The sequence below is a fragment of the Streptomyces speibonae genome (assembly GCF_984686075.1).
Genome location: NZ_OZ480260.1, coordinates 7,713,389 through 7,823,267 on the forward strand (window position 1 = coordinate 7,713,389; position 109,879 = coordinate 7,823,267).

112 protein-coding genes and 3 pseudogenes (2 of these 115 cut by a window edge) are annotated in these 109,879 nt (G+C 72.9%); 48 read left to right on the top strand and 67 right to left on the bottom strand.

Going from position 1 to position 109,879, the window contains the following annotated elements; all coding sequences use genetic code 11:
* Both AC5L3C_RS34370 and AC5L3C_RS34375 read left to right on the top strand, forming a co-directional pair.
* Positions 1-128, top strand: partial view of a GNAT family N-acetyltransferase gene (locus AC5L3C_RS34370; protein WP_493653002.1) — the final stretch only. Its footprint begins 661 nt before the window's first position; 128 of the gene's 789 nt are visible here — the last part of the coding sequence; the start codon falls outside the window, past its left edge; its stop codon occupies positions 126-128.
* A gap of 132 nt (positions 129-260) precedes the next feature.
* Complete coding sequence (locus tag AC5L3C_RS34375) at positions 261-1,220, top strand: NAD-dependent epimerase/dehydratase family protein (protein WP_493653003.1); 960 nt, start codon at positions 261-263, stop codon at positions 1,218-1,220.
* Positions 1,221-1,239: 19 nt separating this feature from the next.
* Here the strand turns inward: AC5L3C_RS34375 and AC5L3C_RS34380 are convergent, their stop codons facing one another.
* The gene (locus tag AC5L3C_RS34380) at positions 1,240-1,503 is read right to left on the bottom strand and encodes a GlsB/YeaQ/YmgE family stress response membrane protein (protein ID WP_493653004.1); all 264 of its coding nucleotides are present in this window, start codon (positions 1,501-1,503) and stop codon (positions 1,240-1,242) included.
* Positions 1,504-1,633: 130 nt separating this feature from the next.
* Positions 1,634-2,074: an SPW repeat protein gene (locus AC5L3C_RS34385; RefSeq protein WP_493653005.1), complete on the bottom strand. Its 441-nt coding sequence runs from the start codon at positions 2,072-2,074 to the stop codon at positions 1,634-1,636.
* Positions 2,075-2,382: 308 nt separating this feature from the next.
* On the opposite strand from AC5L3C_RS34385, the gene AC5L3C_RS34390 reads away from it, so the two are divergent.
* From AC5L3C_RS34390 to AC5L3C_RS34405, 4 genes and pseudogenes are all read left to right on the top strand, one after another.
* On the top strand, positions 2,383-3,282 hold the full coding sequence (locus AC5L3C_RS34390; protein ID WP_493653006.1) for a glycoside hydrolase family 19 protein: 900 nt from the start codon (positions 2,383-2,385) through the stop codon (positions 3,280-3,282).
* A gap of 89 nt (positions 3,283-3,371) precedes the next feature.
* Positions 3,372-4,742 carry a phosphoinositide-specific phospholipase C-related protein gene (locus AC5L3C_RS34395; RefSeq protein ID WP_493653007.1) on the top strand — a complete coding sequence of 457 codons (1,371 nt, stop codon included), beginning with the start codon at positions 3,372-3,374 and terminating at the stop codon, positions 4,740-4,742.
* 120 nt (positions 4,743-4,862) lie between these two features.
* Positions 4,863-5,199, top strand: a pseudogene (locus tag AC5L3C_RS34400) (VOC family protein).
* A gap of 46 nt (positions 5,200-5,245) precedes the next feature.
* Positions 5,246-6,325 (top strand): adenosine deaminase, encoded by a 1,080-nt coding sequence (locus tag AC5L3C_RS34405; RefSeq protein ID WP_493653008.1) that lies wholly within the window; start codon positions 5,246-5,248, stop codon positions 6,323-6,325.
* Here the strand turns inward: AC5L3C_RS34405 and AC5L3C_RS34410 are convergent.
* Complete coding sequence (locus AC5L3C_RS34410; protein WP_493653009.1) at positions 6,307-6,822, bottom strand: mycothiol transferase; 516 nt, start codon at positions 6,820-6,822, stop codon at positions 6,307-6,309. The genes AC5L3C_RS34405 and AC5L3C_RS34410 overlap by 19 nt on opposite strands.
* Before the next feature lie 27 nt (positions 6,823-6,849).
* Entirely contained in the window at positions 6,850-7,734 is an 885-nt protein-coding gene (locus AC5L3C_RS34415; protein WP_493653010.1) for a LysR family transcriptional regulator, read from the bottom strand.
* Between the two features lie 128 nt (positions 7,735-7,862).
* Here AC5L3C_RS34415 and mgrA point away from each other — a divergent pair, with 128 nt between their 5' ends.
* Both mgrA and AC5L3C_RS34425 read left to right on the top strand, forming a co-directional pair.
* Positions 7,863-8,855: an L-glyceraldehyde 3-phosphate reductase gene (mgrA, locus tag AC5L3C_RS34420; protein WP_493653011.1), complete on the top strand. Its 993-nt coding sequence runs from the start codon at positions 7,863-7,865 to the stop codon at positions 8,853-8,855.
* 325 nt (positions 8,856-9,180) lie between these two features.
* Complete coding sequence (locus AC5L3C_RS34425; RefSeq protein WP_493653012.1) at positions 9,181-9,591, top strand: hypothetical protein; 411 nt, start codon at positions 9,181-9,183, stop codon at positions 9,589-9,591.
* Positions 9,592-9,610: 19 nt separating this feature from the next.
* Here the strand turns inward: AC5L3C_RS34425 and AC5L3C_RS34430 are convergent, their stop codons facing one another.
* From AC5L3C_RS34430 to AC5L3C_RS34440, 3 genes are read right to left on the bottom strand one after another with little or no spacing between them, the layout of a single operon-like run.
* Positions 9,611-10,882, bottom strand: a complete 1,272-nt coding sequence (locus AC5L3C_RS34430; protein WP_493653013.1) for a streptophobe family protein — start codon at positions 10,880-10,882, stop codon at positions 9,611-9,613.
* Positions 10,883-10,942: 60 nt separating this feature from the next.
* Positions 10,943-11,380 carry a PRC-barrel domain-containing protein gene (locus AC5L3C_RS34435; RefSeq protein ID WP_493653014.1) on the bottom strand — a complete coding sequence of 146 codons (438 nt, stop codon included), beginning with the start codon at positions 11,378-11,380 and terminating at the stop codon, positions 10,943-10,945.
* On the bottom strand, positions 11,377-11,961 hold the full coding sequence (locus AC5L3C_RS34440; protein ID WP_493653015.1) for a PRC-barrel domain-containing protein: 585 nt from the start codon (positions 11,959-11,961) through the stop codon (positions 11,377-11,379). The genes AC5L3C_RS34435 and AC5L3C_RS34440 overlap by 4 nt, the downstream gene beginning before the upstream one ends.
* A 144-nt stretch (positions 11,962-12,105) precedes the next feature.
* On the opposite strand from AC5L3C_RS34440, the gene AC5L3C_RS34445 reads away from it, so the two are divergent.
* Positions 12,106-12,561 (top strand): ATP-binding protein, encoded by a 456-nt coding sequence (locus AC5L3C_RS34445; RefSeq protein WP_493653016.1) that lies wholly within the window; start codon positions 12,106-12,108, stop codon positions 12,559-12,561.
* A 42-nt stretch (positions 12,562-12,603) separates the two neighbouring features.
* On the opposite strand, the gene AC5L3C_RS34450 is transcribed toward AC5L3C_RS34445, so the two are convergent.
* Complete coding sequence (locus AC5L3C_RS34450; protein ID WP_125509219.1) at positions 12,604-13,491, bottom strand: RNA polymerase sigma factor SigF; 888 nt, start codon at positions 13,489-13,491, stop codon at positions 12,604-12,606.
* A 262-nt stretch (positions 13,492-13,753) separates the two neighbouring features.
* Here AC5L3C_RS34450 and AC5L3C_RS34455 point away from each other — a divergent pair, with 262 nt between their 5' ends.
* On the top strand, positions 13,754-14,152 hold the full coding sequence (locus AC5L3C_RS34455; protein ID WP_493653017.1) for a helix-turn-helix domain-containing protein: 399 nt from the start codon (positions 13,754-13,756) through the stop codon (positions 14,150-14,152).
* 36 nt (positions 14,153-14,188) lie between these two features.
* Here the strand turns inward: AC5L3C_RS34455 and AC5L3C_RS34460 are convergent, their stop codons facing one another.
* Positions 14,189-14,791 carry a ClpP family protease gene (locus AC5L3C_RS34460; RefSeq protein ID WP_493653018.1) on the bottom strand — a complete coding sequence of 201 codons (603 nt, stop codon included), beginning with the start codon at positions 14,789-14,791 and terminating at the stop codon, positions 14,189-14,191.
* Positions 14,791-15,447, bottom strand: coding sequence for an ATP-dependent Clp protease proteolytic subunit (locus tag AC5L3C_RS34465; RefSeq protein ID WP_493653019.1), 657 nt, complete (start codon positions 15,445-15,447; stop codon positions 14,791-14,793). Before AC5L3C_RS34465 ends, AC5L3C_RS34460 begins: the two co-directional genes overlap by 1 nt.
* A gap of 213 nt (positions 15,448-15,660) precedes the next feature.
* Between AC5L3C_RS34465 and AC5L3C_RS34470 the strand changes: the two genes are divergently transcribed.
* Positions 15,661-16,143 (top strand): VOC family protein, encoded by a 483-nt coding sequence (locus tag AC5L3C_RS34470; protein WP_493654149.1) that lies wholly within the window; start codon positions 15,661-15,663, stop codon positions 16,141-16,143.
* Between the two features lie 178 nt (positions 16,144-16,321).
* Here the strand turns inward: AC5L3C_RS34470 and AC5L3C_RS34475 are convergent, their stop codons facing one another.
* The gene (locus AC5L3C_RS34475) at positions 16,322-17,113 is read right to left on the bottom strand and encodes an aminoglycoside phosphotransferase family protein (RefSeq protein ID WP_493653020.1); all 792 of its coding nucleotides are present in this window, start codon (positions 17,111-17,113) and stop codon (positions 16,322-16,324) included.
* Positions 17,114-17,116: 3 nt separating this feature from the next.
* Here AC5L3C_RS34475 and AC5L3C_RS34480 point away from each other — a divergent pair, with 3 nt between their 5' ends.
* Positions 17,117-17,827, top strand: coding sequence for a ribonuclease H family protein (locus AC5L3C_RS34480; protein ID WP_493653021.1), 711 nt, complete (start codon positions 17,117-17,119; stop codon positions 17,825-17,827).
* A gap of 9 nt (positions 17,828-17,836) precedes the next feature.
* On the opposite strand, the gene melC2 is transcribed toward AC5L3C_RS34480, so the two are convergent.
* Together melC2 and melC1 are read right to left on the bottom strand one after the other, a co-directional pair.
* On the bottom strand, positions 17,837-18,667 hold the full coding sequence (melC2, locus tag AC5L3C_RS34485; protein ID WP_493653022.1) for a tyrosinase MelC2: 831 nt from the start codon (positions 18,665-18,667) through the stop codon (positions 17,837-17,839).
* A gap of 32 nt (positions 18,668-18,699) precedes the next feature.
* Positions 18,700-19,071 (bottom strand): apotyrosinase chaperone MelC1, encoded by a 372-nt coding sequence (gene melC1 / locus AC5L3C_RS34490; RefSeq protein WP_493653023.1) that lies wholly within the window; start codon positions 19,069-19,071, stop codon positions 18,700-18,702.
* Positions 19,072-19,414: 343 nt separating this feature from the next.
* Between melC1 and AC5L3C_RS34495 the strand changes: the two genes are divergently transcribed.
* Entirely contained in the window at positions 19,415-20,398 is a 984-nt protein-coding gene (locus tag AC5L3C_RS34495) for an aldo/keto reductase (protein WP_493653024.1), read from the top strand.
* 9 nt (positions 20,399-20,407) lie between these two features.
* Here AC5L3C_RS34495 and AC5L3C_RS34500 read toward each other — a convergent pair whose 3' ends face one another.
* The gene (locus AC5L3C_RS34500) at positions 20,408-20,746 is read right to left on the bottom strand and encodes a hypothetical protein (RefSeq protein WP_493653025.1); all 339 of its coding nucleotides are present in this window, start codon (positions 20,744-20,746) and stop codon (positions 20,408-20,410) included.
* A 150-nt stretch (positions 20,747-20,896) separates the two neighbouring features.
* Between AC5L3C_RS34500 and AC5L3C_RS34505 the strand changes: the two genes are divergently transcribed.
* The gene (locus AC5L3C_RS34505) at positions 20,897-21,394 is read left to right on the top strand and encodes a DUF6328 family protein (RefSeq protein WP_493653026.1); all 498 of its coding nucleotides are present in this window, start codon (positions 20,897-20,899) and stop codon (positions 21,392-21,394) included.
* 19 nt (positions 21,395-21,413) lie between these two features.
* Here AC5L3C_RS34505 and AC5L3C_RS34510 read toward each other — a convergent pair whose 3' ends face one another.
* A complete protein-coding gene (locus AC5L3C_RS34510; protein WP_493654150.1) occupies positions 21,414-21,833 on the bottom strand; it encodes an SsgA family sporulation/cell division regulator in 420 nt (139 codons plus the stop codon).
* Between the two features lie 6 nt (positions 21,834-21,839).
* Between AC5L3C_RS34510 and AC5L3C_RS34515 the strand changes: the two genes are divergently transcribed.
* Positions 21,840-23,318: a serine hydrolase domain-containing protein gene (locus tag AC5L3C_RS34515; protein ID WP_493653027.1), complete on the top strand. Its 1,479-nt coding sequence runs from the start codon at positions 21,840-21,842 to the stop codon at positions 23,316-23,318.
* On the opposite strand, the gene AC5L3C_RS34520 is transcribed toward AC5L3C_RS34515, so the two are convergent.
* From AC5L3C_RS34520 to AC5L3C_RS34555, 8 genes are all read right to left on the bottom strand, one after another.
* Positions 23,277-24,899 carry a serine/threonine-protein kinase gene (locus tag AC5L3C_RS34520; protein WP_493653028.1) on the bottom strand — a complete coding sequence of 541 codons (1,623 nt, stop codon included), beginning with the start codon at positions 24,897-24,899 and terminating at the stop codon, positions 23,277-23,279. The genes AC5L3C_RS34515 and AC5L3C_RS34520 overlap by 42 nt on opposite strands.
* A 79-nt stretch (positions 24,900-24,978) precedes the next feature.
* On the bottom strand, positions 24,979-25,938 hold the full coding sequence (locus AC5L3C_RS34525) for a threonine/serine dehydratase family protein (RefSeq protein WP_493653029.1): 960 nt from the start codon (positions 25,936-25,938) through the stop codon (positions 24,979-24,981).
* On the bottom strand, positions 25,935-26,609 hold the full coding sequence (locus AC5L3C_RS34530; protein WP_493653030.1) for an AIM24 family protein: 675 nt from the start codon (positions 26,607-26,609) through the stop codon (positions 25,935-25,937). Before AC5L3C_RS34530 ends, AC5L3C_RS34525 begins: the two co-directional genes overlap by 4 nt.
* A gap of 69 nt (positions 26,610-26,678) precedes the next feature.
* On the bottom strand, positions 26,679-27,992 hold the full coding sequence (locus AC5L3C_RS34535) for a CAP domain-containing protein (RefSeq protein ID WP_493653031.1): 1,314 nt from the start codon (positions 27,990-27,992) through the stop codon (positions 26,679-26,681).
* Between the two features lie 93 nt (positions 27,993-28,085).
* Positions 28,086-28,439 carry a UBP-type zinc finger domain-containing protein gene (locus AC5L3C_RS34540; protein ID WP_493653032.1) on the bottom strand — a complete coding sequence of 118 codons (354 nt, stop codon included), beginning with the start codon at positions 28,437-28,439 and terminating at the stop codon, positions 28,086-28,088.
* The gene (locus AC5L3C_RS34545) at positions 28,436-29,899 is read right to left on the bottom strand and encodes an ATP-binding protein (protein ID WP_493653033.1); all 1,464 of its coding nucleotides are present in this window, start codon (positions 29,897-29,899) and stop codon (positions 28,436-28,438) included. The genes AC5L3C_RS34540 and AC5L3C_RS34545 overlap by 4 nt, the downstream gene beginning before the upstream one ends.
* Positions 29,896-31,572 carry an NAD(P)/FAD-dependent oxidoreductase gene (locus tag AC5L3C_RS34550; RefSeq protein WP_493653034.1) on the bottom strand — a complete coding sequence of 559 codons (1,677 nt, stop codon included), beginning with the start codon at positions 31,570-31,572 and terminating at the stop codon, positions 29,896-29,898. Before AC5L3C_RS34550 ends, AC5L3C_RS34545 begins: the two co-directional genes overlap by 4 nt.
* Before the next feature lie 114 nt (positions 31,573-31,686).
* The gene (locus AC5L3C_RS34555; protein ID WP_493653035.1) at positions 31,687-32,040 is read right to left on the bottom strand and encodes a VOC family protein; all 354 of its coding nucleotides are present in this window, start codon (positions 32,038-32,040) and stop codon (positions 31,687-31,689) included.
* Positions 32,041-32,111: 71 nt separating this feature from the next.
* Between AC5L3C_RS34555 and AC5L3C_RS34560 the strand changes: the two genes are divergently transcribed.
* The gene (locus AC5L3C_RS34560; RefSeq protein WP_493653036.1) at positions 32,112-32,987 is read left to right on the top strand and encodes a universal stress protein; all 876 of its coding nucleotides are present in this window, start codon (positions 32,112-32,114) and stop codon (positions 32,985-32,987) included.
* Positions 32,988-33,003: 16 nt separating this feature from the next.
* Here the strand turns inward: AC5L3C_RS34560 and AC5L3C_RS34565 are convergent, their stop codons facing one another.
* The 4 genes from AC5L3C_RS34565 to AC5L3C_RS34580 all read right to left on the bottom strand — a co-directional run bounded on the left by AC5L3C_RS34565 (position 33,004) and on the right by AC5L3C_RS34580 (position 37,040).
* The gene (locus tag AC5L3C_RS34565) at positions 33,004-34,236 is read right to left on the bottom strand and encodes a DUF4032 domain-containing protein (RefSeq protein ID WP_493653037.1); all 1,233 of its coding nucleotides are present in this window, start codon (positions 34,234-34,236) and stop codon (positions 33,004-33,006) included.
* A 41-nt stretch (positions 34,237-34,277) separates the two neighbouring features.
* Positions 34,278-35,048 carry an MBL fold metallo-hydrolase gene (locus tag AC5L3C_RS34570; protein WP_493653038.1) on the bottom strand — a complete coding sequence of 257 codons (771 nt, stop codon included), beginning with the start codon at positions 35,046-35,048 and terminating at the stop codon, positions 34,278-34,280.
* 52 nt (positions 35,049-35,100) lie between these two features.
* The gene (locus AC5L3C_RS34575) at positions 35,101-36,333 is read right to left on the bottom strand and encodes an acyltransferase family protein (protein WP_493653039.1); all 1,233 of its coding nucleotides are present in this window, start codon (positions 36,331-36,333) and stop codon (positions 35,101-35,103) included.
* 68 nt (positions 36,334-36,401) lie between these two features.
* Entirely contained in the window at positions 36,402-37,040 is a 639-nt protein-coding gene (locus AC5L3C_RS34580; RefSeq protein WP_493653040.1) for an alpha-ketoglutarate-dependent dioxygenase AlkB, read from the bottom strand.
* A 135-nt stretch (positions 37,041-37,175) separates the two neighbouring features.
* Between AC5L3C_RS34580 and AC5L3C_RS34585 the strand changes: the two genes are divergently transcribed.
* Both AC5L3C_RS34585 and AC5L3C_RS34590 read left to right on the top strand, forming a co-directional pair.
* The gene (locus tag AC5L3C_RS34585; protein WP_493653041.1) at positions 37,176-37,784 is read left to right on the top strand and encodes a TetR/AcrR family transcriptional regulator; all 609 of its coding nucleotides are present in this window, start codon (positions 37,176-37,178) and stop codon (positions 37,782-37,784) included.
* Positions 37,785-37,801: 17 nt separating this feature from the next.
* Positions 37,802-39,475: an FAD-binding dehydrogenase gene (locus AC5L3C_RS34590; protein ID WP_493654152.1), complete on the top strand. Its 1,674-nt coding sequence runs from the start codon at positions 37,802-37,804 to the stop codon at positions 39,473-39,475.
* Between the two features lie 28 nt (positions 39,476-39,503).
* Here AC5L3C_RS34590 and AC5L3C_RS34595 read toward each other — a convergent pair whose 3' ends face one another.
* The 3 genes from AC5L3C_RS34595 to AC5L3C_RS34605 form a co-directional block, all read right to left on the bottom strand.
* The gene (locus AC5L3C_RS34595) at positions 39,504-39,854 is read right to left on the bottom strand and encodes a DUF488 domain-containing protein (RefSeq protein WP_493653042.1); all 351 of its coding nucleotides are present in this window, start codon (positions 39,852-39,854) and stop codon (positions 39,504-39,506) included.
* Between the two features lie 85 nt (positions 39,855-39,939).
* Positions 39,940-40,191, bottom strand: a complete 252-nt coding sequence (locus AC5L3C_RS34600) for a WhiB family transcriptional regulator (protein WP_493653043.1) — start codon at positions 40,189-40,191, stop codon at positions 39,940-39,942.
* 108 nt (positions 40,192-40,299) lie between these two features.
* Positions 40,300-41,520, bottom strand: a complete 1,221-nt coding sequence (locus AC5L3C_RS34605) for a saccharopine dehydrogenase family protein (RefSeq protein WP_493653044.1) — start codon at positions 41,518-41,520, stop codon at positions 40,300-40,302.
* A 147-nt stretch (positions 41,521-41,667) separates the two neighbouring features.
* Between AC5L3C_RS34605 and AC5L3C_RS34610 the strand changes: the two genes are divergently transcribed.
* The 3 genes from AC5L3C_RS34610 (at position 41,668) to AC5L3C_RS34620 (ending at position 44,478) form a co-directional block, all read left to right on the top strand.
* Positions 41,668-42,366: a TetR/AcrR family transcriptional regulator gene (locus AC5L3C_RS34610; RefSeq protein WP_125509286.1), complete on the top strand. Its 699-nt coding sequence runs from the start codon at positions 41,668-41,670 to the stop codon at positions 42,364-42,366.
* A 267-nt stretch (positions 42,367-42,633) separates the two neighbouring features.
* Positions 42,634-42,993, top strand: coding sequence for a hypothetical protein (locus AC5L3C_RS34615; protein WP_493653045.1), 360 nt, complete (start codon positions 42,634-42,636; stop codon positions 42,991-42,993).
* Between the two features lie 255 nt (positions 42,994-43,248).
* Positions 43,249-44,478, top strand: a complete 1,230-nt coding sequence (locus tag AC5L3C_RS34620) for a glycosyltransferase (RefSeq protein ID WP_493653046.1) — start codon at positions 43,249-43,251, stop codon at positions 44,476-44,478.
* 28 nt (positions 44,479-44,506) lie between these two features.
* On the opposite strand, the gene AC5L3C_RS34625 is transcribed toward AC5L3C_RS34620, so the two are convergent.
* From AC5L3C_RS34625 to AC5L3C_RS34635, 3 genes are all read right to left on the bottom strand, one after another.
* Complete coding sequence (locus tag AC5L3C_RS34625; protein WP_493653047.1) at positions 44,507-44,971, bottom strand: cyclic nucleotide-binding domain-containing protein; 465 nt, start codon at positions 44,969-44,971, stop codon at positions 44,507-44,509.
* 274 nt (positions 44,972-45,245) lie between these two features.
* A complete protein-coding gene (locus tag AC5L3C_RS34630) occupies positions 45,246-46,733 on the bottom strand; it encodes an aminotransferase class I/II-fold pyridoxal phosphate-dependent enzyme (protein WP_493653048.1) in 1,488 nt (495 codons plus the stop codon).
* Between the two features lie 52 nt (positions 46,734-46,785).
* Complete coding sequence (locus AC5L3C_RS34635) at positions 46,786-47,013, bottom strand: hypothetical protein (protein WP_493653049.1); 228 nt, start codon at positions 47,011-47,013, stop codon at positions 46,786-46,788.
* A gap of 165 nt (positions 47,014-47,178) precedes the next feature.
* On the opposite strand from AC5L3C_RS34635, the gene AC5L3C_RS34640 reads away from it, so the two are divergent.
* From AC5L3C_RS34640 to AC5L3C_RS34655, 4 genes are all read left to right on the top strand, one after another.
* A complete protein-coding gene (locus tag AC5L3C_RS34640; protein ID WP_493653050.1) occupies positions 47,179-47,622 on the top strand; it encodes an ATP-binding protein in 444 nt (147 codons plus the stop codon).
* 214 nt (positions 47,623-47,836) lie between these two features.
* Positions 47,837-48,700: a SigB/SigF/SigG family RNA polymerase sigma factor gene (locus AC5L3C_RS34645; RefSeq protein ID WP_493653051.1), complete on the top strand. Its 864-nt coding sequence runs from the start codon at positions 47,837-47,839 to the stop codon at positions 48,698-48,700.
* A gap of 35 nt (positions 48,701-48,735) precedes the next feature.
* Positions 48,736-48,984, top strand: coding sequence for a DUF5133 domain-containing protein (locus AC5L3C_RS34650; RefSeq protein ID WP_493653052.1), 249 nt, complete (start codon positions 48,736-48,738; stop codon positions 48,982-48,984).
* A gap of 28 nt (positions 48,985-49,012) precedes the next feature.
* The gene (locus AC5L3C_RS34655; RefSeq protein WP_493653053.1) at positions 49,013-49,441 is read left to right on the top strand and encodes a hypothetical protein; all 429 of its coding nucleotides are present in this window, start codon (positions 49,013-49,015) and stop codon (positions 49,439-49,441) included.
* Between the two features lie 30 nt (positions 49,442-49,471).
* Here the strand turns inward: AC5L3C_RS34655 and AC5L3C_RS34660 are convergent, their stop codons facing one another.
* The 8 genes from AC5L3C_RS34660 to AC5L3C_RS34695 form a co-directional block, all read right to left on the bottom strand.
* On the bottom strand, positions 49,472-51,703 hold the full coding sequence (locus AC5L3C_RS34660; protein ID WP_493653054.1) for an FUSC family protein: 2,232 nt from the start codon (positions 51,701-51,703) through the stop codon (positions 49,472-49,474).
* Positions 51,704-51,782: 79 nt separating this feature from the next.
* Positions 51,783-53,156 carry an NAD(P)/FAD-dependent oxidoreductase gene (locus AC5L3C_RS34665; protein ID WP_493653055.1) on the bottom strand — a complete coding sequence of 458 codons (1,374 nt, stop codon included), beginning with the start codon at positions 53,154-53,156 and terminating at the stop codon, positions 51,783-51,785.
* A 132-nt stretch (positions 53,157-53,288) separates the two neighbouring features.
* Complete coding sequence (locus tag AC5L3C_RS34670; protein WP_493653056.1) at positions 53,289-54,998, bottom strand: PP2C family protein-serine/threonine phosphatase; 1,710 nt, start codon at positions 54,996-54,998, stop codon at positions 53,289-53,291.
* A 229-nt stretch (positions 54,999-55,227) separates the two neighbouring features.
* The gene (locus AC5L3C_RS34675; RefSeq protein WP_493653057.1) at positions 55,228-56,283 is read right to left on the bottom strand and encodes an anti-sigma regulatory factor; all 1,056 of its coding nucleotides are present in this window, start codon (positions 56,281-56,283) and stop codon (positions 55,228-55,230) included.
* Entirely contained in the window at positions 56,283-56,723 is a 441-nt protein-coding gene (locus AC5L3C_RS34680; protein ID WP_493654153.1) for an anti-sigma regulatory factor, read from the bottom strand. Before AC5L3C_RS34680 ends, AC5L3C_RS34675 begins: the two co-directional genes overlap by 1 nt.
* Positions 56,723-57,142 carry an STAS domain-containing protein gene (locus tag AC5L3C_RS34685; protein ID WP_493653058.1) on the bottom strand — a complete coding sequence of 140 codons (420 nt, stop codon included), beginning with the start codon at positions 57,140-57,142 and terminating at the stop codon, positions 56,723-56,725. Before AC5L3C_RS34685 ends, AC5L3C_RS34680 begins: the two co-directional genes overlap by 1 nt.
* The gene (locus AC5L3C_RS34690; RefSeq protein WP_493653059.1) at positions 57,139-58,038 is read right to left on the bottom strand and encodes an STAS domain-containing protein; all 900 of its coding nucleotides are present in this window, start codon (positions 58,036-58,038) and stop codon (positions 57,139-57,141) included. Before AC5L3C_RS34690 ends, AC5L3C_RS34685 begins: the two co-directional genes overlap by 4 nt.
* A 67-nt stretch (positions 58,039-58,105) precedes the next feature.
* Positions 58,106-58,498 carry an STAS domain-containing protein gene (locus AC5L3C_RS34695; RefSeq protein WP_493653060.1) on the bottom strand — a complete coding sequence of 131 codons (393 nt, stop codon included), beginning with the start codon at positions 58,496-58,498 and terminating at the stop codon, positions 58,106-58,108.
* 228 nt (positions 58,499-58,726) lie between these two features.
* Here AC5L3C_RS34695 and AC5L3C_RS34700 point away from each other — a divergent pair, with 228 nt between their 5' ends.
* Positions 58,727-59,098 carry a PRC-barrel domain containing protein gene (locus AC5L3C_RS34700; protein ID WP_493653061.1) on the top strand — a complete coding sequence of 124 codons (372 nt, stop codon included), beginning with the start codon at positions 58,727-58,729 and terminating at the stop codon, positions 59,096-59,098.
* Positions 59,099-59,110: 12 nt separating this feature from the next.
* Here the strand turns inward: AC5L3C_RS34700 and AC5L3C_RS34705 are convergent, their stop codons facing one another.
* Positions 59,111-59,545 (bottom strand): ATP-binding protein, encoded by a 435-nt coding sequence (locus AC5L3C_RS34705; RefSeq protein ID WP_493653062.1) that lies wholly within the window; start codon positions 59,543-59,545, stop codon positions 59,111-59,113.
* A gap of 154 nt (positions 59,546-59,699) precedes the next feature.
* Positions 59,700-61,622, bottom strand: coding sequence for an AMP-dependent synthetase/ligase (locus tag AC5L3C_RS34710; protein ID WP_493653063.1), 1,923 nt, complete (start codon positions 61,620-61,622; stop codon positions 59,700-59,702).
* Between the two features lie 153 nt (positions 61,623-61,775).
* Between AC5L3C_RS34710 and AC5L3C_RS34715 the strand changes: the two genes are divergently transcribed.
* Positions 61,776-62,009 carry a DUF6480 family protein gene (locus tag AC5L3C_RS34715; protein ID WP_493653064.1) on the top strand — a complete coding sequence of 78 codons (234 nt, stop codon included), beginning with the start codon at positions 61,776-61,778 and terminating at the stop codon, positions 62,007-62,009.
* An 8-nt stretch (positions 62,010-62,017) separates the two neighbouring features.
* On the opposite strand, the gene AC5L3C_RS34720 is transcribed toward AC5L3C_RS34715, so the two are convergent.
* From AC5L3C_RS34720 to AC5L3C_RS34745, 6 genes are all read right to left on the bottom strand, one after another.
* A complete protein-coding gene (locus AC5L3C_RS34720; RefSeq protein ID WP_493653065.1) occupies positions 62,018-63,106 on the bottom strand; it encodes a glutamate--cysteine ligase 2 in 1,089 nt (362 codons plus the stop codon).
* A gap of 108 nt (positions 63,107-63,214) precedes the next feature.
* Entirely contained in the window at positions 63,215-65,440 is a 2,226-nt protein-coding gene (glgB, locus tag AC5L3C_RS34725) for a 1,4-alpha-glucan branching enzyme (RefSeq protein ID WP_493653066.1), read from the bottom strand.
* Positions 65,441-65,444: 4 nt separating this feature from the next.
* Positions 65,445-66,803 (bottom strand): maltokinase N-terminal cap-like domain-containing protein, encoded by a 1,359-nt coding sequence (locus tag AC5L3C_RS34730; protein WP_493653067.1) that lies wholly within the window; start codon positions 66,801-66,803, stop codon positions 65,445-65,447.
* Positions 66,804-66,831: 28 nt separating this feature from the next.
* Entirely contained in the window at positions 66,832-68,550 is a 1,719-nt protein-coding gene (treS, locus tag AC5L3C_RS34735; protein WP_493653068.1) for a maltose alpha-D-glucosyltransferase, read from the bottom strand.
* Complete coding sequence (locus AC5L3C_RS34740) at positions 68,547-70,544, bottom strand: alpha-1,4-glucan--maltose-1-phosphate maltosyltransferase (protein WP_493653069.1); 1,998 nt, start codon at positions 70,542-70,544, stop codon at positions 68,547-68,549. Before AC5L3C_RS34740 ends, treS begins: the two co-directional genes overlap by 4 nt.
* Positions 70,545-70,616: 72 nt before the next feature.
* Positions 70,617-70,919, bottom strand: coding sequence for a DUF5133 domain-containing protein (locus AC5L3C_RS34745; RefSeq protein ID WP_125509333.1), 303 nt, complete (start codon positions 70,917-70,919; stop codon positions 70,617-70,619).
* Positions 70,920-71,284: 365 nt separating this feature from the next.
* Between AC5L3C_RS34745 and AC5L3C_RS34750 the strand changes: the two genes are divergently transcribed.
* Positions 71,285-71,797 carry a pep a2 gene (locus tag AC5L3C_RS34750; RefSeq protein ID WP_493653070.1) on the top strand — a complete coding sequence of 171 codons (513 nt, stop codon included), beginning with the start codon at positions 71,285-71,287 and terminating at the stop codon, positions 71,795-71,797.
* The gene (gene glgX, locus AC5L3C_RS34755; RefSeq protein WP_493653071.1) at positions 71,794-73,938 is read left to right on the top strand and encodes a glycogen debranching protein GlgX; all 2,145 of its coding nucleotides are present in this window, start codon (positions 71,794-71,796) and stop codon (positions 73,936-73,938) included. Before AC5L3C_RS34750 ends, glgX begins: the two co-directional genes overlap by 4 nt.
* Before the next feature lie 18 nt (positions 73,939-73,956).
* Here glgX and AC5L3C_RS34760 read toward each other — a convergent pair whose 3' ends face one another.
* Positions 73,957-74,760 carry a VOC family protein gene (locus tag AC5L3C_RS34760; protein WP_493653072.1) on the bottom strand — a complete coding sequence of 268 codons (804 nt, stop codon included), beginning with the start codon at positions 74,758-74,760 and terminating at the stop codon, positions 73,957-73,959.
* Positions 74,761-75,010: 250 nt separating this feature from the next.
* Here AC5L3C_RS34760 and AC5L3C_RS34765 point away from each other — a divergent pair, with 250 nt between their 5' ends.
* Complete coding sequence (locus AC5L3C_RS34765) at positions 75,011-75,331, top strand: ANTAR domain-containing protein (RefSeq protein ID WP_493653073.1); 321 nt, start codon at positions 75,011-75,013, stop codon at positions 75,329-75,331.
* An 18-nt stretch (positions 75,332-75,349) separates the two neighbouring features.
* On the opposite strand, the gene AC5L3C_RS34770 is transcribed toward AC5L3C_RS34765, so the two are convergent.
* A complete protein-coding gene (locus AC5L3C_RS34770; RefSeq protein WP_125509341.1) occupies positions 75,350-76,141 on the bottom strand; it encodes an RNA polymerase sigma factor SigF in 792 nt (263 codons plus the stop codon).
* Between the two features lie 513 nt (positions 76,142-76,654).
* Here AC5L3C_RS34770 and AC5L3C_RS34775 point away from each other — a divergent pair.
* Positions 76,655-77,176, top strand: coding sequence for a hypothetical protein (locus tag AC5L3C_RS34775; RefSeq protein ID WP_493653074.1), 522 nt, complete (start codon positions 76,655-76,657; stop codon positions 77,174-77,176).
* 7 nt (positions 77,177-77,183) lie between these two features.
* Here the strand turns inward: AC5L3C_RS34775 and hemC are convergent, their stop codons facing one another.
* From hemC to AC5L3C_RS34795, 4 genes are all read right to left on the bottom strand, one after another.
* Positions 77,184-78,119: a hydroxymethylbilane synthase gene (gene hemC, locus AC5L3C_RS34780; protein WP_493653075.1), complete on the bottom strand. Its 936-nt coding sequence runs from the start codon at positions 78,117-78,119 to the stop codon at positions 77,184-77,186.
* Positions 78,120-78,200: 81 nt separating this feature from the next.
* On the bottom strand, positions 78,201-78,977 hold the full coding sequence (locus tag AC5L3C_RS34785) for an NPP1 family protein (protein ID WP_493653076.1): 777 nt from the start codon (positions 78,975-78,977) through the stop codon (positions 78,201-78,203).
* A 144-nt stretch (positions 78,978-79,121) separates the two neighbouring features.
* Positions 79,122-80,102 (bottom strand): ATP-dependent DNA ligase, encoded by a 981-nt coding sequence (locus AC5L3C_RS34790; protein WP_493653077.1) that lies wholly within the window; start codon positions 80,100-80,102, stop codon positions 79,122-79,124.
* A 340-nt stretch (positions 80,103-80,442) separates the two neighbouring features.
* Entirely contained in the window at positions 80,443-81,354 is a 912-nt protein-coding gene (locus AC5L3C_RS34795; protein WP_493653078.1) for a LysR family transcriptional regulator, read from the bottom strand.
* A 226-nt stretch (positions 81,355-81,580) separates the two neighbouring features.
* On the opposite strand from AC5L3C_RS34795, the gene AC5L3C_RS34800 reads away from it, so the two are divergent.
* From AC5L3C_RS34800 to AC5L3C_RS34830, 7 genes are all read left to right on the top strand, one after another.
* The gene (locus tag AC5L3C_RS34800) at positions 81,581-82,315 is read left to right on the top strand and encodes an SDR family NAD(P)-dependent oxidoreductase (protein ID WP_125509355.1); all 735 of its coding nucleotides are present in this window, start codon (positions 81,581-81,583) and stop codon (positions 82,313-82,315) included.
* 69 nt (positions 82,316-82,384) lie between these two features.
* The gene (locus tag AC5L3C_RS34805) at positions 82,385-83,008 is read left to right on the top strand and encodes an NADPH-dependent F420 reductase (protein ID WP_125509357.1); all 624 of its coding nucleotides are present in this window, start codon (positions 82,385-82,387) and stop codon (positions 83,006-83,008) included.
* 241 nt (positions 83,009-83,249) lie between these two features.
* Complete coding sequence (locus AC5L3C_RS34810) at positions 83,250-83,399, top strand: hypothetical protein (protein ID WP_493653079.1); 150 nt, start codon at positions 83,250-83,252, stop codon at positions 83,397-83,399.
* Positions 83,400-83,452: 53 nt separating this feature from the next.
* Positions 83,453-84,076, top strand: a complete 624-nt coding sequence (locus tag AC5L3C_RS34815) for an NADPH-dependent F420 reductase (protein ID WP_125509359.1) — start codon at positions 83,453-83,455, stop codon at positions 84,074-84,076.
* 69 nt (positions 84,077-84,145) lie between these two features.
* Positions 84,146-85,105, top strand: a complete 960-nt coding sequence (locus tag AC5L3C_RS34820) for an SDR family oxidoreductase (RefSeq protein WP_493653080.1) — start codon at positions 84,146-84,148, stop codon at positions 85,103-85,105.
* Between the two features lie 8 nt (positions 85,106-85,113).
* On the top strand, positions 85,114-85,773 hold the full coding sequence (locus AC5L3C_RS34825; RefSeq protein WP_125510519.1) for an NADPH-dependent F420 reductase: 660 nt from the start codon (positions 85,114-85,116) through the stop codon (positions 85,771-85,773).
* Between the two features lie 111 nt (positions 85,774-85,884).
* Complete coding sequence (locus AC5L3C_RS34830; protein WP_493653081.1) at positions 85,885-87,018, top strand: epoxide hydrolase family protein; 1,134 nt, start codon at positions 85,885-85,887, stop codon at positions 87,016-87,018.
* A 52-nt stretch (positions 87,019-87,070) separates the two neighbouring features.
* Here AC5L3C_RS34830 and AC5L3C_RS34835 read toward each other — a convergent pair whose 3' ends face one another.
* Together AC5L3C_RS34835 and AC5L3C_RS34840 are read right to left on the bottom strand one after the other, a co-directional pair.
* Positions 87,071-87,313 carry a hypothetical protein gene (locus AC5L3C_RS34835; protein ID WP_312847486.1) on the bottom strand — a complete coding sequence of 81 codons (243 nt, stop codon included), beginning with the start codon at positions 87,311-87,313 and terminating at the stop codon, positions 87,071-87,073.
* The gene (locus AC5L3C_RS34840) at positions 87,310-87,684 is read right to left on the bottom strand and encodes an ArsR/SmtB family transcription factor (RefSeq protein WP_125509363.1); all 375 of its coding nucleotides are present in this window, start codon (positions 87,682-87,684) and stop codon (positions 87,310-87,312) included. Before AC5L3C_RS34840 ends, AC5L3C_RS34835 begins: the two co-directional genes overlap by 4 nt.
* Positions 87,685-87,788: 104 nt before the next feature.
* On the opposite strand from AC5L3C_RS34840, the gene arsM reads away from it, so the two are divergent.
* The 3 genes from arsM to AC5L3C_RS34855 all read left to right on the top strand — a co-directional run bounded on the left by arsM (position 87,789) and on the right by AC5L3C_RS34855 (position 92,127).
* On the top strand, positions 87,789-88,685 hold the full coding sequence (gene arsM / locus AC5L3C_RS34845) for an arsenite methyltransferase (RefSeq protein WP_125509365.1): 897 nt from the start codon (positions 87,789-87,791) through the stop codon (positions 88,683-88,685).
* Positions 88,686-89,265: 580 nt separating this feature from the next.
* Positions 89,266-89,733 (top strand): peroxiredoxin, encoded by a 468-nt coding sequence (locus AC5L3C_RS34850; RefSeq protein ID WP_493653082.1) that lies wholly within the window; start codon positions 89,266-89,268, stop codon positions 89,731-89,733.
* 69 nt (positions 89,734-89,802) lie between these two features.
* Positions 89,803-92,127 (top strand): ATP-binding SpoIIE family protein phosphatase, encoded by a 2,325-nt coding sequence (locus AC5L3C_RS34855; protein ID WP_493653083.1) that lies wholly within the window; start codon positions 89,803-89,805, stop codon positions 92,125-92,127.
* A 17-nt stretch (positions 92,128-92,144) separates the two neighbouring features.
* Here the strand turns inward: AC5L3C_RS34855 and AC5L3C_RS34860 are convergent, their stop codons facing one another.
* From AC5L3C_RS34860 to AC5L3C_RS34875, 4 genes are all read right to left on the bottom strand, one after another.
* Positions 92,145-92,747 (bottom strand): DNA polymerase ligase N-terminal domain-containing protein, encoded by a 603-nt coding sequence (locus AC5L3C_RS34860; RefSeq protein ID WP_493653084.1) that lies wholly within the window; start codon positions 92,745-92,747, stop codon positions 92,145-92,147.
* Positions 92,748-92,800: 53 nt separating this feature from the next.
* On the bottom strand, positions 92,801-93,631 hold the full coding sequence (locus tag AC5L3C_RS34865) for an aldo/keto reductase (protein ID WP_125509373.1): 831 nt from the start codon (positions 93,629-93,631) through the stop codon (positions 92,801-92,803).
* Positions 93,632-94,203: 572 nt separating this feature from the next.
* The gene (locus AC5L3C_RS34870) at positions 94,204-95,709 is read right to left on the bottom strand and encodes a metallophosphoesterase family protein (protein WP_493653085.1); all 1,506 of its coding nucleotides are present in this window, start codon (positions 95,707-95,709) and stop codon (positions 94,204-94,206) included.
* A 143-nt stretch (positions 95,710-95,852) separates the two neighbouring features.
* Complete coding sequence (locus AC5L3C_RS34875; RefSeq protein WP_493653086.1) at positions 95,853-96,473, bottom strand: L-threonylcarbamoyladenylate synthase; 621 nt, start codon at positions 96,471-96,473, stop codon at positions 95,853-95,855.
* Between the two features lie 160 nt (positions 96,474-96,633).
* Here AC5L3C_RS34875 and AC5L3C_RS34880 point away from each other — a divergent pair, with 160 nt between their 5' ends.
* The 3 genes from AC5L3C_RS34880 (at position 96,634) to AC5L3C_RS34890 (ending at position 101,098) form a co-directional block, all read left to right on the top strand.
* A complete protein-coding gene (locus tag AC5L3C_RS34880; protein ID WP_493653087.1) occupies positions 96,634-98,127 on the top strand; it encodes a helix-turn-helix domain-containing protein in 1,494 nt (497 codons plus the stop codon).
* A gap of 428 nt (positions 98,128-98,555) precedes the next feature.
* Positions 98,556-99,368: an alpha/beta fold hydrolase gene (locus tag AC5L3C_RS34885; protein WP_493653088.1), complete on the top strand. Its 813-nt coding sequence runs from the start codon at positions 98,556-98,558 to the stop codon at positions 99,366-99,368.
* 71 nt (positions 99,369-99,439) lie between these two features.
* Positions 99,440-101,098, top strand: a complete 1,659-nt coding sequence (locus AC5L3C_RS34890; protein ID WP_493653089.1) for a catalase — start codon at positions 99,440-99,442, stop codon at positions 101,096-101,098.
* 4 nt (positions 101,099-101,102) lie between these two features.
* Here AC5L3C_RS34890 and AC5L3C_RS34895 read toward each other — a convergent pair whose 3' ends face one another.
* A complete protein-coding gene (locus AC5L3C_RS34895; protein WP_493653090.1) occupies positions 101,103-101,990 on the bottom strand; it encodes a fructosamine kinase family protein in 888 nt (295 codons plus the stop codon).
* 139 nt (positions 101,991-102,129) lie between these two features.
* Between AC5L3C_RS34895 and AC5L3C_RS34900 the strand changes: the two genes are divergently transcribed.
* From AC5L3C_RS34900 to AC5L3C_RS34910, 3 genes are all read left to right on the top strand, one after another.
* Positions 102,130-102,453, top strand: a complete 324-nt coding sequence (locus AC5L3C_RS34900) for a hypothetical protein (protein ID WP_493653091.1) — start codon at positions 102,130-102,132, stop codon at positions 102,451-102,453.
* A gap of 71 nt (positions 102,454-102,524) precedes the next feature.
* A complete protein-coding gene (locus tag AC5L3C_RS34905; RefSeq protein WP_493653092.1) occupies positions 102,525-103,058 on the top strand; it encodes a DoxX family protein in 534 nt (177 codons plus the stop codon).
* A gap of 72 nt (positions 103,059-103,130) precedes the next feature.
* A complete protein-coding gene (locus tag AC5L3C_RS34910) occupies positions 103,131-103,694 on the top strand; it encodes a hemerythrin domain-containing protein (RefSeq protein ID WP_493653093.1) in 564 nt (187 codons plus the stop codon).
* A 180-nt stretch (positions 103,695-103,874) separates the two neighbouring features.
* Here the strand turns inward: AC5L3C_RS34910 and AC5L3C_RS34915 are convergent.
* From AC5L3C_RS34915 to AC5L3C_RS34925, 3 genes and pseudogenes are all read right to left on the bottom strand, one after another.
* Positions 103,875-104,450, bottom strand: a pseudogene (locus AC5L3C_RS34915) (glycosyltransferase family 2 protein); the annotation flags it as partial.
* Positions 104,450-105,115 (bottom strand): annotated as a pseudogene (locus AC5L3C_RS34920) (NAD-dependent epimerase/dehydratase family protein); the annotation flags it as partial. The pseudogenes AC5L3C_RS34915 and AC5L3C_RS34920, both read right to left, overlap by 1 nt.
* A 941-nt stretch (positions 105,116-106,056) precedes the next feature.
* Entirely contained in the window at positions 106,057-106,563 is a 507-nt protein-coding gene (locus AC5L3C_RS34925) for a hypothetical protein (RefSeq protein WP_125509391.1), read from the bottom strand.
* A gap of 95 nt (positions 106,564-106,658) precedes the next feature.
* Here AC5L3C_RS34925 and AC5L3C_RS34930 point away from each other — a divergent pair, with 95 nt between their 5' ends.
* Complete coding sequence (locus AC5L3C_RS34930) at positions 106,659-107,042, top strand: hypothetical protein (RefSeq protein WP_493653094.1); 384 nt, start codon at positions 106,659-106,661, stop codon at positions 107,040-107,042.
* On the opposite strand, the gene AC5L3C_RS34935 is transcribed toward AC5L3C_RS34930, so the two are convergent.
* Positions 106,964-108,331 (bottom strand): trypsin-like serine protease, encoded by a 1,368-nt coding sequence (locus AC5L3C_RS34935; RefSeq protein ID WP_125509393.1) that lies wholly within the window; start codon positions 108,329-108,331, stop codon positions 106,964-106,966. The two genes, AC5L3C_RS34930 and AC5L3C_RS34935, sit on opposite strands and share 79 nt — an antisense overlap.
* Before the next feature lie 155 nt (positions 108,332-108,486).
* Positions 108,487-109,879: the 3' portion of an alkaline phosphatase D family protein gene (locus AC5L3C_RS34940; RefSeq protein WP_493653095.1), read on the bottom strand. The gene runs 272 nt beyond the window's last position; only the last 1,393 of its 1,665 coding nucleotides appear in the window; the start codon falls outside the window, past its right edge; its stop codon occupies positions 108,487-108,489.

The following is a 109,879-nucleotide window of genomic DNA, read 5'->3' on the forward strand; positions in this document are numbered from 1 at the left end:
CCGCTCGCGGTCACCGCTACCTCCAGGTCGACGCCTCCGCGCGGAGCCGTCCCATCCTCGAGCGTCTCGGCTTCGTCCCTCTCACCACGACCACGCCGTACGTGTACGCGCCCGCGCCCGCGCCCTGAGGATCTGTCCCGCAGTGCTGCGAGGTCGGGCGGAGGACCGCCGGTTGCTAGTGACCATCCCGTGAGTTAGAGTCTCTAACAATAGTGATGGATAATAAGCATCCGATCGTTTGCACTGTCCAGGAGGCCGTCATGGCGCCCACTTCATCCGACCCCCGTCCGCTGCACGTCGTGCTCGGATCCGGTCCCGCCGGGACCGACGTGGCCCGCGAGCTCGTCCGCCGCGGGCACGCCGTCCGCCTCGTCAACCGCAAGGGGGACGGGCCCGGGATCGAGGGGGTTCAGCGGTTCGCCGCCGATGTCGGCACCTCCGAGGGCGCGCGGGCGGCCGTCGAGGGCGGGGCCGTCGTGTACCACTGCGTCAACGTCGCCTATCACCTGCAGGTCGAGGTGATGCCCGGGATCCAGCAGACCGTGCTCGGGGCCGTCGAGGCGTCCGGCGCCCGCCTCGTCGTCCTGGACAACATCTACCCGTACGGCGAGACCGGCGGAGAGGTGATGACCGAGGCCTCGCCGTGGCGGACGACCACCCGCAAGGGCCGGATGCGGGCCGCCCTGGACGAGCGCTATCTCGCCGCGCACCAGGAGGGCCGGGCCCGGGTGGTCCTCGGCCGTTCCGCCGACTTCGTCGGCCCGGGCGTGCTCAACTCCACCCTCGGCGGAGCGGTGTTCCCCGGCGCGGTCACCGGCGGCGAGGTGCTGGGCCTCGGCAACATCGACCTGCCGCACAGCTACACCGACATCCGGGACGTGGCCGGCGGTCTGGTCACGCTCGGCGAGCACCCCGAGGCCGACGGGCGGGCCTGGCACCTGCCGACCGCGCCCGCCGTCAGCACCCGCGAGATCCACACCATGATCGAGAAGCGGGTCGGCCGTCCGCTGAACGTCGTGGTCCTCGAGGAGTCGCGCGCCTTCGGGGCGTTCGACGAGGTGTTCATGGCGGAGTACGCCGAGATGTTCTACCAGAACCTCGAGCCGTCGGTCTTCGACTCCTCGGCGTTCGAGCGGACCTTCGGCACGGCGGCGACACCGCTGGAGGACACCGTGGACGCGACGGTGACCTGGTACGAGCAGTGGCTGGCCACGCTCTGACCCGGGTCGGCGCCGGCCGTCAGCGGCCGGCCTTCGTCCGGTCCAGCGCGGCCACCCCAAGCGCGGCGAGGCCGATCTGGATCAGCCACTCCGCCCAGTCGACGCCCCGGGTTTCGGCCACCCCGAAGGCCGCGGCGAGCGCCGAGCCGATCAGTGCGGCGACGATGCCGACGAGGATCGTCCACAGGACCCCGATGCGCTGACGGCCAGGGACCACGAGCCGGCCCAGAATGCCGATGACCGTGCCGATGAGGATGGCACTGATGATGCCGTCGATCTCCATCTCGCCCCTTTTCCTCGTGTCCCCGCTGCTGTTCGTCTGCCCCGTCGGCGGACGCCCAGTCCCCCCGGACAGGAAAGGGCCGGCCCGCGGTCGACGCGGGCCGGCGCGCTCGGCTCCCTTCGCGGTTCGTCTACGACTTGGTCCCGCTCCTGGCCGCCGTGGCGAGGCAGACGGTGCCGAGTGCGAGGGTGAGGGCTCCGATGACGATGTTGTTCCAGATCACACCGGCGTCAGGGCCGTCGCCGACGATCCATGGAGAGATGATCATCCATGCGCCCAGGGCGCACATGGCTCCGCTGAGGCCGTACATGCGGGCCGGGGCCGCGGTGAATCCCAGGGCGAGCAGGCCGATCGCGATGCCCACGATCAGGTTGTGGGGCACGAGGGCCGGCTGGCTCGCCGTGAAGTGGAGAATCCACGGGGACACCGCACAGTAGAGGCCGAGCAGGAACACCGGGCCGTCCACGAGGGCCACATCCCGACCGCCGAGCACACGGTCGTACCGTGCCCGCATTTCCTGTGCGTCCGGATGGCTCGAGAGATCACCGCGCTGGTGCGAGACGTTGGCCATGAGTCGCCTCCTTCGGCTAGCGAAGCTGACCTGGTCTGTTGCGGTACGCGGTAAGTACCGCGTAAGTCTCATTCTGCACTTATTTCTCCTTTATGTGTAGGCCTCCGGGTGGAATCGGGCCGGCCGTTCTGTCGCGAAGATTGGTCTAAACCCTTGACTGGTACAGACCAAGTTGCTTGAGTGTGCTCCACACCCCCCGCCACGGCCGCCCCCACTGCCGTGACCGGCCTCGCCGGCGCGTGCGGGCGAGGCCCGCTCGGACATGCCCTCGCATGGGAGCGGCCGTGTTTCGCAAAGGAGTTGATCCCTTGTCGAGACGCCGCTTCGCTGCCGTGACCGCCGCCCTGGTCCTCGCCGGCAGTGCCCCCGTGTTCCTCCCCGCCGCCACCGCCTTCGCCGCCCCCTCCGCCGCCTGCTCCAGCTACCCCGGCTGGGTGGCCGGGCGGTGGTACAACGCCGGTGACATCGTGCGTTACACCGACGGCCGGGCGTACATCGCCGAGCACGCCAACCCGGGCTACGACCCGATCATCAGCACCTGGTACTGGGAGCCCTACGCCTGCGACAACGGCCCCGGAACTCCCGTCGGGAACTTCGTCGTGAGCGAGGCGCAGTTCAACACGATGTTCCCAAGCCGGAACGCGTTCTACAGCTACAGCGCGCTGACCTCCGCCCTGAGTTCCTTCCCGGGCTTCGCCACCACCGGAAGCGACGCGGTCAGGAAGCAGGAGGCCGCCGCCTTCCTCGCCAACGTCCACCACGAGACCGGCGGCGGGGTGCACATCGTGGAGCAGAACACCGCCAACTATCCGACCTACTGCGACTACGGGCAGCCGTTCGGGTGTCCGGCCGGGCAGGCCGCCTACTACGGACGCGGCCCGATCCAGCTGAGCTGGAACTACAACTACAAGGCGGCGGGCGACGCGCTCGGCGTCGACCTGCTGCGCAACCCCTGGCTGGTGCAGAACGACTCGGTCATCGCCTGGAAGACGGCCCTGTGGTACTGGACCACCCAGCGGGGTCCCGGGTCGATGACCGCGCACAGCGCCATGGTCAACCAGGCCGGGTTCGGCCACACGATCCGCGCGATCAACGGCTGGGTGGAGTGCGACGGGAAGAACCCGGCGCAGGTGCAGAGCAGAGTGACCAAGTATCAGCAGTTCACCCAGCTCCTCGGAACGTCCCCCGGCGGCAATCTGTACTGCTGACGTCTCTCATGGTGTCATGCCCATGACTACCTGTACGGCCGGGCGCGCACCCGCGCGCCCGGCCGTGCCCGGACGAAAGGGCATCCGCCATGCGCACCCCCCACGCCCTGCTCGGCACATCCGTCGCCGCCGCCGCGCTGGCCGCGACGGTTCTGGCGCCGGCACCGGCCGTGTCCGCCGACGCCGTCCCGTCGCCCGGCGCGTACTACGTGCAGAGCGCCGTGACCGGGCTCAACGCCGCCGACAGCGGGGGAGTGATCGAACAGCACAGACCCCGCGGCAACGAGGACCGCCAGCAGTGGCGGCTGGGCGCCGACGGCACCCTGGAGAGCGCCGACGCCCCCGGCACCTGCCTCGGACGCGCGGGCGACCGCGCCCGGGCCGTCCCCTGCGACGGCCCGGACGCGCGCTGGGAGATCGCCTCCGCGGGCGCCGACCGGTTCACGCTCACCGTCCCCGGCACCGACCGGCGCCTCACCCTCGCCCCCAAGCCCTCCGGCGCCACCCACCCGGCACCGCTCGACGTCGGCCCCGGCGCCGGCGACCTCGCCGCCTGGTACCTCACCCCGGTCGACCCGGTCACCCGGCCCATGCCGCCCGAGAGCCTGCGCACCCTGGACCAGGTCACCTTCCTCACCGCCCACAACGCCTACGCCAACGGCGTCGACGGCGGCTTCGCCCCGCCCTTCGTCGACCTCTTCCCCAACCAGACCCGCGGCATCCAGCAGCAGCTCGCCGACGGCGTCCGGGGGTTCATGCTGGACATCCACCAGACGCCGGACGGCGCGATCCTCTGCCACAACAGCTGCACCCTCGTCCGCAGGCCCGTCGCCCTGTGGGTCGACGTCCAGCGGATCGTCGACTTCCTGCGCGCCCGCCCCGACCAGGTCGTCACCGTCTTCCTCGAGGACTACGTCGACCCGGGCGTCCTGCGCTCCGAACTCGCCCGCGTCCAGGGGCTGTCGGACGTGCTGTACCGGCCGGACCGCGCCGGTGTGCGCGAGAACGGCTGGCCCACGCTGGCCGAGCTGACCGCCTCGGGCAAGCGGCTGCTGATCTTCTCCGACCACGGCCGCGCCGCCGACGAGGCCGCCGGGCTGACCCGGGACACCTTCGGCGTGATGTACCAGAGCGAGTGGACCGTCGAGAACTACTGGTCCATGGGCTCCGGCCTGGGCACCTCCGACTGGTCCTGCTACAGCCGCTGGTACGACGCGGGCACCAATGTCCCGCTGACCCGCACCGAACCGGGCTTCCGGCCCCTGTTCGTCATGAACCACTTCCGTGACACGGCGATCGCCTCCACGGCCGGCACGGACAACTCCAAACTCGGCGACCGCGCCCGCCGGTTCTGCCAGCCGGCCGCCCGCAAGAAGCCGAACTACCTCGCCGTGGACCACTACGACCTCGGCAACCCCGCGGCCGCCGTCGCGGACCTCAACACCTACACCTATCCGTAGCCGTCCGGCCGGCTCTCCTGTCCGGCCCCCTCCCCGTGACGACCGTCCGGGGAGGGGATTGGCGTTCAGGGCAGTGTTACGTATAACCTCTCCGGTCAACCGTACGCGCGAGAGGTCACGATGCGACACATCCCCCTGGTCACCCTCGTCGTCGACGACTACGACGAGGCGATCCGGTTCTACACCGGGGCCCTCGGCTTCCGGCTCGCCGAGGACGCGCCCCGGCCGGACGGGGGCGGCCCGGGCCGAGGGGGGCGCCCAGCGCGCCAGGGTCGGGGACCAGACCGGCGGGCGTGTGGGCTTCTTCCTGCACACCGACGACTTCGCCCGCGACCACGCCCGCATGACCGCCGCCGGCGTGACCTTCCTGGAGGAGCCGCGGCAGGAGCCCTATGGCTCGGTCGCCGTCTTCCAGGACCTGTACGGCAATCGCTGGGACCTGCTCCAGCCCGCCTGACCTCTCCCGCCGCCCCCGAGTACCGCCCGTCCCAGGAAGGCCCGCCATGAACGCTACGCGTGTAGATGCCGAACTGATCCGCCGCCTCCCCAAGGCCGTCCTGCACGACCACCTCGACGGCGGCCTGCGCCCCGCCACCGTGGTGGAGCTCGCGGCGTCGGCCGGCCACGCCCTGCCCACCACCGACCCCGACGAGCTCGCCGCCTGGTACGTCGAGGCCGCCAACTCCGGGGACCTGGTCCGCTACATAGCCACCTTCGAGCACACCCTCGCCGTGCTGCAGACCCGCGAGGGGCTGCTGCGCGCCGCCGAGGAGTACGTGCTCGACCTCGCCGCCGACGGCGTCGTCTACGGCGAGGTGCGCTACGCCCCCGAGCTGAACACCCGGGGCGGGCTGACGATGCGTGAGGTCGTGGAGACCGTCCAGGAGGGACTCGCCGCCGGCATGGCCAGGGCGGCCGCCGCCGGGACCCCGGTGAGGGTCGGCACTCTGCTCTGCGGCATGCGCATGTTCGACCGCGTCCGGGAGGCCGCCGACCTGGCCGTCGCCTTCCGGGACGCCGGAGTCGTCGGTTTCGACATCGCCGGAGCCGAGGACGGCTTCCCGCCCGCGGACCACCTCGCCGCCTTCGAGCACCTGCGGCGCGAGAGCGTGCCGTTCACCATCCACGCCGGCGAGGCCCACGGACTGCCCAGCATCCACCAGGCCCTCCAGGTGTGCGGGGCCCAGCGGATCGGGCACGGCGTGCGCATCACCGACGACATCCCCGATCTCGCGACGGGCAAGCTGGGGCGGCTGGCCGGCTGGGTCCGCGACCGCCGGATCGCGCTGGAGATGTGCCCCACGTCCAACCTCCAGACCGGCGCCGCGGCCTCCATCGCCGACCACCCGATCACCGCGCTGAAGAACCTCGGCTTCCGCGTCACCCTCAACACCGACAACCGTCTCGTCTCGGGCACCACCATGACCCGGGAGATGTCCCTGCTGGCCGAGCAGGCCGGCTGGACGGTCGAGGATCTGCGCACCGTCACGGTGAACGCGGTGAAGAGCGCCTTCCTGCCCTTCGATGAGCGGACCGCCCTCCTGCGGGGCGTGGTGCTGCCCGGCTACGACGCGGTGCTCTGAACCAGACCGCGTACGTAGGCCGCCTGTCCGACGTGCTGGAGATCGTCGGACAGGACGCTGACCAGCCGCACCCCCAGCGTCACCGGAGGATCCCAGCCCTCGTCGACGACCCGCTCCAGATCCTTGGCCGTCAGCGTGCGCAGGGCCCCGAGGGTCTGCTCGTGCACCGCGTCGTGGTAGCCGGTCAGCAGGTCACCGGAGTCGACCCGCACCGTGTCGACCTTCGCCGAGGTGTGGCCGTACCCGGTGTCGTGGCGGGGCAGACCCAGCCCGAAGCGCTTCTCCCAGCCGTCGGAGAGCCACACCTGGTCGAGGCCGAAGGCGTCCGCGACATGGTCGTCCTGGACCCGGGTGAGGTGCCAGACCAGCCACGCGACCGAGTTCGCCCCCGGGCCGGGCCGGGCGGCGAGCTCGTCGGGACCGAGGCCCTCGACGGCGGCGTGGACTTCTTCCCGGATGCGGCCGAAGCCGTCGATGAGGATGTCCTTGGCATGCATGGGTCCAGCCTCGCGCATCCGCGCGCCTCACGCGCCCCCGTCGTCCAACAGGGCCATCAGCGCCCGCGCCGCCGGACTGGTCGCCCGCGGGGACGGCACCAGGGCGACCGTCTCGTACGCCGCCTCGCCCGTGCCCTTCAGCCCCAGCGCGGTGAGCGCCGGGCGCTTGTGCCGGAAGTGCCGCGGGACCACGGCGATGCCCAGGTTCTCGTCGACCAGGTCGAGCAGGCTGTGCACGTCGTTCACCTCCAGCGCCACCGTGCGCCGCACCCCCGCCGCGGCGAAGGCGGCGTCGGTGGCGCGGCGCGGGCCCCAGTCGGGGTGGAAGTCCACGAAGACCTCGTCGGACAGGTCGTGCGGCGTGAGCGGCACCCCGTCCCGGGCCAGCCGGTGGTCCGGATGGCACAGCACGGTCATCGGCTCACCCGTGAGCGGCACACAGCGCAGATGCTCGGGGTCGGTCTCGGTCCGGTAGGCGAACGCGAGGTCGAGGCGGCCGGCCGCGACCTCCTCGGCCAGCGCGGCCGAACCCCACTGGCGCAGCCGGATCTCCACATCCGGGTGGAGCCGCCGGAACGCGGCGAGCAGTTCCGCCACGTTCACCCCCGCGATGCACTGCTCCGTGCCCAGCGCCAGCGTGCCGCGCAGCACCCCCTGCACCGCGGCCACCGCCTCGTGCGCCGCCCGCACCTGTGCCAGGATCCGCTCGGCCTCCGCCAGCAGCGCCCGCCCGGCCTCCGTGAGCGTCACCCTGCGCGTCGTCCGCACGAACAGCGGCGTCTGCAGTTCGCGCTCCAGCGCGCGGATCGAGGCGGACAGGCCCGACTGGGAGACCATCAGCCGTTCCGCCGCGCGGGTGAAGTGCTGGTCCTCGGCGACGGCGACGAAGTGCTGGAGGTGGCGCAGTTCCATGATTGAGAAGCGTATCCGCTGAATCCCATCGCATTCTTCTGTTGGACCACTGCCCGCAGGTCACGACAGAGTGGAGCGACGGTTCGACGGAACCGTCAAGACGTGTGGCCAACCCCTCTGGAGTCGCGTTGTACACCGCACACCCCGACCGTTACGCGGACATGCCCTACCGGCGCACCGGACGCAGCGGCCTGAAGCTCCCCGCGCTCTCGCTCGGCCTGTGGCACAACTTCGGACCCGACCGCCCCGTGGAGACCCAGCGCGCCATCCTGCGCCGCGCCTTCGACCTGGGCATCACCCACTTCGACCTCGCCAACAACTACGGCCCGCCGCCCGGCGCGGCCGAGACCGCCTTCGGAGCGGCGCTCCGGGCGGACTTCGCGCGGTACCGCGACGAGCTCGTGATCTCCACCAAGGCCGGCTATCTGATGTGGCCGGGCCCGTACGGCGAATGGGGCTCGCGCAAGTACCTGCTGTCCTCGCTGGACCAGAGCCTGAACCGGATGGGCCTGGACCACGTCGACATCTTCTACTCGCACCGCTTCGACCCGGAGACTCCCCTGGAGGAGACGATGGGCGCGCTGCACACGGCCGTCCAGCAGGGCAAGGCGCTGTACGTCGGTGTCTCCAACTACTCCGCCGAGCAGACCCGCGAGGCCGCCCGGATCCTCGGCGAGCTGGGCACGCCGCTGCTGATCAACCAGCCCCGCTACTCGATGCTCGACCGCCGCCCGGAGGACCAGGGCCTGATGGACGCCCTGGACGAGCTCCAGGTCGGCTCCATCGCCTACTCCCCGCTGGAGCAGGGCCTGCTCACCGGCCGCTACCTCGACGGCATCCCCGAGGACTCCCGCGCGGCGAGCGACAGCCCCTTCCTGAACACCGACGCCGTCACCGGGGAACTGGTGGGCCGGCTGCGCACGCTCAACGAGATCGCCGCCTCCCGGGGCCAGACCCTGGCACAGATGGCGCTGTCCTGGGTGCTGCGCGGCGGCCGTCTCACCTCCGCCCTGGTCGGCGCCAGCAGCCCGCGGCAGCTCGAGGACAGCGTGGCCGCCACCCGCAACCTCGACTTCGGCGCCGACGAGCTGAAGCGGATCGACGCGGCGGTGCAGCGGTAGGCGGTACTCCGCCGGTCATCCCCGGCTCCCGGCGCCGAGCGCGATGCCCTCCGCTCCGCGACGGGAGCCGAGTCGTTTGCCCGACTCCCGAGATCAATGCGCCCCGTCGGCCGCCTTCCGTGCCGTTTCGGCCAGGCACCCCCGTGAATATGCCAGGAGACTGGCCGGAAACACATGGTGACAGTGTTTCAGCGGTGAACATACTCGACAACGAGAGCGCTTCACACCGCGCGACGGCGCCCTCACGCACAGCATGCGAGCCCACCGGGGCAGGCAGCCGGCCTGCCCGGACCGGCGCGGCGCGCAACGCAGCGGGGGAGGGAACGTGCACGACGAATTCCTGTGCCATGTCACGGCGTACGGGGTCTGTGACGGCCGGCGTATCGGCGTACCCCTGGGCACGTACCGGGCGCCCACCCTCGCGCTCGCCCTGTGGTGGCTGCGCGACCGCGCCTCCTGGATCGCCGAGCGGCTCGACCCGCGGCCCGACGCCGAGCACTTACCGCCGGGCGCGCTCGTCCCCGTCCCCGACGGCGTGCCCGACGTACCCGCCGAGCTGCGCGCCTGGTGCGCCGACCTCGACCGGCAGGAGGAGGTCGCCGAGGCACTCGCCGCCGGAAGGATGGTGCGCGTCGCCACCTCCGACGACACCACCGAGTACGAACTGCTGGCCGAGTCCGTGGACGCCCTGCGGATGCAGCGCGCCGCCCGCGCCCTCGGCGTCCCGGTCGCCTGACCGCACCGCCCCGGCCGGATCAGCCGCCCGCCCCGCCGCTCCCGCGGCGCACGGCACGTGCCGCCCACGCTCCCGCGGACCCGGCGGCCAGCCCCCACAGCAGGGCCAGGCCCAGAGCGCTCCACAGCCGCGCGTCCAGCAGCACCTCCCCGGCGATGCCCTCGGTCAGGTCGCCGATGCCGAGCACGGACAGACCGAGCCGCGCGGAGATCCGGGCCATCAGACAGATCATCAGCACCGTCAGCGCCAGTGCCACCCCCATGTGCAGGGCGTGCCGCAGGATCCCGACGCCCGCGGGGGCGAGGGCCGCCGTCAGGAAGGCGACGGCCAGCAGCAGCACCGCGGCCAGCACCAGCAGCCACCACCATCGCCCGCCGTCGTGCTCCACCAGCGTGCCCAGGTTCAGCTCGGACACCTCCGGCGTGCGCAGCACCTCGTCCAGCACCCGCGGCATGGGCAGCCCGAAGGGCCCCGCCACCCTGCCGTCCCAGGTCGCGCCGAGCCCCACCGTCAGCGCGAGCCAGGCCACGTTCGGCAGCCCCAGCAGCACCACGGCGAACGTCTCGACCGGATGGCCCCGGGTGGCGGCGACGACCAGCGCGACGACGAGGCAGATGACGACGCAGGCGAGCAACAGCACCACCATCGCCCGCGCCGCGGGACGCACCGACGCCTGGACCCGCAGCAGTCCCACGGGCAGCGGAACACCACGGGACACCAGCAGGGTCACCAGCAGCACCCCCGCCAGCCACACCAGGCCGATCAGCATGGTCAGCGGCACGTCCGCGGCGAAGCCGGCCTCCGGCTCGATGCCGAACAGCTCGCCCAGGTCGCCGAGCGGGCCCTCCCCGAGGGGAATCTCGAAGGTGTGCCGCGCGGCCAGCCCCAGACCGAGCAGCGCCGCCAGCCACAGCGCGGCGATCCGCGCCGCCCACCCGGCCAGCCCGGGCGCTCCGGCGAGCGCCCGGCGACGCAGCGGACGGCGGAAGCACCAGCCGACGACCAGCGCCCCGGCGAGCGTGACGGACAGCGGAATCACCGCCAGTCCGCCCTCGGTTCCGACCAGATCTCCGGCGTCCCCCGTCAGGCGCACCGTGCCGCCTACGGCTGTCACCAGCGTCGCCGCGACCACCTGCGGGAAGGCGTCGCCCGGCAGGTCCGTCGCGCCCGCCGCCCACAGCCCGAGGGCCGCCACGACCGCCATGGCGGCCACCGCGCCGAGGACCGTGACCAGGGCCTGGACCCAGCCGGGCCGGACGGCAGGGCGGCCGGAGGAGGTGCGTGCGTTCACGTGTGCACGCTAAGCAGCCCCCGTCCGCCCTGCCTGCCGGGAGGTCCGTACGCGTCGCGCTCACACCCCGTGGTGCGCGGCGCCGGAGCGGATCACCAGGGCGTGATCGCCCAGACCCAGGAGACGGTCGGGCGGCAGTTCGCCGCGCGTCGTCAGCACGGCCTCGATGCGCCCGGTCACCGGATCGAACGCGGCGTCGAGCACCGTGCCCCGCTCCTCGCCGCACTCCGTGAGCACCCTGCTCCCCAGCAGCTCGCGCCGGGCCGGCCCCTCCTCCGGGCCGCCGCCCGGGCGCACGATCAGCATGTCCGGGCCGGCCGCGCGCAGTGCGTTCCACGCCACCACGGCCCCCCTGCGCAGCCGCCCGCGCCCGATCCGGACCTGGATGACCCGCCAGGGCGCCCCGTCGACCAGGAGCGTCCGCACCTCGCCCACCCGGTCCGCGTCCTCGCCCGGGGTCAGTACGGGCAGCCCCCGCACCCGTGAGAACAGCATCATGGGGCCACACCCCCACCGCGGTCGTGGCGGGCGGCGACGCGGGCCGTGAACCCCGGCAGGTCGTCACTCACGTATGTCCGCGCGTGCGCGGGGATCACCAGGGTCCGGCCGGAGAAACTCACCGCCTCGCCCCGAGGCACGTACACCCGGTGCCGCCGGTGCCGGGAGCCGTGCACCAGATCGCGCTGCGCGGCGAGACGGAACGCGACGAGCCGGCCGCTGGTGCCGCCCTCGACCAGGACGTCGAGCACCGTGCCCACCGTCTCGCCGTCGTCGGTCAGCACCCGCGCCCCGAGCAGCCGCCCGCGCACCGCGTCCCGGCGCGCCGCGGACCGCGGCTGGTCGCACAGCGCCCCCGCGTCCCGGACCATGACCGCGTCCCGGCCCAGACAGTGCACCGCCGGCCAGGGCAGGTCCCGCGGCAGGGGCCCCGACAGCAGGGTCCGGCCGGTGAGCGTGAAACTTCCGATCCGCCCGGCCGACGTGTCGAAGAGCGTGTCCTTGACATGTGCCACGGCATCACCGCCGAGCGTCACCACGGGAAGCGTCGCCAGGGCCCGTACCGATGTCAGTCCGTTCATGGCACACCCTTCCGCCCGGCCCCGCGGGGTCCGGGTTCCCCGCCCGCGGAAGGGGACACCGATCAAAGGGGACTGCGCCGCCGGAGCCGGGGTACCAGGACAGGTGCAGACCGTCGGCCACCCGGCCTCGCAGAGAGAACACGCATGACCTATCACCTGGACGGGGCAGTGATACCCACTGGTTTCGACGTGCCCGTGGAACCGCTTCGGCGCGCGGCACACTTCACCGGCGAGCCGGGATGCATCGCCGAGGCGCGGGCGTTCGCCGCGGAGTTCCTGCGGCAGCTGCGGACCGAATGGTGCGCCGACATCGACGCGCGGACCGACGGCGCGGTCCTGCTGGTGGTGAGCGAACTGGTCACCAACGCCGACGTCCACAGCGACGGCCCGTACATCCTGGAGCTGGAGGGCACGGACACGTCCCTCACGGTGGCCGTCTACGACAGCAGCGGCAGCGCGCCCCTCGTCTTCCCGCGTGATCCCGAGCGTGTCGGACGGCACGGCCTGGAGATCGTGCGGGCGCTGGCCCACGACGTCGCGGTGGAGCGGGTGCCGGTCGGCAAGTGCGTCCGCGCGGTACTGAGCTTCGCCTCCGGCTGACCGGCCCGGCGCCCGCCGCCCCTCCTCCTGGTCCGGGCTCCGTCAGGCGCAGCCGAGTTCGCCCAGCATCCCCTCGCGCAGGCGGGCGATGATCCGCTTGATCAGGCGCGACACATGCATCTGCGAGCAGCCGAGCCGCTCACCGATCTCCGCCTGGGTGGCCTCCTCCACGAACCGCAGATGGAGGATCTCCCGGTCGCGCTCGCTGAGCTCGGCCATGAGCGGTGCCAGGGCGTGGAAGTCCTCGACGAGTCCCAGCCCCTCCTCCTCGACCCCGATGAAGTCGGCGAGGACCGCCTCGCCGTTCTCCGGGCCGTCACCGGTGAGCGCGGCGTCCAGCGACGAGGAGTTGTAGCCGTTCGCGGCGATCTGTCCCTCGACGACCTGCTGCTCGGTGATGTTCATCAGCGTGGCCAGCTCGCCGACCGTGGGTTCCCGGTCCAGCCGGCTGGCCAGCTCCTCGCGCGCCTTGGCGAGCTCGACCCGCAGCTCCTGCAGCCGGCGCGGCACATGCACGGCCCACGTGGTGTCACGGAAGAAGCGCTTGATCTCGCCGACGATGTACGGCAGCGCGAAGGAGGTGAACTCGACCTCGCGCGACAGTTCGAACCGGTCGATCGCCTTGATCAGACCGATCATGCCGGTCTGCACGATGTCGTCCATGTCGTCGCCCCGGCCGCGGAACCGCCCGGCCGCGAACCGCACGAGGGACATGTTCATCTCGATGAGGGTGTTGCGCGCGTACTGGTACTCGTGCGTCCCCTCCTCCACCTCCGCCATGCGCCGGAAGAACTGCCGGGACAGCTCCCGCGCGTCACGGGGTGCGACAGTGCGTGGGTCCACCACTTCGCGCAGGTCTCCGCCACCCGTCCCGGCCTCGGTGTGCCCGTCGACTGCCTGCGCCTGCGACCGGATCACGGCGGTCTTCATTACCTCTCCCCACGAACGTCATGGCTGCCATGTGCCTGAGCCTCGCGAGTACCCGGCTCCTCCGGATCCATGCCTACCGATTTCCGGGAGCCGGCGAACACGGTGCGCAGGGGTCGTCACCTTCGTGTCCGAGAGTACGCCGATGTGCCCGGCGGGGCAGCCCGGACGCACCCCGGGAGGGCATTCGGCGGGGCGGAAGGTCTTCACTCAGGGCGGAACGCCATCCCCTTCCCTCGCGGGCCGGAATTCCTAGGCTGTGCACGTGACCCAACAAGCGCCGAATCACGCCCGTGTCATCCCCCTGCGGCCGGAAGGCGGGGCCCCGGCGGCCGCGCCGGCCCCGGCCCCCGCCCCCAGAGAGCCCTTGTGGCGCGACCTCGTCGGCGACGTGCTGCGCCGGGAGCGGCTCGCGCAGGAACGGACGCTGAAGGACGTCGCCGACGCGGCCCGGATCTCCATGCCCTATCTCTCGGAGGTGGAGCGGGGCCGCAAGGAGGCCTCCTCGGAGGTCCTCGCGGCCGCCGCCCAGGCGCTCGGTCTCGGCCTCGGCGACCTGCTGCACCGGGCCCAGGGAGAGCTCGTCCGCCTCACGAGCCGGCGGACCCCCGCCGCCCGGCGCGTGCCCGGCTCCGCCCACGACGGACTCTGCCTGGCCGCCTGACCGCACCACCCGTCGCGCCGCCCGGCGCCCGGCGCCTCAGACCGGCGCCAGACGCCGGGCCAGCACCTCGTCGGCCAGGCCGTAGGCCACCGCCTCCGCGGCGGTGAACACCTTGTCGCGGTCCATGTCCGCCCGCAGCGTCGTCACGTCGTGGTGCGTGTGCCGGGACAGCACCTCCTCCACCTGGGAGCGGATCCGCACCATCTCCTTGGCCTGGAGCGACAGGTCGGACGCCGTCCCCCGGGCCCCGCCCGAGGCCGGCTGCCCGAGCAGCACCCGCGCGTGCTCCAGCACGAACCGCCGCCCCGGGTCCCCGCCCGCCAGCAGCACGGCCGCCGTGGACGCCGCCTGCCCGACGCAGAACGTCGAGATCGGCGCCCGTACGAACGTCATGGTGTCGTAGATCGCCATCAGCGAGGTGAACGAGCCGCCGGGGGAGTTGATGTAGACGGCGATCTCGCTCTCCGGGGCCGCCGACTCCAGATGGAGCAGCTGGGCGATGACCACGTTGGCGACGCCGTCGTCGATCTCGGTCCCGAGGAAGATGATCCGCTCGGCCAGCAGCCGGCTGAACACGTCGTACGACCGCTCGCCCTGCGGCGTGCGCTCCACGACGTTCGGAATCGTGTACGTGCCCATCACTGCAGCCCCATCCTGCGCCGTGTGGCGGCCGGGCGGACGTCGTCCAGCGACTCCACCACCCGGTCGACCATCCCGTACTCGAGTGCCTGCTCGGCCGTGAACCAGCGGTCCCGGTCGCCGTCCCGGGAGATCGTCTCCGGGGTCTGTCCGGTGTGCTCGGCGGTGATCCGCTCGATGGTCCGCTTGGTGAACTCCAGGTTCTCCGCCTGGATCTCGATGTCGGCCGTGGTGCCGCCGATGCCGCCCGACGGCTGGTGCATCATGATCCGCGCGTTCGGCAGGGCGTAGCGCTTGCCCGGCGTGCCGACGCAGACCAGGAACTGGCCCATGCTGGCCGCGAAGCCCATCGCCAGCGTGGAGACGTCGTTGGGGATCATCCGCATCGTGTCGTAGATGGCCAGCCCCGCGTGCACCGAGCCGCCGGGGCTGTTGACGTACAGGCTGATGTCGGTACGGGGATCCTCGGCGGACAGGATCAGCAGCTGCGCGCAGACCCGGTTCGCGGAGACCTCGTCGACCTGCGTGCCCAGCAGCACGATCCGCTGGTCGAGCAGCTGGGCGGCGAGGTGGTCGTCGAAGCGGGTCGGCGGGGTGTCGCCCTCCTCGGCCCGGGGCGGCGTGGCCGGCGGCGGGCCGGCGGTGAACGGAGACATCGGCGCTCCTGTGGTCGCTCGTCGCGACGCGGTCCGGGTGACCGCGTGTCACCCACTGTCGACGGGCCGGGCCGTGTGGCGGGGACTTCTCTGCCCGCGGCAGATTCGCCACGGGCAGAGCACTCCTTGGGCGCCGGTTCGCGGGGCACCGATGAGTTCCGGGGCGCGCGGGAGTCGACACCCATGACGGCGATCCACCACCAGGAGGAACCCATGAACACCGACGGCTTCACCACGTGTCTCTGGTACGACGGCCAGGCGGAGGAGGCCGCGAACTTCTACGTCTCGGTCTTCAAGAACTCGCACCTCGGCGACATCGTCCGCAACACCGGCGCCGCGCCCGGCGAGGAGGGCTCCGTGCTCACCGTGGAGTTCACGGCCAACGGGCAGAAGTTCGTCGCGCTCAACGGCGGCCCCGAGTTCACGTTCAACGAGGCGATCTCCTTCCAGCTCGACTGCGACGACCAGGCGGAGATCGACCACTACTGGGAGAAGCTGGTCGAGGGCGGCGGCGAGCACGGTCCGTGCGGCTGGCTCAAGGACCGGTTCGGCGTCTCGTGGCAGGTCAACGCGGCGCGGCTGACCGAGATGATCAGCGACCCGGACCGGGAGAAGGCCGACCGCGCCCTCAAGGCCATGATGACCATGGGCAAGCTCGACATCGCCGCCCTGGAGAAGGCGTACGCGGGAGAATGAGGCCGGGACGGCGGCGGGAACGGCGCGGCCCGGTGGATGCCGCGTCCGCGCCGGTCCCGCGTGGTGTCGCCACCCCACAGCCCGGCGAACCGGCCCCTGGCACCCGCTCCATGCGGCCGGCGCTCACCGGCTCCCCGCCGGCCGGCGCGACGACCGCGACCACGGCCACCACTGGGCCCTACCTCCGTTCCGCCAGGATCTCCCCGATCACGTGGCGCGAGTTGGCCGCGAGGGCCGGGTTGGTGTCCCAGTAGTACGGCAGCTGGATCAGCGCGATGGACAGGGCCCAGCCCCGCCCTCGCGCCCATTCCGCCTCGTCGGCGCCCACCGCCTCGCGGAAGACGCCCCGCACCCCGGCGGGCAGCAGATTCCACGCGACGATCAGGTCCACCGCCGGATCACCCGCGCCCACGGATCCGAAGTCGATCACCGCGGTGAGCCGCCCGCCGTCGGTCAGCAGGTTCCCGGGCGACAGATCGCCGTGCGCCCAGACCGGAGGCCCGGTGTACGCCGGGGCCGTCAGCGCCTCCTCCCACCGCGCGGTCACCGCCTCCGTGTCGGTACGGCCCGTGAGCTGCGCGATCGCCTCGCGGGTCGGGGCATCACGGGTGGCGAGGGGGACGCCGCGGTGGCACGCGGGCGCGTCCGCCGTGTCGAGCCCGCGCAGGGCGGTGATGTACGCCGCGAGATCGGTCGCGAGAGACCCGGGGTCCGCCACCGTGCCGACGACCGGATTGACGCCCTCCAGCCAGCGGTACACCGACCAGGGCCAGGCGAACCCGTGCCCCGGCCGCCCCGGGCGCGGCGGTGGGCTGCGGTTCGGCCCGATGGACACGCCGTTCGGACGGTTCGCGGCGATCAGCGACCCCCAGGGCGCGGACTTCTCGGTGATCGACATCACGACCACCACGGGCGAGATGCCGAGGACGACCGAGGTCGGCTGAGCGGGCGGGGCCCCCGTCCCGGTCATGGCATGATCGGGCCCATGCGTGAACGTGTGGTGGCCGCGTGCGACGGGGCTTCGAAGGGAAATCCGGGACCCGCGGGCTGGGCCTGGGTGATCGCCGACGCGTCCGAGGAACCGGTGCGCTGGGAGGCGGGCGCGCTCGGCACGGCGACCAACAACGTCGCCGAACTCACCGCGCTGGAGCGGCTGCTGGCGGCGACCGACCCCGCCGTGCCGCTCGAGGTGCGGATGGACTCGCAGTACGCCATGAAGGCCGTCACCACCTGGCTGCCCGGCTGGAAGCGCAACGGCTGGCGCACGGCGGCCGGAAAGCCGGTCGCCAACCAGGACCTGGTCGTGTCCATCGACGGCCTGCTGCAGAACCGCTCCGTGGAGTTCCGCTACGTCCCCGCCCACCAGGTCGACGGCGACCGGCTCAACGACTTCGCCGACCGCGCGGCCAGCCAGGCGGCCACCGACCAGCAGGACGCGGGCAGCGCGCTGGGCTCGCCCGAACCGCCCGCGGCACCGGAGCGTCCGGCCGGCGGCGCGAAGAAGCGCGGCTCCCGCGCGGCCGGGGCGCCCCGGCCGCGCGGCGGCGGCGCGTCGTCCCGCACCGTCAAGGCGAAGTTCCCCGGCCGCTGCCCGTGCGGGCGGTCCTACGCCGCCGGGGAGCCCATCGCCAAGAACGGCAAGGGGTGGGGTCACCCCGGGTGCCGGACCCTGACGAGCGCCTGAGCGGGCCGGTCAGCCGTCGAACGTGTAGTGCGGGGTGTGGTCCAGCAGATCCGCCGGTGACATGTCGTGCCACGGACGCATGGTCTCGTGCAGAGCGACGACGTCGGGCGTCCCGGCGGCGGGAAGATAGCCGGAGCCGGGGTGGCGCCGCTGCCATTCGGCCCACAGCTTGTCGACGTAGGCGTGGTGCAGCCAGAACACCGGGTCGTTGGGGGACGCGCCGGTGGCCATGTGCCCGCCGACCCACACATGGACCCGGTTGTGCAGGTTGACCCCGCGCCAGCCCTCCAGGTGGTTGCGGAACCCGTCCGAGGCGCTGTTCCAGGGCGGCATGTCGTACGTGGACAGCGCCAGCACCGACTCGACCTCCGCCCGCGTCGGCAGGGCGCGTCCGCCGGCGCCGAGCGCGCGCCGCAGATAGGTGCGGCCGTCCACCCCCACGGTGATCGGCCAGTTCCCGGTGGCGGCGGCGAACGGCCCGTCCGTCACCCTGCCGTCGCGGCTGCGGCCGCTGCCGCCGAGGAAGTCGGACGCCCACAGCGAGGAACGGGCCCAGGCGCCGGCGCCGTCACTGCTCCAGTCCCAGTACGGGAGCGCCACCGAGGGGTCCACCGACTGCAGGGCCCGCTCGAACTCCAGCAGGAGCCTGCGGTGCCAGGGCAGGAAGGACGGTGAGCGGTGCCCCGTCCGTTCGCCGTGGTCGGTGTCGGACATGATGAAGGTGTTGTGCAGGGCGACGAACTCGTCGTAGCGGCCGCTGCGCTTGAGCTCCAGCAGCGCGGCGACGAAACGCCGCTTCTCGTCGGAGGTCAGGCTCGCCTGGTTCTTGCGGACGGTCATGTGCGGAGTGCTCCCGAGGCGCTTGGGGGCGGTCAGTTGGCGGGCATGGGCAGCAGCGGGGCGCCCTGCAGCTCGTCCACCGCGGCGCGGGCGGCCGCGCGCGGGGAGGGCACCGGGTCGTAGTGGCTGACGACGCTGATCCAGCTGCCGTCGGCGTTGCGCATCACATGGAGCTCCACGTCGTCGACGAACACGGCGTATCCGGGCCCGTGGCCGTGGCGGGCGCCGGCCGCGGCCACGGTGCCCCGTATCCGGCGGCCCCGGTAGACCTCGTCGAAGCCGGCGGGCGAGCCGTGGCGGTGCCCGGCGGCCCGTGCGGACGGGGCGAGGGCCGGCGGGACGCCCACGGCCGCGGCGAGGGCGGCCGCCGTGGTGAGCGCGCGGCGACGGCTGAGGTCCGGCATGCGGGTCTCCTCGGGGTGATGCGGAATCAGGACCCCGCATGCCTATCGCCGGTGCGGGTAACGGGAGAAACGCGTCCCGGACGGTTGGTCGCGATCCGGGCAATTACTCCCATGTCGTACAGAGTTGAACGAAGATGATCTTGCTGTGAAGCGCCCGCCCGGGTGGCCGGAAGGGGAAATTCCGCCCTGGGTGGCCCGTCCGCCTGATGATCTTCCGCGGACGGTGCGCGGCCTGTGGCCCGCGTCACGCCGGGAGATTGGCGTGATCCCTCGGGAGCCCCGCCGGGCTCACCACCGCACCGGTGCCCGAGCCGCCCGCCGGGACGGATGACAGACTGGCGCCATGGACGAGCGCACTTTCGACAGGTCGGGACAGCACGCCTCCGTGATCGGTCTCGGCACATGGCAACTCGGAGCGGACTGGGGTGACGTCGACGACAAGGAAGCACTCGCGGTCCTGGAGGCGGCCGCCGAATCGGGAGTCACCTTCTTCGACACCGCCGACGTCTACGGCGACGGCCGCAGCGAGCGGACCATCGCCTCCTTCCTGAGCGGACGGCCCGACCTGCACGTGCTGGTCGCCACCAAGATGGGCCGCCGGGTCGACCAGATCCCCGAGAACTACGTCCTGGACAACTTCCGCGCCTGGAACGACCGTTCACGGCGCAACCTCGGCGTCGACCGCATCGACCTGGTGCAGCTGCACTGCCCGCCCACGCCCGTCTACTCCACCGACGAAGTCTTCGACGCCCTCGACACCCTGGTGGCGGAGGAGCGCATCGCCTCCTACGGCGTCAGCGTGGAGACCTGCGCGGAGGCCCTGACGGCCATCGCGCGGCCGAACGTGGCGAGCGTGCAGATCATCCTCAACCCGTTCCGCATGAAGCCGCTGCGCGAAGTGCTCCCGGCCGCCCGGGAGGCGGGCGTCGGCATCATCGCCCGGGTTCCGCTCGCCTCCGGACTGCTGTCCGGCAAGTACACCCGGGACACCGTCTTCGCCGAGAACGACCACCGCACCTTCAACCGGCGGGGCGAGGCCTTCGACCAGGGCGAGACCTTCTCCGGCGTCGACTACGCGACCGGCGTGGAGGCCGCCGCCGAGTTCGCCGCGCTCGCCCCCGAGGGATACACCCCGGCCCAGCTGGCCCTGCGCTGGATCGTCCAGCAGCCCGGAGTCACCACCGTCATCCCCGGCGCCCGCTCACCCGAGCAGGCCCGCGCCAACGCGGAGGCCGCCCGGCTGCCGCAGCTGTCCGGCGCCACGCTCACCGCGATCGGCGAGCTCTACGACCGGCGGATCAAGGACCAGGTGGAGAGCCGCTGGTAGCGGCACGGGTCAGGGCTCCAGGAGCAGCTGCCGCTCCTGCTCCTGGTCCCCGGACGCGGCGCCCTCGTCACGGGTCCTGAAGGACCGCCGGAGGGCGTCGCCCGCCCGCCGCACCGCGTCCGGGGTGCCCTGCACGGTGACGGTCACCGCCGCGGACAGCGCCCCCGCGTCGGCCGGCCCCGCGTTCCCGGTGCCTTCCCCGGCGAACGTCGCCATGTGCACCGTCGCCCGCGCGTCCGAGGGACGCTGGTCCGGCGGCCCGAAGGCGCCCTCCAGCGCCCGGACGACCGCGCGTGCGTCGTCGACGCCGCCGCCGCTGAGCGTCACGGTGAGCTGGGTGTCCGTCATGCGTCCCACGACCTCCCGGCCTCGGTGTCATCGCCGTCCGTGTAACCGTGGCCCGGGCCGCCAAACCGGCGACCGGTCCGGGGAGTACCACCGCTTTCGGGGAATCCGAGAAGGAGGACCCATCAGGCCGCGAGGACAGGGAGGCACGCCGTGCCGGACACGGAGCGGGGCGGGAGCAGGCGCCGGGGGCGCGACGAGAGCGAGGAGGAGAGAGCGGACCGGATGTGGACGGAGCTCATCCAGGAGGTCCGCGTCGCCCAGATGGGCGTACAGATCCTGTTCGGCTTTCTGCTGACGGTCGTGTTCACCCCGACGTACGACGGCCTGTCCGACACCAACAAGACGATCTACATCGTGACGGTGGTGCTCGGTGCCTGCGCGACTGTTGCGCTCATCGCCCCGGTGTCCCTGCACCGGCTGGTCTCCGGCCGGCTGATCAAGCCCCAGGCGGTGCAGTGGGCCTCACGGCTCACCCTGCTCGGCCTTCTGCTGCTGCTCGCCACCACCAGCGCCTCGCTGCTGCTCATCCTGCGCGTCGCCACCCACGACGGCTTCGTCCCGTACCTCGTGACCGGCGTCGTCGTCTGGTACCTGCTGTGCTGGTTGGGGCTGCCCCTGTGGACCCGGTACCGCCACACGGCACGGTGACGCCCGCGCGGGCCGGCTGTCAGCTCCCCGCCAGAATGTCGGCGAGGAAGTCGTCCACGCGGACCTCCTCGCGCCCCGGCGGGACCGACCGGCGGGTCTCCCGCAGGAAGTCGCCGACCGTCTCGGCCCAGGCGAACACCGCCGCGTGGTGCCGTCCGCCGTCGGCGTGCGCCTCGCCGAGGAACTCCATGCGCAGCTCCCGGCCCACACCCCGCACCTCCGGGCGCAGCCGCACGTCCCCGATCCCGACCGGGCGGGTGAGACCGGCGGTGAGCATCTCGCGGTCCAGCTGCCAGCGGGCGAGGACGCGGCCGTCGTGACTGAAGACGAGGGTGACGGCGAAGGGGTCCGACGGGTCGTAACCGAGGTGGGCGAGCACGGCGAAGCGGTCCGTGACGCCCGCCTGGACGGATGTTCCCGTGGGCCGGTCGGGCAGGATGGCCCCATGACGGACCGCACACTTCCCGCCTCCGCCCCCGCCGAGCAGGGCGTCGACGCGCAGGGCGTCCACGCGTTCCTCGACGCCCTGGAGGCCGGCCCCGGCATCGAACCGCACAGCCTGATGATCCTGCGCCACGGCCGGCTCGTGGCCTCCGGCTGGTGGGCGCCCTACACCGCGCGGCGTCCGCATCTGCTGTACTCGCTGAGCAAGAGCTTCACGGCGACCGCCGCCGCGCTCGCCGAGGCCGAGGGGCTGATCGACTTCGACGCGCCCGTGCTGTCGTACTTCCCGGAGTTCGAGGCCGACATCACCGACCCGCGCAGCCGGGCGATGCTGGTGCGGCACGTGGCGTCCATGGCCAGCGGCCACGAGAGCGAGACGGTCGACGAGGCGTTCGGCACCGACCCCGCCGAGCCCGTGCGCGGATTCCTGCTCCAGCCGCCCGGGCGCGACCCGGGCACCGTCTTCGCCTACAACCAGCCCTGCACCTACACGCTCGGCGCGATCGTGCAGCGGGTGACCGGCGCGTCCCTCACCGACTATCTGCGGCCCCGGCTGTTCGACCCGCTGGGCATCGGCGGGACCACCTGGCAGCGCGACCGGACCGGCCGCGAGATCGGATTCAGCGGACTGTACGCCGCCACCGACGCCGTCGCACGGCTCGGGCAGCTCTACCTGGACGACGGCGTCCGGCAGGGCAGGCGACTGCTGCCCGAGGGCTGGGTCGCCCGCGCCTCGCGCCCGCACATACCGACCGGGGGCGCCATGGCGGAGGAGGACCGGCAGGACTGGGACCGCGGCTACGGACACCAGTTCTGGATCTCCCGGCACGGCTTCCGGGGCGACGGCGCCTACGGCCAGTTCTGTCTCGTCCTGCCGGAGCAGGACGCGGTGATCGCCGCGACCACGGCGACCGAGCGGATGCAGGAGTACCTCGAGCTGGTCTGGCGGCACCTCCTGCCGGCCTTCCGCCCCGCCCCGCTGACCGGCCGGGAGGAAGCGGACGCCGCCCTGCGCGAACGCCTCGACTCCCTCGCCCTGCCGTCCGCCGACGGCCGCCCCGCACCGCCGCAGGAGGCCGCCGCGTGGCCGGACGCCGTGTTCACTCCGGAGGGCGGCGTCTGCGCCGACCAGCCGAAGCTGACCGAGGCCCGGATCACGGCGGACGCCGACGGCTGGACGCTGCGCCTCACCGAGGACGGCGAGGTGCTGGACGCACGGTGCGGCGGACCGGGCTGGACCGTCACCGAGCAGCCCGTCCCGGTCGCCGTGAGCGGCGGCTGGACCGACGGGGACACCTTCTCCGCGGACGTGGTGTTCCTGGAGACGCCGCACCGGCTGCGCGTCCTGTGCTCCCTCACCGACGGGACCTTCCGGGCGCACTGGCTCACCCGCCCGCTGCACCCCTGGCCGCTGCGCAGACTGCGTGCCCCGGGCGGCTCAGCGCGTCCCCGGGCGGAACGTCCGCAGGAAGGTCCGTAGCGCCTCGCGGCTCGCGGGTTCCTCCCAGTCGGCTGCGGGCGTCGTCCAGCGCAGCGAGAAGCCGCGCCCGCCGCCCAGCAGGAAGCCGCGGCCGAAGGTGCGCAGCCGGGTGCCGTCGTCGTCGGCGTACCACTGCATGTCGGCGGCCTCGCGCCCCCGGTACGTCCGCGCCTCGATGGCGCCGATCCGCCGGTAGCCGCCGGACCGTACCAGTGGCGGCTCGACACTGTCGCGCCACACGGCCACCGCGTCGGATCCCACACGTTCGCTGTAGGTGACGGCGAGTGTGCGGGGGTCCCCTTCGGCGCCGAAGGTCACGCGGTAGGCCCGGTCGGCGCCGGGGGACGTGTCCAGCCGCTTCCACTCCTCGGGCAGCGCGACGGAGAAGCCCTCCGGGGCGTTGTAGGTCCGGTAGCCGGGCGGCAGGCCCTTGCCCGGCCGGGACGGGGAGGGGGAGGGGCGGGCCGAGGCCGTGGCGGACGGCGAGGCGGGGCTCTCCTCGTCGCGACCGCCCCCGCCGCCGGGTGCGGCGGGACCCGTCGGCGCGGACACCGAGGCCGTCGGCGCGCCCGCCGCGGCGTCCGCACCGGAATCCGTGCCCGGCAGCCCCTGGGCCGAGGCGAGCACGGCGACCGCCACCGTGACCACGGCCAGGGTGGTGCCCAGCAGCATCGTCCTCCTGCTCAACTCCCCGCCCGCACGGCGCAGCCGGGCGGTGTACACACCGCCGCGCAGCCGTGGGCCCGGCACGGGCGCCGCCACGGCCCCGGGCTCCTCGTGGACCACGCGGGTGAGCGCCTCCCGGGCCACCCGACGGGTCAGCCGCTCCCGCGCGTCCCGGCGCAGCAGCCCCTGGACCACCCGGGTCAGCGGCCCCGACCGCAGCGGGGCGCGCAGCGGCAGCCGGTCCACGGCCCGCAGCGTGTCCTCGGGCCGCCCGCGGTCCTGGAACGGCGGCCGCCCTTCGAGCATCGTGTAGAGGATCGCCCCCAGCGCCCACAGGTCCGCGGCGGGACCGATCCGCTCGTCGCGGGCCTGCTCCGGAGAGGCGTACGACGGTGCCGTGAGCCGGGGCGCCGAGGTGCTCCCGGCCAGGCCGTACCCGGTGACGACCACCTCGGCGCCCTCGCGCAGGAACACCTGACCGGGGCTGAGCTCGCCGTGCGTGATGGCCTCGGCGTGCGCGGCGTCCAGGACGTCGAGCACCTCCAGCGCGATGCGCGCGGCCCGCACATGATTCAACCTGCCCTGCGCGGCGAGGACTTCGGTCAGGGGCGTGCCGTCGATCCAGGCGGTGACGGTCCACAGACAGCCGTCCTCCTCGACGCTGTCGAGGACCGTGGCGACCCGGCCGGGGCACAGCCGGGCCACGCTCTCCGCGGCCCGCAGGACGCGCGAGGGGGCGCGGCGCGCGGCCTCCCCGGCGTCCGGCGGCAGCTCGGTCAGAGTGGCCAGGCACGAAAGACCCGTCCGCAGGTCCTCGGCGGACCAGCCGACACGGTTGGGCTCCCGGTGGATGATCTCGACCAGCCGGTAGCGGCCGGCCACCGGCCGGTCTGTGGAGACGTGCGCCCTGACCATGGCCATCCCTCGTCGAACCGCTGGATCCCGTTGTACCCAGTGGTACGGGCGGAAGGGCCGGGTCCGTTCAATGGAACGATCAGCGGAGTTCGAAGTGTTCCGTCCAGGCGATCATGTCGCCCGTCGTGGCGTTGCCGCCGCACACCACCAGACCGAGCCGGGCTCCCTCACCGACCCGCTCCAGCACCCGCCGCGCGGCGGGCAGCAGACAGCCGGCCGCGGGCTCCGCCCACACCTTGGCGTGGTCCGCGAGATCCAGGGAGCCGCGCACCGCCTCCCGGTCCGGCACCACCAGCACCTCGGTGACCAGCTCCGCGACGTGCTCGTACGTCAGCTGCGACACCGCCGGCGCGCTGAGCGTGGAGACGATCGACCTCAGCTCCACCGGCACCGGCCCGCCCGCCGCCAGCGCCTCGGACATCGCCTGCGCGCCCTCGGTCTCCACACCCCAGACACGCACCCCGGGCCGCAGCGCCCGCAGCGCGGCCGCGACTCCGGCGATCAGTCCTCCGCCCCCGATGCTCACCAGGACGTCCGTGAGGTCCCCGGCGTCCGCGGCGAACTCCAGGCCCACGGTGCCCTGACCGGCGATCACCACCGGGTCGTCGAAGGGATGGACCAGCGTCAGCCCCTCCTGCCGGAGCCGGTCCATGAGCGCGAACGCGCCGTCCATGTCGTCGGTGACCCGCACCGAGGCGCCCGCCGCCTCCGCGATCTCCACCGCCCGCACGGGCGCGGAACGCGGCATCACCACCGTGGCCTTCACATCCAGGGCGGCGGCCATGACCGCGAGGGCGATCCCGTGGTTGCCGCCGCTCACCGCCACCACCCCGGCGGCCCGCTCCGGCTCGCTGAGCGACAGCAGCTTCGCCGCCGCGCCCCGCACCTTGAACGAACCGGTGCGCTGGAGCAGTTCCAGCTTCGCCGTGACCGGGGCACCCAGCAGGGCCGACAGACCGGGGCTCGGCACGGTCGGGGTCCGCACCACATGCCCGGCGATCCGCTCGGCCGCGGTCTCGACGTCGGCGATCCCGATCACGACTGCGCCTTGTGCGGCGTGCCCTCGCTGGGCCGGACGACGACATGGCCCTCGCCCCGCAGCACCAGCTGCACGGCCTCGCCCGACCCGCCGCGCAGCATCGAGCCCAGCGACTGCGAACGGTGCAGCGAGGTGTCCAGGCCCGCGGTCCAGCCGACGATCGCGTCCGTGTCCACGTACACCGGGTACTGCGGCGACACCGGGATGACCAGCGGATCCCCCTCGCACACCAGCCCCAGTCTGCCGTGCCCGGTGAAGACGCTGTTGAACAGGCCGCCCCCGGTGATCCCGGCGCCCTTCACGGTCGCGATGCGGTACGACAGCGAGGAGTCGAAGCACAGGACGTTGCGGCCGTTGACGGTGAACTCGTCGCCGGGGTCGACCTCGACGACGAAGCAGTTCTGCGCCTCGTGGGCGAACCAGGCCTCGCCCTGGCCGCGTACCGCCATCAGCGGCAGCCCCTCGCCGGTCACCGCGCGCTTGAGCATGCCGCCCACGCCCTGGCCCTTGCGCTCGAACTGCAGGTTGCCGCGATAGGCGACCATCGCGCCCTGACGGGCGAGCATCTCGCCGTCGACCGTGTAGCGGAGGCATTTGGCGTTCTCGACCGACATGCCCGCGGCCGTGGCCGGCCGCACCATGTGCTGACTGGAAAACAGGTCACCCTTCATGGAGGCATCCTCACCCGGATGCCGTCCCTCCGCCAGGATCGCGCGCGTCGGCACGGCGGGGTGCCGCCGTCAGGCTCCGAACAACTGCGTCCAGTACGTGCCCGACCGGCCGCCGCCGGCGAAACCGACGCCGATGTGGGTGAAGTCGGGCTTGAGGATGTTGGCGCGGTGCCCGGGGCTGTTCATCCATCCCCGCACCACCTCGGCGGCCGAGCGTTGCCCGCAGGCGATGTTCTCGCCGATCGTGCGCCGCGCGGAACCCGCCGCGGCCGCCCGGTCCCAGGGGCGGCTGCCGTCGGGCGAGGTGTGCGCGTAGAAGTCGCGGGCCACCATGTCGGCGCAGTGCGCCTGCGCGGCCGTGGCCAGCAGCGGGTCGTGGGACAGCGGCGGCAGCCCGGCCCGGACCCGCTCCCCGTTGGTGAGGTCGACGACCTCGGCGACGGTCCGCTCCAGACCGTCCGGGGTGAGCGGACTGGCCCACAGCGCCGTCCAGTACGTGTCACCGGAGCCGTCGGCGGACGCCACCGCGGCGTGCGTGAAGGCCGGACCGCACACCGTGCGGCGGGCGGCCTCGTGGCGCAGACAGTGGTCGAGGAAATGACCGACGGTGCGCGGGCCCGACACCAGGTGCTCGCCGACTCTGAGATACGCGTATCCGGCGGCCACCACGCGCTGGTGGACGGAGACACCGTCCACGCCCTCGACCCCCAGGCGCCCGCCCCGGGCCATCAGGGCGGCGTGGTCCCGGGCCGCCCGCGCCAGCCGCGCGTCGTGCGCCACCGGCGCCGAACCGGCCGCGGACCGGGCGGAGTTCACCAGATCGAGGAAGCCGTCACCCGCGGACGGGGGCGCGTGGGGGCGGGGCGGTGCGGCGGGGACCGTCCGGGTGGAGACGGCCCCGTCGTCCTCCTCGACGTCGACCCCGAAGTCCCGGGCGAGACCGGCCAGTCCGTCGGCGTACCCCTGCCCCAGGGCGCGCAGCTTCCAGCCCTCGCCGCGCCGGTAGAGCTCCGCGAGGAGCAGGACGGTCTCCTGGCGGGGGCGCGGCGGCGAGAACCGGGCGAGCCGGCGTCCGCCGCCGTCGGCGACCTCCAGCACGGGGGTGGGCAGCCCGCTGAGCGGGGTGCCGGGATCGGCGGGGCTGACGGCCACCGTGACCCGCGTCGCGCCGCGCCGCAGCGCGGCCGGTTCGACGGTGAGGGTGTCACCGCTCAGCCGGGCTCCGGGGGCCGACGGCTGGTTGTAGAACACGAAGTCGCCGTCGCCGCGCACCTTCCCGCCGTCGTCCGTGATCAGCGCGGACACGTCGAACGGCCCGGGCACCCGGACGGAGACGGCGCCGCCCGGGAGGGGCAGATTGCCGCCGGGAACCAACTCGCTCATCGCACCGCCCTGCTGGAGTCGTCGTCACACGGACCGGTGGGGGTGTCCGGACGGACAACGACGGGCGGGCCCCACGGGTTCCCGCACGGCCGGTCAGCGGTGCAGCGAGGCGGCCCAGTCCGGCGGGACCCGGTCCGCCGGGCCCGGCGCCGGCTGGTCGGCCGGGCGGCTCACGGGCGGGGCCAGCTCGGGACCGGACTCGTACAGCTCCCGCGTGGCGTAGTTCCAGAACCAGCCCTCGCCCGGCTCGTAACTGCGGACCACCGGATGCCCGGTGGCCTCGAAGTGCGCCGTGGCGTGCCGGCCGGGCGAGCTGTCGCAGCAGCCGACGTGGCCGCACTGCGCGCAGCGCCGCAGATGGAACCACCAGCCTCCCGCGGCTTCGCAGTCGGCACACCCCGCGCCGGTCGGCGGGACACTCGGATCGATGGCGTGCTCGCTGGTCATAAGGACTCCTCGGAGGGGGCGTCGGGGGCGGTGAGCGGGAGCAGCACCTGGAAGCGGGTGTCGCCCGGCTCGGAGTCGAAACGCAGACTCCCGTGGTGCCGGTCGACCACGATCCGCCAGGAGATGTCCAGGCCCAGGCCGGTGCCCTCGCCCACCGGCTTGGTGGTGAAGAACGGGTCGAAGACGCGCTCGCGGATCTCCGCCGGGATCCCCGCCCCGGTGTCGCGGAACTCCACCAGCAGCCGGTCGTGCTCGCGCGCGGTGCGCACGGTCAGCGTGCCCCGCGCGGCGTCCCCGCCCGCGTGGTTCATCGCGGAGACCGCGTTGTCGATCAGGTTGGTCCACACCTGGTTGAGCTCCGCCGGGTACGCCGGGATCCGCGGCAGTGCGCGGTCGTACTCCTTGACCACCTCGATGCCCCGGCCGATCTTGCCGGACAGCATCAGCAGGGTGCTGTCGAGGAGTTCATGCACGTCGGCGACCTGGAAGGGGGCCCGGTCGAGCTGCGAGTACTGCTTGGCGGCGTCGACGAGCCGCGAGACGCGGCTCGTGGAGTCCGCGATCTCGTCCATCAGCAGTTCCGTCTCCACCGTGTAGCTCAGCCAGCCGACCGCCCCGGGGAGGATCTCCTCGTCCACGGCCGCGGCGACCTGCTCCAGCCAGTCCATGTCGAGCCCGGCCTGGACGAACGTCGGGGCGATCCGCCAGCCGTCGGCGATGCCGTGGTCGTCCAGCCAGTCGGCGAGCGCGTCCTCCCGGTCGGCGGCCTCAAGGGGGCTGAGCACGGGCGCCTTCGCGACCCGCTCGGCCGTGCGCTCCTGGATGTCGATCAGCCGCGCCAGCGTCTCGCGGTCGTAGCTGCCCGCGGAGATGACGCGCAGCTTGTGCCGCATCTTGCCCACGCGCTCCCGCAGGCTCGAGGTCGCCCGTACGGCCGCCGCGGCGGGGTTGTTCAGCTCATGGGTCAGCCCGGCCGACAGCGAGCCGAGCGCCAGCAGCCGCTCGCGCTGGCCGATGGCGCGCTGGGTGCTCTTCGACCCGAAGAACAGACCCTCCAGCAGATGCACCGCCATCGGGAACCACTCCTGCATGATGCTCGCGAACGTGTCCGCGGGCAGCACGAAGAACCGCGTCGGCTCCGTCACGCGCATGGAGTTGTTGTAGACCTGCGGCACCCGGTCCCCGAGGTAGGCCTGCATGGCGCCCGCGTACACCCCGCGCTGGGACGTGCGGTTGACCTCGACGTCGTCCCCGCCGACCCGGCGGGACAGCACCACCGTGCCCTCCATCATCACGTAGAAGCAGGTGGCGGGTTCGCCCTCGGTGTACACCGGTCCCGGCCCGAACCGCTCCATCCGCCCCTCGGCGCAGAGCCGCCCGAGCTGGTCCGGGGTGAGCTTCTCGAACAGGAACAGGGAACCGATCTCCTGCGGGCTGCACGGCATCGGCAGGCCGTTCATGACTGCTCCAGATACCGGTGGACGAGCATGACGGCCATGGCTCCCTCTCCGACGGCGGACGCGACCCGCTTCGCGGATTCCGCGCGCGCGTCGCCCGCGACGAACACTCCGGGCACGCTGGTCTCCAGGTGGTACGGCGGCCGGTCCAGCTCCCAGTCGGCCGGCGGCCGCCCGTCCGGGGTCAGATCGGGCCCGGCGAGGATGAACCCCTGCCCGTCCCGCAGCACCGTGGCGTCCAGCCAGTCGGTCAGCGGGGCGGCGCCGATGAACACGAACAGCCACTGCGCGTCCACGAGTTCGCTTCGCCCGCTGCCCGTGTCGCACAGCGTCAGCCGCTCCAGGTGGCCGTCGCCGTGCGCGCCCTCGACGACCGTGCCGCACCGCACCGAGATGTTCGGCGTCTCGTCGATCTGCTGGATCAGGTAGTACGACATCGACGCCGTCAGATCCGCACCGCGCACCAGCAGCGTCACCGACTTGGCGAACCGGGACAGGTACATCGCCGCCTGCCCGGCCGAATTGGCGCCGCCGGCGATGTACACGTCGTGGCCCTGGCAGGCGGCCGCCTCGGTCAGCGCGGACCCGTAGAAGACCCCGCGGCCGCCCAGCTCCGCGCAGCCGGGCGCCGCCAGCCGGCGGTAGGACACCCCGGTCGCCAGGATCACGCTGTGCGCCGCGATCGCGGAGCCGTCGGAGAACCGTACGATCCGGGCTCCGCCGTTGACCTCCAGTCCCGTCACCTCGCGCGCGGTGAGGATCTCGGCGCCGAACCGGGTGGCCTGCCGCCGTGCCCGCTCGGTGAGCTGCGCCCCCGACACTCCGTCGGGGAAGCCGAGGTAGTTCTCGATGCGCGAGCTCTGGCCGGCCTGGCCCCCGGTCGCCGACCGCTCCACCAGGACCGTCCGCAGCCCCTCCGAGGCCCCGTAGACCGCCGCGCCGAGCCCTGCCGGGCCGCCGCCGATCACCACCAGGTCGTAGAAGTCGGCCGCCGGGGTCGTCGCGAGGCCCACCCGGGCGGCGAGGTCCACCGCCTCCGGCGCCACCAGAGGCGTCCCGTCCGGCGGGATCACCACCGGCAGCCGCATCCCGTCCTGCCCCGCGGCGGCCAGCAGCCGCGCGCCCTCCGGCTCGTCGGCGGAGTACCAGCGGTAGGGCACCTGGTTGCGGGCGAGGAAGTCGCGCACGTCCGAGGAGCGCGCCGACCAGCGGTGTCCGACGACCTTGGTGCTGGGCACCGGCCGGTGGTCGCTGCTCCGCCAGGCCCGCAGCAGGTCGTCCAGGACCGGGTACAGCTTCTCCTCGGGCGGGTCCCACGGCTTGAGCAGATAGTGGTCCAGGTCGACGACGTTGATCGCGTCGATGGCGGCGTGGGTGTCCGCGTACGCGGTCAGCAGCACCCGCCGCGCGCCCGGATGGATGTCGAGGGCCTGCTCCAGGAACTCGATGCCGTTCATCCCCGGCATCCGGTAGTCGGCGAGGATCACCGCGACGAGGTCGCCGCGCAGCTTCAGCTCGCGCAGCGCGTCCAGCGCGGACGCGCCCGACTCCGCGCGCACGATCCGGTACGACTCCCCGTAGCGCCGCCTGAGGTCACGGGCCACGGCCCGGGAGACACCCGGATCGTCGTCCACGGTCAGGATGACGGTCCGCGCTGCGTCGGCGGCCTGTGGCATACGTCCCCCACATCGGCGGAATGCTCCCGGCACGGTGCGTCCCGATCCGGCCACCGCGCCGGCCCTGCCCATCGTATGTGCGTTCGCGCCGCTCCGCGCAGAGACGGCCGGGTCTCACGCGCGGCGCGAGGAGAGCACGCAGAACTCGTTGCCCTCGATGTCCGCGAGGACCACCCACGGCTGCTCGCCCTGGCCGATGTCCGCGTGGCGCGCGCCGAGCGCGAGGAGCCGGGCGACCTCCGCCTCCTGGTCGTCGGGCCGGAAGTCGAGGTGCAGCCGGTTCTTGCCCGCCTTGCCCTCCTCCACCGGTTCGAAGATCAGCCCCGGCAGCCGGTCCGGCGCCGGCCGGATCTCGAACTCGTCGGGGTCCTCGTTCACCACCACCCAGCCGAGTGCCTCGCTCCACCAGTGCCCCAGGGCCACCGGATCGGCCGCGTCCATCACTACCTGCTCCCACTCCAGACTCATGGGGCCAGCGTAGGGAAGACTGGATCACGCGCACCCGTACGCGCAGTGGACACGACACCCGGAGGAACGGCATGACACGCCCGATCACGGCAGGGATCGACGGGACCGAGGAGAGCCTCGCCGCGCTGAACTGGGCGGCCCGGGAGGCGGTCCGCCGGGGACTGCCGCTCAGGGTGGTGCACGCCTGGCGCTTCGAGACGGGCGGCGACGGGGTGGACGCGGGGGACAGGGCCACCCAGGAACAGTGGGTGCGCGCGGCGGTCGGCGAGGCGGCCCGCACCGTCCGCGACCGGCACCCGGAGCTGACCCTGACGACGGACGTCCTGGAGGGCGACGCCGTGGACACGCTGACCGCGGTCGCCGCGGACGCGGAGATGCTGGTGCTCGGCTCGCGCGGACACGGCCGGATCATGGGGTTCCTGGTGGGCTCGGTCGGCCAGCAGGTGATCGTCGACGCGCCGCGGCCGGTCGTCTTCGTCCGGGCCGGGGACCAGCCGTCGGACGAGGTCGCCGGGCACGAGATCGTGGTCGGCCAGCAGGGCGACCCGCAGGACAGCGCCGCCGCGCTGGGTTTCGCCTTCGAGACCGCCTCCCGGCGTGGGGCCACCGTGCGGGCCGTGCGGGCGTGGACCCTGCCGCCGGTGTTCGCCTACAGCCCCGCCTCGCTCCAGCTCATGGACGAGGCCGGGGGCCTCGAGCCGTACGAGCGGAAGGCCCTGGCGGCGGCACTCGCGCCGTGGCGGGAGCGCTACCCGGACGTGCACGTGGTCGAGCACGTGGAGATGGGCAGCGCCGGTCAGGTGCTGCTCTCGGTGGCGGGCACGGCCCAGCTGATGGTGGTGGGCCGCCGCGCGCGCCGTACCGCCGTGGGCGCGCGGATCGGCTCGGTGGCGCACGGGGTGCTGCACCACGCGGAGTGCCCGGTGGCCGTGGTGCCGCCGGCGTGAGCCGCCGGCCGCCGGTTCATTCGTCCGTCGGCTGCAGTGTCGCCCGCGCCTTCGGCAGGATGTTCTCGATGTAGTCCTCGACGGCCGTGTCCAGGCCGATGTCGTGCTGGGCCCGCTCGGACAGGTACCAGCGGTGCTCCAGCAACTCGTGGTAGATCTCCGCGGCGTCCATCGGCCCACGCAGCTCCGGCGGCACGGAGCGCACGGTGGGCCGGAACACCTCGCGCACCCAGCGGTGGGCGAGGACCTCCGGGCGGGCGCCGAGGGGGTCGCCCGGCGCGTAGTCGTCCTGGGTGGCCATCCAGCTCTCCAGGTCGTTCAGCAGCCGCCGGGCCTGGTTCTCCTCGGTGTCGAGACCGGTCAGCCGCAGCAGCTGGCGCTGGTGGTGGCCGGCGTCGACGACCTTGGGCACGAAGGTGACGGTGTCGCCGTTGGAGGCGTGCTCGATCTGCATCTCGGCCACGTCGAAACCGAGGTCGTTGAGCCGGCGGATGCGCCGCTCGATGTAGTGGTACTGGCCGGCCGGGTAGACGGAGGTCCGGGTCAGCTCCTGCCACAGGCTCTGGTAGCGGGCACAGATCTCGGTGCCGAACTCGATCGGGTCGACGGAGGGGTGCAGCGCCCCGGAGGCCTCGAGGTCGAGCAGCTCGCCGCTGATGTTGACCCGCGCGAGGTCGAGGTCGTACTCGCGCTGGCCGACGCTGAGTTCCGGGTGCAGGTCGCCGGTCTCGGCGTCCACCAGATAGGCCGCGTAGGCGCCCGCGTCCCGCCGGAACAGCGTGTTGGACAGCGAGCAGTCGCCCCAGGCGAATCCGGCCAGGTGCAGCCGTACCAGCAGCACGGCGAGCGCGTCCATCAGCCGGTGCATCGTCGCCGGGCGCAGCGTCGTCTCGAACATCGACCGGTACGGCAGCGAGCCGCCGAGGTGCCGGGTGACCAGGACGCTCTCCAGCGGCTCCCCGCCGGGGTCGGTGCGGCCGGTGACCACGGCGAGCGGGTCGACCGCCGGGATGCCGATCCGGTCCAGGTCGCGCAGCAGCTCGTACTCGCGCAGCGCCGGCCGCTCGGCGAGCTCCTTCACCGCGATCACCTCGTCGCCCGCGCGCGCGTAGCGCACCACGTGCCGGGAGATGCCGCGCGGCAGCGGCACCAGGTAGCGCTCCGGCCACTCCTCCAGCGGCAGCTGCCACGGCAGTTCCAACAGGAGCGCGGGATGCTCCGGGTTGGTGGCGTTGATCTGCAGTGCCATGGCTGCGGTGTCCTCGTCTCGCGGGCGGTCGTCACCCCACCCTACGAGGCCCGCTCGCGCGCCAGCCGGGCAGCGTCCCGTACCGGTCCCCGGTGCAGCGGGCCGTGTCCGGGCAGCAGCAGGCCGGCGTCCAGTTCCCCCAGGACGTCCAGCGAGGCCAGGGCGGTGGCGCGCTCGTGGTGGAACATGTCGGTCAGCATCTGCGGCCCCGCCGTCCGTGCGGTGGGGTGGCCGCTGACCAGGGCGTCGCCGGACACCACCACTCCGCGGTCCGGGAGGTGGAAGGCGCAGTGCCCGGCGGTGTGCCCCGGCGTGTGCACCGGTACCGGCCGGCCGGGCAGATCGAGCGGGGACAGTCGCGGACCCGGCCGCGGACCCGGCTGCGGGAACGGCTCGGGCGCGGCTACCGCCACGTCCGCCGTGCCGCCCCTGCGCAGGGCGTTCGCCGCCCAGGGCAGCACGCCCGGCCGCCAGCCGTTGCGGAGCACCTGCCCGACGGTCACCTGATGGAGGAAGTCCCGCCGGGCGTGCGGGACTTCGGTCGGGTGGGTGTACACGGGGGTGCCGTACGTGGCACGGAGATACTCGGCGGAGCCCAGGTGGTCGTTGTGGGCGTGGGTGATCAGCACGGCCGCCACCGCCTCGGGGGAACTGCCCACCTCGGCCAGCGAGGCGAGCAGTGCCTCGCGGTCGCCCGGATAGCCGGTGTCGATGAGGGTGACGGCGTCCCCCTCGGTGAGGATCACCCAGTTGGTGTTCGTGCCGTGCACCAGATGGGTGCCGTCCGTGACGTGCCGCACTGTCGCCCGCATGACCGTTCCGACCCCCAGTTCGCCGCTGTCCGACGCGAGCAAGGAAAGCAGATCACCGCGTGGGCGCGGGAGGAGGCTCCGGCCGCGCGGGCGCCGGGGCCTCGGCGCGCATGCCGAACAGGAACCGGGTCACCGCCGTCCGCCGCACCCCGTACTCGTACACCACCAGGATCACCGCCAGCGAGGCCGCCACGATCACCGCGTACTTGACGGCCATCGGCGCGTCCCACCCGACCACGCCGTAGGCGAAGGCGACCACGACGGGCTGGTGCAGCACGTACAGCGGGAGGGCGGCGCGGGCCAGGTACGCCCCGGCCGCTCCGCGGCCGCGGCCGTGGTCCCGCGGGCGTCGCGGCCGGTCCAGCAGGCCGAGGACGGCGACCACCCAGCACCAGCCCGCCGCCCCGAACAGCGCCCGTGTCACCAGGGCGAGCGGGCTCCACGCGGTGAACGGGTCGTCCCCGGCGACGAAGCCGGGCGCGGACCCGGCGAACAGCATGACTCCGAGGACGCCCACGGGCACCGCGGCCCGGCGCATGAGCTCCCGTACCCGCGCGTCGTCGGCGAGGGCGAAGCCGTAGGCGAAGAAGAGCAGATAGGCCCAGCGGTTCCAGCCCGCGTACTCCTCCTCCATGCCCAGCAGCGCGTTGACGGCGGCCAGGGGCAGCGCGGGCAGCAGGAGCAGCACGGGCCGGCGCCGCAGCGCTGGTGCCGCGCGGCGGGCGCCGGCCGCCACGCGGGCGGCCACCGGGGCGAGCAGCAGGCAGAAGGCGAGCAGCAGGACGACGAACCACAGATGACCGGTCTCGAAGTGGGCCCCCTCCAGGACGAAGGGGAAGTCGACGGGGTCCGGACGCACGCGGAGGAACCGCGCCCAGAACCGCACATACGGCTCGTCGTACCCGGGGTCGGCGGCGCGCAGCCGCAGCCACTGCGGGAGCGGGCAGAGCACCACCGTGCCGAAGACCAGCGGCACGCCCAGGCGCAGCAGCCGTTCCCGGGCGAATCCGCGCGGCCCCCGGCGGCGGATGGAGTGGCGGGCGCCGAGCCCGGCGACCAGGAACAGCATCGGCATGGCCCACACCACGCCGAACCCGGCGAGGACGGTGACGGCGTCCGTCGTCCGCGCGTTCTTGACGTAGAAGTCGTCGTCCGGGGAGAAGACCAGGGCGGTGTGGAAGAAGACCAGCCCGAGGACGACGAGGGCGCGCAGCGCGTCGAGTTCCCCGCGCCGGCCGACCCCCGCCCCGTGCCTGATGCTCTCCCGCTCCGTGTCCCCGCTCATCGGCCCCTCCCCAGCCCGGGTGCGGACCAGTGTGGGGGAGCGCGGGCGGGTGGACAGGCTTCCGGCCGTCAGTTCACGCCGCGCGGACGGAACTGGACGCTGATGCGAGGACCGGCGGCGCGCGTGCTCTTGGGCACGCAGTGCTCGAAGGTGCGCTGACAGGACCCGCCCATCACGATGAGGTCGCCGTGCCCGAGCGGCCGGCGCACGGTGTCGCCGCCGCCCACGGGCCGCAGCAGCAGATCGCGCGGCGCGCCCACGGAGAGGATGGCGACCATCGTGTCCTCGCGTGCGCCACGGCCGATCCGGTCGCCGTGCCAGGCGACGCTGTCCCGGCCGTCGCGGTAGTAGCACAGCCCGGCCGTGGCGAACGGCTCGCCCAGCTCGCCGGCGTAGTGCGCGCCGAGCGCGTCGCGCGCCTCCTCCAGCACGGGGTGCGGCAGGTGATCGCCCGCGCGGTAGTACGACAGCAGCCGGGGCACGTCCACGACCTGGTCGTACATCTGCCGGCGCTCCGCGCGCCACGGGACGCCGGCGGCCAGCTGCTCGAAGAGCGTGTCCGAGCCGCTGAGCCATCCCGGCAGTACGTCGATCCAGGCGCCCCGCCCGAGCCCGGTGCGGCGCAGCCTGTCGAGCGGGCCGAGGCGCGGCTCGTCGGTCTGGTCGAACAGGGACCCCTGGAGCGCCGGGGGGTGGTGCGTGCTCATGACTCCAGCGTAAACCCTGATTCGAAAATACGTTCTAGATGGCGTGCGGGGCTCCAGGGGATTCCCGCGCCCGGGGTCTGTTCGATACATCGGTGTATCGGATACATTCCTGTATCGAACGGCGAAGGGGCGGTCATGACGGTGGGCGGTACGGCGGGGCGGGTCACCAAGCGCCGGCTGCGCACGCGCGCGAACCTGCTCAAGGCCGCGTTCACCGTGTTCGCCGCCAAGGGCTTCGGGCACGTCTCGATCGAGGAGGTCTGCGAGGCCGCCGGCTACACCAGGGGTGCCTTCTACTCCAACTTCGCCGGCCTGGACGAGCTGTTCTTCGCCCTCTACGCGGAGCGCGCCGACCTGATCGCGGAGCAGGTCGCCGGGGCCCTCGCCCAGGACGGACCCGATCTCGACGTGCCCGCCGCCGTGGACCGCGTCACCGAGGTGCTGCTGCTCGACCGCGACTGGCTGCTGGTGAAGACCGACTTCCTGGTGCACGCCGCCCGGGACCCGCGCGTGGCGCGCTCCCTGCTGGAGCACCGGGCGCGGCTGCGCGGCGCCATCGCGGACCGGCTGGCCCGCGCCCGCGGCCACACCGAACTGCCCGCCGTCCTCGGCGACACCGAGGGGGCCGCCCACGCCGTGGTCGCCGCCTACGACGGCGTGACCACCCAACTGCTGCTGGACCGGGACGCCGAGCACGCCCGTGCCTGGCTGAAACAACTGCTCACCGCGCTGCTCACCGCATGAAGGAAGGGACGGTCGCCATGGATGCCGACGTCATCGTCGTCGGAGCGGGCCTCGCGGGCCTGGTCGCGGCCCACGAGCTGACCAGCAGGGGCCGCAGGGTCGCCCTGGTCGACCAGGAGAACGCCGCCAACCTCGGCGGCCAGGCCTACTGGTCGTTCGGCGGGCTGTTCCTGGTGGGCTCACCGGAGCAGCGGCGCCTGGGCATCAAGGACTCCTTCGACCTGGCCTGGAACGACTGGCAGGGCAGCGCCGGCTTCGACCGGCTCGACGACGAGGACGCCTGGGCGGCGCGCTGGGCCCGGGCCTACGTCGAGTGGGCGGCGGGGGAGAAGCGGTCCTGGCTGAACGGCCACGGCATCACCTTCCTGCCCACCGTCGGCTGGGCCGAGCGCGGCGACCTGCGCGCCGACGGCCACGGCAACACCGTGCCCCGCTTCCACATCGCCTGGGGCACCGGGACCGGTGTCGTCGCCCCCTTCGTCCGCTACGCCCGGCAGGCCGCGACCGACGGGCTGCTCACCTTCCACCACCGGCACCGGGTCGACGAACTCGTCCTCCACGACGGCACCGCGCGCGGGGTGCGCGGCACCGTCCTGGCGGAGGACAACGCGCCGCGCGGCGTCGCGTCCAGCCGCGAGGAGACCGGCGAGTTCGAACTCACCGCCCAGGCCGTGATCGTCACCAGCGGCGGCATCGGGGCCGACCACGACATCGTCCGCCGGTACTGGCCGAGGCGGCTGGGCACCCCGCCCCGGGAGATGGTCACCGGCGTCCCCGCCTACGTCGACGGGCGGATGCTGGACATCAGCGCCCGCGCGGGAGTGCGGCTGGTCAACCGGGACCGGATGTGGCACTACACCGAGGGCCTGCAGAACTGGGATCCCATCTGGCCCGGACACGGCATCCGCATCCTGCCGGGACCGTCCTCCCTGTGGTTCGACGCCCTCGGCCGCCGGCTGCCCGACCCCTGTCTGCCCGGCTACGACACCCTCGGCACGCTGAGGCACCTGCGCACCACCGAGGACCTCGCCGATCACGACCACTCCTGGTTCATCCTCACCCAGAGGATCATCGAGAAGGAGTTCGCCCTGTCGGGCTCCGAGCAGAACCCCGACATCACCGCCGGGGACCGCGCCGCGTTCCTGCGCGACCGGGTGCTGGGCAAGGGCGCTCCCAAACCCGTGGACGCCTTCCTGCGCAACGGCGCGGACTTCGTCACCGCCCCCACCCTCGAACAGCTCGTCGACAAGATGAACGCCCTCACCGACAAGCCCCTGCTCGACGCCGCCCTCGTCCGGCGCCAGATCGAGGCCCGCGATCTGCAACTCGCCAACGCCTACAGCAAGGACGCGCAGATCCAGGGCATCCGCAACGCCCGCCGCTACATCGGCGACCGCCTCGGCCGCGTCGCCACCCCGCACCGCATCCTCGACCCGGCGGCCGGCCCGCTGATCGGCGTCAAGCTGCACATCCTCACCCGCAAGACCCTCGGCGGCATCCAGACCGACCTGGACTCCCGCGCGCTCGGCGCCGACGGCGCCCCGGTCGAGGGCCTGTACGCGGCCGGCGAGGTGGCCGGCTTCGGCGGCGGCGGTGTGCACGGGTACAACGCCCTGGAGGGCACCTTCCTCGGCGGCTGTCTCTTCTCCGGCCGGGCGGCCGGCCGGGCGGCGGCAGCGCAGACGGCATGACCCGGCGGTGCGGGCCCGCCCCGGCCGCTCAGCCGGCGAGGAGGCGGGTCAGCACCTCGGCGTGGCCGCGCCCGGTGTTCCTGGACGCGGTCAGCAGGGTCACGGTGCCCTTCGCCGCCAGCTCCCTGATCCGGTCGAGGGCTTCGGCAGCCTCGGGCGCGGCCAGTTCCGCCTCGTACCGCTCGCGGAACTCCTCGAACGAGCCCTGCTCCGCGTGGTACCAGCGGCGCAGCTCCGTCGACGGGGTCAGCGCCTTGGGCCACTCGTCCACCTGGGCCGCGGCCTTCGCCAGGCCGCGCGGCCACAGGCGGTCCACCAGGACACGCACGCCGTCGTCCGGCCCGGGCGTGTCGTAGACACGGCGTACCCGCACGCTCATGATCGTCTGCCCCTTCCGCGCTGTGCCGCGAGCCTACTGCGGCGCACGGGGGAGGCGGGGCACGGCGCTCCCCGCGTGACCGCCGTCAGCGGGGCGAACGGCGGGCGGCGGTGCGCCGCTTCAGCGCACGCCGCTCCTCCTCGCTCGTGCCGCCCCACACGCCGATGGACTGCCCGGTCCGCAGCGCCCACTGAAGGCACTGCTCCCGCACGGGGCAGCGCCGGCAGACCGCCTTGGCCTGCTCGGTCTGCAGCAGGGCCGGCCCCGAGGTGCCGATCGGGAAGAAGAGGTCGGGATCCTCGGTCCTGCAGGCCGCGCTGTTCCGCCAGTCGTCCATCGAGAGTCACCTGCGATCGGGAGTCGGTGCACACCCTTGCCGGATGCCTTGCTCGCTCACGGGTCACCGGCCGGGCGGCGGCGAAACAGCGCCACGGTGTGCGAGCGGTCACTGCTCGCGCATCCCCCACGGCGAGCCGTACGCGGTGAGCAGGTCCAGGAAGGGACCCGCCGGGAACGCTTCGGGGCCGAGCACCCCCGTCCCCGTCCAGGTGCCCTCGGCGAGCAGTTCGAGGGCGACGACGGGGTTGACGGCGGTCTGCCACACCACGGCTTGGCAGCCGTACTCGGCCATGGACCACTGGTTGTCGACCACGTGGTAGAGGTAGACCTCGCGCGGGGCCCCGTCCTTCACCCCCCGCACCCATGTGCCGGCGCAGGTCTTGCCGTGCATCCGCCCGCCGAGGGCCGCCGGGTCGGGCAGGCAGGCGGCGACGACGTCCCGGGGGGAGACCCGCACCGGCCCGTCGGGACCGGGCACGGTCACCGGCTCGGTGCGGTCCAGGCCCAGCAGGTGCAGCGTTCTGAGGGTGTCGATGAACTCCCGGCCCAGGCCGTACTTGAAGGTGACCCGGCGGGCGTCGACCCACCGCGGTACGAGCAGCACCTCCTCGTGCTCGACGTTCACGCACTCCACCGGGCCGATGCCCGCGGGGAAGTCGAACACCTCCGGCTCGCTGAACGGGGCGGTGGTGAACCAGCCGCGGTCCTTCTCGTAGACGACGGGCGGGTTGAGGCACTCCTCGATGGTGGTCCAGATGCTGAAGGACGGCGCGAAGTCGTAGCCGTCCACCGTGAGGTCGGCGCCGTCGCGGACGCCGATCTCCTCGATGTCGTCGAAGAGTTCGTCGGCGGCGTACCGGGCGAACACGTCCGACAGACCGGGCTCCACGCCCATCCCGACCAGCGCCAGCGCGCCGGCCTCCGCCCACTCACCGGCCCGCGCGAACTGCTCGTCCCCGAGCTTGACCCCGCACTTCTCGTACGGCCGCTCCGGGTGCGGCCGGGACAGGGACATCGCCATGTCGACATAAGTGGCGCCGGCCTCCCGCGCCGCGCGGAACAGCGGCATCACGAACCGGGGGTCGGTGGCGTTCAACAGGACGTCGCAGCCGTGCCGCTCGAGCAGCGCCGCCACCTGGGCCGCGTCGCCCGCGTCCACCCGCTCGGCCACGAACCGCGCGCCGTCCCGGCCGAGCGCCGCGACGGCCGCCTCGGCCCGGGACGGGTCATGGTCGGCCACGACCATCCGGTCGATGAACGGCCGCCGGGCCCCGATACGGGTGATGGCGGTGCCCACCCCGCCCGCTCCCACGAGCAGTACACGCATGACGGAGCACTCCCTTTCCTCTCACGCGTCCCGAACGACCTGCCTCATGGATCCCGGACGCGACAGCGGGACCCGGGTGGGATACAACGCCGTGCGCCGTCATAAGGTCAATGGCGTTGGCATAAGGAGACCGGGAGGGGAGACGGAATGCCGAAGCAGGTGGTGCCCGAGGAGCGGCGACGGCGCCGCAGGCCGACGAAGAGCGGCCGGGTGCTGTCCGAGGCGCTGATCGTCGACACCGCGCTGCGGCTGCTGCACGAGCACGGCGGCGCGGGGCTGACCGCCCGCCGGCTGGGCCTCGCCCTGGACTGCGACCCGAGCACCCTCTACCGCTACTTCCGCGGCATGGACGACCTCACCCTCGCCATCGGCGACGCGCTGATCGGCCGGGCGCTGCGGGGCTGGCGCCCGACCGGGCAGTGGCGCGAGGACCTGCGGTCCATCGGGCTGCGCATCCACGCGGCCTATCTCTCGCACCCGCAGGCGGCGGTCCTCACCGCGAGCAGGGTCTCGGGGCGCGCGAACGAACTCGCCGCCGACGAGGCCGTGCTGGAGGTGCTGCGCGGTGCGGGCTTCCCGCTGCCGGAGACGGTGCGGATCTACCACGCCTTCATCGACACCACGCTGGCCTTCGCCGCGCTCGACGCCGCCTCCCTCGCGCTGCCCGACGCCGCCCGGCGCGCCGACGAGGACATGTGGCGCTCGGCCTACGCCCGCCTCCCCGCCGCCACCCACCCGCGCATCGCCGAGGCCGCGCCGCTCCTGGCCACCCGCATGGTCACCAGCGCCTACCCGACGGCCCTGGACATGCTCCTGACCAGCGCCGAGCAGCGCGCGAAGCGTTAGCGGCGCAAGGCGGCGGTCATGCCCGTGCAGGCCCGAGGCCGTTTTCAGCCACTCGACGGCCGGCCTCCGGGGACCGTCCATCCCTCCCCAGCAAGGAAGGGGTCGTCTACCGGATAGTTGAGACTACAACTGAATCGCGCCATATCACTTCTGCGCCATGGTCTAACGTCAGCCACGGGATCTACGTTCGGAAGGAACGTGCGGCTGTTGGTGCGCCGGGGGAGGACCCCTGTGACATGAGCAGCCCGGAGCCCGGAGGGAATCGACATGTCAGTTGCGACCAAGTGGAAGATGACGGTGGTGGCCGTCGCCGCCCCGGTCACCCTCTTCCTGGCCACCGTCCCGGCCGCCGCCGGTGAGGCGTCCGCGCAGGAGACGGTCGTGGGGGCCGCCTTGGTGCGGCCCGACTACAACGGCACGGAGGGCTGGGGCCGGCTGTGGAGCGGCGCGCACTGCGCCGACATACCGGACATCGAGACGGCGCACTCGGCCGTGCGCTTCAGCATCACGTCGGACATCACCCTCTACGCCGCCTCGGACACGGACTGCTCGCACCCGGTGGCGACACTCACCGACGAGAACCAGCTGGCCACCGGCTTCTCCGCGACGAGGTACAGCGCGACCTAGTGCCCCGACAGGCAACGTTCGCCCCGTCGCGACGCCCGGCACGCACTCTCGCCGCACCGGCCGAAAGCCCAAGTACGTCCAGTACGAGGACTTCCGGCCGGCACGCCGAGAGCACGCACCGGACGCCGCTCCTTGCCGGGCAAACGTTGCCTGCCGCGGCACTGGCAACGCGGCGCCGGACCGGTCTCCCGGTCCGGCGCCGGTCCGGCCCTTCATCGGCCCGAACAGAGAGTCAGGAAAAGGAAAGTGGCGGACATGCACGCGTTGTTGACGACGTACGGGTCCCGCGGGGACGTGGAGCCCGTGGTCGCACTGGCCGTGGAGTTGCGCAACCGCGGCGCCCGGGTGACGGTGTGCGCGCCGCCCGACACGGAGTACGCGCAGCGGCTGGCCGGTGCGGGGGTCGTGCTGATGCCAGTCGGCGGACCGGTGCGCCCGCTCATGCACGGAGCGACGCCGCTGTCCGCCGACGAACTGGGCCGGCGCAGGCTGGAGCTGGTCGCCGAGCAGTTCGACAGGCTGTCCGAGGCGGCCGAGGGGTGCGACGTGCTGGTGGCCACCGGACTGATGCAGGTCGCGGCCCGGTCGGTTGCCGAAGGTCTGGGCATCCCCTACGTGTACGCCAGCTATCAGCCGACCGCGCTGCCGTCGCCGCACCACGCGCCGCCCGTACGGGCCGGCCTGCCGGTGGCCGAGGAGGTGACCGACAACCGCGTGCTGTGGGAGCGGGACGCCCGGGCCGTCACGGAGCTGTTCGGTGAGGCACTCAACACGGGCCGGGCGTCGATCGGTCTGCCGCCGGTGGACAACGTCCGTGACCACATCTTCACCGCCCGGCCGTGGCTGGCGGCGGACCCGGTCCTGGGCCCCTGGCCGGAGACGGCGGGCATCGACGTCGTCCAGACCGGCGCGTGGACGCTGCGGGACGAACGCCCGCTGTCCGGTGAGCTGTCGGCGTTCCTCGAGGACGGCGCCCCGCCCGTGTACGTCGGCTTCGGCAGCATGCCCGCCCCTCAGGACGCCGCCCGGGTGGCCGTCGAGGCGGTGCGCGCGCAGGGCCACCGCACGCTGCTCGCGCGCGGCTGGGCGGACCTGACGCAGGCCGACGTGCCGGAGGACTGCTTCGTCGTCACCGAGGCCAACCTCCAGCGGCTGCTGCCGCGGGTCGCCGCCGCGGTGCACCACGGCGGGGCGGGGACGACGGCGACGGCCGCGCGGGCCGGCGTGCCCCAGGTGATCGTCCCGCAGATGGTGGATCAGCCGTACTGGGCCGGCCGGGTTGCCCACCTGGGGATCGGCGTGGCACACGACGGTGCGACGCCGACCTCCGAGTCCCTGGCGGCCGCGCTCAAGTCGGCCCTGGCGGACGAGGTCCGTGCGCGAGCCGTCGCCGTGGCCGCCAAGCTCCGCGGCGACGGAGCGAGCACGGCCGCCGGACTTCTGATGGACCTGGCAGCCGGAAGGAGGCCGGCCGCAGCCGAGTGACCCGCCGCGGTGGCGAAAGGTGCCCCGGTCACAGCGTCATCCCGCTGCCCCGCCGGGGAATCGCGTACTGGTCCAGCAGCTGGCCGCGCGTCGCCTCCAGACGGTGGGCGAGGACTTCGGCGACCTTGCGCACCAGCATCAGCCCGAGTTCCGGATCCCGCTCGCACAGCCGGAGCACGGCCGCCGCGTCGAACTCGTAGGCGCGCACCGGGCTGAAGGCCACCGCGCCGAAGTCCCACTCGTAGGGTGGGAACAGCCACGACCAGCCCAGCAGGTCTCCCGCGCCCAGGCTGGCGACCGTGACCCGTTGCAGTTCGTTGACCCGCTGGTCCAGTGAGACCGCGCCGGAGCGGATCACCCAGAAGCGGTCGGCGGTCCCGCCCGCCTCGAAGATGCGGGTGTCCTCGGGGAAGGACACCTCCCGGGCCAGCTCCATCAGGCGCTCGCGCTGCGGAGGGGGCAGGGCGGTCAGGAGTTTGATCGCTTTGGTCATGGCGCGGGGCTCCTCGCCGGGCGATTCGGTTCCGGTGCTTTCCCTACATTCATTTCAGCCGCTGCCGCCGTTCGGAGCACCTCGGCGTGCGGGAGATGCCGGGTGCCCGGGCGCCCCGGCCGTCCGGGCATGAAAAAGCCCTGGCTGGACGGGGGAAGCCAGCCAGGGCAGTAAGCGGTGGTGTCCGGAGGACGGACCTCGACTCCGTCACCACGTATGAGTGAACGATAAACCATTCGACCGGAAATCCGGTAATCGGGCCACGTGACCCCGTTCACCGGACTCGGCCCGCCCGCTCGTCCACCACCCGGACCGTGTCCAGGCCGGGATCCGACGGGTCGGGCAGATACATGCCCGCGGCCAGCCCCGTGCGCAGATACCGCAGGACCGGCCCGGTGAGCCGTTCGCCCGGCAGCACGGCCGGGATCCCCGGCGGATAGGGCGTGATCATCTCGGCGGAGATCCGCCCGGCGGCGTCCGCCACCGGCACCTCCTCGGCCGGACCGAAGAACGCGTCCCGCGGCAGCATCGCCTGTTCCATCCGCAGCTCGTCCGGCTGCGGCACCTCCACCCGCGGTCCCGTGGGCATCCCGCGCGCCGCCCGGCCGAGGTCCCGCAGGGCCGACAGCAGCTCCCCGGCCGTCTCCCGGTCGTCGCCGTGGGTGATCTGCGCCCCGATCCGGCGGTGGTCCACCAGATGCGCGTCGATGCTCCGCTGGCCGCGCAGCCAGTCCGCCGCCTGGTATCCGGTGATGCCGAGGTCCGCGACGTCGATGACACAGGGCAGCGGGTCGAAGCCGTCCGCCGCCTCCGGGCCGCAAAAGTCGTCCCTGTCGTTGACGTGCATCCCCTCGATCTCCTCGACCGCGGCCCGGACGTCCGCCGCGAGGCCCAGGGCCGACCCCATGAGCTCCTTGCCGCGCAGGGCCATCTGCCGCCGCCAGCCGTCGAGACCCGCGAAGACCAGTACCGAGGGACTGGTCGTGCCCAGCAGATCGGCCCGCATGCCGAGGAGCGCCGGAGGCACCAGATCGCCCCGCAGATGGAACACCGAGCCCTGCTCGAGACCACTGCCCATCTTGTGGATGCTGGTCACACAGATGTCGGCGCCCGCGTCCATCGCCCAGGACGGCAGATCGGGGTGGAAGGGCAGGTGCGCGCCCCACGCCTCGTCCACGATCAGCGGGAGCCCACGCCGGTGGCACACCTCCGCGATCGCCTCCAGCGCCGCGGTGGCGCCGTACGGGGTCGGGCTGGTCACCAGGGCGCCGCGGGCGTCCGGATGGGCCTCGAAGGCACGGTCGAAGGCGACGGCCGACGGCGGGTGCGCGAGATGCCGCCCGGCGTCCCACCGCGGTTCCACCCACACCGGCTCGATCCCGGACAGGATCAGCCCCGACACCACCGACTTGTGGGTGTCCCGCCCGATCAGCAGCTTCTCGTGCGGACCGGCGACGGACAGCATCGCCGCCTTGACCGACAGGGAACTCCCGCACGTACTGAAGAACGTGTGATCGGCGTGCACCGCGTCGGCCATCAGCTCCTGGGCCTCCTGCAGCACCCGTCCCCGGGTGAGCCGGTCGTCCAGGCCGCCCGTCGCCAGCACGTCGCCCAGGAACACGGAGTCCCCCAGCACCTCGCGCACCGCGGGGTCGGCACCCCGGGCCTGCTTGTGCCCGGGCGGCGTGAAGCCCAGCCGCCCCTTGCGGTGGTAGTCCTCCAGCGCTTGCAGAACCGGTGCCCGGCTGTGATCGACCGTCATGCGCCCCCGAGTGCCCGGGGACGGGCGGTGCCAATCCCTTCGCCCCGGCCGCTCAGCCCCTCGCCGAGTGCTTGCCCGGGGTCAGGATCTCGTCCAGCACCCGCAGCACCACCCCGTAGGCCACCTTGCGTACGTCGGCCTCGCGCGCGGCGGGATCGCCGGGATTCTCGCGTCCGAGCTCGTCACCGCGGGCCCGCCAGTTCCGCTCCTCCTGTGCCGCGCAGGCCCTCGCCCGCTGAATGCGCCGCAGCAGTTCGTCCGAATCCACCACATCGGTCATAACGAGCGCGTACCCCTGTGCGCCGTTCGAATGACAGCGGCGCGGGAAACGGCCGGGAGGTTTGCCCGTACCGGGACAGGTGAGCCGAAAAGGGATGGCTGAGGCGTTTCCCAACGCCCCGCATCATCCGTCCTCCGCCTTCACCACCAGCCAGGGAGCCGCCTTATGAGTGAGGAGTACTCGACTGAACCCGCCGCCGGGCCGCCCGGCGTACCCGGGGCGGCCGGGCGGCTTCCGTCCCGCCCCGCGGAGGTGCGCGAGGCCGTGGCACGGGCGGTGAGCGAACGCTGCCGTGCCACGCACACCGACTGCGACTCAGAAGCCCTGGCGGACGCCCTGCTCGTCGCCTCCGAACTCACCACCAACGCCATCCTGCACGGCGGTGGCGTCACCGACTTCCGGGTCGACGTCAGCGGGCCCGGCGTACGGCTGTCCGTGAGCGACCGCAGCGACGAACTGCCCGTCGTCGTGCCGCACACCGACCAGCGGGGACGCCGCAGGCCCGGCGGCCACGGCTGGCCCATCGTGTGCCGGCTGGCCCGCGACGTCCGGGTGTCGGACCTGCCCGCGGGCGGCAAGTGCATCACCGCGGTCGTCCCCCTTCTCTGAGCCCTCACTCCAGGCCCTCCCGGAACTTCTTCCCCGGCCCCGCGGATTCCGCGGGAAAGCGGAGTTTGTTCCACCGGGTCGGGGGCAATCGGAGGTTCGTGCTTCGGACCGGAGGCGCGCCGGCGGGAACGGCAAGCCGCTGAACACCTCCGTGTGTCCCAGCGGCGCCGGCCCGCGGTAGTCCACCCCCACCACCGCTCGGGAGCGAATCCGCATGCTCATTGACACGTCCGCCCCTCGTCCCGGCTCCTCCGGGACCACCGGCGCGCAGCCCCGCCGGCGCCACGACGACGCCCCCGACACCGCCGCCCTCTTCGCCCGGCTGGCGTCCCTGGAGGACGGCCCGGAGCGGGACGCGGTGCGCGACGAGCTCGCCACCGCATGGCTGCCCATGGCCCACCGCATCGCCGGCCGGTTCCGCGACCGCGGCGAGTCCATCGAGGACCTGCGCCAGGTGGCCGCCCTGGGCCTGGTGAAGGCCATCGACCGCTTCGACCCGGGCCGGGGGGCCTTCGAGAGCTATGCCGTCCCCACCATCACCGGCGAGGTCAAGCGGCACTTCCGCGACCGGATGTGGGCGCTGCGCGTCCCCCGCCGGGTGCAGGAACTGCGCAACAAGGTGCGGGTGGCGCGGCGCGAGCTTACCCAGCACCCCGGCAGCCCCGAGCCGTCCGTGGCCGACATCGCCGCCCACACCGGACTGACCGAGGAGGAGGTCGGCGCCGGGATGGAGGCCCTGGAGAGCTTCAGCACCCTGTCGCTGGACGCGGAGCTCTCCTCCGACGACGACGGCTACAGCCTCGCCGACACCCTCGGTGCCGCGGACGCCTCCTACGACGTCGTGGTCGACCGCGAGTCGGCCAAGGAGGGGCTGCGCCGGCTGCCGGAGCGCGAGCGCGCCATCCTCTACATGCGCTTCTTCGAGGACATGACCCAGAGCCGGATCGCCGACCACCTGGGCATCTCCCAGATGCACGTCTCCCGTCTCATCAGCCGCAGCTGCGCCCGGGTGCGCGCCGACGTGATGGGACAGCGCAAGGGCCCCCGAGGCACCGGCGAACACTCGGCGACGGCGTGACCGCCCGCCCGCCCACGACCAGAAATGCGAGAAACATGCTGAAGCCCCACCCCACCGTGCTGCGCCGCCTCGTCGAGGAGTACGAGGCCGCCCTGGCCGCAGCCACCGCCGGGACCCCCGACGCGGCACGGACCGCGCGGATCACCGACCTGGAGTACACCCTCTGCGTGTCCACCGGCACCCGGGACGTCCGGCACGCCCTCACCACCGCGCACCGCTGGCTGTCCGGGGACAACGCACCCGGCCTGCCTCCCGCCACTGCCGCACGGCCGGCCGCCGTATGAGTAGCCGGACGCGGGGAACCCGGGGCCGATGAGCGAATCCGACTTCCCCCAGGAAAGCCGGCCCGTGGACGTCTACCTCGACCTCCTGCGGGTCCGGATGGACACCGAGGACTACCGGCTTCTGCTGCGCGTGGTGGAACCGGTCCTGGAGGCGATCGAGGAACACCGCCTGTCGGGTCTGGACCTGGCGCTGGACGGCGGCGACGATGAGCTGCCGCAGGAGGTCCGCGACGAGGCCGCCCTGGTCATCGCCACCGCCGTCACCGGCCGCATGGACAACGAGGTGGTCGAGCTGGAGGTCGACGAGACCGGGCCGGTCCGCGTGGTCACCGACGCGGCGACCGCCGCGGACCCCTCCCGCCTCGGCGAGATCGCCGACTTCATCAGGGACCGCCACCGCCAGAACGAGGAGCTGCGCGGGATCGCCGAGGCCAGCGGCCTGCCCACGGACTTCTGACCGTCCCGTCGACGCCGGCGCCCGGCCGTGTCACCGGTCGGGCGCCGACACCCGTACGTCCAGCGGCCGGGCGAGGCCCACCACGGCCTCGTCCAGCCGCTCCAGGTGGCGCAGCACCCGCCCGGTGATGCGGCCGTACCGGCCGGTGCCCTCGTCGCCCAGCAGGGACGCGATGCTCGGTCCCGTCTCGACGCGCCCGTCGGTGTCCTCGCCTTCGACCCGGGCCGCGATGGTGTTGATGTTGCGCACCGTCCGTCCCGCCGCCCCGCGCAGCCGGGGATCCGCCGCGATCGACGGATGGGACGGCAGCAGCTCCGCCGTCGCCGCCAGCGACCGCGCGTGGTACGCGCAGGTCTCCAGGAGCGCCACCACATACCGCGCGTTCGTCCGCCGCGCCCGCAACGGCGTGACCGGGTGGGTCAGCGGCTGGGTGGCCCCGCGCAGGTCGCCCAGGGCCTGGTCCAGTCGGCGCGCCCGGTCCAGAAGATCGTCGGCGGGCCCGCCGCTGAGCTGCCCGACCGCGGCCTCGGTGACCTCGGCGAGCCGCTCCAGCACGGTGACCAGCAGCTCGTTGGTGCGCCGGTCGGTGTTCACCGGCAGCACCAGCGCCGCCGCCACCACCCCGCAGGCCGCGCCCAGCGCCGTCTCCTCCAGGCGCAGCACCAGCACCTCCCAGCTGTAGGTGTGCAGCAGCGTGTAGAGCAGCCCGAGCATCGCGGTCACGAAGAACGACATCAGCGTGTAGGACAGCGGCGCCGTGTAGAACATCGCGAAGATCAGCACCAGCACCAGCAGGAACGCCGCCACGGTGTTCGCTCCCACCACGGCCGCCAGCGCGATGCCCGCCACGACGCCGAACACCGTGCCCAGCAGCCGCCGGTAGCCCTTCACCAGGATCTCGCCGGTCGAGGCCGTGTTGATGAAGACGATCCAGCACGTCAGCACCGCCCAGTACCACCGGTCCGTGGACAGCAGCTCACCGCCGACGATGGCCAGCACCGACCCCACGGCCACCTGCACGGCGGCACGCGTGGTGGGGCGCCGCAGCCCCGTCCGCGCGTCCGGCTCCGCCTCCTCACCGGCGTCGATGGCGGCGTCCTCGGCGTCCAGCTCCTCCCGGCTCCTGGCCGTCGCCGGGCTGTCGTCCGACTCGTCCTGCGGCCCGTCCAGGGCGACCCGCAGCCCCATGACGGCGCGGGCGGTCTCCCCGACGGCCCGGAACACGTCCCGCACCGCCGGTGAGGCGGGCGGCAGGTTCTCCTCGTCCCGGTAGGCCAGCAGCCGGTTGCGCACATGGGCCACCCCCGTGCCCGCCGTCCCCGTCCACAGCACCAGCGCGCGCAGCGCCAGCAGGTCCGTGCGCAGCCGCTCGGTGGCCTCGTCCGGACCCGGCAGCCGGCCCACCTCCGGTGCGGGCGCGCCGGGCAGATGCAGGGTGAGGGTGTCCGCCCGTTGGGCGCTGCGGGCGGAGAGCAGCAGCAGACCGAGCCGCTCCGCGGCGATCTCGGCGTCCGCGATCCGCCGCTGCACCAGCCGCGCCGTCGGCTCGTCGGGCGTGCCCTCCTCCAGCCGGGCCTGGATCATCAGGGCCGTCTCGTGCAGCCGGGCGGTGCCGTCCCGCACCTCCTCCAGGGCCTTGTCCACCTCGTCCGGCCCGGCGTCGAGCAGCGCCAGCTGCGCGGACACCAGCCGGCCCAGCCGGGCCCGGAACGCCTGGCGCAGCCGCTCCAGCAGCCCCGCGGGGGTGACGGGGACGAGGGCGAACCGGACCAGGGCGCTGCTCGCGAACGCGACGCCCAGAGCGGCCCACAGCCCCGGCAGCTCCGACCCGGAGGCGCCGACGAACAGGGACACGAAGTACACCTGGAAGCCGATCAGACCGAGCGCCGTACCCCGGTCGCCGAACCGCCGGCCGTAGACGGCGCAGAAGATCAGCACCACGAAGAAGGCGTCCCCGACGACCACCCGTTCGCTGAGCACCGCGCCCAGGGACACGGACACCAGCGCGACCGGCAGCCCGAGGGCCAGCGTGACCGCCTGGGCACCGCGCTGCCGCTCCCGGATGGCGAACGTGGCGACCATCGCCGTCATCGCCCCCGCCACCAGCCGGGTGATACCGAAGCCCAGCGAGGCGAGCACGGCCAGCGTCAGCGCGATCGCCCCCACGGTCCGCAGCCCGGCCGTCAGCCGCAGCAGACCGGGATCGGACGCCGCCAGACGGTCGCGCAGCCGTGTGCGCCCCGAGCGTCCCGCCGCCTTCACTCCGCCGTACCCTCCCCCGTCGCCCGCCGTGGCCCGGACCCCCGTACCGCGGGGCGCGCGCCGCCCCGCGCCCGACGGATCACCGAGCCGCCCGGCCCGCCTCCGCGACGTGCGCCCGGACCTGCTCCGGCGTCAGGTAGGCGTCCAGGTACTCGAAGTCCCGCAGATTGCCGGGCCGGTGCGCCTGGAAGCCGGTGCGTACGAAATCGTCACCGGCGACGGCGTTCAGCAGCCAGTCGGTCAGCACCCGGGTCTTGGCGACATTCGTGCGCAGCGCCGACCAGTGGTATCCGCGGGCCACCGCCTGGGCGGGCAGACCGTGCAGCTCGAAGCCGAGCGGCTTGGACACCGCGTCGGTGCCGCCGAGGTCCACCACGAGCCCGAGGTCCTTGTGGTCGTACGGCCGCGTCGGCCGGCCCCGCAGCGTGGCGATGACGTTCTCGGCGACGTGCCGGCCCTGCCGCAGCGCGTGCTGCGCGGTCGGCGGGCACACCGCGCCGCCGCCCCCGGCCGCATCGGGCACCGCGGCCGAGTCGCCGAGCGCGAACACCCCGTCGTGGCCCGGCAGGCGCATGTCCGCGTTCACCGCGAGCCGTCCCCGTACGGTCTCCGCGTCGAGCGTGGCGATCAGCGGACTGGCCACGACCCCGGCGGTCCAGATGAGGGTGCGGGTGGGCACCACCCGCCCGTCGGTGAAGGTGACCTCCTCCGAGCTCGCCTTCTCGATCGAGACCCCCAGCGAGATCTCGATGCCGCGCCGGGTCAGGATCTCGTGGGCGCTGCGCCCCAGCTTGTCCCCGAGCTCCGGCATCAGCTTCGGCGCGATGTCGATCAGATGCCACTTGATCAGGCCCGGGTCCAGCCGGGGATAGCGCTTGACGGCGGCATGCGTCAGCCGCTGCAGACAGGCCGCGGTCTCCGTGCCCGCGTAACCACCGCCGACCACCACGAACTGCAGCCGGGAGGCCCGCTCCGCCGGATCGTGGCTCGCGTCGGCCAGGTCCAGCTGGGAGATGACGTGGTCGCGGAGGTAGGCGGCCTCGGCCAGCGACTTCATTCCGAAGGCGTGGTCCGTCAGCCCCGGGATGTCGAAGGTGCGGGTGACACTGCCGGGGGCCAGCACGATGTAGTCGTACGGCTCGTCCACGATCTCGCCGTTGACGATCCGGATGACGCAGACCTTCGCGCGCAGATCCACGCCGATGGCCCCGCCCGGGATGATCCGGGTGCGGTACTTCTCGCTGCGGCGCAGGGACAGCGCGACCGACTGCGGGGCCAGCACACCCGAGGCCACCTGGGGGAGCAGGGGCAGATAGAGCTGGTAGGAGAACGGGGTCACCAGCGTGAGGTCGGCCTCGTCCGGGGCGAGCCTGCGCTCCAGCCGCCGCACGCACTCCACGCCGGCGAAGCCCGCGCCCACCACGAGGATCCTGGGTCGTGTCACGGTGTCCATCCCTTCCTCCGGCTGCGGGCGGTCCGCCTCGGCCGCCGATGCCTGACGCGTGCCCCTGTCCGACACCACGATGCCCGCACCGGCCGCGGAACGCACCGGGAAGGCACGGGCCTCACGGCGGACGCTTCCGCCTCACCGGTGCAGATGGCAGAGCAGCAGACATACGTCGTCGTCACGCTCGGAGTCACTGAGCAACGGGTGCAGGATCCGGTCCGCCGACTGCTCCAGATCCGTGTCCAGCGCGTCCGAGCCGTACGTCCCGAGTGCCCGGGCGAGCCGTTCGATGCCGGGGTCGATCCCCAGGGCCCGCCGCTCGACCAGCCCGTCCGTGTAGAGCGCCAGCGTCGAACCGGGCGCCAGCCGCTCGGTGTGGTCGGCGATGTCCTGCCGCAGCGGGATGCCGAGCATCGCGCCCGGTTTGGCGTCCAGGATCCGCACCCGCCCGTCGGGCAGCCGCAGCACCGGCGGCGGATGACCCGCCGCGGCCCAGGTCAGGGTGCGCTCGTCCGGATGGAACCGTGCGATGACCGCGGTGGCGAAGAGGTCCGGCTGGAGGTGCCGCAGATATCCGTGCAGCCGGGTGAGCAGCCGGCCCGGCCCGCCGCCGTCGACGGCGTAGGCGCGCAGCGCGGTGCGCAGCTGGCTCATCATCACCGCGGCGTGCAGCCCGTGCCCGGTGACGTCCCCGATGACGGTGATCAGACTGCCGTCCCGCTGCCGGAACGCGTCGTACCAGTCGCCGCCGATGTTCAGCCCGTGGGTGGCGGGCAGATAGCGGGCCGCCAGACTCAGGCCCGGCGTCGTCGGCAGGTCCGTGAGCAGGGCGCGCTGCAGCGTCTCGGCGATGTCCCGGTTGTGCTCGAAACGACGGGCGTTGTCCATCGCGATGCCGGCCCGCCGGGCGAACTCGATCAGCGTCACGGCGTCGTCCGGGTCCCAGCGCTCACCGGGCGGCCACAGGGTGAGCACGCCCAGCGGGGCGCGGCGCGGCGTCAGCAGCGGGATGCACAGCAGCGGCCGTGCCGGATCCAGGGCCGACGGGGGCCGGTCGTCCACACCGGGCAGTCCTCCGGGGTGGTCGGCGGCGTACTGCGGACGGCCGGTGCGGGCGGCCAGCACCGCCGCACCCGGGTGGGAGGCGGGCGGGTGCCCGTCGTCCTCGTCGTCGAACAGCCATACGTCGACCCCGTCCGCGTACCGCGGCACGAGCAGTTCCGGCAGCCGGCGCACGATCGCGTCGTGGTTCAGCGAGGCGTGGAGCGCGGCGCTGGCGTCCGCGAGGAAGCGCAGCCGGCGCCGGGCGTCCTCCGCCTCCTCGCGCGCCCGGCGCTCGGCGGCGAACGCCTCTTGCTGCGCCCTGCCGGCCGCGTCCAGCTCCGCGTGCAGCGCCAGGACGCCCTGGTTGGTCTGGTGCAGCTCCTCCCGGTGGAAGGCGACCAGCTCCTCCTGCTCGGCGAGCATCTCCAGCACCACGGAGGTGTCCTCGTCGGCGCCCAGCAGCGCTTCCGCCAGTCCCTCCGCGTCCTCGCCCCCGGGACCGGCGTCGTCACCCGTCCGCTCCGGCGCGGGACAGGACACCGTCACGGTCCACGGGCCGTCGGCGCCGGGGTCGGGGGAGGGGACCACCACGGCGCGCAGGACCGCCTCCTCGGCGGACGGACCCTCCAGCCGGAGCACCCAGGTGCCGCCCTTGGCGAGGCACTGCCGCAGCCGCCCGCCGAGCGCCGTGGCCAGCCGGGTGCGGTCCACCGTGGACACCCCGTACGCCGCCGCCAGCCGCGCGACGGCGATCCGGGCCCGCGCCGCCTCGGTGACCGTCCCGATCCGCCAGATACGTGTCATGACCGCCCCGGGGCAACAGAAGCCGACGCGACCACGGTAGCGCCGCACCGCGCGGTGCCACGAGTGTGCGTCGCGCGGGGACTCGGGCCGTCGGCGCGGCCGCGCGGCGGGCGCGTGCGCGGGGTGATCGACCGGGTGGGTGTCATGACCATCGGAACTATGGGTGCCGGAGCGGCGGGGGTGACGTCGCGGGCCGGGTGCGGGGGAGCGCCGGCCGGGCGGACGGGTGTCATGACGGCTCCGGCGGGGCGGGGGCCAGTACGGCCACGGCGGTGTCGTCGCGTACGGGACTGGCGGAGCTGCCCGCGTCCCGGACGGTCACCGCCGCTGTCACGGCCGGGTCGGCCGGCGGCCGGCCGGTGTCCGCGGGTGGCGTCCAGCGGCCCGGCAGACCGTCCGTGTGCAGGATCAGCAGGCTCTCGGGTGTCCAGGCGACCTCGTCCTCGCGCACCGTGTGCGGCCGGTGCACGCCGACGATGCCCGGCCGCGACAGCAGGGAGCGCCAGCGGTCGCCCTCCCGCAGCCGGGCCGACACATTGCCGATCCCGGCGAACCGCAGCCGGCCCGTCCAGAGGTCGAGCTGGGCCACGGCGACGGCCGCGCCCCGCGTCCCGGCCAGGGCGGTGTGCAGTTTTTGCAGGGACTCCGCGGGCGGCAGCCGGGCCCAGTGGCGCAGTTCCTCCACGGCGGCGGTCGACGCACGGGCCGCCTCGCTCCCGTGCCCGAGCCCGTCGGCCAGCATCAGCGTGAACCGGTCACCGGACCTGACCCAGGCCCAGGCGTCGCCGGAGAAGTCCGCGCCGGCGAACGGCACATTGACGCCGCCGGCATGCACCCCGGGGCCGCCGGGGGCGTCCGCGCCCCGGCCCGGACGGCCGACACGGGCCACCGCCACCGTGCCCCGGCCGGGCACGCTGTGCAGACCGAAGGCGTCGGCGAGGCGGCGGCACGTGCCGAGGCCCGCGCCGAGCGAGCCGCTCGAGGAGAACCCGTCCCGCAGCGCTGCGCCCACGTCGGCGATCCCCGGCCCGTGGTCGATGGCGCTGATCTGCACCGCCCGGCCCGGCATCCCTTCCGGCGGTACGGACGGGGCCACCACGTCGATGAGCACCCGGCCCGCCTGCGCGTGTTTGAGCAGGTTCGTGGCCAGTTCGGTCGCCACCAGCGCCACCGAGGCGGTGCGCTGATCGTCCAGCCCGGCCAGGGCGGCCGCCTCCTCCGCCGCGACCCGGACGTCCCGCACCCGGGTCGGGTCCTGGACCGGTACGTCCCACACCCGGGGCATCAGACGTCCTCACGCAGCCGCGGCGGCCGGGAGACCCAGGAGGTGACCCGCACCGTGGTGCCCGCTCCGGGGGCACTCTCGACCGCGAACTCGTGCACGAGCCGCCGCGCCCCGCCCAGTCCCATGCCGAGCCCGCTGCCGGAGGTGTAGCCGTCGCTGAGCGCCCGGTCCAGATCGGGGATGCCCGGTCCCGAGTCGCTGAAGGTGAGCCGCAGCCCGTCGGTGCCCTCCGCGGTGACGTGCGACGCCTCCATCACGCCGCCCCCGCCGTGGACGAGGGCGTTGCGCGCCAGCTCGCTGGCGGCGGTCACCAGCTTCGTCTGGTCCACCAGACCGAAGCCGAGCTCGGCGGCGGCCTGCCGCACATGCTGACGCACCCACACCAGATCCATGTCCGACCGGATCGGCAGGCGGGCCTCCACGCCCGCGCCGGTGTGCATCACGGACGCTCCTCGCGCACGCCGCCGGGGTGGCCCAGCACGACCGGCTGCGCGAGGAGCTCCAGCGCCGCCTCGGTGGTGAGCGCGGTCCGCAGCCCGGGCAGGGTCAGCCCCAGCTCCACCAGGGTGATGGCGACCGCCGGCCGCATACCGGCCACCACGGTCCGCGCGGCCAGCAGCTCGGTCTGGGCCGCGATCTCGGCCAGCACCCTGCCGAGGAAGGAGTCGACGATCTCCACACCGGAGATGTCGATCACCACTCCCGTGACCCGGCTGCGGGCGATCGTTTCGGACAGGTCCTGCTGGAGCTGGAACGCCATGCTGTCGTGCAGGTCCCCCTGAAGGGTGACCAGGAGGACGTCCCCGAGCCTGAGTACCGGCACATGTCCCGCGACCGGGCGGGAGAAGTCCTCGCTCACCGTCGCCCCGCGCCGTCGGGCGCCGCGTTCACGATGTTGGCCCCCAGCTCGTGCAGGCAGTACCCGAGGGCGTCGGCCAGGCTCGCCCGGGTCTTCACCGTGCCGAGGTCCAGCCCGAGGTGCACGATGGTCTGCGCGATCGCCGGGCGGATCCCGGACACCACACACTCCGCGCCCATCAGCCGGGCCGCGGCGACCGTCTTCATCAGATGCTGCGCCACCAGCGAGTCGACGGTGGGCACACCGGTGATGTCGAGGATCGCGAACCGGGCGTGCTGGTCGACGACCGCGTTGAGCAGGGTCTCCATCACCACCTGGCTGCGTGCGCTGTCCAGCGTCCCGATCAGCGGGACCGCCACGATGCCGTCCCAGAGCTTGATCACCGGGGTCGCCACCTCCAGCAGCTGGAGCCGCTGCCGGTCGATCAGCTCCTGCCCCTCGCTGAGCGCGGTCTGCATGGCCACCAGGCGCAGCGTGCCCATCAGCACGTTCAGCGCCGTCGTGCACTCCCGCTGCCGCTCGGGTGTCTCCTGCTCCAGATCGGTGACCAGGAGGTTCTCCACCGGCGGGCGCAGCGCGGCCAGCTCGGACGCCACCTGGGTGGTGGACAGCCCCGCGCGGGAGCGGGCCGCGCCCATCCGCGCCAGCTGTTCGCGCACCCCGGTGAAGCCCGCGGCGTCCGGGTCCTCCACCCGCTGGGAGTCGGCCACCTGGGCGAGCGCCTCGACGACCGCCTTGCCCGCCTCGACCGCCTCCTCGCGGGAGACCGTGAAGACCGAGCGGAACAGGGGCTCGTCGGCCCACCGCTGGGCGATCTGCTCGCTGCGGCGCAGCAGGAAGTCCCTGACCGTGTGCGCCGGTGTGCCGGGAGTCCCACCCGTTTCGTGCTGCGGCACGTGTTTCCTCTCCTCTGTGTTGTCGCCCTGTGCCGATCCCCGTCGGACACCGCGGCGCGGGGGATGCTCAGGCGTCGGGTCCGGCCGGCGCCTCGTCCAGCCGGTCGACCCGCTCCAGCGCCTCGTCGACGCTCTCCGAGACGGGGACGGTGATGCTCACCCCCGTCAGGTCCAGGATGCGCCGCACGGCCGGCGCGGGCGCGATGATGTGCACGCTCCCCGGCAGTTCGCGCGCCTCCTGGTAGACGCGCAGGATGATGTTCATGCCGGACGAGTCCATGAAGGGGACCGCCGACAGGTCCAGCAGGAAGTGCCGGCGGCCGTGGTGGAGCTGGTTGGCGAGGTGGTGCTGGAACTCGGTCGCCGTGTCGACGTCCAAGTACCCCTCCACCGTGAGAAGGGCCACCTCCTCACGCGGAAGGGTCACCTCGACGGACAACGGGTCCTGGGCGATGTGCACGAGTACCTCCAACAAGGTGATCAAGCTCTTCGTCGCGCAGCCGCGCGTACCCCCGAATCGCCGGCCCATGCCTCGCCGGCCGTCCCGGGCCGGCCCGAAGGGCGCCGTATCGGGCCCCCCGCCTTTCGAATGTACGAGCGCCCGCAGGGTATTTGACGCTGTGGAGCCGGGCGGGAGCGGACGCCGCCCGCTCCGCGCAGCGGACGTCCACAGGGGAGGCAACGAGCGGTGTCCACCGACAGTATCTGGTCGTACGCGCCGGGCCTGGGCAAGGCCCCGGAGCAGGACCTGACGGACTACACCGTCGCCGCGAGCGACGGCACCATCGGTCGTGTGGACCGCCAGGCCGAACACCACGGGATGCGGCACCTCGTCGTCGACACCGGTGTATGGGTGTTCGGCCGCAGCCTGCTCGTCCCGGTCGGAGTCGTCACCGGCGTGCACGCGGGGGAGCGCAGGGTGACGGTGTCCTGCACCCGGGCCGAGGTGAAGGCGGCGCCCCGGTTCCGGACGGACAGCGAGACCATGGACCCGGAGTACCTCACCGCGGTCGGGGACTACTACCGGGAGCTGCCCTCCCGTGAGGAGCCCCCGGGCTGAGACCGGGCCCGCTCACCACGGCAGGAAGACGTGGATCTCCTTGCCGTGGTCGCTGCCGACGACACTGACCTGGTCGCACAGTGTGTGGATCAGATGCCAGCCGATCCCGCCGCCCCCGCTGTTCGGATGGAAGGGCCGCGGGGCGGGCTCGGTGGTGCTGGTGTCGTGCATCACCACGTGCAGGCCGTCGAAGGTCCTGCGCAACCGCAACTGGAAGGGACCGGGCGCGTACTGGACCGCGTTGGCGGCCAGCTCCGTGACCACCAGCAGGATGTCGTCCCAGTGTTCCGGTGCCGACGGGGCCGACACACGGGCCAGGTCGAAGAGGAACTCCTCCGCGACCAGGCGTGCGTCTGTCACATCGTGCAGCTCCCCCGGGAAGCTGGCGATGCGGCTCGTGATCTCCTCGCCGGCCAGTGTCCTGTCCCTACGCGGCTCGGGTGCCATCTCGCCTTCCAGGCCCCGGCGCGCCCGGGGCGGTCGTTCAGTCCATGCGTCCTTTCGCCATGTGGGTTCCCGTGAGGGCGGAGCCTACGCGCCCGCATGCCCGTGCGCGGACAGCGACAAACACGCCACCGGCCGGCGGCCCGCCCGGGGAAGGTCAGCGGAAAACATTGTCCGAGTCGTCCCAGCGCGCCGAGTCGTCCCAGTTCGCGGAGTCGTCGGGAGCCGGGGTCCGCCCCGGACGCGTGCGCGACTGGTACATCGCGTCGATCTCCAGCGCGTAGCGGTGCACGATCTCGTCCCGGCGCAGCTTCATCGACGGCGTCAGCAGACCGTTGGTCACGTCGAACGGCTCGGGCAGCACCCGGAACACGCGGATCGACTCCGAGCGCGACACACTGCTGTTGGCCGCCGCCACCGCCCGCGCGATCTCCTCACGGAGCGCGTTCTCCTCACGCGCCTCACGCGCCGACTCCTCGCCCGGCAGGGACAGCGCCGCCCGCCAGTCGGCCAGGAAGTCCGGATCCAGTGTGATCAGGGCTCCCACGCACGGCCGGTTGTCCCCCACCACGACGGCCTGGTGGACCAGCGGATGCATCCGCAGCCGCTGCTCGAGCACCGCGGGCGAGACGCTCTTGCCGCTGCTCGTGATGATGATGTCCTTCTTGCGGCCGGTGATCGTGAGATAGCCCTCGGAGTCCAGCTCACCCAGGTCCCCCGTGGCCAGCCAGCCGTCGTGCAGCGCGGCCCGGGTGGCGGCCTCGTCGCCCACGTAGCCCTGGAACACCGACGGTCCGCGCACCAGGATCTCCCCGTCCTCGGCCAGCCGGATCCCGATCCCGGGCAGCGCCTGCCCCACGGTGCCGGACTTCTCCCGGCCGAACGGCTGCATCGTCACCCCGCCGCTGGTCTCGGTGAGGCCGTAGCCGTCGTGCACGTAGATGCCGATCCCCTCGTAGAACAGGGAGAGGTCGCGGTTGAGCGGCGATCCGCCCGACGTGGCCCGCTGCACCCTGCCGCCGAGCGCCGCCCGCAGTCTGCGGTAGACGGTGCGCTCGTACAGGGCGTGCTGCAGGCGCAGGTCGAGGCCCGGCCCGGGGCCGAGCCCCAGCCGCTGCCGCTCCACCGCGGTGGCGAAGTCCCGCGCCGTGGCGGCGGCCCGTTCGAACAGCGCGCCGCGGCCGTGCTGCTGCGAGGCGCGCAGGAAGTTCTTGTAGATCTTCTCCAGCAGCGACGGCACCGCGTAGAGATAGGTGGGCCGGAAGGTGCGTATGGCGGAGGCCAGCGACTCCGCGCGGAAATCGGGCTCGTACCCCATCAGCAGACCGCCGCGGACGCACAGGCTCTGGATCATCAGACCGTAGACGTGCGAGAACGGCAGGAAGGCGAGCACCGCCCCCCGCTCCCCGGGCGGCGCCACCGTGTGGCTCCAGCCCTCCAGCAGGGTGTCGCAGACGGAGGCGAGACCGCGGTGGCTCAGGGCGCAGCCCATCGGATGACCCGACGTGCCGGAGGTGTAGGCGACCACGGCCGTGGAGTCCGGCAGCACGATCCGCCGCATGGAGTCGACCATGGCCGCCGACAGGGGCTCGCCGCGCTCAGCCAGCTGCTCCAGCGCACCCCCGTCCAGCTGCCACACGTGCCGCAGCCCCGGCAGCACGGCGCACACCGACCCGACGGTCATCACGCTCTGCTCGTCCTCCACCAGCACGGCGACACAGCCGGAGTCGCGCAGGATCCACTCCACCTGCTCCCGCGAGGAGGTCGGATAGATCGGGACGACCTCCGCGCCCACCGTCCACAGGGCGTGGCACAGCAGGGTCCACTCGTGCCGGGTACGGGCCATGATCGCCACCCGGTCGCCCGGCGAGATCCCGGACGCGATCAGTCCCTTGGCCAGGGCGACGACCGTGTCGCGGAACTCCACGGCCGTGATCTCCTCCCAGACGGCGGAGTCGGGACCGGAACGATGGGCGAGCATCGGCAGGGTGGGGCTCTCGTCCGCCGTCGCGAAGAGGCTGTCGGCGAGACCGCCGGTCAGGGGCGAGGCGGACGGGGGAGCGAGAGCGAGGTCGCGCATGCACTGCTCCTGACATGTACGGGGGGTGACTCGGCCGGTGAGGACAGTCATCGGCGGTGCCTGAATGTAGCCGAGCCGGACCGCCCTCGGGCCGGGATCGCGACAAGTGTGCCCGCACTGTTGATCTCGAGGGAAACGGGGGACCCGGACCCCATGACCTACGTCAACCCAGATCCCGAACCGGAACGCACCACCGGCCTCGAACCGGGCGGCGGCGTACCCCCGGGCGAGACCCCGCCCGCGGAGAGCAGCATGCCCGAGGCGGGGCCCCTGGAGACGCACAACCCGACCAAGGGCTGGGCCAAGGGCCCGCTGACCGCGATCCTCGCCGTGGTCGTCCTGATGGCGGCGTTCTTCCTGGTCTACGCCCTGATCCTGATCCTCTGACCCGCCCGCTACGCCTGGGTGTGCCGCACGCACTCCGTGACGACGGCCCGCAGACTGTCCGTGCGCCGCATCAGATCCCGCTGCACCTGCGCGCCGTTGCCGTCACGCAGCAGCCGCGCGCAGCCCTCGCGGGCCCGTTCCAGGTCGCCGCAGCCCTCCAGCGCCTCGGCGGCATGGTCGAGCAGACCCCGCACGACTGCCCCTGCGGGCATCCGCCGCATCGTCCGCGGATCGAGCAGCTCGCCCGCCAGACCCGAGCGGGCCGCCTGCCAGGAGGCCAGCCGCAGCAGACTCACGCCGGGGTCCGGCGGCTCCCGGTCCGCCCGCCACTCGCGCGCCGTGGTCTCCACCAGCCCGCGGGCGAGGGTGGCGAGAAGCCCCGCGGTCTCCGCGTGCAGACAGACGTCGGCGACCCGGATCTCCACGGTCGGGTAGCGCGGGGACAGCCGCGCGTCGAAGTAGACCATGCCCTCGTCGAGGAGTGCGCCGGTGGCGAGCATGCCGGCGACCCGGCGGTGGTAGCGCTCGGCCGAACCGAAGATCTCCGTCGGACCCGCGGACGGCCAGCGCTGCCAGACCCGGCTGCGGTAGCTCTGGTATCCCGTCTCGCTGCCCTGCCAGAACGGTGAGTTCGCGCTGAGCGCGGCCAGGACCGGCAGCCAGGGCCGCAGCCGGTCCACCACCCCGACGCCCTCCTCCTCGGACTCCACGGACACATGGACGTGGCAGCCCATGACGAGCTGTTCGCGGGTCGCGATGCCGTACTGCTCCTCCATCCACCGGTAGCGCCGGTTGACCCCGATGGACGGGCTGACCGGAAGCGGTGACGTGGCCAGGGCGGCGACGGCGCAGCCGATCTCCCCGGCGTGCCCTGCGGCCTCCCTGCGGCAGCGGGCGATCTCCGCGCCCAGGCGGTCCATGGACGACTGCGGATGCGTGGCGAACTCCAGCATCTGCTCGTGCAGTTCCTTCTCGAAGACGTCCTGGTCCCCGTTGTCCCGCTCGGCCCGGGCCAGTACCGCCGCGGACATCGCCCGCGGTTCACCCGTCTCCGGATCGACCAGGAGGAGTTCCTCCTCCACTCCCACCGTGCGCACCTGATGTCCGCCCCTCTGCGACTGCCGCGACGACGCCGAGACCCCTCGGCCGTACGCACCCCGAATGCCCCGCGAAGGGCCCGGGACACCTGGCGCCGTCGCCGTGCCTCACAGGGGGACCGGTGCCAGCCAGACCGTCGCCAGCGGGGGCAGGGTGAGCCGGAGGCGGCCGTCCTCCGCCTTGACCGGGTCCGGGCCGCCGACGCCCGAGCCGCCGTAGCGCACGGCGTCGGTGTTGAGGACCTCCTGCCAGGCGATCACGTCGTCGCCGACGGCGAGCGCGTAGTCGTGCCGGACCACCGGGGAGAAGTTCGACACCGCGAGCAGCGGCCGGCCCTCCGCGTCGTACCGCAGGAACGCGAAGACGTTGTCGTCGGCGGCGTCGACCGACACCCACCGGAAGCCGGACGGGTCGGTGTCGCGCTGCCACAGGGCCGGGACGGCCCGGTAGCGGGCGTTGAGATCGCGCACCAGGTCCTGGACGCCCCGGTGGTCACCCGCGGAGTGGTAGCCGTCGTCCAGCAGCCACCACTCCGGGCCCTGCTTCTCGCTCCACTCGGCCCCTTGGGCGAACTCCTGCCCCATGAACAGCAGTTGCTTTCCGGGGTGGGCCCACATGAAGCCGAGGTAGGCGCGGACGTTGGCGCGCCGCTGCCACCAGTCGCCCGGCATCTTCGACACCAGGGCCTGCTTGCCGTGCACCACCTCGTCGTGGGAGATCGGCAGCACGTAGTTCTCGCTGTAGGCGTACACCATCGCGAACGTCATCTCGTGGTGGTGGTACTTGCGGTGCACCGGCTCGTGGGAGACGTACTCCAGCGAGTCGTGCATCCAGCCCATGTTCCACTTCAGCCCGAACCCCAGGCCGCCGGTGTCGGTGGGCCGGGTCACCCCGCCCCAGGCCGTGGACTCCTCCGCGATGGTCACCACACCGGGGCAGCGCCGGTAGACGGTCGCGTTCATCTCCTGAAGGAACGCCATCGCCGCCAGGTCCTCCCGGCCGCCGTAGGCGTTCGGCTCCCAGCCGCCGTCCTCGCGCGAGTAGTCGAGGTAGAGCATCGAGGCGACGGCGTCCACCCGCAGCCCGTCGATGTGGAACTCCTGGCACCAGTACACGGCGTTCGCGACCAGGAAGTTGCGCACCTCGGTGCGGGCGTAGTCGAAGGTGTAGGTTCCCCAGTCGGGGTGCTCCGCGCGCCGGGAGTCCCCGGGCTCGTACAACGGGTCCCCGTCGAACCGGGCCAGCGCCCAGTCGTCCTTCGGGAAGTGCGCGGGTACCCAGTCCATGATCACGCCGATGCCGGCCCGGTGCAGCGCGTCGACCAGGTACTTGAAGTCGTCGGGGGTGCCGAGCCGGGCCGTGGGCGCGTAGAAGCCGGTGACCTGGTAGCCCCAGGACGGCCCGAAGGGGTGCTCGGCGACCGGCATCAGCTCGACATGGGTGAAACCGAGATCCTTCACGTAGGCCGGGAGCACCTCGGCGAGCTCGCGGTACGTCAGCCCCGGCCGCCAGGACGGCAGATGGACCTCGTACACCGAGAACGGCGCCTCGTGCACCGGCGTTTCGGCCCGCCGCGCGAACCAGTCGGCGTCGCCCCACTCGTAGTGCGACGCGGTCACCACGGACGCCGTGTTCGGCGGCGCCTCCGTGCGCCGCGCCATCGGGTCCGCCTTGAGGAACCGGTGCCCGTAGCGCGAGTGGATCTCGAACTTGTAGCGGGTGCCCTCGCCGACGTCCGGCAGGAACAGCTCCCACACGCCCGACGAGCCGAGCGAACGCATCGGGAAGGCCGTCCCGTCCCAGTGGGTGAACTCGGTGGCGACCCTCACCCCTTGCGCGTTGGGCGCCCACACCGTGAAGCGGGTGCCGGCGACGCCCTGGTGGGTCATGGGGTGCGCGCCGAGCGCGGTCCACAGCTCCTCGTGCCGGCCCTCGCCGATCAGATGCAGGTCGAACGCGCCGAGCGCGGGCAGGAACCGGTACGGGTCGTGCGTCTCGACCGGGTCGTGGTCCTCGTAGGCCACCGTCAGGGTGTACGCGGGGATGGCGTCCAGCGGCAGGACCGCGGAGAACAGGCCGTCGCCCTCGGAGACGAGCGGGGTGCGCTCACCGCCGACGACCACGCCCACCTCGCGGGCGAAGGGGCGCAGTGCCCTGAAGGCGATCCCGCCGGGCACCGGATGGGCACCGAGCAGCGCGTGCGGGTCGTGGTGGGCGCCCGCCAGCAGGCGTCCCCGGTCGACCGGGTCGAGGGCGGGCGCGGCTCCCGGCGCCGCGGGGGCGGACGGGGCGGGCCCGGCCGATTCGGGAAGCGGGGTGTTGTGCAGGGCCACGGCTTCAGTCTCCTCTCACGGCGAGGCGCTCGATCGCCGCCATCGGCACGGGCAGCCAGTCGGGTCGGTGCCGGGCCTCGTACAGCACCTCGTACACGGCCCGGTCCGTCTCATAGGCGCGGAGCAGGCCGTGCTTCTTGCGCGGGTCCCAGCCGGCGCGGGCGGCGTAGCCCGCGCAGTAGGCCTCGCGGCAGCGCCGCGCCCACTCCGGGCGCCAGGGGCGGCGCTGCCGGGCGGCGTAGTCGAAGGAGCGCAGCATCCCGGCGATGTCCCGCACAGGGGAGTGGGCGCTGCGCCGTTCGGTCAGCGGCCGGGACGGCTCGCCCTCGAAGTCGATGACGAACCACTCGCGCCCGGCCCGCAGCACCTGCCCCAGGTGCAGGTCGCCGTGGATGCGCTGGGCGGGCGGCCCGGCGTCGCAGGTGGCCAGCGCGGCGAAGGCGGTCCGCAGTCCCGGCACGAACGGCTGGAGCACGGGCACGGCGTGCGCCGCGGCGGTCAGCCGCTCGGTCATCGCGGCCGCCGTCCGCCCGTTCTCGCCGGGCGCGCCGATGGGGAACGCGGACGACAGCGCCAGATGGACGTCCGCCGTGGCCCGGCCGAGCGCGTGGGCCTGGGCGGTGAAGTCGTCACGGGAGGCGAGCGCGTCGAGGGCCAGTGTCCAGCCGTCGGAGGCGTTGCGCAGATACGGCTGGAGCACGCCGAGCGTCGCCTTGAACGGATGGGTGGTGCGGAACCAGGCCACCGGCGCGGGGACCCGGTGGCACCCCTGGCGGGCCAGCGCCCCCGGCACCTCGAGATCCGGATTGACACCGGGCTGGACGCGCCGGAAGACCTTCAGGATGTACTCGTCGCCGTAGACCAGGGACGAGTTGGACTGCTCGGCGGTCATCAGGCGGGGCACCAGCCGGGCGGGCACCTCCTGCGCCGTGTCGCACTCGAAGCGCAGCGGCCCCTCCGTACCGGGCCGGCGCAGCCGTTCCAGGAGCAGCTGGGCGGCGCGCGGATCGTGCAGGGCGTCGTAGACCGTCAGTCCGGAGAGCCGGCCGTCCAGCACCCTGCCGATGAGCGCCTTGCCGAGCCGCGGCGAGGGGTGCTCGCGCACACCGAGCAGGAGCTGGTAGCAGTCACCGGCCGGGGCGGCACCCCCGGGAGCGGGCACGCCCCCGTGCCCGGCGTGCACCAGCACGTGCAGACAGCCCGGGAACAGCTCCGTCATCGACAGCACACCGAGGTCGGTGACGGGCCGGTCCTTGCCGGCGAACCAGCGCTGCAGCGGCAGCCACTCGCGCAGCAGCCCGGTGAGCGACTCCATGGGCTCGGCGGGAGCGCTCCGGGGGCGCAGGAATGCGGTCTTCGTCATGGTGACGCCTCCTCTCGCCGGCACACGGTCACAGTCGTCGGCCGTTGCGGGACGCGACTCGGGTGAGCCGGAACCAGTAGAAGCCGTGGCCCCCGAGGGTCAGCAGATACGGCAGCTCGCCGATGGCCGGGAACCGCACCCCGCCGAACAGCTCGACGGGATGGCGGCCGTCGAACTCACGCAGGTCGAGCTCGGTCGGCTGGGAGAAGCGGGAGAAGTTGTGCACGCAGAGCACCAGGTCGTCCTCGAACTCGCGCAGGAAGGCCAGGACCGCGGGGTTGGAGGAGGGCAGCTCGGTGTAGGAGCCGAGGCCGAAGGCGGGGTTCTGCTTGCGGATCTCGATCATCCGGCGGGTCCAGTGCAGCAGGGACGACGGGGAGGCCATGGACGCCTCCACGTTGGTCACCTGGTAGCCGTAGACCGGGTCCATGATCGTGGGCAGGAACAGCCGGCCCGGGTCGGAGGAGGAGAACCCGGCGTTGCGGTCCGGGGTCCACTGCATCGGTGTGCGCACCGCGTCGCGGTCACCGAGCCAGATGTTGTCGCCCATCCCGATCTCGTCGCCGTAGTACAGGATCGGCGAACCCGGCAGCGAGAGCAGCAGGGCCGTGAAGAGCTCGATCTGGTTGCGGTCGTTGTCCAGGAGCGGGGCGAGGCGGCGGCGGATGCCGATGTTGGCGCGCATGCGGGGGTCCTTGGCGTACTCCGCCCACATGTAGTCGCGTTCCTCGTCGGTGACCATCTCCAGGGTCAGCTCGTCGTGGTTGCGCAGGAAGATGCCCCACTGGCAGCCCGAGGGGATGGCGGGGGTCTTGGCGAGGATCTCGGAGACGGGGTAGCGGGACTCGCGGCGCACGGCCATGAAGATGCGGGGCATGACGGGGAAGTGGAAGGCCATGTGGCACTCGTCGCCGCCGGCGGCGTAGTCGCCGAAGTAGTCGACGACGTCCTCCGGCCACTGGTTGGCCTCCGCCAGCAGCACCGTGTCCGGGTACTGGGTGTCGATCTCCTTGCGCACCCGCTTCAGGAAGGCGTGCGAGGCGGGCAGGTTCTCGCAGTTGGTGCCCTCCTCCGCGTAGAGGTACGGCACCGCGTCCAGCCGGAACCCGTCGATCCCGAGGTCCAGCCAGAAGCGCAGGGCCGCCAGGATCTCCTCCTGCACGCGCGGGTTCTCGTAATTGAGGTCCGGCTGGTGGGAGAAGAAGCGGTGGAAGTAGTACTGCCCCCGCACCGGGTCGTACGTCCAGTTGGAGGCCTCGGTGTCGACGAAGATGATCCGCGCGTCCGGGTAGCCCGTGTCGTCGTCGGCCCACACGTAGAAGTCGCCGTACGGTCCGCCGGGGTCCTTCCTGGACTCCTGGAACCACGGATGCTGGTCGCTGGTGTGGTTCATGACGAAGTCGATGATCACGCGGATCCCGCGCTGGTGGGCGGAGTCGACGAACTCGACGAAGTCGGCGAGGTCACCGAACTCGGGCAGGACGGCGGTGTAGTCGGCGACGTCGTAGCCGCCGTCGCGCAGCGGCGACTTGAAGAAGGGCGGCAGCCACAGACAGTCGACGCCCAGCCACTGGAGATAGTCGAGTTTGGCGGTCAGACCCTTCAGGTCGCCGATGCCGTCGCCGTTGCTGTCCTGGAAGGAACGGACCAGGACCTCGTAGAAGACGGCGCGTTTGAACCAGTCGGGGTCCCGGTCCCTGACCGGGGTGTCCTCGAACATGTCCGGCACTGGCTCGTTCACGGTCATGGCGTTCCTCGCCCTCCGATTCGCTGTACGGCGGGCGGTCGCTGGACGTGCAGGACATGCGCGGGAGCCCGCCCCGGCTCCAGCCGGACGTAGTTGGCGCTGCCCCAGTGGTAGGTCTCGCCGGTGAGCTCGTCGCGCACCGGCACGGACGCGTGCCGGTCCAGGCCGAGTTGCGGCATGTCGAGCGAGACCGTGGCCTCCTGGGTGTGGTGGGGATCGAGGTTGGCGACCACGAGCACGACATCGTCGCCGCTGCGTTTGCTGTACGCGATCACGGAGTCGTTGTCGGTGCCGTGGAAGCGGAGGTCGCGCAGTTGCCGCAGGGCGGGGTGGTCCCGGCGGATGGTGTTGAGGCGGGTGATCAGGGGGGTGATGGTGCGGCCCTCGCGTTCGGCGGTCTCCCAGTCGCGGGGGCGGAGCTGGTACTTCTCGCTGTCTAGGTATTCCTCGCTGCCCTCGCGCAGGGGGGTGTTCTCGCACAGTTCGTAGCCGCTGTAGATGCCCCAGGAGGGGGAGAGGGTGGCGGCCAGGACGGCGCGGACCTCGAAGGCGGGGCGGCCGCCGTGCTGGAGGTAGGCGTGCAGGATGTCGGGGGTGTTGGCGAAGAAGTTGGGCCGCATGTAGGAGGCGGCGTCCCCCGACAGTTCGGTGAGGTACTCGGTCAGTTCCTGTTTGGTGGTGCGCCAGGTGAAGTAGGTGTAGGACTGCTGGAAGCCGATCTGGGCCAGGGTGTGCATCATCGCCGGGCGGGTGAAGGCCTCGGCCAGGAAGACGACGTCGGGGTCGGTGCGGTTGATCTCGCCGATCACGCGTTCCCAGAAGACCACGGGTTTGGTGTGGGGGTTGTCGACGCGGAAGATCCGCACTCCGGTGGTCATCCAGTGGCGCAGGATGCGGCAGGTCTCGGCGATCAGGCCGTCCATGTCGGCGTCGAAGGCGATGGGGTAGATGTCCTGGTACTTCTTGGGCGGGTTCTCGGCGTGGGCGATGGAGCCGTCGGGGCGGTGGTGGAACCACTCGGGGTGTTTGTGCACCCAGGGGTGGTCGGGGGAGCACTGCAGGGCGAAGTCGAGGGCGACTTCGAGGCCGAGTTCGCCGGCGCGGGTGACGAAGCGGGTGAAGTCCTCCAGGGTGCCCAGGCGGGGGTGGACGGTGTCGTGGCCGCCTTCGGGGGAGCCGATGGCCCAGGGGACGCCGACGTCGTCGGGACCGGCGTTGAGGGTGTTGTTGGGGCCTTTGCGGTGGGTGGTGCCGATGGGGTGGATGGGCGGGAGGTAGACGACGTCGAAGCCCATCGCGGCGATGGCGGGCAGGCGGCGGGCGGCGGTGTCGAAGGTGCCGTGGGGCTGCTGGGGGGTGCCCTCGGAGCGGGGGAAGAACTCGTACCAGGCCCCGTACAGGGCCCGCTCGCGTTCCACCAGCAGCGGCAGCGGTTCGCTGCTGGTGACCAGCTCCCGCAGCGGGTGGCGGGCCAGCACCGCGTCCACCTCCGGCGTCAACGCCGCCGCCAGCCGGGTGGCGCAGGGCAGGGAGTCGTCGCGCAGGGTCCGGGCCGCCGTCAGGACCACGTCCTGCCCGTCGTTCCGCGGAACTCCGGCCGCCGCCCGCTCGTGGAGGTCGGCACCCTCCTCCAGCACCAGCCCGGCGTCGATGCCCGCCGGGACCTTGACGCAGGCGATCGCCCGCCAGGTGGCCACGGGGTCTCCCCAGGCCTCGACGCGGTAGGTCCACAGGCCCGGCCCGTCCGCGACCACCTCCGCGCCCCACCGGTCCGTGCCGGGCGCCAGTTCCCGCATCGGTGTGAAGGGGCCCGGCCGTCCCTCGGGGTCCTTCAGCACCACGTTGGCGGCCACCGCGTCGTGCCCCTCCCGGAACACCGTGGCCGTGACCTCGAACGCCTCCCCCACGACGGACTTGGCCGGCCGTCTGCCGCAGTCGACGGACGGCCGGACGTCGCGCACCGGGACACGACCGATGGTCCGGGTCGTCTTCATGTGTCTTCGCACCTCCGCCGTACTCGGCGCCCGGGCGGACACCCGGGCGGGGGACAGACAGCGGCGGGAAGGTCAGGGCCTTCCCGCCGGGGAGCGCCGCTCGACGGCCGGCGGACCCCGCCTGACCGTGGCGGCCGGACGGGGCCTGTCGTTCTGCTCCTGCAGATAGGTGACGGCGGTGGTGCGCAGGTACCGTTCGGCGGCGTCCGCGGCCTCCCGCGCGCAGCGCTTCCCCATCAGCACGCAGAGGGTGTAACCGGAGTCCTCGAAGGTGGCCCGCACCGTGTGGTCGGTGGGGGCCGCCAGCATCACGCGTTCCCAGGCCCGGTAGCGACGCAACTGCCGGGCAACTTCGGCTTTGGCGGGTAGCAGCATGCGCCGTTCACCTTTCCGGGGCTCGATGGAGGCGCGTTGTCCCGACGGTCGGGCAGGAGCGTGCGCACAGATGCACGAACCCGTAACGGCGATCGAGGTCTTCACACATGGTGCACGGGTGATGACGCAACGTCTTGTTGGGTTTTCAACCAGCTCTGGCGGCCACCGAAACGGGTGCCGACGGCCCGTCTGGCGCTCAGTTGTCGCCCCGTACGCCTCAGGTGTGCGCTCGTGTTGCACGAATGGACCAACCCCCGCACTCTGAAGGTGACTCAGAAGCGATACCCGCTCACGTTCCGTGTTCGGGGGCCCGTCCCGAAGGGGCGAGAAGGAGCGCGAGCATTCGCGGTGAGGAGCCAACGACCATGAAGACCGCAGTGCCCTGCTACTACCACCTCGACGTGGAAGTCAGCCCGGAGAAAGTCGGACAGGTCAGCCGCATACTGGCCGCTCACCTCCGGTTCTGGGACCTGGAGAACCTGATGGAACCGGTCTGCGGCGGTGCCGAGATGCTGCTGCGCGCCATCGACGAGCACGCCACCGACAAGAACACGTCCATCGAGATGTGGTGGAACGGCCAGCACCTCATCACGGCCATCGGGGACCACGACCGCGCCCTGCGCCCGGACCAGGAGCTGCGCGGCTGCCTCCAGCACATCGCCGCGAGCAGCGACGGCTGGGGCTGCTGCGCCACCGAGTCCGGCAGCAAGGTCATCTGGTTCTCGCAGCGCGCCCGCGCCGGCGAACGCGTCCCGCTGGTGCCGACGGCGCCCGACCCCCGCGAGAGCGAGGGCCTGGACCTGCCCCGCGAGGTGAGCGTGGCCACGCTCACCGGCCGGGTACGAACGCCGGGCGGCCTCCTGGAGGAGGTCCGGTGACCCGGCGACAGAACAGGAAAGGGGCGCCCGCCTGGAGCGGGCGCCCCTACCCGCTGGGTGCGGCCCACGACGGGGAGGGCACCAACTTCGCGCTCTTCAGCGAGGTCGCCGAACGCGTGGACCTGGTCCTGGTGGACGACGACGGCCGGCACCGCACGGTACGGCTCACCGAGGCCGACGGCTTCGTCTGGCACGGCTACCTCCCGGGCGTCGGCCCCGGACAGCGCTACGGCTACCGGGTGCACGGCCCCTGGGCCCCGGCGGCCGGGCACCGCTGCAACCCGGCGAAACTCCTCCTGGACCCCTACGCCACCGCGGTGGACGGCCAGATCGACAACCACCCCTCGCTCTACGAGCGCAGCCCGCACGGCCCCGACCCGGCCGACAGCGCCGGCCACACCATGCTCGGCGTGGTGACCGACCCGGCCTTCGACTGGGGCGACGACACCCGCCCCTGCCGCCCCTACTCCGACACGGTGATCTACGAAGCCCACGTCAAGGGCATGACCCGCACCCACCCCGACGTCCCCGAGGCACTGCGGGGCACCTACGCGGGTCTCGCGCACCCCTCCGTGGTCGAGCACCTCACCTCGCTCGGCGTGACCGCCGTGGAGCTGATGCCGGTGCACCAGTTCGTCCAGGACGGTGTGCTGCAGAGCCGGGGCCTGGCCAACTACTGGGGCTACAACACCATCGGCTTCTTCGCCCCGCACAACGCCTACGCCGCCCACGGCACCCGCGGCGGGCAGGTCACCGAGTTCAAGAACATGGTGAAGACCCTGCACGCGGCGGGGCTCGAGGTGATCCTGGACGTCGTCTACAACCACACCGCCGAGGGCAACGAGAAGGGCCCCACGCTCTCCTTCCGGGGCATCGACAACTCCTCGTACTACCGCCTGGTCGACGGCGACTGGCGCCACTACTACGACACCACCGGCACCGGCAACAGCCTGCTGATGCGCCACCCCTACGTGCTCCAGCTGATCATGGACTCGCTGAGATACTGGGTCACCGAGATGCATGTCGACGGCTTCCGGTTCGACCTCGCGGCCACCCTGGCCCGGCAGTTCCACGAGGTGGACCGGCTCTCCGCGTTCTTCGACCTGATCCAGCAGGACCCGGTGATCAGCCGCGTCAAGCTGATCGCCGAACCGTGGGACGTCGGCGAGGGCGGATACCAGGTCGGCAACTTCCCGCCGCTGTGGTCCGAGTGGAACGGCAAGTACCGTGACGCCGTACGGGACTTCTGGCGCGGTGAGGAGCACACGCTGGGCGAGTTCGCCTCCCGGCTGACCGGTTCCTCCGACCTCTACGCCCACAGCAGGCGCCGGCCACGCGCCAGCGTCAACTTCGTCACCGCGCACGACGGTTTCACCCTGCGGGACCTCGTCTCGTACAACGACAAGCACAACGAGGCCAACGGCGAGGGCAACCGGGACGGCGAGAGCGGCAACCGGTCCTGGAACTGCGGCGTCGAGGGCGCCACCCGGGACCCGGCCGTGCGTGAGCTGCGCGCCCGCCAGCAGCGCAACTTCCTCGCCACGCTGCTGCTCTCGCAGGGCATCCCGATGCTCTCCCACGGCGACGAACTCGGCCGCACCCAGCGTGGCAACAACAACGCCTACTGCCAGGACAACGAGATCAGCTGGATCGACTGGCGGACGACCGAGGAACAGCGCAGCCTGCTCGACTTCACGCGCCGGCTCATCTCCCTGCGGGTGATTCACCCCGTGCTGCGCCGCCGCCGCTTCTTCCGGGGCGAGACCGTGCGCCACGCCGGCCAGCCGCTGCCCGACCTGGTGTGGCTGCTGCCCGACGCCCAGGAGATGACCGACGACGACTGGCAGCGCTCCGACGCCCACTCGGTCGGCGTGTTCCTCAACGGCGACGCCATCGCCGAACCCGGCCCGCGCGGCGGGCGGCTGGTCGACGACTCCTTCCTGCTGCTGCTCAACAGCCACTGGGAACCGGTCGACTTCCGGCTGCCGGACGCCTCCTACGGCGAGTGCTGGACGGCCCTGATCGACACCGCCGACCCGGAGGGCGCCCCCGACGAGTCGGAACGCAAGGCCGGCACCACCCTCACCGTCGACGCCCGCAGCCTGGTCCTGCTCTCCCGCCCGTCCCGCACCTCGGGGTGACGGCCGGCCCCGGGGAGGTCAGCGCTCCCGGCGCGAGGTCACCGTGAACTGGGCCCCCTCGTTGTCGCGGAGCACGGCCTCCTCGGGCCCCTCGGACAGCACACTGCCGCCGTGCCGCTCCGCGGCGCGGGCACAGGCCGCCACGTCCCGCACGGCGAAGTGGACCTGCCAGTGCGGCCGGATCGCCGGATCGGGTGCCGAGCCCACCGCCCCCGACGAGATGCGGGCCACCACGTCCCCCTCGCTGCGCAGCACCACTTCCTCGCCCTCGTAGTGCGCCTCGCAGCACCCGGGTTCACCGGACGCCCAGTCGAAGACCCCGCCGTAGAAGATCGCCGCGTCGAAGGCGTCCCGGGTGTGCAGCCGGATGAAGGCGAGCTGCGCGCGGCGCCAGGTGTGCCAGTCGGTGAACAGCTCGCCCTCCCAGATCCCGAACGTCGCCCCGTCCCGGTCGGCCAGCAGCGCGGCGCGCCCGGGCGGCAGGGAGATCGGGCCGACCGCAGTGGTGCCGCCGCGCTCCATCACCCGTGCCGCGGCCTCGTCCGCGCTGCGCACCGCGAAGTACGGCGTCCACGCCACCGCCATCTGCCACATCCCGGCCACCGCGGCGATCCCGGCCACCGGCCGGCCGTCGGCCAGGGCCATCCGGAACCGGTCGCCCAGGCGCGCCGGACGCCACTCCCAGCCCAGCACGGCCGAGTAGAACTCCTCGGTCGTCCGCATGTCGCGGCTGGTCAGACTCACCCAGCAGGGCGCACCGTACACGGAGTGCGTCGAGACGACGTCCGTCGCACCGGCGGGGGAGGGCATGTCGTGGTTCATGGAAGTCGCGTCCTGATCTCGTCGGCCCGGCAGCCACCCGGATGGCACCAGTGTCCGCCGGGTACCGGTCCGGGCGCCTGCCGAGTACCCCGGCGGTGGCCCCGAAACGGTGGCTCCGGCCGCCCGCGGACCATCCCGGTGGCACAGGGCGGCCCGAGTGGGGACCATGGATGGATCCGACACTGGGTGAAGGCACTCAAGCACTATGCGAAGGCGCCACGAGAGCGGCACACCGGACTCGGAGGTGACCATGCCCACGGACGGGGGCGCGGACCGGATTCTCCAGCTGGAGCGGGAAGTGCAGCAGCTGAAGGAAGCGGTGGTCTCGCACGCGGTGGTGGACCAGGCGATCGGCATGATCGTCGCACTCGGGCGGGTCTCGCCCGACCAGGGCTGGGCGGTGCTCAAGGAGGTCTCCCAGCGCACGAACATCAAGCTGCGCAACGTCGCCGACATGATCCTCGTCTGGGGACGCACCGGAGTGCTGCCGACGGAGGTGCGCACGGTGCTCGAGGAGGTCCTGGACCGGCTCGGCCCGTCCCGCCTGCCGGGCGTGCGGCCCGAGCGCTGACGCGCCGCGCGGCGGACTTCAGCAGGCCTCGGCCCGCAGTTCCTCGCGCAGTTGCGCGAAGCAGCTGCTGAGCAGCCGGGAGACGTGCATCTGCGAGATGCCCAGCTGCGCGGCGATCCCGCTCTGCGTCATGCCCTTGAAGAAACGCAGATAGAGGATCAGCCGCTCGCGCTCCGGCAGCGCCTCCAGACAGGGCCGCACCGCCACCCGGTCGACGACGGTGTCGTAGCCCGGGTCCGGACCGCCGATCGCGTCCTGGAGGGCGTACCCGTCGGTGCCCGGCATCTCCGCCTCCAGCGACAGCGCGGAGAAGCACTCCAGCGCCTCGGTGCCGGTGCGCACCTCGTCCTCGGTCAGCTGGGCGTGCGCGGCGATCTCGGCCACCGTGGGTGCCCGGCCCGGGGTCGTCTGGGACAGTTCCTTGGCCGCGTGCCGCACGCGGTTGCGCAGGTCCTGGACCCGGCGCGGAACGTGCAGGGTCCACATGTGGTCGCGGAAGTGGCGCTTGATCTCACCGGTGATGGTCGGCACCGCGTACGCCTCGAAGGCGTTGCCGCGCGCCGGGTCGTAGTGGTCGACGGCCTTCACCAGACCGAGCGCCGCCACCTGGTACAGGTCCTCGAGGGCCTCGCCGCGGCCCCGGAACCGGACGGCGATCCGCTCGGCCATGGGCAGCCACGCCGTGACCAGCTCGTCGCGCAGTGCCCTGCGCTCCGGCCCTTCGGGCAGCCCGGCCAGACGTGCGAAGGCCCCGGCCGTGTCGGGGGCGTCGTCGTGGGTGTGCGGCTTCCTGGGACTGATGGTACGCATCGCGCGCACCTCCCTGAGCGGGGTGCCGGATGGACAGACCCCGTGGGAAGCGGCGAATCGGACCGGGACGGGCCCGGGGCCGGCGAACCGGTTCCCACGGACGTGCCTCCTGTCCGAAGCACTGAGAAGTCCTTTCCCCGTCCGCCGGTATTTCAAAACGGCTGCCGGAATTCACGCGCCTGCATTCATGTAATGCGCACGGTCCGGAGGCGAGTGAATTCGGGCAGTGAAATTCCCCGGACCGGGCGTGTACGGCGCCGGCGCCGGGGCCCCGGGGCCCGTGTCCCGGGGCGCACGGCGCCGTCCCGGCGGCACGCCGGCGATCACGGGGCGGACGTGATGTGCGGCACGCCGCGGTCCCGGCCCCGGTCCGCCGGTCGGGCGATTCCTCCAGCGCAGCGCTTGATCGGCGATCAGATGGGGCGAACTGCCTGACCACGGCGCATTCCGCTCGTTTGACAGTGCGCTGAGCACACAGATAGGAAGCAGCGGACAGAAGTCGAGAGGTGCAGCGTGTACGAGCCGAACGTGGTCGGGGACTGGCAGGAGTACGACGAGCATGCCGGTCTGCGGGTCCGCGTCCACCGTCTGGAATCCGGTGAACCGCCGCGCGGACGGGACGACGCCGCCGAGGGGCTGACGTACTTCCGTCTCCGCGTGACCGTCGAGAATCGCGGCGTTCGGCCTTTCTGTATTCATCTCGAAGACGGTCAGATCGATGTGCGCACCGGCCCGGACGGCGAGAGCGCATTCATCGACTGGCGCAACTCGCAGTTCATCGAAGGATTCGATGTGTACCCGCTGCGCCGGGCCACCGCGGTGATCTACGCGGCCGGTCCCGAGGCGTCCCTGAGCCATGTCGACGTCCAGGTGCAGCTGCGCGCCGAGGAGGAGTGGGCCGGGCGGCGGCTGTGGACGGGCGGCGTCGGTGCGGCCGACGGGTCCGCGGGAGCGCCCGTGGGCGCCTGCCGGGAATCCCTCGCCCAGCAGGTGAGTGTCTTCCTCCAGGAGCAGGCGGAGGAAGGCACCTCCTGAGCCGCGCTCAGTGCGGGATGCCGTCGATGATCTCCCGGGCGCCCTGACGCAACAGGGCCACCGCGACGGACGTGCCGAGCGTGGCGGGGTCGAGCCGCCCCGCCCATTCGTGCGCGTTCAGCCGGGTCTTGCCGTCCGGTGTGAAGACACAGGCCCGCAACGACAGTTCGCCCCCGCGGTCCATCCGCGCGCAGCCGGCGATCGGGCTGTTGCAGTGGCCCTGCAGCACATGCAGGAGCATGCGTTCGGCGGTGGCCTCGCGATGGGTGTCCGGGTCGCCGAGCGGGCTGACCGTGTCGATCAGCTCGGTGTCGTCCTCCCGGCACTGCAGCGCGAGGATGCCCGCCCCGACGGGCGGCATCATGGTCTCGATCGGGAGCACCTCGCTGATCACGTCGGTGCGGCCGATGCGTTCGAGACCGGAGACCGCCAGCAGCAGGGCGTCCGCCTCGCCGGCCGCGAGCTTCTCCAGCCGCCGGTTGGCGTTGCCGCGGAACGGCACGCAGCGCAGGTGCGGATGGGCGGCGGCCAGCTGGGCGACGCGGCGCACCGAGGAGGTGCCCACCCGGGTGCCGGGCGGGAGCTCGTCCGGACCGAGTCCGCCGGGGTGCACGAGGGCGTCACGGACGTCGTCCCGCTTCAGGAACGCGGCGAACACCGTGCCGGCCGGGAGCGGACGGTCGGCGGGCACGTCCTTGAGGCAGTGCACGGCGAGATCCGCCGCGCCGGAGAGCAGCGCGGCGTCCACCTCCTTGGTGAACGCGCCCTTGCCCTCCACCTGCGACAGATCGCCCAGCCACTTGTCCCCGGTGGTCGTGACGGGCACGACCTCGGTGCGCACTCCGGGGCGGGCGGCGGCCAGCTCCGCGCGCACCCGGTCCACCTGGGCGAGCGCCATGGGGGAGTCGCGGGAGACGATGCGGACCGGTTCCGGGACGGACATGCCGACACGATAGACCTCCCGGTGCCCCTCCCGTGCCGGGAACGCCGCACGGCGCTCCCGGCGTCAACTCCGGGGTGACGTTCAGGCGTTCGGGTCGAAGGGGATGCCCGACGGCTTGGCCGCCGCCAGGTGGGAGACGAAGCTGCTGTCCTTCAGGCCGAAGTGGGCGCTGCCGAAGTCGTATGAGACCAGCCGGTCGCGCAGGCCCGGCGGATAGCCGTTCCAGCCCACCAGGGCCGGGTACTGCCAGCTGCCCCGGTGGTTCTCCGGCGGCTCGTCGGCCGCGCGCCCGAGGCGGAAGCAGTGCGTGCCGATGCCGTCCTTGTGGTAGACGATCTTGGGGTGTGTCCCCTCGAAGCGGACCGCGGACCGCGCGTGGATCGAGAACGAACCATGGTTGGACGTCGCGACGTACTGGGCGGTGTCGTTCTGCACCCACACCACCACATGCTCCCAGTCGTGGCGGTGGCCGCCGAGGGGAATGCCCGGCAGTGCCTGGTCCTTCTCGAAGTACAGGGCGTAGACGACGGCGCACCAGCCGTTGTTGCACGTGGAGCGGGCGTATCCGTTGGTGTTCTCCAGATCGGAGGCGTCACGGCAGTTGCCGTTGAGGGCGCCGGTCGGCTTGAGGCCGGTGTTGACCGCGCCGTCCGGGCCGATCGCCGGGGTGGGGTAGCAGCCGTCCTTGTCGTAGTCGTAGGCGGGCTGGAAGGTCCGCTCGAGCGTGTCGGCGTCGGCGGGCAGGGCGGGCGGGGGAACGGCGAAGGCGGTGGCGGGGAAGGCGATGACGAACGCGGCCGCGCCGGCCAGTACGGTCAGCCATCTCCTGCGGTGTGTTCGGGACGTGCTCGGCGACACTGCGTCCTCCTCCTGGTCCGGGCGCAGCCCAACGGCTGTGGGGGGCAAGGGGGTTCAGCATCGCGGTTGGACGTATACATGCCAAGAGGGGCGGGGTGCCGTTCGGTGACGCGCGGCGCAACTCCGGCGGTGCCGGGTGCCGGATCACACCATGTCGTCCGGAATGTCCGCCGCCGCGTCCTCGGGAGCGAGGTCCGGGCGCAGCCGCAGCCACGACGGCTGGCGCAGCATGCCGTTGCGGGTACGGGTGCTGTAGCGGACCTCCCCGACCAGCCGCGGCACCACCCAGCGCGCGCCCGGGGCGGCCGGTACCGGGTCGAAGGGGCACACGTCGGTCGCCAGCTCCCGCAACAGCGCGGCGAGCTCGGTCCGTTCGCCCTCGCTCCAGCCGGTGCCCACGCCGCCGACGTACCGCAGCCGCCCCGCCGCCCGCTGCCCGACGAGGACAGCGCCCGGCAGCCCGGTCAGCCGCCCCCTGCCGGGCAGCCAGCCGCCGATCAGCACGTCCTCGCTGCGCATGTTGCGGATCTTGATCCAGGCGCGGGACCGCACGCCCGGTTCGTACACCGAGTCGAGCCGCTTGCACACCAGCCCCTCGAGCCCGTGCTCGACGGTGGCCCGCAGCGCCTGGGCCCCGTGACCGACGATCGCCGCCGGGGTGGACCATGCCGGCCCCTCGAGGCCGAGGCCCAGCAGCGTCTCGCGGCGCGCGGTGCAGGGCAGCCGGATCAGGGACCGCCCGTCCAGGTGCATGACGTCGAACAGCACCAGGTGCACCGGGACCGCCGCCGCCCGCCGGGCCGCCCGCCCGGGCGCGTGCGCCAGGCCCATCCGGGACTGCAGCAGCTGGAAGCTCGCCCGGCCGTGCTCGTCCAGGGCGAGCACCTCGCCGTCCAGGACCGCGGGCCTGCCGCCGAGGGCCGTGGCCAGCGGGTGGAGCTCCGGGTACGCGGCCGTGATGTCCTGACCGGACCGGGCCCGCAGCACGACCGTGCCGTCCCCCGGCAGATACACCACCGCCCGCTGCCCGTCCTGCTTGGTCTCATAGGCCCAGCGGTGATCCGCCGCCGGGGGCGGCAGCGTTCCGGGCGTGGCGAGCATGGGCGGGATCAGCGGCAACGTCACGGATGAGATCTGAACACCCTCACCCCCCGCCACGCCCCGACACCGGGGCTTTCGCCTGAACGGCCCCGGGCGGGCCGGCGGAAGACACGGAACCTGTCCGCGCCGGCGCGACCGGCTGCCAAGCGGCCGGACGAGGCATCCGCGCCCGGCCAGGAAGCCGGCCTCGACCGCCCCGGCACCCGCACGGTGCGACGCGGCCGTCCGGCCGTGTCACGCGGGTCCCGGCGTCTGGTGCATATCGCGTGGGTGAGACCGGGCGTATCCCGTCGTCGATCAGCGCGCCGTGGCCGACAAGCCGAATGTTGCATCAGGCCAGGAACGAACAGAACAGCAGAGCTGCTCAATCGCGCTTCGAAGAAGCGTCGGTCGTAGGCTTGAACATTTCGTAGTTCCCGCATTCTGCCGTGATCTCGGATGTCGCCTGAGCCGCGGCGAAGAAGTCGTCGGCCAGCGGCGAGGTACGCGACGCCGCCATTGCGACGAATACTTGATCGGGCGCCACATCCGGGACGGGCACGTAGCTGATGTCCGGACGTGAGAAGAACACGGTCTCCGAACGCCCCACGAACGAGATGCCGCGGCCGGCCGCGACGTGCTCCAGCTTCTCCTCCACGCCGCGCACCCGGAGTCCGGAGTCCGGGTGCGGGCGCCGGGTGGGCTGCGTGCTCGCGTCGGCATGCCAGATCAGCGGCTCACCGGCCAGGTCGGCCTCGGTGACCTGATCCTTGCCGGCCAGCCGGTGATCGGTGGGCAGCGCCACCATGAGGGGCTCGGTGTAGAGCGGAGTCAGGCGCAGCCCCGTCTCGTCGATGGGCAGCCGCACATAGGCGACGTCGACGCGGCCGTCGAGCAGCATCGAACCCTGGTCGTCCCATTCCATGCGCTGCACGTCCACGACCACGTCCGGATGCTGCGCCTCGAACACCCGCGTGGCGGGGATGACCGGGATGCCTGCCCGGAAGCCGACCACCAGCCGCTGGCCGCCGCGTTCTGCCACGGAGACCCGGCGCCGTACCGCGTGCGCGGAGGCGAGCAGCGGGCCCGCGTCGTCCAGCAGCTGTCGGCCCGCGTCGGTCAGCGTGACGCCGTGACTGTCCCTGGTGAACAGCGAGGCGCCGAGATCCTTTTCCAGTGCGCGGATCTGCCGGCTGAGCGCCGGTTGCGCGATGTGCAGCTCATCGGCGGCGCGGCCGAAGTGCAGCCGTTCGGCCACGGCGACGAAGTAGCGCAGCTTGCGCAGATCCAGATCCACGGAGCCTCCCGGTCCGGCAATGCCTTGAGGGTATCACCGCGGTGGAAACAGGTCTTGGACACACGATCAGGCCGGTGACATCGTTAATTGGGCCGGGGCAACTCGGTTCGAGAATTCGGAATCGGCGTTTGGCGGAAGGGCCCAAATTCAGGATGAGCAAAGGCGCATCAAGAATTGAGCCCCTTCCTTTCCGGTTTCGGAAATTCATCAATTCAAAGGAGTGACCGTGGGAAAGCTCGATGGCAAGGTGGCGGTGATCACCGGTGGGTCCACCGGCCTGGCACTGGCCGGGGCCAAGCTGTTCGTCGCCGAAGGAGCGCACGTCTTCATCCAGGCGCGGCGGCAGGAAGCCCTGGACGAGGCCGTCAAGCTGATCGGCCGCAACGTCACCGCCGTCCAGGGTGACGCGTCCGATCTGGACGACCTGGATCGCCTGTACGACACCGTCAAGCGGGAGAAGGGCTCGATCGACGTGCTGTGGGCCAGCGCCGGGGTCGGCGAACCCGGCGTTCTCGGCGAGATCACCGAGGAACAGTTCGAACGGGCCTTCTCGCTCAACGCGCGCGGCACCCTGTTCACCGTGCAGAAGGCCCTGCCGCTGGTCAACGACCACGGCTCCATCCTCATGACCGGTTCCAACGCGTCCCTCGGCGCCTTTCCCGGCTGGAGCCTCTACGCGGGCAGCAAAGCCGTCCAACAGGCATGGGCTCGCGTGTGGCTCAACGAGCTGCGCGACCGCAAGATCCGGGTCAACGTCCTGACCCCCGGACAGGTCGCCACCGCCAAGCAGGAAGAGCTGTTCGACGAGGCGACCAGGGCTTCGTTCGAGTCCCTCATTCCCCGCGGAACGATGGGCCGTCCCGAAGAGATCGCCAGCATCGCCCTGTTCCTCGCCTCCGACGACTCCAGCTACGTCAACGGCCTGGAACTGGTCGCCGACGGCGGCACGACCGCCATCTGAACCCCACCCGAACGAGTCATGGCGGCGTCCGAGGGACAGGCGCCTCGAGGACAGAAAGAGGCACGGCTCATGAGCAGCATCACCTTCATCGGTGCGGGGAACATGGCCCGCACGATCGGCACGCGCGCGGTGGCGGGCGGCAACACCGTCGAGATCATGGCGCGCGATCATTCCAAGGCCGACGCCCTGGCCGAGGCTCTGGGCAGCGGCACCACGACAGGTGAGTGGGGCGCCGTACCGACCGGGGACATCGTCATCACGGCCGTGTTGTACGACGGTGTCGTCCCCACCGTCGCCGAGTTCGGAGACGCACTCGCCGGCAAGATTGTCGTCGACATCAGCAACCCCTTCAACGCCGCGTTCGACGGCCTGGTCCACAGCGAGCCGACGTCGATCGCGCAGGAGGTCGCCAAGGCGGCCCCGGCCGACGCCAAGGTCTTCAAGGCCTTCAACACCATCTTCCGCGGCGTCCTGGAGAACGGCCGGCCCGACGTCTTCTTCGCCGGCGACGACCCGCAGGCCAAGGCGGACGTGGCGGCCTTCATCGAGAGCCTCGGACTGCGCCCGATGCATGTCGGCGGCCTGAAGATGGCGCACTGGCTGGAAGGGGCGGGCGTGCTCACGGTAGGCCTCGCGGGCAACGGAGTCGGCCACGGAGACTTCGCCCTCGGCGTCAACGAAGTCAACGGCTGAGCGAGTCGGCGGACAGAGGACCTCGGCCATGACGCTCTGCGGGTCGGCGATCGCCTGGTCACGCCCGTCGACGTGGGCAGCAACTCCCTGGCCCGAGGGCCGCAGATGGCCCGCTCCTTCGGCCCCGTGCCGCTGTTGACCGTCGCTGCGGCCGACTCGGCGCATCGCGGAGTCGGCCGCAGCGGGGTCGGCCGGCCCGGAGTCGAAGGGCCGGCTTCCGCCGCGTCGATCAGCAGTCCGCATGGCCGTCCTGAGTGCGTCGGGATCGCGGCCGGCGTCTGCCGACTCCGGCGTCGACGAGGCGTACTTCGATGCCCTCGCGATGTTCACCAGCCTTGACCAGCTGCTCGACTTCGCCGCCCAGGTGATCGAGCGCACCGGCCGGCTGTGACCCTCCAAGAAGCGACCCCCAGGAAACGACCACCAAGAAGGAGAACACTCATCATGAGCAACATCAGTTTCATCGGCCTCGGGGGCATGGCCCACGCCATCGCCGCACGCGCGGTCTCGGGCGGCCACTTTGTCGAGCTCATCGGCCGCGACCCGGCCAAGGCCAAGGGCCTGGCATCCGAACTCGGCGCGGGTGCCACGGCGGGGACGTTCGGCACGGTCCCCGCGGGCGACCTCGTCGTCCTCGCCGTGCCGTACACCAGCGCTGTGCCGGTCGTCGCCCAGTACGGAGACGCCCTGGCCGGCAAGGTCATCATTGACATCTCCAACACCTTCGACGCCGACGCCACCGGGCTGGTCACCCCCGACGGCACATCCGGTGCGCAGGAGATCGCCAAGGCGGCCCCGGTGAGCGCGCACGTCGTGAAGGCGTTCAACACCGTCTTCGGCCACGTCCTGGTCCAGGAACGACGGTTGGACGTGTTCTGCGCCGGAGACGACGAGGGCGCCAAGGCGAACGTGTCGGCCTTCATCGAGAGCCTCGGACTGCGCCCGTTCGATGTCGGCGGCCTGGAGATGGCTCGCTGGCTGGAAGGGATCGGGCCGCTGCTGATGGGCCTGGCCCGCAACGGCGCGGGCACCTTCGACATCGCCCTCAACGTCGACCTGCCCGGCTGAGCGCACCCCACATTTCCGCTTCTTCGACGCCGTACCACTCACGCCGCATCACACACAAGGAGGAGTAACGTGCACGTCTTCGTCACGGGCGGGACCGGCCACTCCGGTTCGCACATCATTCCCGAACTCGTCGCCGCAGGGCACGAGGTCACCGGCCTGGCCCGGTCGGACACGGCCGCGGCGACCCTGTCCGCGCTCGGCGCGAAGGTCCGCCGCGGCGACCTCCGGGATCTCGACGGGCTCAAGGAGGCGGCCGCGGACTCCGACGGCGTCATCCACGTCGCGCACAGGCAGGACCTGCTTCCGTCCGGCGGGATCGACGCCGTGGCCGCCGCCGAGGTCCCGATCGTGCTCGCCTACGGCGAGGCACTCGCGGGAACCGGAAAGCCACTGGTCGCGGCGGGGAGCATCGGCTCGCCCGGGACCGGGCGGAACCTGGGCCGGCCGTCCACCGAGGAGGATCCTGCCCTCCCCGTCGGCGATGAGCACAAGGGCACCCTCCGGGCCCGTAACGTCGTCGAGACCACGGTCATCGGCCTCGCCGAGCGGGGAGTCCGGTCTTCGGTCGTACGGATCGCCAACATCGCGCACAGCACGGCCGATCGTGCCGGCTTCCTCCCCACACTGATCGCCCTGGCGAAGGAGAAGGGCTTCGCCGGGTACCCCGGAGACGGCACGAACCTGTGGAACGCCGTACACATCCGCGACGCCGCTTCCCTGTTCCGCCTGGCACTGGAGAAGGGCCCGGCCGGCCGCTACTGGCACGCGGTCGAGGACGGGGGCGTCCCGGTCCGCGAGATCGCGCAGGCCATCGGCAACCGCCTGGGCCTGCCCGCGGTGAGCGTGCCCCTGGACGAACTGATGCTGCCGGGACACTTCGGGTTCCTCACCAACATCGTCACGCAGAGCTACTCGACGTCCAACCTCATCACCCGCAGGACCCTCGGCTGGGAACCCGCCCGGCCCGGCCTCCTCGCCGACCTGGACAACGGCCACTACTTCCCGTCAACCGACGTCCCCGCAATCTGATGACCACTGTGGGATTCATCGGAAGCGGGTCCATCGGCAGCACGATCGCGCGGCTCGCCGTCGCGGCCGGACACCAGGTCGTGCTCAGCAACTCGCGCGGTCCCGGGTCGCTCGCGGACACGGTCGCGGAACTGGGTCCCCAGGCGTCGGCGGCGACGAGCGAGGAGGCCGCGGCGGCCGGTGACATCGTCGTGGTCACGGTGCCGGTCACGGCCTTCCCCGCGCTGCCCGCCGCACCGCTGGCCGGGAAGACGGTCATCGACACGTGCAACTACGGCCCCGAGCGCGACGGGCACATCCCCGAGCTGGACGGCACGTCGCTCACCTCGAGCGAGCTGCTGCTGCGATACGTCCCGGACGCCATGCTCGTGAAAGCGTTCAACAACATCTACTTCAAGCACCTGCTGTCGCTCGCCCGCCCGGCGGGGGCGGCCGACCGCTCCTACCTGCCGATCGCCGGGGACTCCGGGCCGGCGAAGGCGGCAGCTGCCGAGTTCATCGATTCCATCGGGTACGGCGTGGTGGACGCGGGACTCCTGGCCGACAGCTGGCGGCAGGCGACGGGCACACCGGTGTGGGGAACCCCGTACGGGCCGCCCTCGCACGAGAAGGGCCGGCCGACCGGCCCGGACGCCATCCGCGCGGCACTCGCCACCGCAACGCGGTGATCGCAAGTCGGCGCGTGCCGCAGTATGGTCCGGCCGCGATCATGTGCGCCGACTGCCACCGATGCGAAGACAGCATCACGACCAGCACGTGAGCACGGCCAGGAGAGGCACATGACCGACCCATCGCCGGTGATCGCGGTGACCGATGCAGAACTCGAAGACCTGCGCGCGCGGCTACGCGCCACCCGGTGGCCCACCGGGTGGCCCGTCGACGGCTGGGAAGCGGGCGCCGACACCACTGAGGTGCGCCGCCTGGCGGAGTACTGGGCCACCGGCTATGACTGGCGCACCCACGAGGCGCGGATCAACGCCCTGCCGCACCACACGGCCGCCATCGGCGGCACGCCCGTCCACTACCTCCGGTTCGACGGCGAGCAGCCCGGCGCCCTGCCGATCGTCCTGACCCACGGCTGGCCCAGCACCTTCCTGGAGCTCACCGACCTCGCCCGGCGCCTCGCGGAGCCGTCGAAGCACGGCGGCGACGCGTCCGACGCGTTCACGGTCGTCGTCCCCTCGCTGCCCGGCTACGCGTTCTCGCCGCAACACCCGGCCCTTCCGCCGACGCTCCAGACTCACCAGATCTGGCACCGGCTCATGCGGGACGAGCTCGGTTTCCACCGGTACGCCGCCCACGGCGCCGACCTGGGCGCGGGGATCACCTCGCGCCTGGGGGAGGCCTACGCGGAGTCGCTGGCCGGCATCCACCTGCTCGCCGTCGCCGCACCCCAGGAGTACGGCGCCACCAGCCTCACCCCGGACGAACAGGCCTACCTCGACCAGGTCGCCACCTGGAGCGCGGCGGAGGGCGGCTACCAGCACCAGCAGAGCACCCGCCCGCTCACCCTGGCCCACGCTCTGTCCGACTCTCCGACCGGCCTGCTGGCCTGGATCGTCGAGAAGTACCGCGCCTGGAGCGACTCGGGCGGCGACCTCTCGTCCCGGTTCACCGACGACTTCGTCCTCACCCAGGCGTCCCTGTACTGGTTCACAGGCACGATCTCGACGTCGTTCCGGCCCTACTACGAGTACGCCCGCGGCCTGACCCGGCGCGTCGCAAAGGTCGACGTACCCACCGCCGTCGCGGTCTTCCCCGCCGACCTCACCCAGCCCCCGCGCTCCTGGGCCGAACGCACCTACACCGTCACCCGGTACACGTCGATGCCACGCGGCGGACACTTCGCCGCCCACGAAGAGCCCGAACTGCTCGCCGACGACATCACCGAGTTCTTCCGCCAACTGCGCTGAGACCGACCCTGCAACAGGCGGAGCGGCTCCGGGACGTCCGCTCTCCGGAGCCTCACCGTTGCCGCGGGCGTCCCGGCGGTGTTGCGAATGTGACCAGCGGCCCGGCGAACATCGCGTCGGCCAGGACCGCGCCGCCGATCGCCCCGCCGGCCTGGGCGCACACGTACGCGGCGACGTCCCGCAGGGCCAGGCCCTCCGGGTCACTGCGGCCGGTGAACCGGGCGGCGAGCGTGACGACCGGGTCGAAGTGCGCGATCGCTTCGGCGGCGACCCGGCGGATGAGCGGTGCGTTCACGCGGTGACTGCGGCGGGCTGCGTGGTGGTCAGGAACGCGGCGAGCTTGTCCAGGACGCCGGGCAGCACCCAGTAATACACCCAGGTCCCGCGGCGCTCGCAGTCGATCAGGCCGGCCTGCCGCAGCAGTTTGAGGTGGTGGGAGATCGTCGGCTGGGACAGCTCGAAGGCCGGGGTCAGGTCACATACGCACACCTCACCGCCGTCCCCGCGCGAGGCGATCATCGACATCAGGCGCAGCCGGACCGGGTCCCCCAGCGCCTTGAAGACCTGCGCCAGGTCAGCCGCCTGGTCCTCGTCCAGTGGCGCGGCAGACAGGCCCGCGCAGCAGGCTGCGTCCTGGCCCATCACCGCAAGCTCTTGTTTCGACATGCCTCTATGTTGACGTTTTTCGATTCAAGGCGCAAGGTTGCATCAATGAACGTCAATGCAGGCCGTTCCGGGCACCGCCATGCCCGTCATCCAGGAGTGAAGTCATGAGCGAGCAGACCACCACCGACCTGCGCGAAACCGTCCGCCGGCGGTACGCCGCCGCAGCCGTGAAGGTCACCGAGGGCAGCACCGCCTGCTGCGGGCCCGATCCGGTCGAGGTCGACGAGAACTTCGGCTCCACCCTGTACGCCACCGACGAACGCGACGCGCTGCCGGCCGAGGCCGTCGCCGCTTCGCTCGGCTGCGGCAACCCCACCGCCGTCGCCGAACTGCGCGCAGGCGAGCGCGTTCTGGACCTCGGCTCCGGAGGCGGCATCGATGTCCTGCTCTCCGCCCGCCGCGTCGGCCCCACCGGCAAGGCGTACGGGCTGGACATGACCGACGAGATGCTGGCGCTGGCCCTCGCCAACACGGCGAAGGCGGGCGCGACGAACGTGGAGTTCCTCAAGGGCACCATCGAGGCGATCCCGCTGCCCGCGAACACCATCGACGTCGTGATCTCCAACTGCGTAATCAACCTGTCCGTCGATAAGCCTGCGGTTTTCGCCGAGAGCTTCCGTGTCCTCAAGCCGGGCGGCCGGATCGGCGTCTCCGACGTTGTCGCCGACGACACCCTCACCGCCGAACAGCGGGCAGAGCGCGGCGACTACGTCGGCTGCATCGCCGGCGCGCTCTCCTTCGCCGAATACCGCACGGGCCTGGAGGCCGCGGGGTTCACCGCCGTCGAGATCACCCCGACGCACCCGGTCGCCGACGGCATGCACTCCGCCATCGTCCGTGCCACCAAGCCGGCGGCCGCCGACGCCCCGACCGAGGTGGCCGCGTCGGCCGACGCTTGTTGTGGTGTCAATGCCTGCTGTACCTCTGGCGAAACCGCTGCCGATCCCGACCTGACCGTCACCGAGGCCAAGACCGCCTCGGGCTGCGGCTGCCAGAACTGAACCCAGTCCCTGAGCAGGACCCCGCCCCGGGTCCTGCTCACGTACGTAGGCGGGTGTGCCCGCCGGGATGGGTGGGGTGGGGCTGCCGAGGTCCTGTCCGCGTGGTCCGGCGAGGCTTTCGAGCCCGGCCGGGTGTGGAGCCACGCCTGGCCGGCGGCTGCATGGTGTGGTGGTGGCCGTCGGGCCGTGGCACGCGGGCCCTGGCGCCCGGTGCGCATCGCGCGGGCGTGCCGAGACGGTCGCGCTGTTGCGGCAGGCGGCCGGTGCGGAGCCGAGACGACCGGGGAGTCGGCCGCGCGGCCGGGAGTCGGCATCGGCCGGCTCGGCTCGTCCGGGCCGTGTTTCCCGGCCCCGGCGTGGACCGTGGTGGGCTTGCCGAGCACGGCCCGTGCTCGAGTGTGCGGGGTCGCCGCTGCTTCAGTGGCCGCCCGACGCCCGACGCCCGGTGGTCGGCCCGAACCCCGGTCGGTCAGGGTGACTTACCATCCGGTAGTGTCGTTCGGCAGGCCATCGGAGGAGGAACCGTGTCACGGTCCGAACGCTCGCCCCGGATGCTCGCCGGACTGCCGGAGGGCCGGTCATGAGCGGAGGGCCCGGGAAGGGTGACGTGGTCGAGGACTTCGCGTTGCCGGACGAGACCGGGACCGTGCGGCGGCTCTCGGAGCTGCTCGCCGAAGGGCCGGTCGTGCTCTTCTTCTATCCGGCCGCCCTGAGCCCCGGCTGCACCGCGGAGGCCTGCCACTTCCGTGACCTCGCCGCCGAGTTCGCCGCCGTCGGCGCGCGCCCCGTGGGCATCAGCGGGGACCCCGTCGAGCGGCAGGCGGAGTTCGCCGGACGGCACACCCTCGGCCTGCCGCTGCTGTCCGACCCGGACGGCGCCGTCCGTGAGCGGTTCGGGGTGAAGCGGGGCATCGCCGTGGCGCCCACCAAACGGGCCACCTTCGTGATCGGCCGGGACCGGACCGTCCTGGAGGTCGTCCGCAGCGAACTGCGGATGAACACGCACGCCGACCGCGCGCTCGCCGCCCTGCGGGACCATCGCGCCTGAGACCGGCCCGGGCCCCGGGCCCGCTCCGCCGCGGTTGAGGACGGACGGCTGTGGGCCGATGCTGGACGAATGGAGAAGGCCCCCGCCGCGGTGGTCGTCGATGCCCGCGGCATCGTCACGGGGTGGAGCGAGGGCGCCCGGAACCTGACCGGGTTCCCCGCCGAGGAGGCCGTCGGCCGCGCCGTACGGGACCTGCTCGCCGCGGACGTGCCGCCCGGCACCCCGCCCGCGCCGCAAGCCATCGTCGACGTGCGGCACCGCGACGGCCGCCTGGTGCCGCTCCGGTTGACGGTCTGCCCCCTCTCCGGCACGGAGAAGGCGCCGGGCGGGTACGTGATCACCGTCGAGCCCCCCGGGCCGGCCGAGCCTTCCTGGGCGGGCCGCGCCTTCCAGCAGGCCTCCCTGGCGATCTCCGTCCTCGACACCGAGCAGCGCTTCGTCCGGCTCAACGACGCCGCCTGCGAGGCGATGGGCGTGCCCGAGGAGGGGCTGCTCGGCCTCACCCTGTTCGACGCGGCGGGGCGGACGGACCGCACCTGCGGCGTCGACCGGCAGCTGCGCCATGTCGCCGAAACCGGCAAGCCCCTGCACCACGAGAGCTACGGCCGCGCGCCCACCGCCTCCCGGCGCCACGCCTGGAACGTGGAGATGTGGCCGGTCCGCGGCCCCACCGGCGAGGTGATCGGCACCGCCATGGCGGGACTGGACAGCTCCGAGCAGCACCGTGCCCGGCACCGGCTGGCGCTGCTGAACGCCGCCGCCACCGCCATCGGCACCACCCTGGACGTCGTCCGCACCGCCGAGGAGCTCGTGGAACTCCTCGTCCCGGAGTTCGCCGACTTCGCCGCCGTCGACCTGCTCGACTGGGCCCTCGGCGCCGACGAGCCCCCGGACGGACCGGACAACGGGGTCGTACTGCGCAGGGTGGCGCACGGCTCCGCCGCCGGGGACACCTGGCGGACGGCCGTGCGCCTCGGCCGTACGGACGTCCACCCGCCCACCTCCCCGCCCGCGCGGGCGCTGCGGGAGGGCAGGGCGGTGCTCGCCCGCGCCGGCGAGCCGGACTTCGACCGGTGGATCGGCGAGCGCGGCCCGCACGCCCACGGCCTCACCGGCGTCCACTGCCAGCTGTCCGTGCCGCTGCGGGCCCGCGGCACCACGCTCGGTGTCGCGGTCGCCGTCCGCACCACCCTCCCCGACGCGTTCGCCCCCGACGACGCCGTACTCGCCGAGGAACTCGCCAGCCGCGCCGCCGTGTGCGTCGACAACGCCCGCCGCTTCGCGCGCGAACGCTCCACCGCCCTGACGCTCCAGCACAGCCTGCTGCCCCGAGGCCTGCCCGGCCAGGCCGCCGTCGAGGTCGCCCACCGCTATCTGCCCTCGGCGTCGGCGGCCGGCATCGGCGGCGACTGGTTCGACGTCATCCCGCTGGCCGGCAGCCGCGTCGCCCTGGTCGTCGGCGACGTCGTCGGTCACGGCATCCCCTCGACGGCCACCATGGGCCGGCTGTGCACCGCCGTACGCACCCTCGCCGACGTGGACCTCCCGCCCGACGAACTGCTCACCCACCTCGACGACCTGGTCACCCATCTGACCGCCGACGAGGGCGACGACGTCGCCGAATTCGGCGCCACCTGCCTCTACGCCGTCTACGACCCCGTCTCCAGGCTGCTGACCGCGGCCGCCGCCGGACATCCCGCGCCGGCCGTTGTGCTGCCCGACGGAACCTGCCGGCTCGTCCCCGTGAGCGCGGGCCCGCCGCTCGGCGTCGGAGGACTGCCCTTCGAGGCGGTGGAACTGCTCCTGCCCGAGGGCTCCGTGGTCGCCCTCTACACCGACGGCCTCGTCGAGGACCGCGACCGCAACATCGACCAGGTCACCGGGGAGCTGCGCCGGGCCCTGGCGGTGCCCGCCGGGTCGCTGGACGCCCTGTGCCACGGCGTGCTCAAGGACGTCCTGCCCGCGGAGCCCCTCGACGACGTGGTGCTGCTGCTGGCCCGCACCCGCGCCCTCGGCGCCGACCGGGTCGCCACGAGGGACGTGGCGCACGACCCCGAGGAGGTGGCGGCCGCCCGCCAGTGGGCCGCCGACATGCTGGCCGCCTGGGGCCTGGACGAGTCGGCCTTCGTCACCGAACTCGTCGTCAGCGAACTGGTCACCAACGCCATCCGCTACGGAGAGGCGCCCATCAGGCTGCGGCTCATCCGCGACCGCAGCCTCATCTGCGAGGTCTCCGACGCCAGCTCCACCTCACCGCACCTGCGCCGCGCCCACGCCTACGACGAGGGCGGCCGCGGGCTGCTGCTGGTGGCTCAGCTCACCCAGCGCTGGGGCAGCAGACAGACCGACCGGGGCAAGACGATCTGGGCGGAACAGCACCTGCCGCGGCACTGACCGGCCGCCCCCGCCGCTCAGGTGCCGCCGTCCTCCGCGGCGACCTGGGCGAGGGTGCGGCCCGAGCGCGCCGACCGCGCCCGCCGCGGATCCGGGGCGCCGCGCCCGGCGACGCCCTTCGCCGCCCGGACCAGCAGCCACGCCTCCTCGCCGTCGTCCCCGTCGCGGAAGCGGGTGAGGGCGTACTCCCCGCGCACTTTCGACCCGTGCAGCCGGAACGTGGCGTGCCCGCGCTCCAGGGACTCCGCGAAGTCCAGGGGCCGGCCCCGGCGGTCGTGGCTGAGCGGCTCGTACGTGCCGCGGTCCCAGACGATCACCGTGCCGCCGCCGTACTCACCGCGCGGGATCACGCCCTCGAACTCCTCGTACTCCAGCGGATGGTCCTCCGTGGGCACGGCCAGGCGCTTGTCCCGCGGGTCGGCCGAGGGGCCCTTCGGCACCGACCAGGACTTCAGTACGTCGCCCACCTGGAGCCGGAAGTCGAAGTGCATCCTGCGCGCGTCGTGGATCTGCACCACGAAGCGGCGCGCCGCATCCGCACCCGCCCCGTCTCCCCGGGGCTCGCCGCTCCGTCCGAAGTCCCGCTTGCCGCGGTAGTCCCGCAGCCGGTCCTCACCCACCGCGTCGCTCCCTCCGGTACGTCACCGCCGTATGCGCCGCCCCGGGTACCCGGTCAGAACTCCTCGTGCACCTCCGGATCGCCGCCGAGGCGCCGGTGGGCGCGGTCGGCGAGGGTCCTCATCTGGGCGGCGTCCAGTTCGAAGCCGAACACGTCGAGGTTGGCCCGCTGCCGCTCCGGGGCGGAGGACTTGGGCACGGGGACCGCGCCCAGCTGGATGTGCCAGCGCAGCACGGCCTGGGCCGGGGTGACCCCGTGCGCCTCCGCGACGGCGGCGACGGCGAGGTCGTCCAGCAGCGTCGAGCCGCGGCCGAGCGGGCTCCAGCTCTCGGTGAGCACACCCTTGTCCGCGTGGTACGCGCGCAGCTCCTCCTGGGGGAAGAAGGGGTGCAGCTCGACCTGGTTGACCGAGGGCAGCACCCCGGTCTCCTTCTCCAGCCGGTCGATGTGGGCGGGCGTGAAGTTGGACACCCCGATCGACCGGACCAGACCGTCCTCGCGCAGTTTGATCATGGCTTTCCAGGAGTCGACGTACCGGTCGACGCGGGGGAGCGGCCAGTGGATCAGGTACAGATCGACGTAGTCCAGGCCCAGCCGCGCCCGGGACTCCTCGAAGGAGGCGAGGGTCTCCTCGTAGCCGTGGTGGCGGCCCGGGAGCTTCGTCGTCACGACGATCTCCTCACGGGGGACGCCGGACGCGGCCACCGCGCGGCCGACGCCGGTCTCGTTGCCGTAGCGGGTCGCTGTGTCGACAAGGCGATAGCCCGTCTCCAGGGCCGTGCCGACGGCCCGCTCCGCCTCGGCGTCGTCCATCGGCCAGGTGCCCAGACCCAGGGCGGGGATCGCGGTGCCGTCGTTGAGGGTGCGGGTCGGAATGCTGGTCACGAGAGGCCTTCCGTCGGGGACGTCCTCCTCCAGCGTCGGGGACGACGGCCCGTTGATCAACCGCACGCCGGGGCCTCGCGGGGCGCGTGACGACGGTCGTGGCGATCCGGGCGGCGGTGGCGCGCCGGCAGGCGGGGCTCTTCCGCGGGCAGCGCGTCGACCACGCCGCCCATGTGGCGCCGGCCGGTGCTCGGCGTACGGTCCGGCACGGAGCTCGACGACCGGCTGCGGCGCGGCGCCGCATCCTGCTGCGCGGCCGGCACTGCGCCCGCGGGGGCCCGCGTCGATCCGCCGGCCGCGACGATCCTGCACGCCGAGACCGTCCCGCCGCACTGCCCGCGACCCACGCGGGACTGCCCCCGCGCGGGAACGGGGGTTCGCCCGCCGGCGGCGTGCCGAGCACCCGCCGGAGGCCGGCCACCGGTCCCGGCCGGGCGGACACGGCCCACCTCGGCCACCCGCGGATCACGCACCGCGTCATGCTCGCCGAGGACGTTCCCGGCGGCGTGGACGGCCGGTCCTCCCGGCCCCTCACCGGCATCGCACCGGGCCGCCGGCGGGCGGGCCCCTTCTCACGTCAGCGGGATGGTCACCTCGTCCTCGACCGGTGGGGCGACTTCCTGGGCGCGGTGGCCGGTGGCCGCGTGACAGCGCAGGCGGATCGCGTCCGGGCTCACGTCCAGGCGCAGGAAGCTCTTGAAGAAGGGCGGGCTGTAGGTGGCCGAACCCGGAGAGAACAGCGACGTGTACACCTTGCGCACCGGCAGCCGGAACCGCTTGGCCCGGTCGGGCCTGCGGCCGGTGCCGAGCAGCGCCGCGACCAGCCGCATCCGGCGGGTGATGCGCGGCGGTGCGCCCGGAACGCGGGTGGGCCCGATGCCGAGACGCTCGGCGATCACCGCCATCGCCTCGGCGTCGCTGAGGGCGAAGAAGCGGCGCAGCCGCAGCCGTCGCCCGTAGAGCGCGCTGTAGAAGGCCAGGGAGTCGCCGCGCAGCGGATAACAGCGGAAGTCCCGCTCGGTGACCCCGGCGACATCGACCCGGGGAATGGTGTGGGTGGCGTGCGTGAACGCGCCGCCGCCGCCCGCCACCACGTACTGAAGGGTGCGGCCGTCGTCCAGCCGCACGGGATAGCGCTGGTAGTTGTGGATGTCGCCGCCTATGGCGGCCACGTAGTGGTGAGCGGGGTCGCGGACGATGTCGTCGACGGTGCCGCCGCCCTCGACGGGGCACGGGTGGTGCTCGCCGTCCACGTACAGGGGCGACCCCGTGACGAGTATCTTCGGGCGTGGGTCCCGGGAGACCTCCCGCAGCCACGCGCCCTGGGCGGCGTCGATCCCGCCCAGCAGTCCGGTGTCGATGCCGACGATCCGTATCGGACCGGCGTCGACCGCCCAGTACGGGCCGGGCTGCACGGCCCGCTGCTCGGGCCCGGAACGCAGTGCGCGCGCCTCGTCGAGCCGGGCGCCGTCCCCGGGGCGCGGCCGGTGCCACAGCAGGGAGCGCAGCCAGGCCCGGGTGAGGGGACGCGACGCGGGGGCGGGCGGCGGCGGTGGGCCGGCGTCGCAGAAGACGCGCATGAAGCCGGTCAGGTCCTCGTACCAGTCGTGGTTCCCCGGTATCGCGTAGATCGGGGCCCGGTAGTCGCGGTACGGCCGGAAGAACTTGGCGCCGTAGTCGTCGGCACTGCCCACCGGGTAGATCACATCGCTGGCGAGCACGGCGAACGCCGTGTCCTGACCCTCCTTCAGCAGGCCCGGCACCACCGCGTACTGGGGCTCTCCGCCCTCGCCGGTGTCGCCGAGGAGCAGGAACGAGAACCGGTCCGGGTCGTCGCGCCGGATCACCTTGTCGGCGGGCGCCCCGGCCGCCTCCCGCCGGGCGACCCAGCGGGCGCGGACCTCCGGCGTGGGGTCACCCAGCCACGAGGCCAGGACGCCGTTGCGGGCCGCCCACAGCGTTCTCGGGTCGAGCCAGGAGATCTTCTCCACCTTGTTCGGCATCAGCCGCCGGTACGCACCGCGTTCCGCGGCGCCCCAGCCGGCACCCTCGGCGGTCTCACGTGAAGAGTCGGACACCGGGGCACCGTAACAACGGTGCGGCGCACGGCCGGAGACCGGGTGGCCCGCGGCCGGTGCACCGAACCGCCTTGGCGGCGAGGGCCGTTGACGGCGGACGCCAGGCGGACGTTCGGGCGGACGTCAGGAAGCGGGCACCCCGCTCACTCGAACCGCGAGACGTCGCCCGCGCCCCGCCGTACGATCTCCGCCTCACCGCCGGAGAAGTCGATCACGGTGGTCGGCTCGGTGCCGCAGTCGCCGGAGTCGAGCACCGCGTCCACCTGGTGGTCGAGCCGGTCCTTGATCTCCCAGCCCTGGGTCATCGGCTCGTCCTCGCCGGGCAGCAGCAGGGTGCTGGACAGCAGGGGCTCACCGAGCTCCTCCAGCAGCGCCTGGGTGACCACATGGTCGGGGATGCGCACGCCGACGGTCTTCTTCTTGGGGTGCTGGAGCATGCGGGGCACCTCCTTCGTCGCGGGCAGGATGAACGTGTAGCTGCCCGGGGTCGACGCCTTGACCGCCCGGAACACGTCGTTGTCGATCCGTACGAACTGCCCGAGCTGCGCGAAGTCCCGGCACACCAGGGTGAAGTGGTGCCGGTCGTCCAGCTTGCGGATCGTACGGATCCGGTCGATGCCCTCACGGTTGCCCAGACGGCAGCCGAGCGCGTAGCAGGAGTCCGTGGGATACGCGATCAGGGCGTCGGCACGGATACTCGCGGCGACCTGGGCAATGGTGCGCGGCTGGGGGTTGTCGGGGTGCACATCGAAGTACTTCGCCATTCACCGAGCTTATGCCGCCGGCGCGCGGCCATCCCGCACTCCGGCATCGCGCCGTCCCCGGATCCCGGTGCGCCGTCGCGCCGGGATGAGCCGCGCCCACCGGTGAGGTAACGTCCCCGACCCGGGCCGGATGGGCGAGACGACGAGGGGAGGACCCGACATGGCAGGCCGTGAGGACGGAATCCGGCACACGCCGGCGGCACCCGGAGAGCACCCGGCCTGGGCGCGGGAACTGCTCGAGCATCTGCGGCCTGCCGGGCGGGACGTCGGCAGGGTCGTCGACTGGCTGGCCGCGACCGCCCACGCGGAGGTGGCCCTCCAGGACGCCACGGGCACGCTGCTCGCCGGTACCCGGCTGCCCCTGGACGACACCCTCGTCGCCGACCTCGGCTCCGGCCGGATCGCCTCCGCCGCCTGGGAGGGGGACGGGCGCCACCAGCGCCTGGTGCGCATCGGCCACCCCTCGGGCGCCTGTGTGCTGGCCGTCTCCCGCGAGGACGCCTTCGACCGGCACACCTTCGACGTCGTCACGCACACCGCGCAGGTGATCGAGCTCCTGCTGGCCGCCCGCGAGACCAGCGCCGCCGGTCACCGGCTGCGGCGGGCCACCGCCGATCTGCGGCTGGCGATCCTGCAACTGCTGATGGTCGAGGACACCGTCTCGGCCCGCCGTGTCGCGGCGGGGCTCTGGCCGGGCCTGCTGGACGCCGACACCGCGTGCGTCTACGTCGTGGAGTCCGCGCCGGAGCGGCGCGAGCGGCTCGTGGCGGAGTGCCTGGACACCACGCGGGAGGAGGCGCTGGTCGTGCGGTGCCCGGCGATGGACGGCCATGTGATCGTCGTCAGCCCCCGCGAGCGGACCGCCGCCGATCTGCGCTCGCTGGTCGGCAGGCACCCGGGGACGTTCCTCGGCGGCAGCGTGTGGCAGAGCCTCGCCCGTACCGCCACCGCGTACGGCCAGGCCGTCAGCGCGCTGGCGGTGGCGCGCTTCCGGACGGACAAGACCGCCGTGTACGCCGAGCGCACCCACCCCGAGCGGCTGATGGAGCCCGCCGCCCTGCGCGGCTGGGCGGCCCGGGTGCTGCGTCCGCTGGACACGCTGGCCCACCACACCCGGGCCGAACTCCTCGCCACCACCCGCCTCGGCCTGGAGTTCACCGCCGTGAACACCGCCAAGATCCTCGGCGTCAGCCGCAACACGGTACGGGCCCGTATGGAGCGCGTCGAGACGATGCTCGGCGTGGACTTCGACGACGCCACCGCCCGCGCCGTCGTGCATCTGGCGCTGCACACCCAGATCAACCTCCTGGACGGACAGACGGGCAGCGACCCGGGCACGCGCGCCCCCGCCGGCCTGACGGGCCTGCTGGCCGGCGACGCCGTGCGCGCCTGGGCGCACGAGCTGCTGGGACGGCTCGACCACGATCCCCGCAGGGTGCGCCGAACCCTGCGTACCTGGATCGCCGCCGGGGGCAACGCCGAGCGGGCCGCGCAGACCCTGGGCGTCCACGCGCAGACCGTGCGTGAGCATGTGCGCAGCGCCGAACCGGTCCTCGAACGCCAGCTGCTGGCCACCGGAACCGATCTCTACGAGGTGGTGCTGGCCCATCTCGCCGCGGGTGACCTGGAGCCGCCGGTTCTCCCGGAGGAGTAAACCGGGCCTTTCGGACTCAGTTGTGCACGGTTGAGTCCTCCGGAAGCGGCAGCGGGCATCGGTGCGATACACATGCCCGTTCCTCGCGGCATAGATTTTGAGCCAAGGCGGGGGCCCGACCGGAACGGGGGACCGGTCGCGCTCCCGCCGCCTACGCCGCGCGCCCTCACGGCGGGCCGGTACCCGCCCGCCGCCGGCAGGGCCCGCCCCTTCCGCCGCGTGCGGGCCTGAACAGCGCGCTGCCGTGCGCCCGCCCGAACGGCGGCCGGCACCGGTTTCGCGGACCCGGACCTCGTGCGCGGTGCGACGCCGGGCCCGAGTGGTTCCGGACGGTTTGCGCGCCCCCGCGGCGCAAGGCGCTGACGGCCCGGCGGCCGACCGCTACCCTACCGGTCGGTAACCGCTGGGATCCCAGGAGGCGACGCCCCATGCCCACGCTCGCTGTCGACGGCGCGGACCTGACCTACGACGACGAGGGCCCGCGCGACGCCGGCGGCGCGCCCCTGGTGTTCCTCCACGGGTGGACCGCCGACCGGCACCGCTGGGACCACCAGATGGCGCACTTCGCCCCCCACCGCCGGGTGATCCGCCTCGACCTGCGCGGACACGGCGAGAGCAGCGGCGGCGGGGCACACACCATCGAGGCCCTCGCGCACGACGTCATCGTCCTCCTCGACCATCTCGGCGTCGACCGGTTCGTCCCCGTCGGTCACTCGATGGGCGGCATGACGGCCCAGACCCTCGCCCTCGCCCACCCCGCGCGGGTGGAACGGCTGGTGCTGGTGAACTCCATCGGCAGGATGACGTACAGCAGGTACCGGGCGCTGCTGATGGCGGCGTCCGCCCGGGTGCCGTTCCGGCTGTTCGTCGCCGCCAACATCCAGCGCGCCTTCGCCCCCGGCCACCCCCGCCAGGAGGTCAAGGAGTACATCCGCGCCTCGGCGGCCACGCCCCGCGAGGTCGTCATGACCCTGTACTCCGCGATGCGCGCCTTCGACGTCCTCGACTGCGCCGGCGAGATCCGCGTCCCCACCCTGATGGTGCACGGCTACCACGACATCCAGCTCCCGGCGCACCAGATGCTGCGCATGGCCAAGGACTACCGGGACGCCGAGATCCGCATCCTCGACGCGGGCCACGAACTCCCCGTGGAGAAGCCCGCGGAACTCACCGCCGCCCTGGACCGCTTCCTCACCCCGGCCCCTGTCCGGGAGGAGTCCCCGGGTCGCCGCCCCGGCTGAGGCGCGGCAGCATGACCCCCGTACGCACGCGACCCGGGGGGCGACGAGCAGCGCAAGGAGCCGACACGATCATGACGGACGTTTCGAGCCGGGGTCCCGCTCCGGGTGACGACCGCAAGGTACTCACCAACCGCCAGGGCCACCCGGTCTACGACAACCAGAACCAGCGCACCGTCGGCTCCCGGGGCCCGGCCACGCTGGAGAACTACCACTTCCTGGAGAAGATCAGCCACTTCGACCGGGAGCGCATCCCCGAGCGCGTCGTGCACGCCCGCGGCGTCACCGCGTACGGCTTCTTCGAGGCGTACGGCACCTGGGGCGACGAGCCGGTCTCCCGCCACACCCGCGCAAAGCTCTTCCAGGAGAAGGGCAGGCGCACCGACGTCGCCGTCCGCTTCTCCACGGTCATCGGCGGCCGCGACTCCTCCGAGGCCGCCCGCGACCCCCGCGGCTTCGCCGTGAAGTTCTACACGGAGGACGGCAACTGGGACCTCGTCGGCAACAACCTGGGCGTCTTCTTCATCCGCGACGCCATCAAGTTCCCGGACGTCATCCACGCCCTCAAACCCGACCCGGTCACCTTCGAACAGCAGCCGCGCCGCATCTTCGACTTCATGTCGCAGACACCCGAGTGCATGCACATGCTGGTCAACCTCTTCAGCCCGCGCGGCATCCCGGCGGACTACCGCCACATGCAGGGCTTCGGCGTGAACACCTACAAGTGGGTCAACACCGAGGGCGAGACCAAACTGGTCAAGTACCACTGGATGCCCAAGCAGGGCGTGCGCGGCATGACCGAGGAGGACGCGGCCAACGTCCAGGCCGACGGGCTCGGCCACGCCACGAAGGACCTCTACGAGGCGGTCGGGCGCGGCGAGTACCCGGAGTGGGAACTCCTCGTCCAGATGATGGACGACCACGACCACCCGGAGCTGGACTTCGACCCGCTGGACGACACCAAGACCTGGCCCGAGCAGGACTTCCCGCCCAAGCCGGTGGGCCGTATGGTGCTCGACCGGATGCCCGCCGACTTCTTCGCCGAGAACGAGCAGATCTCCTTCGGCACCGGCGTCCTGGTCGACGGTCTGGACTTCTCCGACGACAAGATGCTCGTCGGCCGGACCTTCTCCTACAGCGACACCCAGCGCCACCGCGTCGGCCCCAACTACCTCCAGCTGCCGGTGAACCGGCCCAAGCACGCGGACGTGCGCACCAACCAGCGCGACGGACAGATGACGTACGTCGTCGACGCCGCCGGGGAGAACCCCAGCGTGAACTACGAGCCGTCGATCACCGGCGGCCTGCGCGAGGGTGAATACCCCACGCACGACGAGCAGGGCCCGGAGATCCGCGGCCGGCTCACCCGCGCCCGCATCGAGCGCGCCAACGACTACCAGCAGGCCGGGCAGCGCTATCTGCTCCTGCAGGACTGGGAGCGCGACGACCTGGTGAAGAACTTCACCGACCTGATCTCCCAGTGCGACCGCGCCGTCCAGGAGCGCATGGTGTGGCACTTCCTGCTGGTCGAGAACGACCTCGGCCTCAGGGTCGGCGAGGGCCTCGGCATCATGCCGGAGGACGTCGCCCACCTCGAGCCCCTGCCCGGACAGAGCCTCACGGAGGAGGACCGCAAGCGGCTCGCCGGTCTGGGCGACAACCCGCCGCGCGACGTGGAAGGTCTCACCATGACCCACTGCGTCCCCGACACGCGGCACGTGGTGACCCGCTGACCGCTCACCCGGCGGCGGCCGCCCGCGCCACCGCGAGCGCCTGCTCGGCGTAGCCGCGGCCGAACAGCACGGCGTGCACCAGCAGCGGGAACAACTGGTGCACGCCCACGCGCGCCTCCCACCCGCCGACGAGCGGAGCCGTCTCCCGGTAGCCCTCGAGCACCGCCGGCAGTTGGGGACAGCCGAAGAGAGCGAGCATCGCCAGGTCGGTCTCCCGGTGCCCGCCATGGGCCGCGGGGTCGATCAGCCGGACCTGGCCGTCCGCACCCCACAGCACATTGCCGTTCCACAGGTCGCCGTGGAGGCGCGCGGGCGGCTCGGCCGGTCCGGCCAGGTCCGGCAGCCGCTCACAGACCCGCTCGACGACGCCCGCCTCGTCCGGGCGGACGGTGCCCTCGTCGACCGCGCGGCGCAGATACGGCAGTACCCGGTGCTCGGCGTACCAGCCGGGCCAGTCGCCGCCGGTGACGTTGCGCATCGGGGCGAGCCCGATGTACGCCTCCACCGGACCGCCCGGCGGAGGCGTCCCGAACGCCGGCGCACCGGCCGCGTGCAGGGCCGCGAGGTCCCGGCCGAACCGCACGGCCGCCTCCCGCGTGGGCCGCCCCCGGGCCACCCGGTCGACGACCAGCCACCGCGCGTCGTGACCGTGCACCTCGGGCACCCGAACCGCCCTGGCACCGGCGAGCCAGCGCAGCCCGGCCGCCTCGGCCCGGGCGGCGCGCGCGTCCTCGGTCCGCTTCACGACCACCATCCGGCCGTCGTCGAGCACCGCCTCGGTCAGTGAACCGGACACGGGACGCACACCGGTGACCGCCCGTCCGGTGAGCCGGGCCGCCACGGACTCCGGCCCGTCACCGTCCGGCGCGCCGGGACCGGTGGGGAGGGGCATGCGCGGTCTCCTCTCATGCGGGGGCACGCCCAGCGTACGAGCCGCCCCGGGCCGCGTCCGCCGCCGAACGCTCGCGCAGGACGGTGAAATCCCGCCGCGTGCCGATCGAACGGAGCCGCTCCGGGGGACCTCTGGGACCATGACCAGTTCATCGTTCCAGCGCACCCTCACCCTGCCCGCCGCACTCTGCGAACAGGCCGCACAGCACCTGGAGCAGGCCGCCCGGCGGACGGTCGACGGGGCCGGAATCCCGCTGAAGGCGTTCCGCGCGGCCGCCGACAGCGACTACACCCTCCCGGTCTCCGTGGTCGAACAGGCGGCGGGCTGTCTGCTGGTCCTGGCCACGGAGACCGCGCAGACCGTGCGGCCCTCGGTCCTGCGCACCATCATCGGCGTCGCCCTGTGCCTGCGCGACGCCGTCGAGGCGGTCCACCGGCCCGCGCTCACCACCCGGTTCTGGTGACGGACCGTCGCATGCCCCCGCCCCCGGCGGGAACCCGGCGCACCCGCACCACCCCACCCCAGGAGTAGGCCATGAGTCTGTTGCGTGTCCTCGGCCGGCCCATGCTGGCGTCGATGTTCGTCGCCGGCGGGCTGGATTCCGTCCGCCACCCCGAGAACGTCACTCAGATCGCGGAGCCCGTCGTCCGGCCGGTCACCGACCGCGTGCCGCTGCTGCCGGACAGCACCGAGGACTGCGTCCGCCTCAACGGCGCCGTCCAGGTCGTGGGCGGGCTGATGCTGGCCACCGGACGCATGTCGCGCCCGGCCGCGCTCGCGATCGCCCTCACGCTCGTGCCCACGACCCTGGCCGCGCACCGCTTCTGGGAGGAGGAGGACCCCGACCGCAAGGTCCAGCAGCGCATCCACTTCCTGAAGAACCTCTCCATGCTCGGCGGACTGCTGATCGCCGCCGACGACACCGGTTCCGCCCCCTCACTGATCTGGCGCGGCCGGCACGCGGCCCACGACCTGCGGCGCGACGCCCACCTCGTACGCCACTCCGTCCGGGCCGGCGCCGGGCCCGCCGCCCTGGCCGGCCGCGTCCGCGCCAAGCTCTCCTGCTGACCCGCGGCGGTGCGGGGACCCGGGAGCGGAGTGGACCCGGCCGGGCGCCACCACGAACCGGAGGAGAAGGACATGGGACACGGAGGCAACGTCATCGACGAACTGGTGACCGATCACCGGGAAGTCGAGGAGCTCTTCGGCAAGATCGAGGAATTGCCGCCCGGCCACAAGGACCGCAAGGTGTACGCCGACCAGGCCACCATCGAACTCGTCCGCCACTCGGTGGCCGAGGAGGCCTACCTCTACCCGGCCGTACGCGAACACCTGCCCGACGGGGACGCGCTGGCCGACCAGGAGCTCGAGGACCACGCCACGGCCGAGCGGACCATGAAGGACCTGGAAGGCCATGACGCGGGCGACGCCGAGTTCGACCGGCTCATCGGCATGCTGATGAGCGAGATCCGCGAGCACATCGCCGACGAGGAGCAGAACCTCTTCCCGCGGCTGCGCGCCGCCTGCTCCCCGGAGCAGCTCGACAAGCTCGGCGAGAAGGTCCGCCAGGCGAAGAAGACGGCCCCCACCCGGCCGCACCCGGCCGCTCCCGACAAGCCGCCCGCGAACAAGCTCCTGGCACCGGGCGCCGGCATGGTCGACCGGCTCCGCGACGCCCTGAGGGGACGCGGCAAGCTCGACTGACACCACGGGTGAGGTGCCCCCTGTGAGCAACCACACTCACCACCCCAACTCCCCGGAACCACAGCACCCTTGACCCGCGCACCCCGGTGATCCACCGGCCGCCCGGAACCGACTCGGCGGCGTCCCCTTCTGCCACCATGGTCCGCGCCCCGTCCCGGTGCCGGGAGCCGCCGCGCAGCGCAGCCGGCGTTCCGCTCCCCGCGCCCTCCTCCGCCGGGCCCTCCGGCTCGTCTCCGAGTAGCGCACTGTGTCTTCCTCGCCCGCCCGACGGCGGTACACCAGGTCGGCGGTGATCCAGCGGGCACCGGCGAGACCGGCGGTGTGGCGCTCCCAGTCGGTGGGCCGGCGGTCGGACGGCAGCGGCACGTCGATCCGCGCCGCGATCCCGGCGGTCGCGACACTCGCCCCGGCGAGGTCGAGGGCGAGGTCGTCGGCCCAGGTGGGCCCGGGTATCACGTCGTCGTCGAGGAACACGATCCACGGGACGTCCCCGGCGGCCCGCCATCCGGTGTTGCGGGCGGCGGCCGGTCCCCGCCCCCCGCCGGGCACCACGAGGGTGCGCGTGCGCAGCGACGGCGGGACGGCGGCGGTGAGCGGCACGCCGGCGGGGTCCGGGCGGTCGTCGACCACCACGACCCGTGCCGGGCCGGGACCGTCCGCCTCGGCCAGCGCCCGCAGGCACCGGGCCAGCGTGGGCCGGCCGAGCGTCGGCACCACCACGGCGTACTCCCCGCTCGGGGCGGCGGCCCCGGTCATCGCGCGGCCTCGCCTTCGCCCGGGCGGAAGAGATCGAGGGGGTCACCGGCCAGGGCCTGGCGGACGAAGGTCGGCACGGCGCGGCCGTCGTGGCCGCGCATCCGCGGGCCGTAGGTGTTGAACAGCCGCACGATGCAGGTGTCGGTGCCGTGGGAGTCCGCGTGGGCGGTGGTCGGCGCCTCGCCGAAGCGATTGGCCTCGTCGTAGACGCTGCGCGGTCCGACCGGGTTGACGTTGCCCCAGTACCGCTCGTCCTGCGGGTTCTGCCGCGGGTCGCCGTAGACCTCCGAGGTGGAGGCCAGGACGAAGCGGGCCCGGGCGTCCTGGGCGAGCCGCAGTGCGTTGCGGGTGCCGAGGCTGCCGGCCTCCAGGGTGTGCAGCGGCAGCCTCAGGTAGTCCGCCGGGGAGGCGGGGGAGGCGAAGTGCAGGACGAGATCGGGCCGCCGGTCGACCGGCAGCGCCTCGGCCACGTTCGCTTGTACGAGGGTGAAGCCGGGCCGTTCCAGCAGCGGCGCGACGTTCTCCGGGCGGCCGGTGCTCAGGTCGTCCACGCAGGTGACGGCGGAGCCCGCGGCCAGCAGGGCGGTGCACCGACGGGAGCCGACGAAGCCCGCGCCGCCGGTGACGACGACGTGCCCCCAGCTCCGGGGTATGGCGGTGGTCATGTCGCTCAGCCCTCCGTCGTCAGGCGCCGGTGCCGGGCCCGCACGGTGCGGCCGTCGACCCCTCGCCCAGCCTGGGCCGCGGCCCCGCGCAGGGCACGGCCGCCTACTGCAATCCGGTGAACCACGCAGCGCGAGCACGGTACGGAGGACGCCGTTCGCGCAGGTCGGAGGGAGTGCGCGAGCGGGGCCGCCCGACGCCGTCGGGCTCGGGGCGGTCCCCACGCGCGTAGCGCACCGCGGGGTCCCTGCTCGGACTGCCCACCACCGAGCGCCGGTCCGGGCCCCGGCGGCCACCGCCGGCGCCCGTTGCGGACCATCGCCAAGGAGGCCGGCATCTCGGTGGGGACGGCCCGGGACGGGCGGCAACGGGTGCGGGCCGGACGGAACCCGGTCCCTGACTCGCAGCGCCGCCCCGCCCGGGAGCCCGTCCCGTCCACCGTCGGCCCGGCTGCGGCGGCGCCGCACGGCACGGGCGGTGGCCTGCGCCAGGGGGCAGGCCGACCGCTCGCCGGGGCAGGCACGCGGCGCGTTGCGGGGGAGGGGGCGGCTCGGGCCGTCGGCCTGGCGCGGCGGCGCCTGAAGGAGAGCGTCGGGGAGGTTGCCGTGCGGGCAGCTACGTGGGTGGGTCAGTGGGTCGGGCGGCATGCCGGGGCCCCCTCCGCGCTCTCGCGAGTGCGGACAGCGGCCCCCGGGGCCTCCGGCCTTGTGGCGATGATGCCTGGCTGGGCGGCCCGCTCGGGGGTCGCGGTGGCACGAGTGCGGGTGGTGGGCGGCCTTCGGTCTGGCGGGCGGAGCCTGGTGGAGGGCGGTGCGGAGGTTGCCGTTCGGCAGGTCGGCGGGTGAGTGGGTGGGGGCGGGCGGCATGCCCGGAAGCCCACTTCGCGTGGTCGAGGGTGCCAGCGGTGGCCCGGGCCAACCGGCCGGCGGCCGGGGCGTGCGGGTCAGGCCGCGAGGGTGGTGTCGGCGCCGAGCCGGGCGTCGAGGGACGCGCGATGCAGCGCGGCCACCGGGGCGAGCAGATCGGGGTGCCGGAGGAGGGCCGAGGCGCGGCGGTCGGTCTCGTCGGGGCCGAGCAGCCGGCGGAACTCGCCCGCCGCGCCGGAGCCGAGGGCGCCCACCGCCTGCGAGGCCAGCGCCGGTTCGGCGAGCAGACAGGCCGCCCAGCTGGCCACGACCTCGTCGACCCACGTACGCCAGCCGTCCACGGAGACGCCCCCGTCCGCGTCCGCGCCGGTGACCCAGTCGAGCCGCGCCGAACCGCCCGGGCCCGCCACGGCCACCAGCGCCGCGTCCATCGCCGTGGGATACCGGAGCCGGGCCGCGACCGTCACCGCCTGCCGCGCCTGGACCTCGCACAGCGCGGCGGCCAGCGCCCCGCCGGGCGCGGGGAAGGAACGCGTCAGCCACTGCGCGGTCGCCGCGATGACCGGGGAGAGATCTGCCTGCATGGCCGGGCCGTCCGAATACCGTCGGGGTGAGGGACCGCACGGCACGCTAGCCGCCCCTCCGCCCCTCACGGCGTGACCCATGCCTCGTTCGGCGCGTGGTCTCGACCACACCCGTACGGGTGCCCCGCCCGCCCCCGGAGTATCCCGGCGTACCGGCCGGGCACCCGGCGGCCATGGGCGTACTCAGCCGCCCCCTCATCGACCGCACCCTGCCCCTGCTGGCCGAGGGCTACGCCTGGCTGCCCAACCGGATGCGCAGCGCCGCGGGACCCGTGGTGCGCACCCGGATCATGGGACGGCCCGCGCTCGCCCTGCGCGGGCCGGATGCCGTGCGCTTCTTAGCACGGCGCCGGCGGCCGCCCCCACGAGGGGCCGCCGCCGGCGCCGTACCGTCACCCGGTCACATCTTCTGCCACAGCGCCGGTGTGGCGGCGGGTGCCCACGTGCCCTGCGCCTGGTGGGTCTGGAGGCACTGGTAGGTGACCCCGTCGCGGGTCACGGTCGTCCCGGCCTCGTAGACCCGGCCCGCCGCCCAGGCCTGCGCGCCGTCCTCCGGCGCCGGTGCGGTCTGCGTTCCGGCGGTGACCAGCGTGAGCCCGAAGTCGCTCAGGATCGGGTTCACCGGCTGGTAGTACGTCGTGCCGCCGCTCGTGCAGTCACCGGAACCGCCGGAGGTGACGCCCTGCGCCTGCGAGCCCGTGACATACGGGCCGCCGGAGTCGCCCGGCTCGGCGCACACCGTCGTCCGGGTCAGCCCGTCGACCGTGCCCTCGGGGTAGCGCACGCTCGCGCCGTGCTGTTCGATCGTGCCGCAGTGCCATCCCGTGGTGGACCCGGACCGGCACACCGACGCCCCGACGAGGGCCTGGACCGAACCGGTGACCTGGACCTCCTGGCCGTCCTGCGCCTTCACGTCGGGCGTGGGCGTCCACTGGTCGTTGGTGGCCACCCACGCCATGTCCTTGCCGGGGAACGTGGAGGCCCGGAAGGTGCCCTGCGCGGTGCGGTCGTAGCCGGTGGTCGTCGCCCCCTGGCTGCCGCAGTGCCCGGCCGTGGCGAAGCCGCCCTGGCCGCCCTGGGTGACGGAGAAGCCGACGGAGCACCGCGCGGAGTCGTTGATGTAGTAGGCGTCACCACCCGTGATGTCCTGCAGCAGCCGCGGCCGTACCGTCGTCATGCGGATGCCGACGTCCTCACCCGTCAGGCCCGCGGCCTCGACGAAGGCGGTGCCCGCCTCCTGACTGGTCGCCTCCACCATGATCCGGTTGTTCGGCACGTCGATGTACCAGACGGGCGAGTCGAGCGTCGAGACGCGCGAGGCCGCCGCATCCAGCTTCGCCTTGGCCGCCCGCAGATCGGCCAGCGTCCGCTCCACCACCTCGGCCCGGGCGCCCTGGGCCTCGATCGCCGCCGTGTCCCCGGCGTCGGTGGTCGCGACCATGAGCTCCGCGGAGGTGTCGCCGCGCACCCAGGCACCGGCGAACCGCTCGCCCAGGGCGAGACGCAGCCGGCCCGCGCGGGTGCCGGCCTCCGCCTCGTTCACCAGCCGGTCGGAGGCCTGCTGCGCGTTCAGGCCCAGGTCGCGCTGGAGGGCGCCGAGCAGATGGGGCGACGGGCTGTCGGCGCCGACGGTCTGGGCCGCGGTGGGCGCCGGCTGCGACGCCGGCGTGGGATCGGCCGCCGCGGCGGAGGGAAGTCCGGCGAGGACGAGGGCGCCGAGTGCCGTGAGGGCGGACCGGCGCACGGCCCGGACATGACTGGGGACCATTCGGTACGTCTCCTTCGTTCGGGGCGGCGAAGCTGCCGATGAGGGCCTTTCCCGGCGCACCCGACCCGATGTCAGGACATGCCCCCGTTAGCGCGTTGGAGGCACCGATGGCCGCCATGTGCAGTACAGCCGTGCCGCGGCGGCACCCGGACGGGTCACACGGGCGTCAGACCCGGGGAGCCCGCCTCGGAGACGAAGGAGGCGGCCGTGGAGACCGGAGCGCCGGGAGTCGTCACGGCCGGGACGGTCCGGAAGTCGGCGCGGGCGTGCCGCCGGTTCAGTTCGACCAGGACATAGCCGCGCCGGCCGTCGTAGAACCTCAGGTGCGGATTGGCCCGCGTGTAGGTGTCCCAGTTGGCGGGGCGCTCGGCGCCGTTGCGGCCGCTGGACACGGAGGAGCAGGTCAGCTCCGTACCGAGGGCGCGGGAGCCGGGGTCGTCGAAGTCGTCCTTGATGTCGAAGGCGTAGGCGACATGGACGTCACCGGTGAGGATCAGCCAGTTGGCCACGCCGGCCGCCTTCGCGCCCGCGACGAGACGGTCGCGGTTGGCGCGGTAGCCGTCCCAGGCGTCCATCGACATCCTGGCCCCGGCGCCCAGGTCCAGCTTCCGCTGGGAGAAGCACACCTGCTGGGGCATCACGTTCCACAGCGCCGTCGAGGCTCCCCACCCGTCGAGCAGCCACCGCTCCTGGGCGTCCCCGGTGAGGCTGCGCGCCGGGTCGTCCGACTCCGGCCCGGGGACGTGCGGCGTGTCGTCGTAGGCCTGGTCGTCGCGGTACTGACGGGTGTCGAGAACGTCGAACTGGGCGAGCGTGCCCCAGCGCAGCCGGCGGTACAGCCGGGCGTCGGGGCCCTCGGGCAGCTGGTCCGCGCGCAGTGGCTGGTTCTCCCAGTAGGCGCGGTAGGCAGCGGCGCGGCGGGCCAGGAACTGCGCCGGGTCGCTGCCGTTCTCGTCGGCGGCGGCCGCGTAGTTGTTCTCGGTCTCGTGGTCGTCCCAGGTGACGACGAACGGGTGCGCGGCGTGCACCGCGCGCAGATCGGGGTCGCTCTTGTAGAGCGCGTACCGCATCCGGTAGTCCGCCAGGGTCGTCGTCTCCCGGTTGAACACGTCCGGCAGTACGACGTCGGTGTAGTCGCGGGCTCCGCCCGCGGAGTCGACGGCGTACTCGTAGAGGTAGTCGCCGAGGTGGAAGACCACGTCGACGTCCTCGCGGGCGAGATGGCCGTGCGCCGTGTAGTAGCCGTCGTGGTACGCCTGGCAGGCGACGGCGGCCAGCCGCAGGCTCGCGGTGGCGGCGCCGGCCGGGGGAGCGGTGCGGGTACGGCCGGCCGGGCTGATCCAGGCGCCCGTGCGGAAGCGGTAGTAGTAGTGGGTGCCGGGTTCCAGACCTGTCACGTCGGCGCGCACGCTGTGCGCGTACTCGGGGAGGGCGAGGGCGGTGCCGCTCCGCACGACCAGGGCGAAGCCCTCGTCGAGGGCGACCTCCCAGGAGACCTCCACGCGCTGCTGTCCCAGCCCGCCGTCCGGTGCGAACGGGGAAGGGGCG

Bases quoted from the DNA above. Each gene is read 5' to 3' on its own strand.
- AC5L3C_RS34555 (WP_493653035.1), bottom strand. From the start codon at position 32,040: ATGAGTCTGGAGTGGGAGCAGGTAGTGATGGACGCGGCCGATCCGGTG.
- AC5L3C_RS34910 (WP_493653093.1), top strand. From the start codon at position 103,131: ATGGGACACGGAGGCAACGTCATCGACGAACTGGTGACCGATCACCGG.
- AC5L3C_RS34605 (WP_493653044.1), bottom strand. From the start codon at position 41,520: ATGCGTGTACTGCTCGTGGGAGCGGGCGGGGTGGGCACCGCCATCACC.
- AC5L3C_RS34575 (WP_493653039.1), bottom strand. From the start codon at position 36,333: ATGAGCGGGGACACGGAGCGGGAGAGCATCAGGCACGGGGCGGGGGTC.
- AC5L3C_RS34770 (WP_125509341.1), bottom strand. From the start codon at position 76,141: ATGCGTACCATCAGTCCCAGGAAGCCGCACACCCACGACGACGCCCCC.
- AC5L3C_RS34905 (WP_493653092.1), top strand. From the start codon at position 102,525: ATGAGTCTGTTGCGTGTCCTCGGCCGGCCCATGCTGGCGTCGATGTTC.
- AC5L3C_RS34515 (WP_493653027.1), top strand. From the start codon at position 21,840: ATGACGGACCGCACACTTCCCGCCTCCGCCCCCGCCGAGCAGGGCGTC.
- AC5L3C_RS34635 (WP_493653049.1), bottom strand. From the start codon at position 47,013: ATGACCGATGTGGTGGATTCGGACGAACTGCTGCGGCGCATTCAGCGG.
- AC5L3C_RS34670 (WP_493653056.1), bottom strand. From the start codon at position 54,998: ATGACACGTATCTGGCGGATCGGGACGGTCACCGAGGCGGCGCGGGCC.
- AC5L3C_RS34715 (WP_493653064.1), top strand. From the start codon at position 61,776: ATGACCTACGTCAACCCAGATCCCGAACCGGAACGCACCACCGGCCTC.
- AC5L3C_RS34745 (WP_125509333.1), bottom strand. From the start codon at position 70,919: ATGCTGCTACCCGCCAAAGCCGAAGTTGCCCGGCAGTTGCGTCGCTAC.
- AC5L3C_RS34710 (WP_493653063.1), bottom strand. From the start codon at position 61,622: ATGCGCGACCTCGCTCTCGCTCCCCCGTCCGCCTCGCCCCTGACCGGC.
- AC5L3C_RS34405 (WP_493653008.1), top strand. From the start codon at position 5,246: ATGAACGCTACGCGTGTAGATGCCGAACTGATCCGCCGCCTCCCCAAG.
- AC5L3C_RS34410 (WP_493653009.1), bottom strand. From the start codon at position 6,822: ATGCATGCCAAGGACATCCTCATCGACGGCTTCGGCCGCATCCGGGAA.
- AC5L3C_RS34680 (WP_493654153.1), bottom strand. From the start codon at position 56,723: ATGCACACCGGCGCGGGCGTGGAGGCCCGCCTGCCGATCCGGTCGGAC.
- AC5L3C_RS34380 (WP_493653004.1), bottom strand. From the start codon at position 1,503: ATGGAGATCGACGGCATCATCAGTGCCATCCTCATCGGCACGGTCATC.
- AC5L3C_RS34500 (WP_493653025.1), bottom strand. From the start codon at position 20,746: ATGACGGACACCCAGCTCACCGTGACGCTCAGCGGCGGCGGCGTCGAC.
- melC2 (WP_493653022.1), bottom strand. From the start codon at position 18,667: ATGACCGTCCGCAAGAACCAGGCGAGCCTGACCTCCGACGAGAAGCGG.
- AC5L3C_RS34565 (WP_493653037.1), bottom strand. From the start codon at position 34,236: ATGGCACTGCAGATCAACGCCACCAACCCGGAGCATCCCGCGCTCCTG.
- AC5L3C_RS34535 (WP_493653031.1), bottom strand. From the start codon at position 27,992: ATGAGCGAGTTGGTTCCCGGCGGCAATCTGCCCCTCCCGGGCGGCGCC.
- AC5L3C_RS34615 (WP_493653045.1), top strand. From the start codon at position 42,634: ATGTCAGTTGCGACCAAGTGGAAGATGACGGTGGTGGCCGTCGCCGCC.
- AC5L3C_RS34580 (WP_493653040.1), bottom strand. From the start codon at position 37,040: ATGAGCACGCACCACCCCCCGGCGCTCCAGGGGTCCCTGTTCGACCAG.
- AC5L3C_RS34460 (WP_493653018.1), bottom strand. From the start codon at position 14,791: ATGGGCACGTACACGATTCCGAACGTCGTGGAGCGCACGCCGCAGGGC.
- AC5L3C_RS34375 (WP_493653003.1), top strand. From the start codon at position 261: ATGGCGCCCACTTCATCCGACCCCCGTCCGCTGCACGTCGTGCTCGGA.
- AC5L3C_RS34610 (WP_125509286.1), top strand. From the start codon at position 41,668: ATGCCGAAGCAGGTGGTGCCCGAGGAGCGGCGACGGCGCCGCAGGCCG.
- AC5L3C_RS34590 (WP_493654152.1), top strand. From the start codon at position 37,802: ATGGATGCCGACGTCATCGTCGTCGGAGCGGGCCTCGCGGGCCTGGTC.
- melC1 (WP_493653023.1), bottom strand. From the start codon at position 19,071: ATGCCGGACCTCAGCCGTCGCCGCGCGCTCACCACGGCGGCCGCCCTC.
- AC5L3C_RS34495 (WP_493653024.1), top strand. From the start codon at position 19,415: ATGGACGAGCGCACTTTCGACAGGTCGGGACAGCACGCCTCCGTGATC.
- AC5L3C_RS34480 (WP_493653021.1), top strand. From the start codon at position 17,117: ATGATCGGGCCCATGCGTGAACGTGTGGTGGCCGCGTGCGACGGGGCT.
- AC5L3C_RS34850 (WP_493653082.1), top strand. From the start codon at position 89,266: ATGAGCGGAGGGCCCGGGAAGGGTGACGTGGTCGAGGACTTCGCGTTG.
- AC5L3C_RS34740 (WP_493653069.1), bottom strand. From the start codon at position 70,544: ATGAAGACGACCCGGACCATCGGTCGTGTCCCGGTGCGCGACGTCCGG.
- AC5L3C_RS34765 (WP_493653073.1), top strand. From the start codon at position 75,011: ATGCCCACGGACGGGGGCGCGGACCGGATTCTCCAGCTGGAGCGGGAA.
- AC5L3C_RS34730 (WP_493653067.1), bottom strand. From the start codon at position 66,803: ATGACGAAGACCGCATTCCTGCGCCCCCGGAGCGCTCCCGCCGAGCCC.
- AC5L3C_RS34625 (WP_493653047.1), bottom strand. From the start codon at position 44,971: ATGACCAAAGCGATCAAACTCCTGACCGCCCTGCCCCCTCCGCAGCGC.
- AC5L3C_RS34415 (WP_493653010.1), bottom strand. From the start codon at position 7,734: ATGGAACTGCGCCACCTCCAGCACTTCGTCGCCGTCGCCGAGGACCAG.
- AC5L3C_RS34815 (WP_125509359.1), top strand. From the start codon at position 83,453: ATGAGCAACATCAGTTTCATCGGCCTCGGGGGCATGGCCCACGCCATC.
- AC5L3C_RS34665 (WP_493653055.1), bottom strand. From the start codon at position 53,156: ATGGACACCGTGACACGACCCAGGATCCTCGTGGTGGGCGCGGGCTTC.
- AC5L3C_RS34935 (WP_125509393.1), bottom strand. From the start codon at position 108,331: ATGGTCCCCAGTCATGTCCGGGCCGTGCGCCGGTCCGCCCTCACGGCA.
- AC5L3C_RS34435 (WP_493653014.1), bottom strand. From the start codon at position 11,380: ATGATGCTGTTCTCACGGGTGCGGGGGCTGCCCGTACTGACCCCGGGC.
- treS (WP_493653068.1), bottom strand. From the start codon at position 68,550: ATGACCGTGAACGAGCCAGTGCCGGACATGTTCGAGGACACCCCGGTC.
- arsM (WP_125509365.1), top strand. From the start codon at position 87,789: ATGAGCGAGCAGACCACCACCGACCTGCGCGAAACCGTCCGCCGGCGG.
- AC5L3C_RS34450 (WP_125509219.1), bottom strand. From the start codon at position 13,491: ATGAAGACCGCCGTGATCCGGTCGCAGGCGCAGGCAGTCGACGGGCAC.
- AC5L3C_RS34520 (WP_493653028.1), bottom strand. From the start codon at position 24,899: ATGGTCAGGGCGCACGTCTCCACAGACCGGCCGGTGGCCGGCCGCTAC.
- AC5L3C_RS34880 (WP_493653087.1), top strand. From the start codon at position 96,634: ATGGCAGGCCGTGAGGACGGAATCCGGCACACGCCGGCGGCACCCGGA.
- AC5L3C_RS34470 (WP_493654149.1), top strand. From the start codon at position 15,661: ATGAACACCGACGGCTTCACCACGTGTCTCTGGTACGACGGCCAGGCG.
- AC5L3C_RS34900 (WP_493653091.1), top strand. From the start codon at position 102,130: ATGACCAGTTCATCGTTCCAGCGCACCCTCACCCTGCCCGCCGCACTC.
- AC5L3C_RS34875 (WP_493653086.1), bottom strand. From the start codon at position 96,473: ATGGCGAAGTACTTCGATGTGCACCCCGACAACCCCCAGCCGCGCACC.
- AC5L3C_RS34465 (WP_493653019.1), bottom strand. From the start codon at position 15,447: ATGTCTCCGTTCACCGCCGGCCCGCCGCCGGCCACGCCGCCCCGGGCC.
- AC5L3C_RS34530 (WP_493653030.1), bottom strand. From the start codon at position 26,609: ATGAAGGGTGACCTGTTTTCCAGTCAGCACATGGTGCGGCCGGCCACG.
- AC5L3C_RS34810 (WP_493653079.1), top strand. From the start codon at position 83,250: ATGGCCGTCCTGAGTGCGTCGGGATCGCGGCCGGCGTCTGCCGACTCC.
- AC5L3C_RS34675 (WP_493653057.1), bottom strand. From the start codon at position 56,283: ATGCCCCGGGTGTGGGACGTACCGGTCCAGGACCCGACCCGGGTGCGG.
- AC5L3C_RS34705 (WP_493653062.1), bottom strand. From the start codon at position 59,545: ATGGCACCCGAGCCGCGTAGGGACAGGACACTGGCCGGCGAGGAGATC.
- AC5L3C_RS34645 (WP_493653051.1), top strand. From the start codon at position 47,837: ATGCTCATTGACACGTCCGCCCCTCGTCCCGGCTCCTCCGGGACCACC.
- AC5L3C_RS34545 (WP_493653033.1), bottom strand. From the start codon at position 29,899: ATGAACGGCCTGCCGATGCCGTGCAGCCCGCAGGAGATCGGTTCCCTG.
- AC5L3C_RS34840 (WP_125509363.1), bottom strand. From the start codon at position 87,684: ATGTCGAAACAAGAGCTTGCGGTGATGGGCCAGGACGCAGCCTGCTGC.
- AC5L3C_RS34655 (WP_493653053.1), top strand. From the start codon at position 49,013: ATGAGCGAATCCGACTTCCCCCAGGAAAGCCGGCCCGTGGACGTCTAC.
- AC5L3C_RS34385 (WP_493653005.1), bottom strand. From the start codon at position 2,074: ATGGCCAACGTCTCGCACCAGCGCGGTGATCTCTCGAGCCATCCGGAC.
- AC5L3C_RS34540 (WP_493653032.1), bottom strand. From the start codon at position 28,439: ATGACCAGCGAGCACGCCATCGATCCGAGTGTCCCGCCGACCGGCGCG.
- AC5L3C_RS34550 (WP_493653034.1), bottom strand. From the start codon at position 31,572: ATGCCACAGGCCGCCGACGCAGCGCGGACCGTCATCCTGACCGTGGAC.
- AC5L3C_RS34890 (WP_493653089.1), top strand. From the start codon at position 99,440: ATGACGGACGTTTCGAGCCGGGGTCCCGCTCCGGGTGACGACCGCAAG.
- AC5L3C_RS34585 (WP_493653041.1), top strand. From the start codon at position 37,176: ATGACGGTGGGCGGTACGGCGGGGCGGGTCACCAAGCGCCGGCTGCGC.
- AC5L3C_RS34560 (WP_493653036.1), top strand. From the start codon at position 32,112: ATGACACGCCCGATCACGGCAGGGATCGACGGGACCGAGGAGAGCCTC.
- AC5L3C_RS34925 (WP_125509391.1), bottom strand. From the start codon at position 106,563: ATGCAGGCAGATCTCTCCCCGGTCATCGCGGCGACCGCGCAGTGGCTG.
- AC5L3C_RS34395 (WP_493653007.1), top strand. From the start codon at position 3,372: ATGCGCACCCCCCACGCCCTGCTCGGCACATCCGTCGCCGCCGCCGCG.
- AC5L3C_RS34640 (WP_493653050.1), top strand. From the start codon at position 47,179: ATGAGTGAGGAGTACTCGACTGAACCCGCCGCCGGGCCGCCCGGCGTA.
- AC5L3C_RS34750 (WP_493653070.1), top strand. From the start codon at position 71,285: ATGAAGACCGCAGTGCCCTGCTACTACCACCTCGACGTGGAAGTCAGC.
- AC5L3C_RS34475 (WP_493653020.1), bottom strand. From the start codon at position 17,113: ATGACCGGGACGGGGGCCCCGCCCGCTCAGCCGACCTCGGTCGTCCTC.
- AC5L3C_RS34830 (WP_493653081.1), top strand. From the start codon at position 85,885: ATGACCGACCCATCGCCGGTGATCGCGGTGACCGATGCAGAACTCGAA.
- hemC (WP_493653075.1), bottom strand. From the start codon at position 78,119: ATGTCCGTCCCGGAACCGGTCCGCATCGTCTCCCGCGACTCCCCCATG.
- AC5L3C_RS34620 (WP_493653046.1), top strand. From the start codon at position 43,249: ATGCACGCGTTGTTGACGACGTACGGGTCCCGCGGGGACGTGGAGCCC.
- AC5L3C_RS34445 (WP_493653016.1), top strand. From the start codon at position 12,106: ATGACCTATCACCTGGACGGGGCAGTGATACCCACTGGTTTCGACGTG.
- AC5L3C_RS34650 (WP_493653052.1), top strand. From the start codon at position 48,736: ATGCTGAAGCCCCACCCCACCGTGCTGCGCCGCCTCGTCGAGGAGTAC.
- AC5L3C_RS34885 (WP_493653088.1), top strand. From the start codon at position 98,556: ATGCCCACGCTCGCTGTCGACGGCGCGGACCTGACCTACGACGACGAG.
- AC5L3C_RS34805 (WP_125509357.1), top strand. From the start codon at position 82,385: ATGAGCAGCATCACCTTCATCGGTGCGGGGAACATGGCCCGCACGATC.
- AC5L3C_RS34440 (WP_493653015.1), bottom strand. From the start codon at position 11,961: ATGAACGGACTGACATCGGTACGGGCCCTGGCGACGCTTCCCGTGGTG.
- AC5L3C_RS34595 (WP_493653042.1), bottom strand. From the start codon at position 39,854: ATGAGCGTGCGGGTACGCCGTGTCTACGACACGCCCGGGCCGGACGAC.
- AC5L3C_RS34760 (WP_493653072.1), bottom strand. From the start codon at position 74,760: ATGAACCACGACATGCCCTCCCCCGCCGGTGCGACGGACGTCGTCTCG.
- AC5L3C_RS34895 (WP_493653090.1), bottom strand. From the start codon at position 101,990: ATGCCCCTCCCCACCGGTCCCGGCGCGCCGGACGGTGACGGGCCGGAG.
- AC5L3C_RS34630 (WP_493653048.1), bottom strand. From the start codon at position 46,733: ATGACGGTCGATCACAGCCGGGCACCGGTTCTGCAAGCGCTGGAGGAC.
- AC5L3C_RS34570 (WP_493653038.1), bottom strand. From the start codon at position 35,048: ATGCGGGCGACAGTGCGGCACGTCACGGACGGCACCCATCTGGTGCAC.
- AC5L3C_RS34600 (WP_493653043.1), bottom strand. From the start codon at position 40,191: ATGGACGACTGGCGGAACAGCGCGGCCTGCAGGACCGAGGATCCCGAC.
- AC5L3C_RS34855 (WP_493653083.1), top strand. From the start codon at position 89,803: ATGGAGAAGGCCCCCGCCGCGGTGGTCGTCGATGCCCGCGGCATCGTC.